Raw genomic sequence first — 115,343 nt, 5'->3', positions numbered from 1 at the left:
AGCTGCACGACCTGGTCGCGCGACTCACCTCACGCCCTCTCGATCGCACGCGTCCGCTGTGGGAGATGTACCTGGTCGAGGGTCTGGCACGGAACCGGTTCGCGATCTTCACCAAGTCGCACTCGTCGATCGTGGACGGCGACAAGGCGCTCGAGATCAGTCAGGTCATCCTGGACGCCACCAAGGCTCCGACTCCGATGGCCGAGGAGCTGTGGATGCCCGCGCGGGAACCGTCGGAGAAGGCGCTCGTCGCCGGGGCGCTCGCCGAGATGGTGTCGCGGCCGGGGGAGGGCGTGGAGGCGGTGCGCGGAGCCGTCGGTGACGTCACCCGCGCCGCCGGCGAGGCGGTACGCGCCGTAGGCAAGTTCGCGGCGGTGGTCCGCACCGCGGCGCAGACGGCACCGACGAGTCCACTGAACACGACCATCTCCCGCAACCGCCGGTACTCGGTGGCCAAGACCGATCTCGACGACTACCGGATGGTGCGGTCGAAGTTCGGGGGGACGGTGAACGACGTCGTGCTCACGGTCGTGTCCGGTGCTCTGCGGAACTGGTTGCTCTCGCGCGGTGAGCCCATCGGCCCGTACACGACGGTGCGCGCGATGGTGCCCCTGTCGGTGCACGCGGCCGCCACGGGGACGGGCGACGAGGGCGACGTGCCGCCCAACGAGGTCGAGTCCTTCCTCATCGATCTGCCCGTGGGCGAACCGAACGCCGTGGTGCGGTTGTCCCACGTGTCGCACGCGACGGAGGCTCACCTGGGACAGAGTCGCGGTGTGACGGCGTCGACCCTCATCACGCTGTCCGGGTTCGCGCCGGCCACGCTGCACGCGATGGGTGCGCGCGTCGGGTCGAGCCTGTCGCAGCGCATGTTCAACATCATCGTCACCAACGCCCCCGGCCCCCAGTTCCCGCTCTACGCGGGCGGTGCACGCATGCTCGAGATGTATCCGGTGCCGCCGCTCGTGCGCAATCAGGCGCTCAGCATCGGCCTGACGTCGTACGACGGCAACGTCTACTACGGTGTGAACGCGGACCGGGCAGCGATGCCGGACATCGACGTGATCACCACGTTGCTGCACGAGGCACTCGAGGAACTGGTCGACGCGGCGCGCGACGACAAGAACGTCCGCTGACGACGGTGAGGGAATGAGGCGCAGGTGAGGGTGTTCGTTCCGGCGACCATGCGGATGTTGCAGACACTGGTGGACGAGGGTGAGTTCTCGCCGATCAGTCGGACGGCCTTCGCCGTGACGCCGACGTTGCGGGAGGCGTACGTCTCCGGTGACGACGACGAGTTGGCCGACGTCGCGCTGCGGGAGGCCGCGCGGGCGTCGCTGCGCCTGATCGGCGGTGAGCCGGAACTCGACTCAGACGATGACGGGGACGCCGACGAGGTCGCCGACGCCACTCCGAGCTTCCGCCGCGTCGTCATCGCCGCCGACGTCGATCCGGTGACCCTGCGTCCCGATCTCGACGACGCCGTGGTCCGCCTGCCGGCGCCGCTCTCCCTGACGGAGGTGGCGGCGGTCCACGTCGATCTCGCGGCGGCCGAGTCCGCCGTGAGCGCCGCTGTCGCCGCGGTGGACGCGGCCGACCTGGGGGATCCCGACGCCGAGTTCGTGCTGGGCGACGTCGAGGATCACGAACTCGCCTGGTACGCACCGCAGGAGATACCGTTTCTCCTGGAACTGCTCTGACACCGGAACTGCTCTGACACCGGAACCGCTCCGACACCGCCCTGTTTCGTCGCAGTCGTCGACTGCGTCCGCGGTGGCCGCTCGACCGAGGAGATGTGACATGGGAATCAAGGACTGGCTCGAAGCCCCGGCCGCGAGTGTGTCGTCCCCGCGGCGCCCGTCGCTGAACGTGGTGCGCGGTGCGTTCGCGCGCATCACCACGCCGTTGATTCCCGACGACTACCTGCACCTGGCCAATCCGCTGTGGTCCGCGCGCGAGTTGCGCGGCCGCATCGTGCGGATCGAGAAGGTGACCGGTGACGCCGCGACCATCGTCATCAAGCCCGGATGGGGCTTCGACTTCGACTACCGGCCGGGGCAGTACATCGGCATCGGCCTCCACGTCGACGGTCGGTGGCACTGGCGGTCGTACTCCCTGACGTCGCCGCCCGACTGGAAGGACAAGCAGATCTCCATCGCCGTCAAGGCGATGCCGGAAGGGTTCCTGTCCTCGCATCTCGTCGGCGGTGTGCCGTCGGGCACGATCGTGCGGCTCGCCGCGCCGAAGGGGAACTTCGCCCTTCCGGAGCCGCCGCCCGCCAAGATCCTGTTCGTCACGGCCGGCAGCGGCATCACACCGGTGATCGGCATGCTGCGCAGTCTCGACTCGCGCGGCCACATGCCCGACGTGGTGCACGTGCACTCGGCTCCCACGGCGGACGACGTGATGTTCGCCTCGGAGTTGGCGGCGCTCGACGCGAAGTACGACTCGGTCGTGTCCCACGTGCAGCACACCCGTTCGGACGGCAAGTTCGATCTGGGCTCGCTCGACGAGCACTACCCGGACTGGCGCGAGCGTCAGACGTGGGCGTGCGGTCCGGCGGCGATGCTCGACGACATCGAGAGGGTGTGGCGGGAGGCAGGCATCTCGGAGAACCTGCACACCGAGCGTTTCGAGATCGTTCGCACCGGCGCGCCGAGCGACGGCGGCACGGTCACGTTCTCCGTCTCCGACCGCACGGTGGCGGTGGACGGTGCCACCACGTTGTTGGAGGCCGGTGAGAAGGCCGGTGTGCGAATGCCTTTCGGCTGCCGCATGGGTATCTGCCAGACGTGCGTGGTGCCGCTGACCGACGGTCACGTCCGAGATCTGCGCTCGGGCAAGGAACATGCGCACGGCGAGCGGATCCAGACGTGCATCTCCGCGGCTGCCGGGGACTGCACGCTCGAACTCTGACTCCGTCGGCCCCGGGTCGCGCCGCAGGGGTGATCGCACACACACCCTGCGCACAGGCTCGTCCGCTATTCTCGGAAAGGCCTGCCCGCCGATACCGAATCGGTGCGAGGAACGGCATACCGCGATCCGGGGAGTAGACCAGCATGGCCATCACGGACATCTTGGAGTTCGCACATCTGACCGACGAGGACATCGAGTCCCTCGGTCGTGAACTCGATGCCATCCGTCGGGACGTCGAGGACACCCGAGGACGCAAGGACGCGGAGTACATCCGCCGCACCATCGCTTTGCAGCGCGCGCTCGAGGTCGGCGGACGGCTCGCGATCATGGGTTCCCGCTGGCGCTCGGCCGCGCTGGTGGGCGCAGGTCTGCTGGCGGCCAGCAAGATCATCGAGAACATGGAGTTGGGCCACAACGTCTCTCACGGTCAGTGGGACTGGATGAACGATCCGGAGATCCACTCCACCTCGTGGGAGTGGGACCAGACCGGTCCGTCCGCGCACTGGAAGCGTGCGCACAACTACTCGCATCACACGTACACCAACATCGTCGGCATGGACCACGACGTGGGCTTCGGGATCCTCCGGATGACCCGCGACGAGAAGTGGCGGCGACGCAACCTGGTGCAGCCCCTGGGCAACCTGGTGCTGGCACTGACGTTCGAGTGGGGCATCGCTCTGCACGACCTGGACGCGGCGAAGCTCGAGGCCGGTGTTCCCGCGACGCAGCTGCTGTCGGAGCCGAACAAGGAGTTCGCTCGGAAGGTCGCGTCGCAGGTCGGCAAGGATTTCGTGCTCTTCCCGCTGCTCGCGGGTCCGGCGTGGCGTCGTGCACTCGGGGCGAACCTCACCGCCAACGTGGTGCGGAACCTGTGGGCGTACGCCGTGATCTTCTGCGGTCACTTCCCGGACGGCGCCGAGAAGTTCACGATGGGCCAGTTCGAGACGGAGACCCACGAGGAGTGGTACCTCCGGCAGATGCTCGGCAGCGCCAACTTCACGGCCGGCCCCACGATGGCGTTCATGAGCGGCAACCTCTGCTACCAGATCGAGCATCACCTGTTCCCGGACCTGCCGAGCAACCGGTACGCCGAGGTGGCCGTCCGGGTGCGCGCCCTGTGCGACAAGTACGACCTGCCGTACACCACCGGCAACCTGGCGACCCAGTACTGGAAGGCGCTGCGCACCATCTTCAAGCTTTCGCTGCCCGACCAGCTGCTTCGTCGCACGTCGGACGACGCGCCGGAGACCAGTTCGGAGCGCCGTTTCCAGAGCTCCGGCTCCTCGGTCGTGGACCGGGTGCGGTTCGATCCGGTCACCGGTCGCAAGCGAGGACTGCGGTCGGCCCTGCACGAGGCGCGGCTCGAGGCGCGTCAGGCAGTGAAGCGGGTCACAGATACGACGGCGTAACCTACGGGTGCGTAACTTCCGGTAGAGTAACCACGGTCAGGCCCACACGGGCATCGACCACCTGCCGAGGAGTGACCACATGGCGATTTCCGACGTCAAGGAATATGCCCACCTCACCGAGGCCGACGTCGAGGCGCTGGGCCATGAACTCGACGCGTTGCGTCGGGAGATCGAAGAGTCGCGCGGCGAGAAGGATGCGCGGTACATCCGCAACACCATCCGTTTCCAGCGCTCCCTCGAGGCCCTCGGCCGCACCACGATGCTCGCCAGCAACCACCGCGCCGCGTGGTGGGCCGGTAGCGCGATGCTCGGTGTCTCGAAGATCGTCGAGAACATGGAGCTCGGCCACAACGTCATGCACGGCCAGTGGGACTGGATGAACGACCCGGAGATCCATTCCACCTCGTGGGAATGGGACAACACCGGTCCGTCCGAGCACTGGAAGCAGACCCACAACTACATCCATCACAAGTACACCAACGTGCTGGGCATGGACGACGACGTGGGCTACGGCCTCATCCGCGTCACGCGTGACCGCAAGTGGGTCCCGTTCAATGCCGGCAACCTCGTGTACAACACGCTGCTGATGCTCCTGTTCGAGTACGGCGTGGCGGTACAGCATCTCGAGCTGGGCAAGGCCGTGAAAGGCCGTGTGCCCAAGGAGGAGACGCGACGCAAGCTGAAGGAGGTCGGCGACAAGGTCGGCCGCCAGATGCTGAAGGACTACGCGATCACGCCGGCCATCACGTCGCTGTCGCCCGCCGCGTCCTACCGTAAGACGTTGACCGCCAACATCATGGCGAACGTCATCCGTAACATCTGGACGAACGCCGTCATCTTCTGCGGTCACTTCCCGGACGGTGCGGAGAAGTTCACGCGCCACGACCTCCAGGACGAGACGCAGGGGCAGTGGTACCTCCGACAGATGTTGGGCAGCGCCAACTTCCACGCCGGACCGACCCTCGCCTTCATGTCGGGCAATCTCTGCTACCAGATCGAGCACCACGTGTTCCCCGATCTGCCGAGCAACCGGCTCGCCGCGATCAGTGTGCGGGTTCGCGAACTGTGCGAGAAGTACGACCTCCCTTACACCACAGGGCCTTTCCTCGCCCAGTACGGCAAGTCCTGGCGCACCATCGCGAAGCTGTCGCTCCCCGACAAGTACCTCAAGGCCACGGCGGACGACGCACCGGAGACGGCATCCGAGCGCAAGTTCGGGGGCAACGTCACCTCGACGGTCGACCCGGTGACCGGACGTCGTTCCGGTCTGCTGAGCGCGATCAAGCAGGGTAAGGGCGGCACGGGACTGCGAAAGCTGCTCTCGCGCTGATCGATCGGTCGGAGCTCCGTCAGTAGGAGTCGTTCGACATCACGGCCACCAACAGCAGGCGAACCGCGGCGACGCGGTTCGCCTGCTGTCCTGTCAGGGTGTCCAGAGCGCACTCCGGGTCGGCCGGCGGCCCGAGGTGTGTGCAGCCGCGCGGGCAGTCCTCGATGGTGACGGCGAGGTCCGAGAACGCCGCGACGACATCCTCCGGCGAGATGTGGGCCAGCCCGAAGGACCGGATACCGGGAGTGTCGATGACCCAGCCTCCACCCGGAAGATGCAGCGACACCGACTGAGTCGACGTGTGCCGTCCCTTGCCGACGCCGGAGACGATGCCGACGGCGCGATGTGCCTCCGGCACCAGCCGGTTCACCAGGGTCGACTTGCCCACCCCCGAGTGGCCGATCAGCGCGGACGACTTCCCGGTGATCATCGCCAGGAGCTCGTCCAGCGGACGGTCCCGGCCCACCAGCACCACCGGCACGTCGAGGTCGGCGAAGACGGCGGCGAACTCGTCGGACGACGCCAAGTCGTCCTTCGTCAGACACAGCACGGGTCGGAGACCACCCACGAACGCTGCCACCATCGCGCGCTCGACGAAGCCCGAGCGGGGTGGCGGGTCGGCCAACGCCACCACGATCAGCAGCTGGTCCGCGTTGGCCACCACGACACGCTCGTACGGATCCGTGTCGTCGGCGGTGCGCCGCAGCACCGTTCGTCGTTCGTCCACGCGGACGATGCGGGCCAGGGCGTCGACGCGTCCCGAGACGTCGCCGACGATGCCCACCGCGTCACCGACGACGATCGGGGTCCGGCCCAGCTCGCGCGCTCGCATGGCGACCACGAGGCGCTCTGGATCATTGTCGATCACGCAGCCCCACCGGCCGCGATCCACCGACACCACCATCGCGTCCGAGGCGTCGGCGTGGGTGGGCCGGGTCTTCGTTCGTGGGCGCGTGCCCTTGCCCGGCCGGACGCGGACGTCCGACTCGTCGTACACCCGCCGGATCAGCGTGCACCACCTCCGGCCAGCATGGCGCTCCAGAGGGTCGCGAACCCCGGCAGCGTCTTGGCGGTGGAGTCGATGTCGTCGACCTCGACGCTCGGGACGACCAGACCGATCACGGCGCCCGCCGTGGCCATGCGATGGTCGGCGTACGCCCGCCAGGGTCCGCCGTGCAGCGGCGCCGGCTCGATGATCAGGCCGTCCTCGGTCTCCTCGACACCGCAGCCGAGAGCACCGAATTCCGCCGTGAGTGCGGCGAGCCGATCCGTCTCGTGCCCGCGCAGATGGGCGATCCCGCGCAGGCGCGAGGGTGACCCGGCCAGGGCCGCCATCGCCGCGACCGTGGGGGTCAGCTCGCCGATGTCGTGCAGGTCCACGTCGACGCCCTCGAGCTTCTCGGGCCCCCGCGCCGTGAGCGACTCGGCAGTGAGCAGCACCTCGGCCCCCATCGACGTGAGGATGTCGCGGAACGCGTCACCGGGCTGCGTCGTCCGGGCAGGCCACCGGAGCACGGTCACCTCACCGCCCGTGACGGCCGCCGCGGCGAGAAACGGGGTCGCGTTGGACAGGTCCGGTTCCACGACACGGTCGACCGGAGCCACGGCGCCGGGATGCACCCGCCACCGGTTCGGAATGCCGGAGTCCTCGGGAGTCTCCACCTCGATCCCGCTCTCGCGCAGCATCTCCACCGTCATGTCGATGTGAGGCATCGACGGCACCGGGGGACCGACGTGCTCGACGACGAGGCCCTCGTCGAACCGCGCCGCCGAGAGCAGGAGCCCCGACACGAACTGGGACGACCCGGACGCGTCCAGTCGGACCGTGCCCCCGCGGACACGGCCCGTGCCGTCGACGACGAACGGCAACCGGTCCCCGCTCACGGGAACACCCAGGGCGCGGAGCGCGTCGAGAATGGTCTGCTGCGGGCGCGAGCGGGCGTGCTCGTCGCCGTCGAAGCGCGAGCGACCGGTGGCCAGCGCGGCGACGGGGGGAACGAAGCGCATGACGGTGCCGGCCAGCCCGCAGTCCACGTCGCCGCCGCGGCCGGGTCCGGGGGTGACCCGCACCGTCGTCCCGTCGTCGTCGGGGGACTCCACGACGGCACCCAGGGTGCGCAGCGCATCGATCATCAGATCGGTGTCACGGCTGCGCAGAGCGCCGGTCACCGTCGACGGTCCGTCCGCGAGCGCCGCGAGGATCAGGGCGCGATTGGTGATCGACTTCGACCCCGGGAGGTCGACGGTCGCACGGACGGGCTGCGGGGCGAGGGGCGCGATCCAGGACGTCACGGTCACAGTCTCTCACTGGCGCACGCGCGTCGGATGTCCGCGACGGTCGCGGCGGTGGCCCGGACGAGATCCTGTGCGGAGAGTTCGATCTCCAGGCCGCGCCGACCACCGCTGCAGAAGAGGGTCGAGTGCCCGAGTGCCGACGTGTCGACGACCGTGGGCAGGGGCGTGCGCTGACCGAGCGGGGAGACGCCCCCCAGGACGTATCCCGTCGACCGGCGCACGGCTGCGGGATCGGCCATCGACACCTTGCTCGCCCCGAGGGCGGCGGCGACGGACTTCAGGGCGAGCATGTCCGGCACGGGAAGAACCGCGACCGCCAACGAGGAGCCCGTCGACACGACCAGGGTCTTGAACACCCGATCCGCCGACACACCGAGGCCGGCGGACAGTGCGTCGACCGCCTCGTCGCCGTACTGCTCGGTGCCGCGATCGTGCTCGTAGGTGTGGACGGTGAACTCGATTCCGAGACGCGTCAGCATCGTCGTCGCGGGAGTAGCCGATCCGGCCATGGCGTCGTGGTCCCTTTCCCACCGTGATCACCCGCCCCGCGAGTACGTCGAGAACGTCGTGATCGGCTGCTGGTACACGACATTCTGGCCGTACTCGCGGAGACGGTCCGGCAGCGGGGGGAACACGACGGCGGCCACGGCTGTTACACGCAGCATCAGGACGGCGCGCACTGTGCGCCGCCGCTCGACGGAGGAGGGCGTGTGAACGTCGTTGCACCGGAGCGCTCCGGAGCCGAGTGGCTCTCGGCGACGCTGACGAATGTGGTGGTGATCCCATCGGTAAAGTGGAGTCCGGACGACCACGGTGAGCTCACCGGTTCCCGGACGTCCGAGGTCGACACCTCGGAGGACGGGGCGGTCGCCGCGGGGCACACGAGAGGGGCCAGCGTGACGGATCAGCCACAGACCGAGACCGGCACCACGACGGGCGCCGTCGATCCTGCGATCCTCGAGACAGAGGACGGCATCCGCTCGCGGGAGAACGCTGCGGATCTGACGGCGCGGTTCGAGCGTGACGCGCTCCCGCTGCTCGACCAGCTGTACGGCGCGGCCCTGCGGATGACGCGGAACCCGTCCGATGCCGAGGACCTGGTCCAGGAGACGTACGTCAAGGCGTACACGGCGTTCAAGAGCTTCCGCGAGGGCACGAACCTCAAGGCGTGGCTCTACCGGATCCTGACCAACACCTACATCAACTCGTACCGGAAGAAGCAGCGTCAGCCGGCGCAGTACCCGACGGACGAGATCACCGACTGGCAGCTCGCGGCCACCGCTGAGCACTCGTCCACCGGTCTACGGTCGGCCGAGGTCGAGGCGCTGGACGCCCTGCCCGACGACGACATCAAGGCGGCGCTGCAGGCGTTGCCCGAGGAGTTCCGCATGGCGGTGTACTACGCCGACGTCGAGGGCTTCCCGTACAAGGAGATCGCCGAGATCATGGGCACGCCCATCGGCACCGTGATGTCGCGGTTGCACCGCGGCCGCAAGCAACTGCGCAACGAACTGGCGGAGGTCGCTCGCGACCGTGGATTCAACCGGTCCGCCGCGGCGACCGAGGAGGTAGCACGATGAGCGGCAACGAGTTCGAGGACCTGGACTGCTCGGCCGTCATCGCCGACGTGTGGACGTTGCTCGACAACGAGTGCGACGAGGCCAGCAGGCAGCGCGTGCAGCGTCACCTCGACAGTTGCGGTTCGTGCCTCGCGCAGTACGGCATCGAGGAGAAGATCAAGTCTCTGGTCGGCCGCAAGTGCGGCGGCGAGCGGGCTCCGGAAGGCCTGCGGGAGCGCCTGACGCTGGAGATCCGGCGGTCGGTGACCATCACCGCCACCGAGGACTGACCGCCTACACGACGAAGGGCCGGGACGCTGTGCGTCCCGGCCCTTCGTCGTGTGGTGCTCGTGATCAGCTGTTGGGGCGCTTGCCGTGGTTGGCTGCATTTCCCTTACGGCTGCGCTTCTTGCGTCCTCGCTTGCCCATGGTGGATCTCCTTCCTGTTCCACTCAGTTTCTCACGTGTGGTTGGCTGTACGACGAGCGGCCGTGCCTCCGGCGTGGTCCGTTCACCGAACGAGTCGACACGCGCGTGCAGACGAGCGGAACGGAACAGGGGGACCGTGATGGCCGAGGACGTCCGAGCCGAGATGGTGTCGACGGTGTTCCAGATCGTCGTCGCCGAGGGTGATCACGTGAACGAGGGCGACGCCGTGGTGGTGCTCGAGTCGATGAAGATGGAGATTCCCGTGCTCGCCGAGTCCGCGGGCACCGTGACGTCCATCGGAGTCGCCGTGGGCGACGTCATCCAGCAGGGCGACCTGATCGCCGTCATCTCCTGATCCGGTCACCACTCTGATCAGCCGACGCCGTACCGGGACAGGGTGATTCGTCGTGTCCACGCTGTCCGAGATGCTCGCCGAGCACACCGACCTGCCGGGTACGGCGGTCGATCATCTGCAACGCGTCGTGGGGGAGTGGCAGATCCTCGCGGACATCTCCTTCGCGGACCTGCTGCTCTGGGTGCCCGTCGACCATCCCGGATCGCGTGCGGTGACGTCGTCGGACACGGCGACGGTGGTGTGCGTCGCGCAGTGTCGTCCGACGACGGCCCCCACGGTGATCCCGTCGGACACGGTCGGTGCGGTGGTCGGGGAGACCGAACACCCCCAGGTCGCGGAGTGCCTGCGCACGGCGTCGATCGTGCGCGGCGGTGGTCGCCTCCCCGACGATCAGGGTCCGCCCCACGACGCCGTTCCCGTGCGCGTCGACGGCCGCGTGGTCGCCGTGCTGACGCGTGACTCCGCGCCGGTCTCCGGCCGACCGCCGAGCTTGCTGGAGGCCGCGTACCGCGACTGCGCCCACCACCTCTCCGACATGATCGCGGAGGGGTCGTTCCCCTCGCCGTCCGAGAAGACGGACGTCAACTCGAGCCCACGCGTCGGCGACGGGTTCATCCGCCTCGACACCGCCGGCATGGTCACCTACGCGAGCCCCAACGCGGTGTCCGCCTACCACCGGATGGGGTTGACGGCAGATCTCCCCGGCCACGACCTCGCTGCGTCGACCCGGTCGCTCGTCACCGATCCCTTCGACGCGGAGGAGATCGCCGCCACCATCGGAGCGGCCGTCACGTCCGCCGGGGGACGACGGATGGAGGTGGACGCTCGCGGTGCCACCGTGCTGCTGCGCACGGTTCCGCTGCGCCCGGCCGGCACGTCCGTGGGCGCTCTGGTGCTGGTCCGGGACGTCACCGAGGTGAAGCGTCGCGATCGCGCGCTGCTGAGCAAGGACGCGACCATCCGCGAGATCCATCACCGGGTCAAGAACAACCTGCAGACCGTCGCTGCTCTCCTGCGTCTGCAAGCTCGCCGGACCGACAACGACGAGGCCAAGGTCGCGCTGAGCGAGTCGGTCCGCCGGGTCACCTCCATCGCCCTCGTCCACGACGTGCTGTCGACGTCGGTGGACGAGGTCGTCGACCTGGACGAGGTGGTCGACCGCCTGGTTCCCGTCATGGTCGACATCGGCTCGCTGTCCGCGGACGTCACCGTCGGTCGCGAGGGCAGCCTGGGCGTGTTCCCGGCCGAACGGGCGACCCCGCTGGTCATGGTGCTCACCGAGCTGGTCCAGAACTCGCTCGAGCACGGGTTCGATCCGGGTGCGCGAGGCCGTGTGACCATCGAGTCCCGACGGTCCTCCCGCATGCTGGAGGTCACCGTGCGCGACGACGGCCGTGGAGTCTCCGACGACTTCGACGCGTCGGCGTCCGACCGGCTGGGACTGCAGATCGTCTCGACACTCGTCACGGTGGAGTTGGGCGGCACCATCAGCGTCGCGGCCGGGCCGGACGGGGGCACCGCTGCCGAGCTCCGCGTCCCGCTCGGACGCCGAGAACCACGCGGCTGATACGGCTGCCCCGTCGGACACACAAAAGGCCCGGCACCATGCGGTGCCGGGCCTGCGTGCGTCTTGCGAGCTGTGTCAGACCGCCGAGCGTGCGCGGGTACGCGCGTTACGACGCTTCAGCGCGCGACGCTCGTCCTCGCTCATGCCGCCCCAGACGCCCGCGTCCTGACCGGACTCGAGAGCCCAGGACAGGCAGTCCGCGGTGACGGGGCACCGGTTGCACACGACCTTGGCATCAGCGATCTGTGCGAGTGCCGGGCCGCTGTTTCCCACCGGGAAGAACAGTTCCGGGTCCTCGTCGCGACAGATAGCCTTGTGGCGCCAATCCATCCTCTTACTCCTCACTGAGCGCACGACGGCGCTGTCGAATAACTGATCCTGGACTCACGTCCGGATCGTGGGCTTGTTGTCCTGCAGTTCGCGAGCGCGGCAACCAATGTTTCCGCACTGTTACTTGTGAATGCTTTCACGAACCAAGCAGAAGTCAAGAGATGACGCGGTGCGGGTGGCCAAGCTCACTGGACCCGATTTGGTTTCACACCCGACGTCTGGTACCCGGATCGGGAGATGTGAAACACAGTAGCTTGGCCTACGGGGTATCGCCAGGTAAAGGCGCCACGACGGCGAGGGCGTCCGGTGCGGACGCGAATTCGACCTCGGTGCGTTCTCCCAGGTAGTCGCCGTCGACCTGCAGGCCGGTCGGTTCCACCGAACGCACGCGAATCCATTTCACGTCGTCCTCTCGGAGAAGCGCCCGTGAATGCGGACCGGACGTTCCGGACAGCATTTGCACGACCACTCGCAACGTCGTGAACACCTTCGTGGATCGCATTGCGAATATGCCGAGTCCGCTGTCGAACGAGGTGCCGGGGTTCGTTCGGACCGGACGTGCGTCGAGAAACGTCCACGGATCGGAGTTGGTCACGAACGCGAAGTGAACGCCCGTCACGGCCTCGCCGGTGTCGGTCTCCACGGTGAGGTGCGGGTCGCGACGCTTGCGGCGGAAGAACGTGGTGACCGCGGTCCGGACGTAGCGCGAGGGCGTGACCGCCTCGCCGCCCTTGCGGCCTCGATCGATCGCGTCGCACACGTCCGCGTCCCATCCGAGGCCGGCGTTGAACAGGAACCATGTCTTGTCGCAGTGCCCCAGGCCGATACGCCTGCTCGTTCCCGACTCCAGCAGATCGATGAGCTGGTTGGTGGCCTCGACCGGGTCCCGCGCGATGCCCAGCGAGCGAGCGAACACGTTGGCGGATCCGCCCGGGACGACCGCCAGCAGCGGCACGGGTCCCACGGTGACCGACTGCATGGAGGTCGGGGCAGGAACACCGAGAAGTCCGTTCACCACCTCGTTCACCGTTCCGTCGCCGCCGTGCACGATCACCAGATCGATACCGGCCCGGCGGGCCTCGGTCGCGAGTTCGCTCGCGTGTCCACGGTGCGTGGTGTGGAGCACTCTGAGCGACACCCTGCTCGCGAGCGCATGCGCCACCAGGTCTCGGCCGGCAGCCGTGGTGGACGTGGCGTTCGGGTTGACGATGAGGATGGCTCGCACGATCACTCAGAGTAGACGCGAGCGGCGGCGGCTCACGACCACCGGCGCGTGACCGTCGGCCACCTCGCGCGTGTGCTCTAGGGTGGCCTGGTGCGTCCGAAGCTGCCCGATTCCGGTGTTCCGGCACCGGTGCGCGCCGCGGGCCTGTTGGTGTCCGTGCAGGGCGCCACGGCGGTCGTGGTGGCACTCGTCCTGGTGATCCGCGGCGCCGCCGGCGCCGACGAGAGCGTCATCAACGGTTTCGGCACCGCGATCTGGTTCGCCGCACTCGGGGGCGCCGTGCTCACCGGTGGCATCGCCCTGATCCTCGGGCACCGCTGGGGCCGCGCCATCGCGATCGTCGCGCAGCTGTTGTTGCTCCCGGTGGTCTGGTCGCTCCTCACCGATTCCGGGCGGCCCGTGCTGGGCTCGTTGCTCGGCATCGTCGTCATCGGCGTCCTGGTCTGTCTGTTCAGCGGCCCCGCCACGAGGTGGCTCGCCGACGACTACGTCGAGACCGACGACGCCTGAGCGGCTCTCCGACCGACGCCGGGCAGCTCAGGAACCGAGGCGAGGATCCACGTTGTGGGTGTGGATCTGCCGGTACTCGTGCTCGTACCCCAGCACGGTGAAGCCGGCGGGCGCCAGCGCGAAGCGCTTTCCCTCTGTCACCGGTTGCTCGACCCACCGCGCGATGACCGACCTGGAGAAGTGGCCGTGCCCGACGAGCACGACGTCGCGCTCGGCGAGGGTGGGAACGACGACGGACAGGACGAGATCGGCCCGTGCGGACACGGCGTCGATGGTCTCGCCGGACGGTGACGGATGCGTCCAGACGGTCCAGTGCGGCGCGGTCTCCCGGATCTGCGGAGTGGTCAGGCCCTCGTAGTCGCCGTAGTCCCACTCGACCAGCGCGTCCCACACCCGATCGACGGTGAGTCCGGCCAGCTCCGCCGTCCGCAGCGCCCGCGATCGGGGGCTGCTGACCACCAGGGGACGTTCGAGCCCGAGCGCCGCGATGCGGTCCCCGGCGGCGCGGGCCTGGTCCTCCCCGTCGGCGGTGAGAGCGATGTCCGTCCGTCCGGTGTGTCGACCGCTCGCCGCCCACTCCGTCTGACCGTGACGGATCAACACCAGTCTGGCGTCGGAGCGCCGCGGCGACGTCCCGGACCCTCCGGACGATGCAGGTGCCGGGTCACGGGGGTCGGGGTCTGCCATGGCTCGATCATGCTCCCGGGTCGCGCCGCGTCGATGACGGAGGTCGTCCCGGTGACGGAGGTCTCGTGAAATCCGCTGGTGATCGCCGCCGGTGGGGTGTTTACTTCCTTGGTCCGATCACGCGACACCCGGCCTCGATGCCGGCGGATACAGATCAGCCAGGAGACTCCGCATGACCGATCAGAGCACCGAGAAGGGCGCGCAGGGGTCCCCGAACACCCCCGGGCAGGGTGGTGTCGACACCGGTCAGGGGCTGGACGCGGCCGTCCTCAAGATCGCCGCCGTCATCGTCATCGGCGCCATCATGTCGATCCTCGACGTGACCGTCGTGAGCGTGGCGCTGCCGACCTTCGCCTTCGAGTTCCAGACGTCCTACGCCAACGTCGCCTGGACCATGACCGGCTACACCCTCGCTCTCGCGACCGTCATCCCGCTGACCGGCTGGGCCGCGGACCGGTTCGGTACCAAACGCCTCTACATCCTTGCGCTGATCCTGTTCGTCGCCGGATCCATGCTGTGCAGCGTCGCGTGGGACATCACGTCGCTGATCGTGTTCCGCGTCCTGCAGGGCTTCGGCGGCGGCATGCTCATGCCGCTCGGCATGACGATCCTGACCCGCGCCGCCGGTCCCGAGCGCATCGGTCGTGTCATGGCCGTCCTGGGCGTACCGATGCTGCTCGGTCCGATCGCGGGCCCGATCCTCGGCGGGTGGCTCATCGACGCGGCGAGCTGGCACTGGATCTTCCTGATCAACGTGCCCATCGGCGCCGTGGCGCTGGTGGCCGCGTGGGTCATCCTCCCGAAGGACGCACCCGAGCCCTCGCAGTCCTTCGACTTCGTCGGCATGCTGCTGCTGTCGCCGGGCCTCGCGCTCTTCCTGTTCGGCGTCTCCTCGATCCCCGAGACCGGAACGGTGATGTCGGCTCGCGTACTGGTCTCCGCCGTCGTGGGGCTCGTCCTGGTCGCGGCGTTCGTGCGCCACGCCCTGCGGACCGAGCACCCGCTGATCGACCTGCGGCTGTTCGCCAACCGTCACCTGTCCGTCGCGGTGATCGCGATGAGCCTGTTCGCCATCGCGTTCTTCGGCGCGGGCCTGATCTTCCCGAGCTACTTCCTGCAGGTCCGCGGGGAGACCACGCTCATGGCCGGCCTGCTGCTCGCCCCGCAGGGACTCGGGGCGATGGTGTCGATGCCCATTGCCGGACAGCTCGCCGACAAGATCGGGCCGGGCAAGATCGTGATCACCGGCATGGTGTTCGTGACGCTGGGCATGGCCGTCTTCACGCAGGTGGGATCCTCGACCTCGTACGTCGTCCTGCTCGGCGCCCTGTTCGTCATGGGGTTGGGACTCGGCGCGACGATGATGCCGATCATGACCGCCGCGCTCCAGACGTTGGACGACGCGTCCGTCGCCCGCGGTTCGTCGCTGATGAACATCATCCAGCAGTCGGCCGGGTCGATCGGTACGGCCGTGATCTCGGTGGTGCTCACCAACCAGCTGCTCGACCGGGCGGCTGCGGGACCCGCCATCGCGGCACAGCGTGACCCGGCGATCGCCGAGCAGATCGGGCCGAATGCCGTGCAGGCCGGACTGGCGCAGGCAGCCGACGCGTTCGGCGGCACCTTCCTGGTGGCCACGATCATCGTCGCGTTCACCTTCGTGCCCGCACTTCTGTTGCCGCGCAAGAAGTTTCAGCGTGCAGACCAGGGTGACGCCGTCGCGCGCGGTGCGATGCTGCACTGAGCTCGGCCTCCGTTCCACCCCGTTCGGCCCGGTGCGGCATCACGCCACGCCGGGCCGAACGTCGCTCGACACACCGAGTGATGCCAAGATCGTGCTGTGACGACGATCCTGGCAGTGGCCAACCAGAAGGGTGGCGTCGCCAAGACGACCACCGTGGCATCGCTGGGAGCGGCGCTCGTCGCTCTGGGCCGACGAGTACTCGTGGTGGACCTCGACCCGCAGGGAAGTCTGACCTTCTCGCTGGGGCACAACCCCGACAAGCTGGAGACCTCGATCCACGAGGTCCTCACCGCCGGGGTTCCCGTGGGCGACGCCGTGCTCGGCACGGACGAGGGTGTGGACCTGCTCCCGGCGACCATCGACCTGGCCGGCGCCGAGGCGCTGTTGCTCATGCGTCCGGGCCGCGAGTACACCCTCAAACGCGCCCTCGCGCCCCTCCTCGAGAACTACGACGTCATCGTGCTGGACTGCCCGCCCTCACTGGGCGTGCTCACCCTGAACGGGCTGACGGCCGCGACGAGCGTGCTGATCCCGCTGCAGTGCGAGACGCTCGCTCACCGCGGTGTGGGTCAGCTGCTGCGCACCGTCAGTGAGGTCCAGCAGATCACCAACCCCGATCTGACACTCCTGGGCGCCCTCGCGACCCTGTACGACGCCCGCACCACGCACAGCCGTGACGTCCTCGCGGACGTGTCCGGTCGGTACGACATCCCGGTGCTCGCGCCGCCGATCCCGCGCACCGTGCGGTTCGCGGAAGCGTCGGCGTCCGGCACCTCGGTGATCGCGGGACGCAAGAACAAGGGCGCTCAGGCGTACCGCGACCTTGCCGACAACCTGGCCGCGCATTGGACCGACGGCGCACCCCTGGCCACGTACGACGCCGACGCCTGAGGCTCAGCCCAGGGCGACGGTCTCGGCACCGCGGCGCTCGAACACGCTGGTGCCGAGGACGGACAGTGCGACCGGTCCGGTGTACTCGCCGCGGTCCACCGCGATCGTGCGGGAGGCGACGCCGTTCTCCGGATCCACCACCGCGATACCGCCGGGAACCGGGACGAGGAGCTGACCGGCCATCACAGCACCCGCGCCGAGGGTTCCGGCGAGAACCCAGCGCTGTGACAGATCGGACTGCGTGAAGCCGACGGTGTCGGCGCCCGTCCACCAGGAGACGACGGAACCGGTACGCACGATGTCGGATGCGAGGGCGTCGGCGGACGGTGTGGTGACGTCGGCGGTCACGGCCTGCGCGGAGACGAAGTTGGCGGACCCGTCGAAGAGTGCCACCCGGGCGACCTCGCTCCCGGCCGGGGGGAGGTAGACCGCGAGGCGATCCCCGACCACCGCGAGGACGCGTGCTGCCGCTGCGTCCGCGGGGACGTCGGCCAGGATGGTCGAGCCGTACACGTCGGGCACCGTGTTGTCCTTCGGTGCGGGGTTCATCGACGTCAGGCGCAGGCCTTCCTCACCGGGACACCGTTCCAGCACGGCGAGGCGGGTGCTCGCGGACGCGCTCGACACGAGGTCGCATCCGGTGCGGGGTTGGCTGCGCGGGTTGACCGGGGCGTCGACACGCCCGTACTCGAGGGTGCGCACGAGGTCGGAGCGCCAGAGCTCGAGGCGCGTGGCGCCGAGTTCGGTCACGTACGTGCCGTCGAACGACAACCGGACCGGGTCGTCGGCGTCGTTGGTGCGCTGGTCCTCGCGCGCTCCGGTGGACCCGTCGAGCTCGGTGACCTGGCCGCATCCCCGGCCGTCCCGGAACACCGCCACCGCCGCGTCCCACGCCCCCACGACCGAGCAGAGGGCCCGGTCACGCGTGTAGGACCAGGACGGCGAGCCGGTGGCGGGATCGAGTCCGGTCACCGCGTCGTCGGTGGAGACGACGACGGCTCCGCCGACGGTGGTCGGTGCCCCGGTTCCGGTGTCGTCGGCGCGCCAGATCTCCGAGAACGACTCGGGCACCGACAATGCCGACGCCGGGGCGGTGAGAGGCACGTCGGCGACCACGGACGTGGTGCCGCGAGCGTCGCTGCGGAACCAGATCACCGAGGCGCCCACCAGGACGACCACGACGATCACCACAGCGGCGATCACGTCGACGCGGGTGCGCCGTTCGGGAGCGAGCACGTCAGGTACGTGACGGTCAGTCGGACGTACCGGCGGACGACGAGGCCTCCGCCGACGCGCCGTTCTCACCGGCGTGCGCCGCGGACCCGGCGGACGACCGGCGTCGACGGCGACGACGGGGCTTGTCCGACGTGGATCCGTCACCGGACGCCTCGGCGGGACCTGTCGTGGCCGAACTGTCCGCGGTGGCGGCAGCGTCGGCGTGGCCCCCGCCGCGAGTGCGGCGACGTGACCGGCTCCGGCGCGACGTGGTGGTGGCCTCGCCGTCCGACGCCTGGTCGGAGTTCTCGCTCCGGCTCGAGCGGGTGTCCGTCTTCTCGGCGGCGGGAGTCTCGGCGCGCCGCTTCGCGATGCTGCCCGTGGTGCCGTGCGGGATGTTCAGTTCCGCGTACAGGTGCTCGGAGCTGGAGTACGTCTCCACCGGGTCGGGGATGTCGAGGCCCAGGGCCTTGTCGATCAGCTGCCAGCGGGGGATGTCGTCCCAGTCGACCAGCGTGACGGCGATACCGGTGCGGCCCGCACGACCCGTACGTCCGATGCGGTGGACGTACGTCTTCTCGTCCTCGGGGCACTGATAGTTGATGACGTGGGTGACGTCGTCGATGTCGATACCGCGCGCCGCGACGTCGGTGGCGACGAGCACGTCGATCTTGCCGGAGCGGAACGCCGCGAGCGACTTCTCGCGGGCGACCTGCCCGAGATCACCGTGGACGGCGCCGACGGAGAATCCGCGCTCGGCCAGATCGTCGGCGACCTTCTGGGCAGTGCGTTTGGTGCGCGTGAAGATCATCGTGGCGCCGCGGCCCTCGGCCTGCAGCACCCGCGCGACCATCTCCGCCTTGTCCAGTGCGTGTGCCCGGTAGACGTGCTGGGCAGTGCGCTCGTGGATCGCGGAGGACTCGGCCTCCTCGGCGCGGATGTGCGTCGGCCGAGTGAGGAACGTGCGGGCGAGCGTGATGATCGGCCCGGGCATGGTCGCCGAGAACAGCATGGTCTGACGCTTCTCCGGCACCATGCTCATGAGGCGCTCGATGTCGGGGAGGAAGCCCAGGTCCAGCATCTCGTCGGCCTCGTCGAGCACCAGGACGCCGACCTTGCCCAGGACGAGGTGGCCCTGTTTGGCCAGGTCGAGAAGTCGTCCGGGGGTGCCGACGACGACGTCGACGCCGGTCCGCAGGGTCTCGATCTGAGCCTCGTAGGGCCGTCCGCCGTAGATCGACATGACCTTCACGCGACCGTTGGCCGAGTGCAGGTGCTTCGACGCGTTCTCCAGGTCGGAGGTGACCTGGACGCACAGCTCGCGCGTGGGAACGATGATCAGCGCACGCGGGGTGCCGTCCAGGACCGTGGTGCCCGAGCCGTCGGCCGGACCGGTGGCGAGACGGTGCAGCAGCGGGACGCCGAAGCCGAACGTCTTGCCCATGCCGGTGCGGGCCTGGCCGATGAGGTCGTCGCCCGCGAGTGCCAGGGGAAGCGTGAGTTCCTGGATCGCGAACGTGCGCTCGATGCCGATGTCGGTCAACCCACGGACGATCTCGGGGTGAACGCCCAGCTCGGCGAAGGTCGGGGGAGTGTGGGTGGTGTCCAGGGTGGCCGAGACGGTGGTCTCCGCCACGTCGTCGGTCTCGTGGTCCACAGTGATCTTGCTCAGTGTTTCGGCCTTTCTCGTCTCTCGCCTCGCACGCACGACGAGGGCCAGGCCGCTCCGCGGCCGGTGTCGAAACCCTCGATTCGTCGACAGGCGCGATCGGGGTCGGCCGCAGATGCGGCGACACGATCGGCGGCAGACACGAATCAGGTGCGCGCACAATGTCGTGAGCACGGCTCCCGGTGCTCGCCGCGATCACCTCCGACAGAGGTGACCACGGTGCGTCGGGCCGGCGTGCGGACCGTCTCGGTCCCTGCTGCCGGCACCGGTGGAGCGTGCTCGCGACGTATTCTACCTGGTCGGCACCCGACGCCGCGGTTCCGCTCGCGCGAGCCGTGTCGACGGTAGTCTCGGCAGCCATGCGAACAGATTCGGATCCACAGCACGGCGGGTCCACTCCGAACGTCCCGTCCGGGTCCGACGAGGGCCTTGCGACCGGGGGAACCGTGCCGGGTGATCACCCCGGAATCATCAGTCTCCTGGGCGTTCTCGCGTACGGCGAGATCTCGGCGTTCTACCGGTTGGTCGACGACGCTCGGATGGCCCCGACGCTCGGCGACCGCATCGCCATGGCGAGCATGGCGGCCGCCGAGATGAACCACTTCGAGGTGCTCGAGGCGGCCCTCGCGGAGCGCGGGCGCGACGTCCTGTCGGTCACCGAGCCTTTCGCCGCCGCTCTCGACGCCTACCATGCCTCGACGCTGCCCTCGACGTGGATGGAGGTGCTCGTCAAGACCTACGTCGCAGACGGCCTCGCCGCCGATTTCTACCGCGAGATCGCGCACAGCCTCCCGGACGACATCGCCGCCACCGTGCGCGAGGTGCTCGCCGAGACGGGCCACTCGGAGTTCGTCGTCACCGAGGTGGTGGCGCGTGTCGCGGCGAGTGCCGCGGACAAGGACCGGTTGATGCTCTGGGGACGCCGCCTGCTCGGGGAGGCCATCACCCAGGCGCAGTTCGTCCTGGCGCAGCGCGAGGAGCTGACCGAACTGGTCATGACGGCGTCGGGCGATTTCAACGGCATCGTGGCGCTGTTCGACCGCATGCAGGTCCGGCATTCCGAGCGGATGGCGATTCTCGGCCTCGTCTGACTCGTGTCGGTGTTCGCTGTGGGCGTGTGCGTCACGCACTCACCGGCGGCCGGTGCTGCTCTAACCTGAAGTGGACAGCAGGTTCGCGACAACGTTTCGGAGGTCGGCCGTGGAGGTCAAGATCGGAATTTCGGACAGCCCACGGGAATTGGTCATCAACAGCGCGCAGACGCCCGACGAGGTGGAGACCCTGGTCTCGAAGGCCTTCGGCGGCGAGGGTGTGCTGTCGTTGGTGGACGAGAAGGGCCGCAAGTTCCTGGTGCCCGCGGGCAAGCTCGCGTACGTGGAGATCGGTCCGTCCGACAGTCGTCGGGTCGGTTTCGCGTCGTCCGGCACCGCCTGACCGACGCGCCCACCGCGCACGAGGAACGGCCCCGCACCTGCTGGTGCGGGGCCGTCGTGGTTCGTGGGACCGGGGTGCGTCGCCTACTGGGACTGCAGGGGGACGTGCGAGAGACCACCCCAGGCGAGGGTGACGGTGGTGTCCACCGCTTCCTCCTTGGTGATGGGACGATCCGCCTCGAGCCAGTAGCGGGCGGTGAACTGGCTCGCGCCCACGAGGCCGACGGCGAGGATGCGGGCACGGTGCGGGTCGAGTCCGGAGTCGTGGCTGACGAGGTCGAACACGGCGTCGACGCAGGCCTCGGTGGCCTGATCGACGCGGCTCTGCACCTGAGGATCGCCCATGAGGTCCGACTCGAACACCAGGCGGAATCCTTGGCTGTCGTTGTCGACGAAGTCGTAGAACGCGAGCACGGCGGCCCGGACGCGCTTGTGGTTGTCCGTCGTCGACCGCAGCGCCTGGCGCAGACCCGAGATGAGGCTGTCGACGTAGTTCTGCAGCACCGCGACGTAGAGGTCGAGCTTGCCGGGGAAGTGCTGGTACAGAACAGGTTTGCTGACGCCCGCGCATTCCGCGATCTCGTCCATCCCCGCGGCGTGGTACCCGCGGGCGACGAAGATCTCCCCGGCAGCGGCGAGGAGTTGGGCGCGGCGTGCATCACGGGGCAGTCGAGCACTGCGCCGGCCACTCCCGGTCCCGCCCACGGAGGAGCTTCGGTCGGCGACGTCTGTCATGTGTTTCGTGTGTCCCATCCGCCGCGACACCGGTGGACGAGGATCACTCAGACATCGGAACTACGCGGCATGAAAGTTCTTCCGGATCGTGACGACGATACCCCGGCGCGCCGACCGAAGGCCGCAGACGCGTGTGAGAACCTGGATCGGTGAGTGACCGACGGCAACCGCAGAGAGAGCCTGCGACGCGTGACGACCGTGCGCGACGCTCGCATCAGCCTCTGCGCGCCCAGTGGGATCCCACCGCGGTCGATCCCGGACGCACACGCGCCGCACGGCCGGAGCGCAGCGCCCGGAAGCAGAGCCGGCTGGGGCGGTTCACGTCGACCTACGGTTGGCGCGCCTACGCGATCCCGATCCTCGCGGTCGTGACGGTACTCGTTGTCGTCGACGCGATACGCGATCCCGGAACCGCGTCCACGACGGACTCGGCACCCGGATTCCCCGCGCTGAGCAACACGACCGACGACACCGGCATCATCGGTGTCCCGCCGCAGGCCGACGGGAACTTCGCCGAGACGGTGTCCAGCGGTCAGCTGCCCGACGGCGGTCAGTTCGCGGTGCAGGGCGCAGGCACGTGGCGCGTGGTGCCGGGAGTCACCGACCAGGTGGGCCAGGGCACCGAACGCACGTTCACCTACACCGTCGAGATCGAGGACGGTGTGGACACGACGGGCTTCGGAGGCGACGAGTCGTTCGGTCGCCTCGTCGACCAGACTCTCGCCAATCCCAAGAGCTGGACGAACGATCAGCGTTTCGCGTTCCGCCGCGTCGACACCGGTGATCCGGACTTCCGGGTCTCGCTGACGTCGCAGATGACCATCCGCGACGCGTGTGGGTACGACATCCAGCTCGAGGTGTCCTGCTACAACCCCGGTATCGGCAGGGTGGTGCTCAACGAGCCGCGCTGGGTGCGCGGCGCCGTGGCGTTCCAGGGCGACATCGGGTCGTATCGGCAGTACCAGATCAACCACGAGGTGGGCCACGCGATCGGGTACCAGGCGCACCAGCCCTGCGAGACCGACGGTGGCCTGGCCCCGATCATGATGCAGCAGACCTTCGGCACGGCGAACGACGACATCGCGGTACTCGATCCTGCGGGCGTGGTGCCGATGGACGGCAAGACCTGTCGCTTCAACCCCTGGCCGTACCCCAGGGCCTGACCGGGGAGGTACGAGGAGCATGACGATCGTCGACCCGGTGGTGGAACCGGGCCCGGAGCTGAGCCGCGAGCAGGTCGCTCGGTACAGCAGACACCTGCTGCTACCCGACGTCGGAGTGCTGGGCCAGCGGCGTCTGCGCAACGCGAGAATCCTGGTGATCGGTGCCGGCGGCTTGGGTTCGCCCGTGCTGCTGTATCTCGCCTCGGCGGGCGTGGGCACCCTCGGCATCGTCGAGTTCGACGACGTGGACGCGTCCAACCTGCAGCGACAGATCATCCACGGCGAGGCCGACATCGGTCGGCCGAAGTCGGTCAGCGCCCGCGAGTCGATCCGGGCTGTGGACTCCACTATCGAGGTCCGGCTGCACCAGGTCCGGCTCGAGCCCCGCAACGCGGTGAACCTCTTCCGCCAGTACGACCTGGTGGTGGACGGCACCGACAACTTCGCGACGCGGTACCTCGTCAACGACGCGGCCGCCGTCGCCGGCATCCCGTACGTGTGGGGATCCATCTATCGCTTCGACGGGCAGGTGTCCGTGTTCTGGGACGCCGCACCCGGCGGTCTCGGCGTCGACTACCGGGACCTCTACCCGGATCCGCCCGCGCCGGGCACTGTGCCGTCGTGTTCGGAGGCCGGCGTGCTGGGCGTGCTCTGCGGGGTCGTGGGCTCGATCATGGCGACCGAGGCCGTCAAGCTGGTGACGGGCATGGGCGACACGCTGCTCGGGCGTCTTCTGGTCTACGACGCGCGCACCATGACCTTCCGCACGGTCACCCTGCGCCGGGACCCCGGTCGCGTGCGGGTGTCCGAGGTGGAGGAGGACTACGAGGTGTCCTGCGGTGTGGCCTCGCCCCTGCCGTCGGTGGACTCGGCGGACGGCGACCTCGATCCGGCGGCCGTGCGCGCGCTGCTGGACGGCGGTGCCCCGGTGGCACTGATCGACGTGCGGGATCCGGTCGAGTGGGACATCGTGCACCTCGACGGCGCAACGCTGATGCCTCTGCCGACGGTGGTGGCCGGTGACGCGGTCGCGTCGCTGCCGACGGACCGGCCGGTGGTGCTCTACTGCAAGACGGGTGTCCGCTCGGCCGAGGCACTCGCGGTCCTGCGGTCCGCCGGCATGGCCGACGTCCACCACCTGCGCGGCGGACTCGAGGCGTGGGCGCGCGACGTCGACCCCACCGTCCCGACGTACTGACACCGGGTTCGGTCACGCGTGCCGGGACACGCGCTCACCGGGGTCTGCGGACTCGCACCGTGGCGGCGGTACGGTGGCCGTCATGACATCGGCGGAACCTCCCCAGCACGTCATCGGCACGTTCGGGCTCCGAGACGTCGCGCCGGTGGCTCTGGGAGCGGACTGGGACGGCGGTTGGCGTCTCGGTGACGTCGTCCTGTCCCCGGTGGCCGATCACGCCCGCGGTGCCTGGTCGGCGAAGGTGCGCGAAACCCTTGCGGTGGAGGGGGTTCGGCTCGCGCGGCCGGTGCGGTCGACCGACGGCCGCTACGTCGTGTCCGGATGGCGCGCGGACACGTACATCGAGGGGGTTCCCGAACCCCGCCACGACGAGGTCGTCTCGCTGGCGACCCGGCTGCACGTCGCGACGTCGCAGCTCGAGAAACCGCGGTTCCTGACCCAGACGCCGGTCGCGCCGTGGAGTGACGTGGACGTGTTCGTCGCCGCTGATCGTGCTGCGTGGGAACAGGTTCCGTTCCGCTCCGCCCGTGCCGGGGGAGCGGTGGAGCCGACGTCGCCGGACGGTGTGCGCAGTGTCGAGGTGATCGGTCAGCTGGCCACCCTGCGTCGGCCGGTGCGCGAGCCCGACCAGTTGGTGCACGGAGATCTGTTCGGCACGGTGCTGTTCGACGGCGTGCAGGCTCCCGGTATCACCGACATCACCCCGTACTGGCGCCCCGCGTCGTGGGCCGCGGCCGTGGTGGTCGTCGACGCGCTCTCCTGGGGCGGCGCGGACGACGGGCTCATCGGCCGCTGGGAGGATCTCCCCGAGTGGCCGCAGATGTTGTTGCGGGCGGTGATGTTCCGCCTCGCGGTGCACGCTCTGCATCCGCGCTCGACCGCCGAGGCGTTTCCCGGTCTGGCCCGTACCGCCGATCTGGTGCGCCTGATCCTCTAGTCGGTCGGCAGTGCGCCGGTGTCCCGATCGTCGGCACCGTCCGCGGCGAGCTCGGTGAAGAAGCAGCGTGCGGCGGTGGCCGCCGCGTCGGCGTCCCCGGACACGACCGCTCGAACCAGGGCCGCGTGCTCCTCGTGGAACGCACGGTCGGAATCGGCGTCGTGGTCGAGGATGGTCTCCTCGATACTGGGGAGCAGGAAGTCGTAGACCTCCAGGTAGATGCTGTTGTGGCTGGCCGCGACGATGGCACGGTGCAGGGACACGTCGAGATGCAGGGCCCGGGTGCGGTCGACGTCCCACAGTGCGGTCCGATGTGCCAGGGTGTCCTCGAGCATCCGGACGTCCTCGTCGGTCCGCCGCTCGGCGGCCAGTGTGGCCGCGGTGATGTCGAGCGCCCGCCGCAGCTCCAGGACGTCGCGTCGCCGCGCGGACGAGAAGTACTTGCCGAGGGCCGACGGCATCTCCGACGACGCGAGCACGTAGGTGCCCGATCCCTGGCGCCGCTCGAGCATGCCCGCGTGCACCAGCGCCTGGACGGCCTCGCGAACGGTGTTGCGTCCCGTGCCGGTCAGCTCGGTCAACTCCGGTTCTGTGGGTATCCGCGTACCGACGGCCCACGTCCCGGACTCGATCTCGCCTCGTAACTGGTCGGTGACCTGCCCGATGAGGCTCTGTCGGCGTACGGGTTGCACGTCAGTGTCTTTCTCTCGTGTGGTGTCGGTCTCGGCCAGTCTAGTAGTCCTTTGCCAGACAGGTCGGATCATCCTATGATTCGTCCCATGACTGCGACCGCCACCACTGCCGAGCCCGGGTCACGCTCGACACTGCAGGGACGGCTGTTGGTGTTCGCGGCACTCATCCTGTCCGCGTTCACACTTCGGGCAGCGGTCACCTCGGTGTCGCCGCTGTTCCCCCGGATCGGCGACGACCTCGGGTTCGGCGCCGGCGCCATCGGGCTCCTCGGGATGCTCCCGACCGCGATGTTCGCGCTGTTCGGCGTGCTCACCCCGGTCATCGCGACTCGTCTCGGACTCGAGCGGACGGCACTCGCCGCGGCGGCTCTGACCGGTGTCGGCATCTTCGCGCGGGCGTTCGCCCCCGGGCTCGGGTCGCTGGCGCTGCTCTCGGCGGTCGCCCTGGCCGGTATGGGTATCGGCAACGTGGTCATCCCGCCGCTGGTCAAGCGCTACTTCTCCGACCGGCTCGCCATGATGAGCACCGTCTACATCTGCCTCCTGCAGCTGGGCACGATCGTCCCGTCGCTCACGGCGGTCCCCGTCGCCGACGCGGTCGGGTGGCGCTGGTCGCTCGCGATGTGGGGTGTGGCCGCCGTCGCCGCCGTGGTGCCGTGGACCGCCATCGTGCTGACGCGACGCACTCGCCCCGCCGCCCCCGCGGTGCGCGGTGCGGAGGCTCCGGCGCAGGACGCCGCCGTGGAGGCCGAGCTCGACGGGCCGCTCACCGAGCCGTCGGCCCAGCCGGTGGCGCCGCCCGTCCCGGTCTGGCGCACCTCGCTCGGCTGGGGGATGGCCGGCATGTTCGCGATGACGTCCATGGTCACGTACTCGATGCTGACGTGGCTGCCCTCCCTCCTGGTCGAGGCCGGCATCAGCGAGGGTGCCGCCGGTGCCTCGCTCGGGGTGTTCGCCGCGGTCGGTCTCGCAGGTTCCCTGCTCGCGCCGTCCTTCACCAGTCGGATGGTCGACCCCTATCCCATCGTCATCGGCTGCGCGGTCTGCTATCTCGCAGGCTTCGCGGGCCTGCTGTGGGCGCCCGCGACGGGCACGGTGCTGTGGCTGGTGTTGGTCGGTGCAGGTCCGACGACGTTCCCGATGTCGCTCACGCTCATCAATCTGCGCACGCGCACGGCCGTCGGCTCGGCATCCCTGTCCGGCTTCACGCAGGGAGTCGGGTACACGATCGCCTGCGCCGGCCCCATTCTCTTCGGTGTGCTGCACGAGAACACCGGGGGCTGGGAGTGGTCGTTCGCGTTCCTCACGTGCGGCATCGCCGTGCTGCTGGTCGCCGCCAAGGCCGCCTGCCGTCCGCGCGTCCTCGAGGACGGGCCCGTCCGCCAGGCTCAGTCGCGACCCTGACCCTCACGAAGCAGACCCTCACCAACCCGGAAACACGGACGTGAGGTCAAGTTCACGCACGGGTCACAGCGTGCAGCGCCCTCGCAACATGGTTTTCCTATCTTTGGGCTTCCCCAGAGATCAGGAGGCCACTCGTGACCAGCTTGTCGGATACCGGCGCTGCCACGGCGCCCACCGGTGCCCCCGGTGCAGTCGCTCGTAAGCACCACATCACGAACTGGGACGCGGAGGACGTCGAGGCTTGGGAGGCCGGCGGCAAGCACGTCGCCCGCCGCAACCTGATCTGGTCCGTCGTCGCGGAGCACGTCGGCTTCTCCATCTGGTCCATCTGGTCCGTGATGGTGCTCTTCATGCCGATGGCGCAGTACGGCATCGACCCGGCCGGGAAGTTCTTCCTGGTGGCCGTGCCGACATTGGTCGGCGCCATCCTGCGAATCCCGTACACGTTCGCCACCGCGAAGTTCGGCGGCCGTAACTGGACGATCTTCAGCGCCCTCGTGCTGCTGATCCCGACCGTGCTGACGCTGTACTTCATGATGAATCCCGCCTCGTACACGACGTATCTCGTCGTGGCCGCGTTCGCGGGACTGGGCGGCGGCAACTTCGCCTCCTCGATGACCAACATCAACGCCTTCTATCCCCAGCGTGAGAAGGGGTGGGCTCTCGGACTGAATGCAGGCGGCGGCAACATCGGTGTCCCCGTCATCCAACTCATCGGGCTCCTCGTCATCGCGACGGTGGGCAACACCGCACCCGAGATCGTGTGCGCCGTCTACCTCGTCCTGATCGCGGTCGCCGCCGTCGGCGCGGCCCTGTACATGGACAACCTGGACAACCAGAAGACCAACGGCCGCTCCATGATCGACGTGCTGCGCTTCTCCGACTCGTGGTGGATCGCGTTCCTCTACATCGGCACGTTCGGGTCGTTCATCGGCTACAGCTTCGCGTTCGGGCAGATCCTGCAGATCAACTTCCTCGCCGGTCTGGCCGACGGGGGTGCGGTCACCCCGGCCATGCAGGCACAGGCCTCCCTGCACGCCGCTCAGATCGCGTTCATCGGCCCGCTCCTCGGTTCCCTGTCCCGACCGATCGGCGGCAAGTTCGCCGACCGCGTCGGCGGCGGCCGCATCACGATGTACACCTTCGTCGCGATGATCTTCTCCGCCGGCATCCTGGTCGCGACGTCGATGACGGACGACGCCACGGCAGGAGCGGCGACCGGATCGATGATGGTGTTCTACGTCGTCGGCTTCATCCTGCTGTTCGTGCTCTCGGGGCTCGGTAACGGGTCCGTCTACAAGATGATTCCGGCGATCTTCGCGTCGAAGTCGACGTTGCTGGTGGGGATGTCGGCCACCGAGCAGGCCGCGTGGTCCCGCCGGATGTCCGGTGCGCTCATCGGTATCGCCGGTGCGATCGGCGCGCTCGGTGGAGTGGGCATCAACCTGGTCCTGCGCGCGTCGTACTCGGGCGCGGAGAAGTCGGCGACGTCCGCCTTCTGGGTCTTCCTCGTCTTCTACGTCCTCTGCGCCGCGGCCACGTGGGCCGTGTACCTCCGCCGATCCGGCGCGCGTACCGCGAACGAGCAGGACGTGGTCACCGTATGACCGTCGCTGCATCCGTGCCGGAGACCCTTCGGCCACCGGCCACCCGAGCAGGAACGGCGACGCACTGCCCGTACTGCGGGCTGCAGTGCGCGATGACCGTCACCGGCACGGATGCAGCGAGCGCCGGGATCGAGGCCCGCCAGTTCCCGACCAACAAGGGTGGTCTCTGCCAGAAGGGGTGGACCGCCGCCGAGGTGCTGCGAGTGCCCGGCAGGCTCACCGCACCACTGGTGCGTGTCGACGGGGAACTCGTCCCGACGACCTGGGACGCCGCACTCGACGCGGTGGCCACGACGCTTCGACGCGTCCGGGCCGAGCACGGCGCCGACGCGGTCGGGATCTTCGGGGCGGGCGGGCTGACCAACGAGAAGTCCTACATGCTCGGCAAGTTCGCCCGTGTCGCGCTGGGCACGTCGAACATCGACTACAACGGGCGGTTCTGCATGTCGTCGGCCGCGGCCGCCGGCAACAAGTCGTTCGGAATCGACCGAGGACTGCCGTTCCCGTTGGCGGACATCGGTTCCGCGCGGGCCGTGCTGGTGCTGGGCGGCAACGTCGCGGAGACGATGCCCCCCTTCGTGCAGCATCTCCGGACCGCCGCCGACGCGGGCGGGCTCATCGTCGCCGACCCACGGCGCACCGCGACGGTGGACCGGGCGGTGTCCGCCGGCGGAGTGCACCTGCAACTGTCGCCGGGCACCGACCTGGCCCTCGCACTGGGCCTGGTGCACCTGGCAGTGGTCGAGGGGTACGCCGATCGCGACTACATCGACTCACGCACCGAGGGTTTCGACGAGTTCTGGACGGCGGCGGCGCAGTGGTGGCCGGAGCGGACCGAGCGCGTCACCGGCGTTCCCGTCGCTCGCCTGCGGGAGACGGTGCGGTTGCTGGCGCAGTCACGGGACGCGGGTACGGGCGCCTACGTGCTCACCGCCCGTGGAGCCGAACAGCACGCGTCCGGAACCGACACGGTCTCGGCCGTCATCGGACTCTCTCTCGTGCTGGGGCTGTGCGGACGACACGGAACCGGATACGGCTGCATCACCGGCCAGGGCAACGGACAGGGCGGACGCGAGCACGGGCAGAAGGCGGACCAGCTTCCCGGATACCGCAAGATCACCGATCCCGCAGCGCGTGAACACATCTCCGCCCTCTGGGGTATCGAGGAGTCCGCACTCCCGGGTGCGGGACTGAGCGCCTATGAACTGCTCGACGCCCTCGGCACCCCCGGTGGTCCCCGCGCGCTCATGGTGCACGGCTCGAACATCGCCGTCTCGGCCCCGCGGGCCGGTCACGTCGTCGATCGGCTCGCCTCACTCGAGATGCTCGTCGTCACCGATTTCGTGCTCTCCGAGACTGCCGCGATGGCCGACGTGGTGCTGCCGACGCTGCAGTGGGCCGAGGAGGAGGGCACCATGACCTCCCTCGAGGGCCGCATCCTGCGCCGGCGCAGGGCCGTGGACGCTCCCGAGGGCGCGCGCGGGGAGCTCGACATCCTCGCCGATCTCGCCGTTCGCCTGGGCCAGCCCGCCGACCGCTTCCCCCGCGACGCACGGACGGTGTTCGAGGAGTTGCGCCGAGCGTCCCGCGGTGGCATCGCCGACTACTCGGGCGTGACCTACGAGCGTCTCGACGCCGGGGAGGCGCTGCACTGGCCGGTACCGTCGGAGACGCACGGCGGCACACCGAGACTGTTCCTGGATCGTTTCGAGACACCCACCGGGCGAGCGCGTTTCGTCACGGTCGACCAGGTCGGGCCCGCAGAACCCACCGACGCCGACTTTCCTCTCCTCGCGACGACGGGGCGGGTGCTCACGCATTACCAGTCCGGTGCGCAGACCCGGCGCGTGCCGTCCCTGTCGGAGGCGGCAGGCCCGATGTTCGTCCAGGTCCACCCGGACACCGCCGGTCGCGCGGGGCTCGAGGACGGCGACGACGCGGACGTCGTCTCGCGCCGCGGAACGGTCGTCGCCCGCGTGCGGTGCGACGCGTCGATGCGGCTCGACACGGTGTTCCTGCCGTTCCACTTCGCCGATGCGGCGCGCGCCAACCTCGTGACCAACCCGGCACTCGATCCCACCAGCCGGATGCCCGAGTTCAAGGTCTGCGCGGTGCGCATCGCCGCGCACCTGGTCGGCGCGACGGACGGGGAGACGGCATGAGTGCACCTCATCGCGTCGTCGTGGTCGGGAACGGCCTCGCCGGTGCCCGGTTGCAGGAGGAGATCCACCGACGCGACGCGGATGCGGCCCGCGTCCAGGTGGTCGTCTACGGCGACGAGAATCACGCCGCGTACAACCGCATCCTGCTCTCCAACGTGGTCGCCGGGCACCTGACCCCGAGGGACACTCGAATCAAGCCCGAGAACTGGTGCGAGCGCAACGGTCTGGAGACGCACATCGGGGTCGCGGTCACGTCGATCGATCGAGAGCGGCGCACGATCACGCGCTCGGACGGGTCCACGGACACCTACGACACACTCGTCCTCGCCACCGGCTCGCGGTCCTTCCTGCCGCCCGCGCCCGGCATGACCGACGCGGACGGTCACCTCGCGGACGGTGTGGTGGCGTTCCGCACTCTCACCGACTGCGACGCCATCACCGCAGCAACGGGACCCGGTTCACGCGTCGTCGTGATCGGCGCCGGGCTTCTCGGCATCGAAGCCGCACGCGGCGCCCTCATGCGCGGATCGGACGTCACCATCGTCCACCCCCGCGCGTATCCGATGGAGAAGCAGATGGACGCCGGTGGCGGCGCCGTGCTGACCCGAGTGTTGCGAGAGCTGGGGATGGACGTGGCGCTGGGCGCTCGGGCCGAGGCTCTGCGTACCGCGCCCGACGGCACGCGCGAACTCGTGTTGTCCGACGGCAGCGCGTTGCCCGCCGACCTGGTCGTCGTCGCGGCCGGGATCCGTCCGAACATCGACCTCGCCGTCGCGGCCGGGCTCGACGTCGACCGCGCTGTCGTCGTCGACGACGACCTGCGCACCTCCGACCCGCACATCCGCGCGATCGGCGAGTGCGCCCAGCACCGCGGTGAGGTCTACGGCCTGGTCCAGCCCGCCTGGGAGATGGCCGGGGTGGTCGCGGACCAGCTGTGCGGCAGCGCGTCCCGCGCCGAGTACCACGGCACCGCGCAGATCACCCGCCTCAAGGCGCACGACGTCGACCTCGCCTCGATGGGCGAGATCGACGTCGACCCGAACGACACCGAGTCCGAGGTCCTGGTCATGAGCGACCCCACCCGCGGCCGGTACGCGAAGGTCGTCGTCCGCAAGGACCGCCTGGTCGGCGCGGTGATGCTCGGCAACCCGGAAGTCGTCGGAACGCTCAGCCAATACTTCGACGGCGGATCGCTGGTCCCCGTCGACCGTATGACCCTGCTGCTCGGGCACCTCGTCGGTGGCCCCACCGAGAGCGCCAACCCGTCGACCATGCCCGACGCAGCCGTGATCTGCCGCTGTAACACCGTCACCAAGAAGCACTTGGTCAGCGCGTGGCGCGGCGGTGCCCACACCCCCGAGGCCATGGCCGAGAAGACCCGCGCCACCACCGGTTGCGGTAGCTGCGTGGGCGTCGTCGACGGCCTTTGCGACTGGCTGCACCGAGCGGATCCCGTCCCCGACAACGACCGGCCTCCGGCCTTCCCGGTCCCCGACAACGGCCGGCCTCCGGCCTTCCCGGTCACAGACGGCCGGCCTCCGGCCTTCCCGGTCACCGCATGACCGACCCGAGTCACACCACCCGTTCACCGTTTCCCGAGGAGATTGTCATGACCGACCAGACCGCTCACCGCACAGCCGTGGTGGTGGGACACGGAATGGTGGGCCACCGGTTCGTCGAGGCGCTGCGCGCACGCGACACGGCCGGCGAGTGGTCCGTCACCGTCCTCTGCGAGGAGGCCCTCCCCGCCTACGACCGCGTCGGGCTCTCGTCCTACGTCGGCGCCTGGGACCACAAGGAACTCGCGTTGGCGGGCAACGACTATGTCGGGGACACCGCGGTGACCCTGCGTACCGGCGTGCGGGCCGAGTCGATCGACCGCGACGCTCGGGTGGTCACCACCTCGGACGGTGCGGTGGTGCCGTACGACGCGCTGGTCATGGCCACGGGGTCCTACCCGTTCGTCCCGCCCATCGCGGGGCACGACCTCGATCGCTGCTTCGTCTATCGCACGATCGACGACCTGGATCGCATCCGCACCTGCGCCGACGCGGCCGGCCCCGGCGCAGTGGGAGTGGTCGTCGGCGGCGGCCTGCTCGGTCTCGAGGCCGCGAACGCCCTGAAGCAGATGGGCATGACGCCGCACGTGGTGGAATTCGCGCCGCGACTGATGCCGCTGCAGGTCGACGAGGGCGGCGGTGCGGTCCTGGCGAAGCTCGTCACCGAGCTCGGTGTCACCGTCCACGCCGGTGTCGGCACCTCGGCCATCGCCGAGAACGATCACGGCATCGACGTCACTCTGGCGGACGGCAGCGTCATCGATGCCGCCCTTCTGGTGTTCTCGGCGGGTGTCCGCCCGCAGGACGCTCTCGCCCGCACCAGCGGCCTCCCGGTCGGCGAGCGTGGTGGCATCCTCACCGACATCGGTTGCCGTACCGAGGATCCCGCGATCTACGCCATCGGCGAGTGTGCGGCCATCGAGGGCCGGTGCTACGGCCTCGTCGCTCCTGGGTACTCCAGCGCGGAGGTCGTCGCCGATCGGCTCGTCGGCGGTACCGCCGAGTTCCCGGGCGCGGACCTCTCGACCAAGCTCAAACTGCTCGGTGTCGACGTCGCCAGTTTCGGGGACGCGATGGGCGCCACCGAGGGCGCACTCAAGGTGGTGCTCAACGATGCCGCGAAGGGCACCTACGCCAAGCTCGTGCTGTCGGACGACGCGAGGACTCTGCTCGGCGGCATCCTCGTGGGGGACGCGTCGGCGTACGCGACGCTGCGCCCGCTCGTCGGCCGCGAACTCCCGGGCGATCCGGCTGCACTGATCTCGCCGAGCGGCGAGAAGCTCGGCGCCGGAGCGCTTCCCGACGATGCCGAGGTGTGCTCGTGCAACGGTGTGGACAAGGGGACCATCTGCTCGGCCATCGCTGCGGGCGCCTGCGACATCGCCTCGGTCAAGTCCTGCACCGACGCCGGCACCACGTGCGGTGGCTGTCTCCCCACGATCAAGCAGTTGCTCGCCGCGTCGGGCGTGGTCATGTCGAAGGCCCTGTGCGAGCACTTCTCCCAGTCGAGGCGCGAGTTGTTCGAGATCGTCGCCGGCGCGGGCATCCGCACGTTCTCCGGTCTCGTCGCCGCTCACGGCCGCGGCGCCGGTTGCGACATCTGCAAGCCGGTCGTGGCCTCGATCCTGGCGTCCACGTCCTCGGAACACATCCTCGACGGTGAGCAGGCTGCCCTGCAGGACACCAACGATCACTTCCTCGCCAACATCCAGAAGAACGGCACCTACTCCGTCGTGCCGCGGATGCCGGGTGGGGAGTGCACTCCCGAACAATTGATCGTCATCGGTGAGGTGGCACGCGACTTCGGTCTGTACACCAAGGTGACGGGTGGTCAGCGCATCGACATGTTCGGCGCGCGCGTGGAGCAGCTCCCCGCCATCTGGAAGCGACTGGTCGACGCCGGCATGGAGTCGGGTCAGGCCTACGGGAAGTCGTTGCGCACCGTGAAGAGTTGCGTCGGGTCCACGTGGTGCCGCTACGGCGTGCAGGACTCCGTGGGCATGGCCGTCGACCTCGAGAAGCGCTACCGGGGTCTGCGGTCCCCGCACAAGATCAAGTTCGGTGTGTCCGGCTGCGCCCGCGAATGCGCCGAGGCGCGCGGCAAGGATGTCGGCATCATCGCGACCGAGAGTGGGTGGAACCTGTACGTCGGCGGCAACGGTGGGCAGTCGCCCAAGCACGCGCAACTCCTCGCGTCGGGGCTGGACGACACCACCCTCGTCCGGTACATCGACCGGTACCTCATGTTCTACGTGCGCACGGCGGACCGCCTGCAGCGCACGGCGCCGTGGGTCGAGAGTCTCGAGGGCGGACTCGACCACCTGCGCGCCGTCGTGTGCGAGGACAGCCTGGGTATCGCCGCGGACCTCGAGGCAGCGATGGCGTCGCACGTCGAGGGCTACAGGGACGAGTGGCGGGGTGTGTTGGAGGACGAGACCAAGCTCGCGCGCTTCGTCTCGTTCGTCAACGCCCCGGAGGAGTCCGACCCCACCGTCTCGTTCGACGAGTCCGGTGCCCGCAAGGTTCCGGTCCTGATGGGGATGCCGTCCGTTCCGGTCGGGTGAGTGGCCGGGAAGGCCGGAGGCCGGCCGAGATGTGGCCGGGAAGGCCGGAGGCCGGCCGAGATGTGGCCCGTCATGTCGCCGTAACGGCCGAGTAACACCAGCCCCGTAGAACTGTCCCCAGGGAGGACCACCATGACTGTCATCGACTCAGCACCTCGCCATTCCACGACCGTGACCAGCGGCGACACCGACGAGTGGATCACCGCGCTCGCACTCTCGGAACTCACTCCGGGTCGGGGAGTCGCCGTGTTGCTGCCCTCCGGGGCGCAGGTGGCGTTGTTCCGCACCGGCGACGAGGAGCTGTTCGCCGTGAGCAACATCGACCCCTTCGGACGGGCCGCCGTGATGTCGCGCGGACTGGTCGGGGACCGCGGCGGCGAGCCGACCGTCGCGTCGCCGTTGCTCAAGCAGGTATTCTCGCTGGTGGACGGCCGTTGCCTCGACGACCCGGACACGACCTTGGCGGTACACGAGGTCACCGTGATCGACGGCGTCGTCGCAGTGTCCGCCCAGCCCTCGGGCGCATCGACCCAGACCTCGGGCACATCCGTCCGGCCGAGAAGTGGAACGGAGACGACATCCCCGTGATCGATCAGCCGACCTCGTCCGACGCTCCCCTCGCGGGGTTCACCGTGGGCGTCACCGCGGCTCGACGCGCCGACGAACTGGCCTCGCTGCTGGTACGGCGCGGAGCGAACGTGGTGCACGCCCCGGCGATCAGGATCATTCCGCTGTCGGACGATGCGGAGCTCGGTCGTCGTACCCGCGAGATCATCGAGTTTCCGCCGGCTGTCACCGTGGCCACCACGGGCATCGGTTTCCGTGGCTGGATGGAGGCCGCCGACGGGTGGGGCGACGCCGAGGAGCTCACTCGGGCCCTCGAGGGCACCCGCATCCTCGCCCGTGGGCCTAAGGCCAAGGGAGCCATCCGTGCAGCAGGTCTGCGCGAGGAGTGGTCACCGGAGTCCGAGTCGTCCGCGGAGGTGCTGGAACATCTTTTGGCGGAGGGCGTGGACGGCGTCCGCGTCGCGGTGCAACTGCACGGCGCCACCACCGAGTGGGAGCCGGTTCCGGACTTCTGCGAGGTGCTGCGGCAGGCCGGCGCGACGGTCATCCCGGTTCCGGTCTACCGCTGGGTGCAACCCGACGACTCGGCACCGATGGACCGCATGATCGAGGCCGTACTGTGTGGTGACCTCGATGCGGTGACCTTCACCAGTGCCCCCGCCGTGGCCTCGATGTTGATGCGCGCCAAGGAGAACGGTGTGCTGGAACCGATGCTGCAGTCGTTCCGCGATCGGGTGCTCGCCGTGTGCGTCGGGCCCGTGACCTCTGCTCCGCTCGACGTACTGGGTGTTCCCACGACGGCGCCCGCGCGGGCGCGTGTCGGAGCTCTCGTGCGTCACGTCGCCGACGAACTTCCGCGTCGAGCGGGCATCGTCCGGGCCGGCGGTCACGAGTTGCGCGTTCTCGGCGCGTGCGTCGTCGTCGACGGCACACCCAAGGCTCTGTCACCCGCGGGCATGGCCGTGCTGAAGACTCTCGCTCGCCGTCCCGGACAGGTGGTCTCCCGCGAGCACCTGCTCGCCGCTCTGCCGGGCGGGGGCGGCGACACCCATGCCGTCGAGACGGCCATGGCGCGAGTGCGGTCCGCGCTCGGCGCACCCAGAGCGATCCAGACCGTCGTCAAGCGGGGATACCGCCTCGCCGTCGACGACAGCGCGGACGACCTGATCGACGCCGTGTCGAGTGTTCCGGGCGGCGGCCTCGGCCGGACGGGGGAGGCGTCGTGAGCGATCCTCGACTCGTCCTCGTCGCACACGGCACGCGCAACCCCGCGGGCGTCGAGGTGATCGCCGCGCTGGCCGACGCCGTGGCTTCGCACGTGGGCCCGGTGCGGGTCGCCTTCGTCGACGTGCTCGGACCCACTCCGTCGGAGGTTCTGCGCGATGTCGACGGTCCCGTCGTGGTCGTGCCCGCCTTCCTGGCCTCGGGCTATCACGTGCACGCGGACGTGCCCCGCGAAATCGCCGAGAGCGGTCACGACGACGTCCACGTCACCCGCGCACTGGGCCCGGATCTCGACCTCGCGCGGGTACTGCGTGACAGGCTCGAGCAGATCGGATGGACGACCGGCGATCGCATCGTCCTCGCCGCGGCGGGCTCCTCCGACGTGCGGGCCCTCGACGACGTGCACACCGCGGCGGATCAGCTCGCCGCCGTCACCGGATCGGCGGTCACCGTCGCCTACGTCGCCACGGGCGAGCCGCGCGCGGCGGACCTTGTCCCCACTCTGAAGGCCACCGGGGAGAAGGTCTTCGTCGCCTCGTACCTGTTGGCGCCCGGCCTCTTTCACACGAGGTTGCAGTCCGCTGGAGCGGACGGTGTCACCGAACCGCTGGGGCTGCACGGGGGAGTGGTGCAGCTGCTCGTCGATCGCTACCGCGAGGGTGCCGACGTCATCTCTGCGGCAGCGGCACGATCTCGACGGGAGCGCCCGGACTCCGGCCCGCAGTGACGACGGCGATGCCGTCACGGCCCACCAGCGCGGCGAGATGTGCTGTACGCACAGAGCTCTCGCACCGCCAGGTACCCGCACCGAGGTAGGACGCGGGCAGGGCTCGAGTGACGTCACCGGCATCGACCTCGGTGGCCAGTGTTCCGGTCAGCGGTATCGGGACGGACCGTCCGGTCAAGGCCGCGGCGATGGCGGGCCCGAGCAGCATCACCGTGGTGACTGCGGCATACGGATTGCCGGGAACACCCAGGACCACGCGATGATCGGGCAGCTCCGAGACGGAGGCGGAACCGCCGGGGCGGCAGGCGAGTCCGTCGACGACACGGTGTGCTCCGGCACGTCGAAGTGCGTCGTCCAGTCGATCCGCGGCGCCGCCGCCGGTCGCGCCGATGATGACGACGACGTCCGGCGGTGCGGAGTCCGCACCGCCGTGGATCGCCGCGTCGAAGGCATCGTCGGTGTCGGCGCAGTGCGCGACGTCGGCGAGTGCGAACCCGCACGACCGTAGGTACGTCGGCATGACCGGCCCGATGGTGTCGCGGATGCGCCCGGCCACCGGCGCGGTGTCGTCGCCGATCTCGTCGCCCGTGAGAACGAGTCGGACGGTCGGGGCGGGGCGCGTCGACGCCCGGATCACGCCGGCAGAGAGCGCGGCCGACACGACGGCGGGGGAGATGACGGTGCCCGCCGGCGCGAGTTCGCTTCCGCCGTCCCAGTCCTCGGCGACACTGCGGGCGTCGTCGCGCACGGGTGCGCCGTCCGACCGGTGGAGCAGACCGTCGTCGTCGAGAACGACGAACTCGTCGCGGACCACGCCCGCCTCCGCCGGAACCGCTGCGCCGGTGGCGATGCGCACCGCGTGGCCGGTGTCGAGGACGACGTCGTCGGTGGCGCCGGCGACCACCACGGCGTCGTCGACGTGCCAGGGTCCGTCGCCGCGCACGGCGTAGCCGTCCATCGCGGACGTGACGAAGCTCGGAAACGGGCGTGCGGCGATCAGCGGCTCCGCGAGCGTGCCGCCGAGGCTGTCGGCCAGGGACGCGGTACGAGGTGTGATCGCGGTGAGTCTGCTCCCCACGAGGACGCGCGCCACCTCGACGGAGGGGCGTCTCGACGCGGTGCGGACGGCCGCGAGTTCGGTGGGCGTGTCCACGTCGTCGATGCCGGTGAGCGCCACGGTGCCCACGACGTCCGGCAGGGCGTCGCGGATGGACGGGCCGCGCTCGGCGTCCGCCGGACAGCGTGCGAGCGCGGCGGTGACGCCTCGAACGAGGGCGTCGCGACGCCAGGCGCCCACGAGGTACTGGGTGCGACCGGTCGAGTCGGTTCCGAACACTGCTTCGACTGTCGTGTCTCGCAGCAGTTCTCGCACGAGCAGTCGGAGTGCAGGCTCGGTGATGTACGGCATGTCGGCGGACAGGGTCAACACGACGTCGTTCTCCCGCGGACCGTCACCGTCGTCGACGGTGACGGCCAGCCCGGCCGCCAACGCACGTACCGGGCCTCCGAACGGCGGGTCCTCGCGGGTGCGGCGGACACGCCTCGGTCCCGGCGGGTCGGCAGTCACGTCGTCCGGTCCGACGAGGACGGTGACCGTGCAGAACGACGTCGCTCCCAGCACCCGATCGACGAGGGTGACTCCGTCCACGAGCGCGGCAGGCTTGGTCATTCCCTGCATCCGTGAGCTGCGTCCGCCGGCGAGTATCAGCGCGTCCGTGCGCGCTGTGCGTCCCGACATGTGATCCACAGTAGTGGAGGCGACGCGGCAGCCTCATCGACCGGTGGTGGACACGGGCCGACTGCGCGGTGGGCCCTCGAGAGAGTGGCGACCGCCGCCCGCGACGGCGACGGCGCCGAACCCGATGCTGAGAGTGGACAGGGCCAGAAGTGTTCCGATGACGATCATGGACAGAGTCTCGACCGGCGAAAGGCCTGATGGAGCAGTCCACTGGACTCGAGTGGACTGTGCCATAGTGGCGGCATGGCATCCACTCCCGCACGGCTGCGCGACGGGTCGTCGGCGCGCGCACTCGCCGCCGCGATCGACATGACCGCCGTCGCGAGGGACAGTCGGTCCCTGTACCTCGGACTCGCGCAGGAACTGCACCGTCTCGTCGAGGAAGGCGCGGTGGCCGCCGATGCCCGCCTGCCCGCGGAACGCGTCCTCGCGTCGGTGCTGGGGGTCAGCCGTGTGACGGTCGCGTCGGCCTATCGCGAACTCCGTGAGCACGGCATCGCGGTGTCGGTGCACGGGGCGGGCACCTTCGTCGTTCCGCGCGGGGACAGTCAGCCGTGGGGCGGCATCCTGCGCGGCACCCAACCGGGCGTGCTCGAGTTCGTCAACGCCGCACCGCCGGCCTCGGCCCTGCTGGGACCCGCTTACGACGCTGCTGCCCGCGCGCTGAGCACGACGGGCCTGCACGTCGGCTACGTGCCCACCGGTGTGGGCCGACTGCGCGAGGCGATCGCCCGGTACTACTCCGCCCGCGGCCTTCCCACCACCGCCGACCAGATTCTCGTGACCGCGGGCGCCAGCGATGCGTTGCACGCCGTGATCGACACCTTCGTCGAACAGGGCAATCGTGTGCTGACCGAACACCCGACCTACCCGGGTGCCATCGACATGGTGCGAGCCGTGGGTGGCAAGTGCGTTCCGGTGGCCATCGATCCGGATGATCCCGACACGTTCGTGGAGAACATGGACAGGGCTGCGCGGCAACATGATCCGGTACTGGCCTACCTGATGCCCGACCACTCCAACCCGTCCGGAGCGGTGTTGCCCGAGACGTCCCGGCGTCGGCTCGCGGCCACGCTGCATCGGCACGCCGTGGTGACCGTGGTGGACGAGGCGTCGGCCGACCTCCGTCTCGACGGCGACGCCGACGTCGAGCCGTTCGGCGCACCGGTCCCGGACCGCGCCTGCATCACGGTCGGATCGTTGAGCAAGACCGTCTGGGGCGGGCTGCGGGTGGGGTGGGTGCGCGCGGACCCGGTGCACCTGGCGCGCGTGGCCACGACCTACGCGAGGCGGCAGCTCTCGGTGTCGATGATGGATCAGTACACGGCCGTGGAACTGTTCGGCGAGTACGACGCGGTGGTGACGCACCGCGCCGATCAGCTGCGGGCGGGTCGCGACGCGGCGATGGCGGCCGTGACGCGGTCGCTGCCGGGCTGGACCTTCCACCGGCCGCGCGGCGGACTGTCGCTGTGGTGCACATTGCCACCGGGTGTCCGGTCGACGGACCTGGTGGAATCGGCCCGCGGGCGCGGACTGCTGCTCGCCCCCGGGTCACGCTTCGGGACGGGATACGCCTTCGACGAGTGCCAACGCATCCCGTTCTCCCGCAGCCCCGAGGAGATCGAGGACGCGGTCGCCGTCCTGGCGGAACTGGTGGGAGCGGGAGTCGATGCCGGGCCCCGCGAAAGCGTTCCGTCGCACGCCGTCCCCGAAGCGATGGTCTGACACTCGATCAGGGCTCGTGGCGGTACCGGACCGAGGCCAGAGCGATGCGGCCGTCGACGGACGACACCCCCTCCTCGGCCAGCGCCGCGAGCTGACGTGTCACGAGGTGGGGAGCCGGGCGGCCGTCGGCACGGATGACCCGGTGCCACGGCAGATCGGAGGAGTCCGTCCGCATGATCCACGCGACGATGCGTGGGCTGGGCAGTCCGACGACCCGGGCGATGTCGCCGTACGTGGTGACACTGCCCGGGGGGACTGCGGCCACGACGGCGCGCACGGCCTCGACCTGTTCGTCGGTGATGCGGCTCACGACGTCGTCACGCGTCGGATCATCTCGTCGACCAGAGCGGCCGATTCGGGACCCTTCGCCTGCGGCACCATGTGGTCGCAGTCCAGGTCGACGATCCGCACGTCCGGCGACGAGCGGACGATTGCGTCCCGGAACTCCGGTGTGAGGTACGGCGGGTCCACCCGCGCGGCGCGCACGACGGTGACCGGAATGTCACTGGGCGGCAGCACGAACGGGCGCGCGAGCTCGCCCCACGACGCGACGACGGCGGCCGTCGACGTCCGCCATCGCACTCGCCCGTCGTCGGTGTCCACCAGGTGTTCGGCGATCTCCTCGTCGACGAGAGCCGGGTGGACGTCGGACCACGCGCCGTGGAGCTTCTCCGAGCGTGCCTCCGCGGCATCGGTGTAGTCGTCGTACAGCACCGTCGACTGCGCCGTCTCCAGCATCGAGTCCGGCGACAGGCCGATGGCGGGATCGAGCAGCACCAGTCCCGCGACGAGCGACGGGAACGACCTCGCGAGATGGATCGCGAGCGCGCCCCCGTAGGAGTGGCCGACCACGACGACGGGCCCGGCCGAGTGGGCCCGCAGGACGTCGGCCAGCCGATCGACCTGGCGCTCGATCGACCACGGCGGAGTCCACGGTGCCCTGCCGTGACCCACCAGGTCCGGAGCGACGACGCGGGACTCGGGCAGGTGCTCGCTCCACCGATGCCAGCGCCAGCCGTGGCCGGTCATGCCGTGGATCGCCAGGACCACCGGTCCGGACGCCGGGCCGTACACGGCGACGTCGTCGGCATCCGTCGTGGGGGCGGAGGATTCGGAGGTCGTCGGCATGGGGTCTCCTGAGCGGTCGAGTGTCGACGCGGTGGCGGAACCGAGTCGGTGTCGGAGAGTGGGCTGTGTGGGAACTGGGGGTGTGTCGGACTCCCATGATGCAATGCGCCTCATGAACGACGACGGCGCGGGCACCACCGGAGACGCGGCTGTCACCCGTGGCGGTATCCGGCTGGTGCGCCGGACGCACCGTGTCGCGCAGGTGCGCACGTGGCCGCAGGATTGTGCGCCGCTGGTCGCGCCGAGTGAGCCCGGCGACTCCCGGCCGTGGCAGGTTCTGGGCGGTCCGGGCACCGGGAAGACCGCGCTCGTGGCCGATGTGGCGGTGGCGCGGATGACGGCGCCGGGAAGCGATCCGGAGTCGGTCCTGGTGCTCACGCACTCGCGTCAGGCGGCCGTCGACATGCGCGAGCAGATCACCGCCGGGCTGTTGGGCGTGTCCTCCGAGCCCCGCGCGACACGCGAGCCACTCGTACGCACGGTGCACTCGTACGCCTTCGCCGTGCTGCGGTTGCAGGCGTCCGCCTACGGCAATCCGCCGCCGCGTCTCCTCACCAACGCGGAGCAGGACTCCGTGATCCGCGAGATGCTCCGCGGTGAGATCGCGGACGGCGCCGCCCGGTGGCCGGAGCGCGTGCGCCCCGCGCTCGGACTGGTGGGCTTCGCGTCCGAGCTCCGTGATCTCGTCCTGCGCGCCGCGGAACGCGGGCTCGGTCCGGAGGACCTGATCGCGTGGGGGCGGAAGCACTCTCGGCCCGAGTGGATAGCTGCGGGCAAGTTCGCCGCACAGTACGAACAGGCGATGTTGCTTCGAGGATCGGTCGGCGTCGAGACTCCGGAGGCCACGTCGCCCGGACTGGACGCGGCCGAGCTCGTGGGTGCAGCGCTCACGGCGTTCGCGACGGATCCGGACCTGCTCGTCTCCGAACGTCGGCGCATCCGCCACGTGCTGGTGGACGATGCCCAGCACCTCGATCCGCAGGCGGCCCAGCTGGTGCGGCTGCTCTCCGCCGGTGCGTCGTCCACCGTCGTCGCCGGCGATCCCGATCAGGCGGTCTTCTCCTTCCGCGGCGCGGACGCGCACTTCCTCACCGATCTGGACGACGGGCACGGTGGTCGTCGTGTCGTGTTGTCCCGCAACCACCGTTCGGACTCCGGTGTCGGCTCGGTGCAGCGGGCGATCACCGCGCACCTGTCCGGTCGGGTCGCACACCGTGTCGGCACGCAGTTCCGCGACGACAGGGCGGAGGACGAACACCCGTCGGCCGAGGAGGAGACCCGCGCGGTTCCGCCGGTGCGGGTGGTCGTCGCGTCCTCGACGGCGAAGGAGGCCACCGCCATCGCCGACACGTTCCGCCGCGCGCATCTCGCCGACGGCGTGCGCTGGTCGGAGATGGCCGTCGTCGTCCGCTCCGTTCCGCGGTCGCTGCCGTCCCTGCGTCGCGCGCTGCACGCCGCGGGGGTGCCGGTGGTGTCGTCCGCCACGGCCGTGCCCCTGCATCGGCACCGTGGTGCGGCTGCCCTGCTGCTCGCGATGCGTGCGGTCGCCGCTGCCCGGTGCGCACCCGAGCGGTCGGCGGCGGTGTTCTCCGACGACGCTGCGTTGGCACTGCTCGAAGGTCCCATCGGAGGGGCGGATCCGCTCGCCGTCCGCAGACTGCGTCGCGGGCTACGGCGGGGCGACGTGGCCGAGGGCGGCGAGCGGGACTCGTCCGTGCTGCTGCGCGCCGCGATGATCGGCTCCTCGGTCGACCCGCTCGTCGCACGTCTGTCCGACGTCGAGAAGGCACCGCTCACCCGCGTCCGTGCCGTGGTCACGGCCATCGCGAAGGCGGTGGGCCCGGCCGGTCGTCGCGTCGAGGACGCACTCTGGGCCGGGTGGCGGGCCACCAGGCTCGAACGCCGGTGGGTGGCGTCGTCCGCCCGGGGTGGGCCTCTCGGCGTGCAGGCAGATCGGGATCTGGACAGCGTCGTCGCGTTGTTCGACGCCGCGGCCGCGTACGTCGACGCACTCCCGCGCGGCACCCTGGAGGGGTTCGTCGAGTACGTCACCGACCAGGAGGTTCCCGTGGGCGACGGGCGGCGTCCCGCGGTCGTTCCCGACGCGGTGCGGATTCTGAGTGCCCATGCCGCGGTCGGGCGCGAGTGGGACGTCGTCGCGGTGGCGGGCGTACAGGAGGGACTGTGGCCCGCGCTGCGCCCGCGCGGATCGCTGCTCGGGGTCGAGGCCCTGGTGGATCTCGCCGCGGGTGTCTCCGACGGCGATCGCGAGTTGGACGATCGGGTCTCGCGGACCGCACCGTTGCTCGCGGAGGAACGTCGCCTGTTCCTGGTGGCGTGCAGCCGCGCACGGTCGAGCCTGCTCGTCACCGCCGTCGACTCGGTGACCGGTGGCGCGGACACCGTGCGGTCGAGGTTCGTGGACGACCTGCTCGCGTCCGATGCCGTGCGGTACTCGGACGTCGACGAGAGCGACTCCGGTGCCGGCCCCACCGCGCCTCTCGGCCGGGTGCTCGCGTTGCCCGCTCTGGTCGCCGAGCTGCGTGCGGTCGTGTGCGACCGTCGTGTCGCGGAGAACGACCCCGACCGCCGTGCGCGCGCCGCACGGCACCTGGCGCGACTGGCGAGGGAAGGGGTGCGCGGCGCCCACCCGGACGAGTGGTACGGGCTGTCCGGAACCAGTACCGAGTTGCCGCTGTGGGATCCGGCGGACGGGCCGGTGTCGTTGTCGCCGTCCACGGTGGAGGTGCTCACCGCGTGCCCGCTGCGGTGGGCGCTCGAACGCAACGGGGGCACCGACGGCGACACCGTGCACGCGGTCACCGGAACGCTGGTGCACACGCTGGTGCAGGCAGTGGCCGGCCGGGTGCCGCCGGACGAGGTGCGCAGAGAGCTGGAGAAAGCTTGGGTGGCAGTCGATCTCGGATCTGCGTGGTTCTCGCGCAAGGAGCTCGCACGTACCGCCACCATGATCGAGACGTTCCAGGAGTGGATGTCACGCTCACGCGGCGAGCTGACGGAGGCCGGTGTCGAGGTGCCGGTGGACGGGGTGTTGGAACCGCGCACGCCGGACGAGCCCGCCGTCGCGCTGCGCGGACGGATCGATCGGCTCGAACGTGACCCCGACGGACGACCCGTGGTCGTCGACGTCAAGACCGGTAAGAACGCGGCGACGGCCGCGGCGACGGCCGAGCACGCGCAGCTCGCGACGTATCAGGTGGCACTCGCCGCCGGTGCGGTCGAGGGCGAACCGGCCGGCAGTCCCGGCGGCGGGCGGTTGGTCTACGTCGCCAAGCCGCACACCAGGACCGGTGCCACCGAACGAGCGCAGGCAGCACTCACGGGGGAGACCCTCGAGCAGTGGCGCACCGTCGTCGTCGACGCGGCGCGTGCCACGCGGGGCCCGGTGTTCGAGGCTCGCGTCAACGACGGCTGTCGGCACTGCCCGATAGCGTCGTCCTGTCCGGCACAGGACAGAGGCAGGCAGGTGACCGAAGGATGAGAGACGTGGCCCGAGTGAGCCCCGCCGAGGTCGCCGTCGCTCTCGGCCAGTTCCCGCCCACCGACGAGCAGTCGGAGATCATCGCGGCTCCGCGCGGTCCGTTGCTGGTCGTCGCCGGCGCCGGTGCCGGCAAGACGGAGACCATGGCGGCGCGAGTGGTCTGGATGGTGGCCAACGGTCTGGTCCGGCCGGAGGAGGTGCTGGGCCTGACCTTCACGCGCAAGGCCGCCCAGCAGCTCACCACGCGCATTCGCCAACGGCTGGCCCGATTGGCCGGGTCCGACCTGCTGCGGCGTCTCGATGCGTCCGGTGAGCTGCGGCGCACCGTCCTGTCGGGCGAGCCCGAGGTGAGCACGTACCACTCGTACGCGGGCCGACTGCTCCAACGCCACGGCATGGTGCTGCCGCTCGAACCGTCCACGACTCTCGTGTCGGAGACCGAGCTGTGGCAGCTGGCCCACCGCGTGGTGGCCGCATGGGACGGCGCCGTCCCACTGGACCGGGCACCGGCGTCGATCACGGAATCCGTGCTCGCTCTGTCCGGTCAGCTCGCCGAGCACCTGGTCGAACCGGGCGACCTGGGAGAGGCCCACACAGAGCTCGAGAAGCTGATCCACCATCTGCCACCGGGCCCGAACCAGAAGAGCGGCGGTCCCACCAAGGACCTGCTGGGCATACTGCAGGTGCAGGAACACCGGCTCGATCTGCTGCCCCTGGTGGCGCGGCTCCACGAGGTCATGACCCGTGACGGACTGCTCGACTTCGGGCGGCAGATGTCCCTGGCCGCCCGTGTCGCGGCGGACCACCCGGACGTGGGCCGCGACGAGCGCACGCGGTGCCGGCTGGTGCTGCTCGACGAGTACCAGGACACCGGTCACGCGCAGCGCGTCCTGCTGTCCTCGCTGTTCGGGGGTGGCCGTGACTCCACTCTGACGGTGACGGCCGTCGGCGACCCGATGCAGTCGATCTACGGCTGGCGCGGTGCGTCCGCCGCGAACCTGCCCCGGTTCGGTACCGACTTCCCACGCTCGGCGCGCTACCCGGCCCCGGTGCGTCAGTTGTCGACCAGCTGGCGCAACCCGCCCGAGGCGCTCGCGCTGGCCAATGCGGTGGCTGCCCCGTTGCGCATGCGCGGTGTCGCGGTGGACGAGTTGCGCGCGCGTCCCGGTGCGGTGCCCGGCGATGTCCGGCTCGCGCTGACCACCACGGTGGACGACGAGCGCCGGTGGATCGCCGAGGCGATCGCGCGGGAGTACCGCACGGCGCGGGAGGACGGGCGCACTCCGCCCACCGCGGCGGTCCTGGTGCGGCGCAACGCCGATGCGGGGCCGATGGCCGAGGTTCTGCGCGGCGCAGGCCTGCCGGTCGAGGTCGTCGGACTCGGTGGGCTGCTCCGAACGCCCGAGGTCGCCGACCTCGTGGCGATGCTGCGGCTGGTGAGCGACCCGCTGGCCGGCAGCGCCGCCATGCGCATTCTCACCGGCTCGCGCTGGCAACTGGGTGCCGCCGATCTGCGTGCCCTGTGGAGGCGAGCGCGGGAGATCGCGGCGCACACCGGCCGCGGGCGGACGGGCACGGTCACCGACGCCGAGGAGTTGGGGCGCGCGCTCGAGGACGGCATGCCCGGGGAGCGATCGGAACAGTCCGGTCTGGTGGACGCCCTGGCGGATCCGGGCGACCCGTCGCGCTACTCCGAGGCGGGACATCGGCGCATCCTCGCCCTCGGCGGGGAACTGCAGTCACTGCGCCACCGGCTCGGTCAGCCACTTCCCGATCTGGTCGCCGACGTCGAGCGAGTGCTCGGGATAGACGTGGAGGCAGGGGCGCGTCGTCCGTCGGGGGACGCGGGCGGGCGCGAGCATCTCGACGCCTTCGCCGAGGTGGTCGCCGAGTACGGCGATCAGCAGACGGCGACTCTCACCGGACTGCTGTCCTTCCTGTCCGCCGCCGAGTCCGTGGAGGACGGCCTCGCGCCCGGCGAGGTCGACGTCGACCCGCACCGGGTGCAGGTTCTCACCGTGCACTCCGCGAAGGGTCTGGAGTGGGAGGTCGTGGCGGTACCGCACGTCTGCGAGAGCGTGTTCCCGTCCACCAGGTCGTCCGCGTCCTGGTTGGGCTCGGTGGCCGAGCTACCGCCGTCCCTGCGCGGTGACAGGGCGATTCCGGGTGACGACGCCGGGGGCGTCCCCGTTCTCGATCTCGAGGGCGCGACTCACCGCGGCGACATCGCCGACGCCGTCACCGAACACAAGGCTGCGCTCGCACGTCGCCGACTCGACGAGGACCGACGGTTGTTCTACGTCGCCCTCACGCGCACCGAGCGGGTGTTGCTGGTCTCGGCGCACCACTGGGCTCCCGGCGCCTCGTCGCCGAAGGGTCCCTCGTCGTTCCTCGCCGATCTGCACGGCCTCGTCGAGACCACATCGGCGATCGGCGGCGCGGAGATCGGGACCGTGCAGCACTGGGAACCCACTCCGCCGGACGGAGCCGACAACCCCTACGCGACAGTCGAACTGACGGCACTCTGGCCGGCCGATCCGCTGGGTGCCCGCCGCGAGGACGTGATCATGGGGTCTGCAGCCGTGCGCGCCGCACTCGTCGAGTCGGCATCGGTCGAGGAATCGTCGTCCGAGAATTCGGACAGCGACGATCCCGACGGGTGGGCGCGTGACGTCGAACTGCTTCTCGCCGAACGTGATGCGGTATCGCGGCCGGAAACCGACGTCGTCGTGCCCGACACCATGTCGGTGAGCCAGGTGGTCCACCTGGTCGCGGATCCGGACGCCCTGGCATCGACGCTGCGGCGACCGGTCCCGTTCGCGCCCAACCCCTTGGCGCGTCGCGGCACCGCGTTCCACGCCTGGGTCGAACGACGCTTCGGGGCGACCCGCCTGCTCGACCTGGACGAGCTGCCCGGCGCGGCGGACGGCGCCTCGGCCGCCGACACGGACCTCGAGGAGCTGCAGCGTGCGTTCGACGCGTCACCGTGGGCGTTGCGCAGTCCCGTCGAGGTGGAGGTCCCGTTCGAGACGTCGGTCGGTGGAGTCGTGTTGCGGGGACGGATGGACGCCGTGTTCGCGGACTCCGACGGTGGCTGGACGGTGGTGGACTGGAAGACCGGCGCGCAGCCGACACCGGCCGAGGAACGTGCGGTGGCGATCCAGCTCGCCGCCTACCGGCTCGCCTGGGCGGAGCTGATGTCGGCGACCCGCTCCGAGCCGGTGCCCCTCACCACGGTGCGGGCGGCCTTCCACTACGTGCGATCGGGAGTCACCGTGTCTCCGACGGATCTCCCGGACGCGGAACGGTTGGCGGAGATCATCTCCACGGCGGGCGCGGACCCGGCGACGTGATCAGCGCGCGTCGCGGTACACCTTCCAGGACTGCGTGATCAGCGGGATCTGCAGCGGCAGTCGAGCCACGACCCCCACCTTCATCGCGGTCGAGGTCTTCTCGCTCTGCAACCACGACGCGGCCATCTGCAGGTTGGCCGGGAACACGGCCACGAAGAAGGCGGCGGCCGCGGCGCCGGTCAGGCGACGAGTGCGGGGAACGATCAGTCCGGCCGCCAGTCCGAGCTCCGCCACTCCCGACACGTACGTGTACGTCCGCGGTGATCCGGGGAGCACGTGCGGCACCTGGGAATCGAACGGCGCCGGTGTGACGAAGTGCAGGACACCGGCTCCGCCGAGGAGGACCGCGAGTCGCTGCGCCGCCCTGTCCGCCGCCCGTCGGCGCGACGGGAGTCGAACGGAATCGAGCAGCGGCAGGGTGCGGAGCGTCATGGTCGCAGCCTGCACCATCGTCTGCTCGTTGCCAACAGGACGGTGGAGCACCGGAGTTCTGCAGCGACTGATGGGGGTCGGCGGCTCGATGCTCCGATACAGTCACGGCAGCCGACGAGGCGGATCGACGACCACGAGCGACGGACGAGGACCACATTCATGGCAGGACGGTTGCGGAATCGGCTGCTGAACACCGACACCGGACTCACGGATCGCCCCGACTTCGCACTGGTGGGTGTCCTGCGGATCCCGGAGTTCGAGCAGAGCCCCTGGCGGGCGATCTACCAGCGCATCATCATCGCGCTCGCCACGCTCTTCGTGGCCGCCATGGTCGTCTACGTGGACCGGGACGGGTACGCCGACAACCAGGACAATCAGCTGTCCTTCCTCGACGCTTTCTATTACACGACCGTGTCGCTGTCGACCACCGGCTACGGCGACATCGCGCCCATCACCCCGTCCGCGCGCCTGGTGAACATCCTGGTCATCACGCCGCTGCGCGTCTTCTTCCTGATCCTGCTCGTCGGCACCACCCTGTCAGTGCTCACCGAACGTTCGCGCCAGGCGTTCAAGATTCAGCGATGGAGGCGCAACGTGCGCAATCACACCGTGGTCGTCGGGTACGGCACGAAGGGTCGCACCGCGATCGCCGCGATGCTCGGAGACGGGGTGTCGGCCTCGGACATCGTGGTCGTCGACACCGATCAGTCGTCCCTGGACGCGGCGAGCAACCTGGGCCTGGTGACCGTGCAGGGCTCGGCCACCCGGTCGGACGTCCTGCGCCTGACCGGTGCTCAGTACGCCGCGTCGATCATCGTCGCGACCAACCGGGACGACACCGCCGTGCTGGTGACGCTCACGGCGCGGGAGATCGCGCCCAAGGCGAAGATCGTGGCCGCGGTGCGCGAGGCGGAGAACGTGCATCTCCTGCGCCAGTCGGGCGCCGATTCCGTGGTGGTCTCCTCGGAGACCGCCGGGCGACTGCTGGGCATCGCGACGACCACGCCGAGCGTCGTGGAGATGATGGAGGATCTGCTGACCCCCGAGGCGGGCTTCGCGATCGCCGAGCGCGAGGTCGAACGCGACGAGGTCGGCGGATCGCCCCGCCACCTGTCGGACATCGTGCTCGGTGTTGTCCGTGACGGTCGCCTGGTGCGGGTCGGTTCGCCCGAGGTCGATGCGATCGAGGCGGACGACAGACTGCTCTACATCCGACGCGTCTCCAACTGACCAGCCGCACTGCGGTGCACCGGATCTGCCGCAGTCGGACCCGGTCAGTAGGGTCGTGACGTGTCCTTCCGACTTCTGTCCGAGCCCATGCTCTCGCGTTCCCCGATCGACCGCGCCGAGGAATTGCGTCGCGACGACGCGGCACTCGCCGCAGGGTGGCCCACCGCACGGCTGTTGCGTGTGGACAGTCAGGGTCGCGTGCCGGTCGAGGACGGTCGAGTGGCGCTCGTGCCGGCCGTCGACACGGCGGACTCGCCGCCGGAGGACGCGGTGTTCCTGGGAGTCGTCGACGACCACCACGTCTGGGCGGTCTCCGTCTTCGCACTCGCCGGCGAGGTGACGGATCTGCGGTCGTTCGGCGACGTCCTCACGGAGTCGTCGGCGGGGCTGGTCGTGACGGCGGTGGCGTTGTTGAACTGGCACCGGTCAGCGGCGTTCAGTGCGCGCGACGGATCACCGACCGTGCTCTCGTCGGCGGGGTGGTCCCGCACCAGCACCCTCACGGGCCACGAGGAGTGGCCTCGGTCCGACCCGGCGATCATCGTCCTCGTGCACGACGGGGCGGACCGCGTCCTCCTCGCACGCCAGCCGATGTGGCCGGAGCGTCGGATGTCGGTGCTCGCCGGTTTCGTGGAGGCGGGGGAGTCGCTCGAGACGTGCGTGAGCCGCGAGGTGGGCGAGGAGGTCGGTCTCGACGTGTCCGACATCACCTATCTCGGCAGTCAACCCTGGCCGTTCCCGCGCTCGGTGATGATCGGGTTCGCGGCGCGCGCGAACGCTGCACAACCGCTGTCGTTCAACGACGGTGAGATCGCGGAGGCGCGATGGTTCACCCGTGACGAGATACGCACCGCCCTCGCCGCCGGGGACTGGAGCGCCTCGAAGGACGCTCCGCTCCTGCTTCCGGGAAGCATCTCCATCGCCCGCGCGATGGTGGAGTCGTGGGCGGCGCTCGAGTCCTGACGAACGCGAGCGCCCGCGGCTCAGTTCAGGCCGATGGCCTTCTTGACCTGCGCGAGGCTGGGGTTGGTCGCAGTGGAGCCGTCGGCGTACTTCAGAGTCGGCACGACGTGGTTTCCGTTGTTGACGCTCCCGACGAACTCGGCGGACGCGGGATCCTTCTCGATGTCGATCTCCGTGTAGGCGATGCCGTTCTCGTCGAGCTGCGTCTTGAGACGTCGGCAGTAGCCGCACCAGGTCGTCGAGTACATCGTCACTGCGGGCACGTGGGCTGTGTCTTTCTGCTGTGCTGTGGTCACGGAACTCTCAACGCGGAGTCATCGACGGTTGTTCCGATCGGGCGGTGGGCGCGCCGGCGGTGTCGGTGCGGGCTGACATGATGGCCACGTGAACGACAGGGATGCGGTGGAGGGTCTCGACCCCGAACAGTCGGCCGCCGTGCTCGCTCCGCGAGGCCCCGTGTGTGTGCTCGCGGGTGCAGGAACCGGCAAGACCAGGACGATCACCCGTCGCATCGCCCACCTCGTCGCGGACGGGCACGTCAAGCCGAGTCAGGTCCTCGCCGTCACGTTCACCGCGCGAGCTGCGGGGGAGATGCGCGAACGGCTCCGCGTCCTCGGTATCCGGGGGCAGTCGTCCGACGGGCAGGTGCAGGCGCGCACGTTCCATGCCGCCGCGATGCGGCAGCTCAAGTACTTCTGGCCGCAGGTCGTGGGAAACACGGACTGGCGTCTGCTGGATCGCAAGTTCGGCGTCGTCGGGCAGGCCGCCTCCGCTGCCGGCGTCTCGACGTCCACCGACAGTGTCCGCGACCTGGCGGGTGAGATCGAGTGGGCCAAGGCCTCGCTGATCGCGCCCGAGGACTATCCGGCCGCCGCCGCGCGGCTGCACCGCGACACGCCGACCGACGCGGATCGTGTCGCCGCGGTCTACGAGGGTTACGAGGAACTCAAGAATCGCGACCCCGATGCTGTGCTCCTCGACTTCGACGATCTGCTGCTGCACACGGCGGCGGCGCTCGAGAACAGCCCGTCCGTCGCACAGGAGTTCCGCGAGCGGTACCGGTGCTTCGTCGTGGACGAATACCAGGACGTCACTCCACTGCAGCAGCGTGTGTTGGACGCCTGGCTGGGCGATCGGGACGACCTGACGGTGGTCGGCGACGCCAACCAGACCATCTACTCCTTCACCGGGGCCACACCGCGGTTCCTGCTCGACTTCTCGCGGCGGTTCCCGGAGGCGACGGTGGTGCGCCTCGAGCGCGACTACCGGTCCACTCCGGAGGTCGTCGAGCTCGCCAACAAGGTCATCGGCGCGGCGAAGGGGCGCATCGCGGGGACACGGCTCCAGCTCATCGGACAGCGCGCGGCGGGACGGGACCCCACCTTCGTGGAGTACGACGACGAGGTGTCCGAGGCAGCGGGAGTCGCGCGCACCGTTCAACGGTTGATCCGTACCGGCACGGCGCCGTCCGAGATCGCTGTGCTCTATCGCATCAACGCTCATTCCGAGGCGCACGAGAAGGCGCTGACGGATCTGGCAATTCCGTATCAGATCCGCGGCGGCGAGAGCTTCTTCCAGCGGCAGGACGTCCGGTCGGCCGTCGCCGCCGTTCGATCGAGCGCCGCCCGGGACGACCTGCCGTCCGACGCACGCAGCGGGGCCGGCCTGCCGCGGCTCGTGGAGGCGGTGCTGGCTCCACTGGGACTGTCGGCGACGGAACCCAACGGTGCTCAGGCGCGGGAGAAGTGGGCTGCGTTGCGGGCTCTCGTCGCGCTGACCGAGGATCTCGTCGTCCAGGTACCCGATCTCGATCTCGAGGGACTGGTGCGTGAGTTCGCGATGCGCGCGGAGGCTCGGCACCCTCCGGTGGTGGAGGGGGTGACGCTGGCGTCACTGCACGCCGCCAAGGGACTCGAATGGGACGCGGTCTTCCTCGTCGGTCTCACCGACGGCACGCTGCCCATCAGTCACGCTCTGGGAGACAACAACTCGTCGCCCGACGAGGCCGCGGTGGAGGAGGAGCGTCGCCTGTTGTACGTGGGTGTGACGCGCGCCAGGGAGCACCTCGAACTGTCCTGGGCGCTGGCCCGCAACGAGGGCGGTCGCAAGTCTCGTCGGCGTTCGCGGTTCCTGGTCGACCTGGTTCCCGAGTCGTCGCCCGCATCGCGCATCGCCGCACCCACCGTCCACAAGAAGCGGCCGGTCTGCCGTGTGTGCGGCAAGCCCGTCATCGGCACGGTGGCCACCATGCTCGGCCGGTGTGAGAACTGCCCGTCCGACGTCGACATCGCTCTGCTCGAATCCCTGCGGACCTGGCGGTCGGAGACGTCGAAAGCGCTCAAGGTTCCTGCCTACGTGGTCTTCAGCGACAACACGCTGACCGCCATCGCGGAGCAACGGCCACGCGATGATCGCGGGCTCGTCGCGATCCCGGGTATCGGGGCGAAGAAGCTCGAGCGGTTCGGAGCCGACGTCTTGGCGCTCGTCGACGCCCGTCTCTCCGCCACCGAGTGAGCGCATCTCCGCAGGTCGAAAAAGGGTTGTGCGGTCTGAGGCAGCCGTTTACTGTGTATTTCGTACCGCGCGCCCCGTGAGGGTTTCCGGTGCGTGACCTGCTCGATTCCGACTCGCCGCCGAAGGAGGTGTCACCCGTGGAGATCTACACCACCGCAGCGCTTCTGCAGCAGAAGTCTGCCGTCTGCAGCACCGGCATGAACAAAGCCGGCGCAGTCGCCGAAGCAATCGCACTGAGCACGACCGGTTTCGGAGTGGCACCCTTGCCGCGCCGTCACCGCGAGCGCTGGGCGCATCGCGCATCCGTGGGCACCGGAGTCGATCGGGACATCACTCGATAGGCACCGCACAGCATTCCTTCGTCGAAGGCCACGGATTCGCACCTGCGAACCGTGGCCTTCGTCGTGGGACACCCCTCGACGCCGTTCACGGATCTCGCCAGATCTGTCGAGTTCGACACCACCGTGAATCGCAGCAGAAGAGGAGAACGACGTGTCACCCGCCACCACCCGGACGACATGCCGCACCGACGACACCACGACCGACCGGTCCGTGGCCGCCATCGACGACTTCGTCGCAGATCAGTTGCCGTGCCGCCGAGCCGATCCGGATCTCTGGTTCGCCGAGTCGCCCGACCGTCTCGAACGCGCCAAGCAGCTGTGCGCACACTGCCCCATCAGGTCGGGGTGCCTCGACGCGGCGCTCGACCGTGCCGAGCCGTGGGGAGTGTGGGGCGGCGAGATCTTCGATCAGGGAGTCGTCATCGCGCGCAAGCGGTCTCGCGGCCGTCCCCGCAAGAACCCGGTTTCACCCGCACCGTCCGTCGTCTGTGCTTGACGGTCGGTGCGGGTGTCGCCCGGCTACTCGGCGAACCCGGGCATCCACTCGGTGAGAATCGCCATGTACGGAGCATTCGCGTCGAGCTGGGCGCAGATGCCCACCGATCCCAGGAGAACGCGGAAGATCACCGCGTACCGCGGCGGCAGATTGAGGGACCGGGCCGTACGGAACTGCGGACCGTTGAAGTCCGCGGCCTTGCCTGCCGTGCCCTGCAGCCACTTTCGAGTGAAGTGGAACGACTCGGTCTTGATCGGATCGGTGAAGGGGCGGAGATAGTCGGCGATCTCCTGCTCGGTGACCTCGCGGCCGGGAATCACGAATCCCGTCTCGCGCAGCAGTTCCGTCAGCTCGTCGAACTCCTCGTCGCGCGAGAGTCGCACCATCCGACCGAGTTCCGGGGGCAGACCGTCGGGGAGAGTGAGGCACGCACCGAAGTCGATGACGCCGAGCCTGCCGTCGGCGAGCAATTTGAAGTTGCCGGGGTGCGGATCGCCGTGGATGCGGCGGACGCGCTCCGCCGATTCGAAGTGGAAGCGGGCCAGGTTCTCGCCGGCGGTGTTGCGCTGCTCCGCGGTTCCGGTGGCGATGACGGAGGAGAGTGACGTTCCTTCCATCCACTCCGTGATGACCACCTTGGGAGCACTCGCCACGACACGAGGCACGGCGAATCTCTCGTCCCCGTCGTAGACCGCGGCGAACGCACGCTGGTTCTCGCCTTCGATCCGGTAGTCGAGTTCCTCCTCCGTGCGCGCCGACATCTCGTCGAGGACGGCCTTCACGTCGGTACCCGGCACGATGGTGCCGAGGATGCCGACGAAACGCGACAGCGTCTTGAGGTCGGCCTTCAGTGCCTCGTCCGCACCCGGGTACTGGATCTTGACCGCCACGTCGCGACCGTCGGACCAGGTCGCTCTGTGCACCTGCCCGATGGAGGCCGACGCGGTGGCCGTGTCGTCGAAGTCGGAGATGCGCGAGCGCCACCCGGTGCCGAGCTGTTGATCCATCACCCGGTGGACCGTCGCGATCGGCATCGGGGGCGCCTCGGCCTGCAGCTTGGTCAGCGCCTCGCGGTAGGGCTCTGCCATCTCCTCGGGTACGGCCGCCTCCATGACGCTGAGAGCCTGCCCCAACTTCATCGCTCCGCCCTTGAGTTCGCCGAGGACGGCAAACATCTGTTGGGCGGCCTTGGCGCTGAGTTCGGCGTCGATCTCCGCACGATTTCCGCCCGCGAGTTTGCGTCCGAAGCCCATCGCTGCGCGGCCTGCCATCCCGAGGGGGATGCTGGCCAGCTTGGCTGTCCGGGCGGAACTGCTGCGGGGGATGTCGGGCATGACTCCATCATGTCTGACGATCGGCCGACGCGCCGCGACCGGTCGAGACCGGCCGCGCATCCGTGACACGTCACACCGTCCGTCACCGACGAGCGCAGGTGCACAACAGGTGACGCGGCCATCGGCGACGGCGGGTGACCGCGGCGACGAGGTCCACCTCCAGGCTGTGCCCGACGGTCATCGGTGCGGGCGAGTCCGCGTGTGCGTCGAGGAACTCGGTGACCTGCGCGACCGCGAACGCCGCGGTGGCGGCGATGGTGGCGCCGCTCGCGGACCCGACGGTGCCGAGTAGCTGCGCGGCGAGGTGCGGCCATTCCCGGTCGTAGTCGCACCGCGTCAGCTCGACGCACTCGAGGCAGGGCGTGTGTCCGGGCAGGACGAGCGGACCCACCACGCCGACGCCGTCGCGCAGCCGCACGGGAAGGTGCGGGATGCCGTCGTCCATGAGCACCCGGGAGACCTCGGGAGCACAGAGCACGGTGTCCGCCACGACCACGCAGTCGACGTCCGCGTGTCTGTGGGGGAGCGACACGTGCCGGCGCTGGACGCGGCCCGTCGGGGACAACCCGATGGACACCGCATCCGACAGGGGACCGCGTCCCAGAACGAGGACCGTGCGGACGGCGGACGACCGCGGACGACGACGTCCGAGCACGCCCAGTCGTTCGAGTTCGGCCTGCACCGCGGTGAGCACTGCCGCGTCCACGCCGAGTTCGGCTGCACGCCAGTAGACGTCGGGTATCGACCGTCGTCCGTCCAGGAGACGCAGCACCGAGGCCATGACGGCCGGTGTCACGCCGTCCGGCGGGGTGAGGACCACCCGGCGCTCGGGATGCCAGCCGACCTGCAGACGACCGTCTCGGCGCACGAGGAGCGTGACCGATTCGGCCAGGTGCGGGAGGCCGTCCCGGTCGGCGCGCGTGCGGGCGATCTCGGGCGAGCTCGCGTGGCGTGTCTCCGTCATGCGCAGACGATGGCACGCCCCACACTGCGGACGGGGGGTGTCCCGCGCCGCTTGTCCACAGGTGTGCGGCGCTCCGACCTGCGACGCAGTCACGCGGGCGCCGGGAAGTCCCAGGTCGGCGGAATCAGACGGGGGCGGGGCCCTCGTCGTCTCCCTCGGCCTTCTTCTCGGCCGCGCGCTTGCGCTCGAACTCCTCGAGCTGAGCGATGGGGTCGTCGAAGGACCCGGTGTCCCCGCCCACGATGCGATCGATGAAGGACGACGAGTCGTCGAGGTCCGCGGTGTCGGGCAGCAGATCGGGGTGGGCCCACACACCGTCGCGGCCGTCGATACCCGCAGCGTCGGTCAGTCGACGCCACAGATCGGCTGCTTCACGCACCTTGCGCGGCCGCAATTCGAGGCCGATGAGCGTCGCGAAGGTCTGCTCGGCCGGGCCGCCGGACGCGCGACGGCGCCGCATCGTCTCCGACAGCGCGGACGCTCCCGGCAGCCGCTCGCCCAGAGCGGTGGTCACCACCGTGTCCACCCACCCCTCGACGAGGGCCAGCAGTGTCTCGAGGCGCTCCAGGGCCGCCTTCTGCTCCGGGGTCGTCTGCGGCTCGAACGCACCCTGCTGCAGGATCTTCTCCAGCTGGCTCGGGTCGGTGAGCGCGGACGGATCGATACCGCGGGCCGCCTCCTCGATGGCACCGAAGTCCATCCGAATGCCGCGCGCGTACTCCTCGACGGTGGCCAGAACGCGCTGACGCAGCCACGGCACGTGCGAGTAGAGACGGTGGTGGGCGACCTCGCGCGCGGCCAGGAACACCAGCACCTCGCGCTCGGGCAGCTCGGTGCCCTCGCTGAACACCGCGACGGCGTCGGGAAGCAGCGCCGCAGTGTCCGAGGGGCCGAGCGGCAGGCCGATGTCGGTCGAGGTGAGGACCTCCTTGGCGAGCTGGCCCAGGGCCTGGCCCAGCTGTGAGCCGAACGCCATACCGCCCATCTGACCGAGCATGCCGATCATCGGACCGACCATCTGTTGCGCCTCCGGCGGCAACGCGGAGGTCCACATGCCGGAGATCTGCTCGGCGACGGGATCGCACAACCGCTTCCACGTGTCGAGCGTGTTGTCCAACCATTCCTGCGGAGTCCACGCCTCGGTGCGTACCGCGCCGGCCGGGAGGATGGTGGCCTCGTTCAGCCACTGCTCCGCCAGGTGCGCCGCGTCGACGACGGCGGACTTCGATCCCTCCCGCACGGGGGTGGTGGACCCGATCTGCTGGAGGGCCAGCTTCTTCGCCAGGTCGTAGTTCACCGGTCCGGACGTGGCACCGGATCCCATCCCGCTGAACATCTGACCCATCTGCGTGAACATCTGGCCGAGCGCCGCCGGATCGAAACCCTCGGCGCCGAAACCGAATCCGCCGGCACCACCTCCGGGCGTGCCGGAGCCGCCGCTCGACCCCTCGTTCTTGTCCGGGTCGTCGTCGGAATTGGAGAATCCGAAAGGCGTGTTGGTCATGGTTCAACGGTACAAGCCGAACACGGGTTCGGCGGCGATGCCGAGTGCGCCGAGCGCGAACACAGCGACGCCCCGGGCGACGTCGACGCGTCTCCCCGACAGCGTTGACGGTGTCGTTCTCTACTGTGGTGACGTGAATCGAAGGATCGCGACGCTCCTGGTCGCTCTGTTGCCGGTGGTCGTCCTCGGAGTTCTGGGATCTGCGGTCACCGTTCCGTTCGCGGCCCTCGGGCCCGGACCGACGTTCGACACACTCGGTGAGGTGGATGGCAAGCCCGTCGTGGACGTCCAGGGCACCGACGTCGATCGGCCGTCCGGCCACCTGAACATGACGACCGTGGCGGTGCGGGACGAGTTGACGGTGTTCGACGCCCTCGGCCTCTGGCTCAGCGGCAGGCAGGGGCTGGTCCCGCGCGACGAGATCTACCCGCCCGATCGCAGCCGAGAAGAGGTCGAGAACGCCAACCAGGCCGACTTCGCGGAATCCGAGGACAGTGCGGAACTCGCCGCCTTGGATCACCTCGGACTGCCCACGGTGCTCACGGTCGCGCAGATCGGCGACGACAGCCCCGCGGCGGGCGTCCTCGAGGAGGGTGACCGAGTGACCGCGATCGACGGCGCGCCCGTGTCCACTGTGGCCGACGTCCAGAAGGCTGTCGGTGCCGTGAATCCCGGCACGACCATCTCGGTGGACGTCACGCGGGACGGCGCGACGACGACGGAGAACGTCACCGTCGCCGCCCGTCCGGACGACGCCGAGCGCGGCTATCTCGGCATCACCCCGGATGAGACACCGGACGTGCCGTTCACCGTGGAGTTCAATCTCGCCGACGTCGGCGGCCCGTCCGCCGGACTGATGTTCTCGCTGGCGGTGGTGGACAAGCTCAGTCCCGGCGACCTCAGCGGCGGTGCCTTCGTCGCCGGCACGGGAACGATCGACGCCGACGGCGTGGTGGGTCCCATCGGCGGGATCCCGTACAAGTTGGTCGCCGCACGCGAGGCCGGCGCGACGATCTTCCTCGTTCCCGCGGACAACTGCGCCGAGGCGGCGCCGCGGACGCCGGAGGGGCTACGCCTGGTGAAGGTCACGAGCCTGGACGATGCGATCGGGTCGCTCGACGCTCTGGCCGGTGGGGGAGACGCCCCGTCCTGCTCGTGACGATCCGGGTGCGAACGTCAGTAGTCCTCGTCCTCGGGATCCGCGTCGAGCGTGGCGTGCAGCGCCGCGACGACGTTCGGCGCCAGGTTCTCGTAGGTCAGTAGCTCCGGCGCCTCGTCGAAACTGCTGTCGTCCTCGTTCTCGGGACGCAGCTGCAGCAGGGCGATGGACGGACCGTCCCGAAGTACGGCGACGATGAGCCGCCCGTCGCGCCGGTCGGGGTGCTCCTCGGCCGTGAGGCGCGCGGCCTGGTCCGCCGCGTCGCGATCCGCCAGGAGCGGAGCGAGGGCGCTGTCGAGATCCGATTCGGCCTCGGGCGGCAGAACGACGATCTCCTCGACCAGTGCGCACCCGGCGACCGAGGCCGGCCAGGTGGTCGTGCCGAGGAACTCGTCGAGCGCGTGCGATCCGCCCGCGACGTCGGCGGGCAGCCGCTCCTGGGCGACAGGGGTCAGGTCGGCGCCGTCCTCGAGCTGGTCGAGCAGGCTGGGCTCCGCGGCCGCCAGATCCTCGGTCGGGACCAACGCGAACAACTGAGGCCCCTGGTCCCACCCGCCGGCGTCCACGTAGTCGACGACCTCGCGCACACAGCGGGCGAGGGCGCGTTCGGCGCGGGCGTCCCCGGATTCGGGATCGAACCACTCGCTCCCGGTCACGATGCATCCTCGTTGTCACTCACCGCTCCATCCTCGCATCGAGGGCTAGAGTCGTGGACGTCGCCACGGCGGGACACTTCGCGTTCGAGGGTGTCCGTACAGTGGTCGAAAACGGACATGTGGTGTCGTCACGGTGGTGTCACGAGGCGACGGCGCGCGAGATCTTGGAGTGTGGCACGTGGGCATGAGGCCCCCAACCGGTTTGCCGTCGTTGTCGAGACGGAGCCGTACGTTACTGGTCCTGGCGTTGGTTCTGGCCGCGCTGTTGCTCATCGGTCCCCGGTTGGTGGACACGTACACGGACTGGTTGTGGTTCGGGGAGGTCGGCTTCCGCAACGTCTTCACGACGGTGCTCCTCACTCGCGTGATCACGTTCCTCGTCGTCGCTCTGCTGGTGGGCGGCACGGTGTTCGGTGCTCTCACCGTCGCCTACCGGTCGCGTCCGGTCTTCGTGCCCACGGCCGGACCGAACGATCCCATCGCTCGCTACCGCACCACCGTCATGTCGCGTCTGCGCGTGTTCGGTATCGGCATCCCGGTCGTCATCGGCCTGCTCTCCGGCCTTGTCGCACAGGGCAACTGGGTCACGGTGCAGATGTTCCTGCACGGTGGATCCTTCGGCGTGCAGGATCCGCAGTTCAACCTGGACGTCGGCTTCTACGCCTTCGATCTGCCGTTCTACCGGTCGATCCTCAACTGGCTCTTCGTCGCCGTCGTCATCGCCTTCTTCGCGGCACTGGTCACGCACTACATCTTCGGCGGCCTGCGCCTCAGCGGCCGCGAGGGTGCGCTGACCAAGTCGGCGCGCATCCAGTTGGCCGTGCTCGCCGGCACCTTCGTCGTCCTCAAGGCGGTGGCGTACTGGTTCGATCGTTACGCACTCTTGTCGAGCAGCCGTAAGGAGCCCACGTTCACGGGCCCCGGCTTCACCGACATCAACGCCGTCCTGCCCGCGAAGCTCATCCTGCTGGCCATCGCTGTCATCTGTGCGGGTGCCTTCTTCGCGGCGATCTTCCTGCGCGATCTGCGGATCCCGGCACTCGCCACCGCGCTTCTCGTCCTGTCGTCGATTCTCGTCGGCGCCGTCTGGCCGTTGGTCGTCGAGCAGTTCTCGGTGCGCCCCAACGCTGCCGACAAGGAGCGGGCGTACATCGAACGGAACATCGAGGCCACCCGAGCCGCCTACGGCATCACGGACGACACCGTGACCTACGAGGACTACACGGGCGTCGGTTCCGCGTCGCCTCGGGACGTCCCCGCGGACCAGACCACCATCGCCAACACCCGTCTGCTCGATCCGAACGTGCTCTCGCGCACCTTCACCCAGCAGCAGCAGCTCAAGAACTTCTACGGGTTCCCGTCCACGTTGGACGTCGACCGCTACGAGATCGACGGGCAGCTCCAGGACTACATCGTCGCGGCGCGTGAGCTGTCTCCCAACAGCCTCACCGGCAACCAGACCGACTGGATCAACCGCCACACGGTGTACACGCACGGCAACGGTTTCGTGGCGGCCCCGGCCAACCGCGTGAACGCCGCCGTGCAGGACGCGACGAGCACCGAGTCGAACAGCAACTCCGGGTACCCGATCTACACCGTCAGCGACCTCGCGTCGCAGGCCGCGGACGACCAGGTCATTCCGGTGGAGCAGCCCCGCATCTACTACGGCGAGGTCATCGCGTCGTCCAACCCCGACTACGCCATCGTCGGTGGCAGCGAAGGCTCGGACGGCCGCGAGTACGACACCGACACCTCGCGCTACACCTACACCGGTTCGGGTGGCGTCGGCATCGGCAACTGGTTCAACCGGTTGGCGTTCGCGGCGAAGTACACCGAACGCAACATCCTCTTCTCGGGCGCCATCGGCGACGACTCGAAGATCATCTTCAACCGCGATCCTCGTGAGCGCGTGCAGAAGGTCGCACCGTGGCTGACCGCGGACGGCAACTCCTACCCGGCCGTGGTCGGTGGAAAGATCGTCTGGATCGTCGACGCGTACACCACGCTGGACCAGTACCCCTACGCGCAGCGCAGTTCGCTCGAGGGACTGGTACAGGACAGCATCGACGCCAACACCGGTCGACTGCTTCCGCGTGACGAGGTGTCCTACATCCGCAACTCGGTCAAGGCCACCGTCGACGCCTACGACGGGTCGGTGAACCTGTACCAGGTGGACGACAACGATCCCGTCCTCGCCGCGTGGATGGGCGCGTTCCCGGGTGCGGTCCAGCCCGAGTCGGCGATCTCCGACGAACTGCGTCAGCACTTCCGCTACCCCGAGGACCTGTTCAAGGTCCAGCGCGAGATGCTCGCCAAGTACCACGTCAACGATCCCGGCGAGTTCTTCACCAACAACGCGTTCTGGTCGGTTCCCAGTGACCCGACCGTCGAGGGTGGCACCAACCTCAACCAGCCGCCGTACTACGTCCTGATCGGTGATCCGGACACGGGCCAGCCGTCGTTCAGGTTGACCAGTGCGATGGTGGGCTTCAACCGAGAGCTGTTGTCCGCGTACATCTCCGTGCGCTCCGATCCGGAGGGTTACGGCGAGTTCACGGTGCTGCAGTTGCCCACCGACACGCAGACTCAGGGTCCGCAGCAGGCGCAGAACTCGATGACGTCGGACACCCGTGTGGCGTCGGACCGAACGCTGCTGCAGCAGTCCAACAGGATCCAGTACGGCAACCTGCTGACACTGCCCATCGCCAACGGCGGAATCCTGTACGTCGAGCCGCTGTACACCGAGCGCAACACGACGAACACCTCCACGTTCCCGCAGTTGTCCCGCGTACTCGTGAGCTATCGCGAGCCGGGTGCAGGCGGCGGTGTCCGCGTCGGGTACGCGGCGACGCTGGCCGAGGCACTGGACCAGGTGTTCGGCTCCGGTACGGGCAGCGTGGCGACCGCGCCGGGCGGTGAGGCGACGGAGCCGCAGCCGGACAACGGCTCGTCGACCGGCACCACCCCGGCACCCACCGAGGGGTCTGCCACCACGCCTCCGTCCACGTCGGCCGCACCCGCTGCGCCCGTCGACCGGACGGCGGCGGTGAACAACCTCAACAGTGCGCTGGCAGCAGTGCGGACCGCGCAGCAGTCGGGTGACTTCGCCCAGCTCGGTACCGCGTTCGACAACCTGCAGCGCGCGATCGACCAGTACAACAGCACCGGCGGTTAGTCGGCCCGGTAGTCACGACCGAAGCCCCGTCACTCGTCACGAGTGGCGGGGCTTCGTCGTGAGCGCGGGTCGTTGTGTTCGGGTCGTTGCGCGCGGGTTCCAGCGCCCCGCACGCGTTGCCGCCGGCGGGTGGGGGTGTGCGGCTTGTCGACGTGTGCGGATGGCAGTGGTGGTATCGGGGAGCCGGGTTGCGGGGGAGCCGCTGCGTCGACCCGCACGGGTTCCAGCGCCCCGCACGCGTTGTCGCCGGCGGGTGGGGGTGCGCGGCTAAGGAAACGTGTGCGGATCGCCTGCGCCGACGACGGGGCCGGGGCGTGGCCGGGTGTGGGGGAGCCGCCGCGTCGACCCGCACGGATTCCAGCACCCCGCACCCCTTCCCGCCTGCTGGAGGGGGTGTGAGCCTTGAGCGCAGGGTGCAGATCGCGTCGCGGGGCCGGTGCGGCGACACCAGGGCCCCAGCAGACGCCCCGCACACGACGAAGCGGGCGCACCCGATGATCGGGTGCGCCCGCTTCGGACGTTCGAGAGGATGCTCTAGCGAGCGAGGCCCGCGAGGACGCCGGAGTTGGCGGCCACGAAGTCCTGGTACTGCTGGCCGACGCCGTACTGCTGGGCCAGTGCTGCGCCCTGCTCGACGGCGGACTGCACGGGTGCCGGTGCGGCGGGTGCAGCGGGCGCGGGAGCGGGTGCCGGTGCGGGCGCCTCGGCGACCGACGTGGTGCCCGACGAGAGGTACTGGCCGCAGGTGGGCCATGCGCCGACGCCCTGGGTCGCGAGAACGTTCTCGGCGACGCGGATCTGCTCGGCCTTGGAGGCGCTGGACGCGGTGCCGGAGCCGCCGTTGGCCGCCCAGGTGCTCTGCGAGAACTGCAGGCCACCGTAGTAGCCGTTGCCGGTGTTGATGCCCCAGTTGCCGCCGCTCTCGCACTGTGCGACGCCGTCCCAGTTGTGGGCGGGTGCTGCGGAGGCGGTTCCGGTGCTCAGGACGAGCGGTGCGGCGACGACGGCGCCGGTGACGGCGGCCCATCCGAGCGCGCGGGTGGTGAAGTTACGTGCAGTGGTCATGCGGGGTAGATCCTCTCAGCGCTGGTCGACGTGAGCGCGCAGGCGAGTGACGCCTGCATTCGCTCGAATCCCTGCCCCCATCGAGTCGGGTCTCCGATCCCGCGGGGCAGAAGAATCCAGCGGCGGGTCGGCCTGGCCCTTGTTTCGGGCCGAGCGCGACGGTAACGAAACAATCACGAGCCGTCACCCGGCCCTCTGGTGAGGTCGGAAACGGGCGAGATGGTGGGTTCGTGACATCTCTGCAGGTCATGACGGATGACAACCGTCTCGTGTCCTCTCGTGACCCCATCGTTATGTGAGGGGGAACACGGGTGAAAAGAGACCGCGGTCACCCTCCGAGGCTCGATCTCGTTGCTCAGCAGGCGATTTGCAATTCACCGACGCCGTCCGGTAACTTCTTGTTCAGCAAGAACGCAGCACAGCTTGCACCGCAGACGGAGCCGAAAGGTTCTCGATGCTGACGCGGGGTGGAGCAGCTCGGTAGCTCGCTGGGCTCATAACCCAGAGGTCGCAGGTTCAAATCCTGTCCCCGCTACCACCACGAAAGGCCCGACAGTCTCAGACTGTCGGGCCTTTCGCGTTGCCGCGGGCACCGGCGTCGACTCGATCGGATCAGAGCGACGTCGGTGCCTCGTGCTCAGTGAGAGATGTCTGGATCCGCCGACGTCATGCCCGTGCTGGGCGCGTCGTTCTCGTCGACGTCCCCGCCGGCGTCCGTACGGTCCCCCGAGTCGTCCGTCTCGTCCAGATCGACGGCGTCCGCACCCTCGAGGTGGGTGAGGCCCACCTCGGCCTCCGCGACGAGGCCCTTGGCTTTGTCCTCGATCTTCTTCGCCCAGTCCGACATGGCAGTCTCCCTCGTGTTCGCCGTGCTTCGTCCGTTCCAGCTTGCCAGAACAGCAGAAAGGCCCGGCACATGTGCCGGGCCTTTCTCAGGGTCGTGTGACCGTCACTTCAGCTCGGCGGACGTCTTCCCGAGCACGCGGCGAGCCACGATCAGCTGCTGGATCTGCTGGGTGCCCTCGAAGATGTCGAGGATCTTCGAGTCGCGTGACCACTTCTCGAGCAGCAGGTGCTCGGAGAAGCCGAGCGTGCCGGCCAGTTCCACCGCCTTGAGCGTGATGTCGGTGGCGCTACGGCCTGCCTTCGCCTTGGACATCGACGCCTGCAGCGAGTTGGGCTCCTTGTTGTCCGCCATCCACGCAGCGCGGAGAGCGAGCAGGTAAGCAGCCTCCCAGTCGGCCTCGAGCCGGATGTACTCCGCAGCAGCGGCCGACTGGCTGTAGGTGGCAGCGTCGTAATCGATGACCACTCCGGCGTCGGTCAGGATCGACCGGAGCTCCTCGAGCGCTGCACGGGCGACTCCGATGGCCATGCCGGCGACCAGAGGACGGGTGTTGTCGAACGTCTGCATGACGCCGGCGAAGCCCTTGTCCGTGTCGACGTCCGGGGAACCCAGGAGGTTGTCCTTCGGGATGCGGCAGTTGTCGAGGAGCAGGGCTGCGGTGTCGGACGCCTTGATTCCCAGCTTGTGCTCGAGGCGTGCGACGGACAGGCCCGGCGCGTCCCGCGGGACGACGAAGGACTTGATCGCGGCGCGGCCCTTGGTCTTGTCGACGGTGGCCCACACGACGATGTGCGTGGAGCGCTCGCCGGCCGTGACGTAGATCTTCTCGCCGTTCAGGACCCACTCGTCACCGTCGAGTACCGCGGTGGTGCTCACGGCGGCCGAGTCGGAACCGAACGAGGGCTCGGTGATGGCCATCGAGGCCCACACCTTGCCGAAGCGCTCGAGCTGCTCGTCGGTGGCGACGGCGGCGATGGCGGAGTTGCCGAGGCCCTGGTAGGGGATGGACAGGGTCAGACCCACGTCGCCCCAGCAGGTCTCGATGACGTTGACCAGAGCGGACATGTTGCCGCCGTTGGCATTCGGGGTCTTGCTCGGCTTCGGAGCGTCGCCCTTGGCCTCACGGCCGCCCTTGGCGCCGCCGATCTCACCGCCGGCGTCGCTCATGCCCTCGATCATGGCGGCCATGGTGTCGAGCTCGACCGGGTAGGCGTGCTCCGCCAGGTCGTACTTGCGCGACACGGGGCGCATGATCTCGGCCGCGACCTGGTGAGCCTGGTTGGCCGACGCCCTGAGCTTGCGAGGAAGTTCGAGATTGATCATGAGAGTTCCAATCGAAAGGTGGGGTGTCGGATCAGATCAGGACGATGCCCTCGGCAACGCCGACGGCGCGGAGATCGCGGTACCAGCGCTCGACCGGGTGCTCCTTGGTGAAACCGTGTCCGCCGAGAAGCTGGACACCGTCGAGGCCGATCTGCATGCCCTTGTCCGTCGCGAGTCGTCGGGCGAGCGAGGCCTCGCGTGCGAAGGACAGTCCCTGCTCCGCACGGGACGCACCACGCTGGATGACCAGGCGCAGACCGTCGAGCTCGATCGCGATGTTGGCTACCATGAAGGCGACGGCCTGACGGTTGCTGATCGGCTCGCCGAACGCGGTGCGGTCGTTGACGTAGGGGACCACGTAGTCCAGGACGGCCTTCGACGTGCCGGCGGCCATGGACGCCCAGCCGAGACGCGCGAGCCGGATGGCGTCGGTGTAGTCGGACACGTGGGCGTCCGCGTCGCCGTCGCCCAACAGGTTGGCCTCGGGTACGGCGACGCCGTCGAGATGCAGTCGACCGATGCCCGCTGCACGCAGACCCATGCTGGGGTCCGCCTCGACACTCAACCCGGCGCTGTCCGACTCGACGATGAAGAGCGCGGGACGGCCGTCGAGTTCGGCGGCGACGATGAACAGCTCGCAGGCGGCGGCCGACGGCACGAGGCTCTTGACGCCCGTGAGCTTGTAGCCGCTGGGGGAGCGGACCGCCTTGGTCTGCAGCGCGAACGGGTCGAAGAGCGCGCGCGGCTCGTTCACGACTAGAGCCGCACTGGGCACCTTCTCACCCGTGAAGGACGGCAGGTACGTCTTCTGCTGAGTCTCGGTGCCCCACTGCGTGAGCGCCACCGCCACGCCGCTGGGGGCGAGGATCGGCAGGGCCAGGCCCATGTCTCCGTACGCGAGCGCCTCGGCGACGAGGGCGTTGGTGACGGCGCCGCGCTCACTGGCCGCGCCCTCGAGGTTCTCGGGGACGTTGATGAGGGTGATGCCCAGTTCGGCGGCGCGAGCGACGAGGTCGTCCGGCGATGCCGCGGCCTCGTCGGCGTCGTGCGCTGCCGGGCGCATGATCTCCTCGGCGAACTCGAGCACCGTCTCGACGATCATCTTCTGCTCGTCGTCGGGAGTCAGGTCGAAGTAGTCGAGTCCCTTGGTGGAGGACTCGGGCAGACGCTCGGGCTTGCCTCCGCCGGACACCTTGGAGAAGGTCCGGGTGGCGGCACCGAGCGTCTTGAAGCCGGTCTTCGTGCTCTCGTACGTGACACGGTCGATCGTCTGGCGCAGGTTGTACTTCTCGGCCAGGTCGGAGCCGGAGAGCTTGGTGAGCACGCGCATCGCGGTTCCGATGGCGTCGCGTCGGATCGGGTTGAGCCCGACCGCTGACGTGTCGCGCACCGGGCGCCGAGACGCATCGGTCTTGGTCGTGGGGGCGCTGTCGTTCTTCGTCATGATCACCCAGCTGTTCTCGGTGTTCGGTCGTGGACGGGACCTATCTTACTCGCCAGTAAGTTCGGTGTCTACCGTCGAGTAAGGTCGGCGCGTCAGGCGCCCGAGGACGGCGTCGTGCAGAAGCGCGTTCGACGCCACCGCACTGCCTCCGTGCGGCCCCGCCGCACCGTCGAGAGCGGTGAAACGGCCGCCCGCCTCCCGTACCAGCACGTCGAGCGGAGCCAGGTCCCACAGTGATACTTCGGGCTCGGCGGCCACATCGATCGATCCCTCGGCGACCAGGCAGTACGAGAGGAAGTCGCCGTAGCCGCGGACGCGCCACACCTCGTCGGTCAGATCCAGGAAGTTCTCTCGCAGACCGGCGTCCTTCCACCCGCTGAGGCTGGAGAATCCCAGGCTCGCCGAGGACGGAGACGCCACCGACGACACCGACAACCGTCGCGGCTCGCCGGCACCGAAGCGTGCGAACGCTCCCAGCCCGTCGGCCGCCCACCATCGCCGCGCGAGAGCGGGAGCGCTGACCACTCCCACGACCGGCACGCCGTCGGAGAGCAGCGCGACCAGCGTCGCCCAGATCGGCACACCGCGGACGAAGCTCTTGGTGCCGTCGATGGGATCGAGCACCCACTGACGCCCGGAGAGGACGGCGTCGCCGCCGAACTCCTCGCCCAACACCGCATCGCCCGGTCGGACCTCGCCGAGCAGCCGCCGGATCTCGGTCTCGACGGCCAGATCCGCGTCCGAGACGGGTGTGAGATCCGGCTTGTCCTCGATGCGCAGGTCCACGGCCAGGAATCGCGCCGTGGTGATGGCGTCGGCCGCGTCCGCGAGACGGAGGGCGAGGGTGAGATCGTCGGCGAGGTCGGTCACGGCACAGGACGTTACTGCGGTGCGGGCCCGTCGGTCGTTGCCGGTAACCTCGGGCGCGTGCATCCTGACGTATCCGCTGACATCGCCGAACTCGACACCACCCTCAAGACCGTGGAGTCGGTGCTCGACATCGAGGAACTCCGTCGCCGGATCGACGAGCTCGAACACCAGGCTGCCGACCCCGAGCTGTGGAACGACCAGGACCACGCCCAGCAGGTGACCAGCGCGTTGTCGCACGCGCAGACCGAGTTGCGGCGGGTCGAGGCGCTGCGCCAGCGGCTCGACGATCTTCCGGTGCTGTACGAGCTCGCCGAGGCGGAAGAGGGCGAGGCCGCCGCCGAGGCGCTCGCGGAGGCGGACGCCGAGCGCGTCTCCCTGCACACCGACGTCGAGCTGCTCGAGGTGCGGACCCTGCTGTCGGGTGAGTACGACAAGCGTGACGCGCTGGTCAACATCCGGTCCGGCGCCGGCGGGATCGACGCCGCGGACTGGGCCGAGATGCTGATGCGCATGTACATCCGCTGGGCCGAGAAGCACGGATACGGCGTGGAGGTCTACGACACCTCGTACGCCGAGGAGGCCGGCATCAAGAGCGCCACCTTCGCGGTGAAGGCGCCCTACAGTTACGGAACTCTGTCGATCGAGCAGGGCACGCATCGTCTCGTGCGCATCAGCCCCTTCGACAACCAGGGTCGCCGCCAGACGTCCTTCGCCGAGGTCGAGGTGCTGCCGGTCGTCGAGACCACCGATCACATCGAGATCCCCGAGAACGACATCCGTGTCGACGTGTACCGCTCGTCGGGACCGGGTGGTCAGTCCGTCAACACCACCGACTCCGCCGTGCGGCTCACACACATTCCGACCGGCATCGTCGTCACCTGCCAGAACGAGAAGTCGCAGCTGCAGAACAAGGTGTCCGCCATGCGCGTGCTGCAGGCCAAGCTGCTCGAGGTCAAGCGCAAGGAGGAGCGCGCCGAGATGGACGCCCTCAAGGGCGACGGCGGCAGCTCCTGGGGTAACCAGATGCGCTCGTACGTCCTGCACCCGTACCAGATGGTGAAGGATCTGCGGACCGAGTACGAGGTCAACAACCCGTCCTCGGTGCTCGACGGTGACATCGACGGCTTCATCGAGTCGGGCATCCGCTGGCGTATGCGTGCAGAGCAGGAGTAACAGGTGAGCGCCTTCTGGCCACTGCCTCCCGATTTCGTCTTCTGGCTCCAGAACAACTTCCTCGAGATGATCCTGTGGATCCTCGGCGGCATGCTCGCGGCGCGGGCGGTGGGGTGGGCCGGCGGCAAGATCACCGGCCGCATCGACCGGACCTACCAGCAGACCGACGCGCTCGTGCGCACCGAGGCGGCGAAACACCGCCACTCGGTGGCGCAGGTCGTCACCTGGGTGGTCGTGGCACTCATCTACGTGCTGGTCGCCATCCGGGTCCTGCAGCGCCTCGGCTTCCCGATCACCAGCCTCGTGGCTCCGGCGACCGTGCTCGGTGCCGCGCTCGGTTTCGGTGCCCAGCGCATCGTCCAGGACATCCTGTCCGGGTTCTTCATCATCACCGAGCGTCAGTACGGGTACGGCGACGTGGTCCAACTCGCGATCACCGGCACCGCGGGCGACGCGATCGGCACCGTCGAGGACGTGACGCTGCGCGTCACGCGGGTGCGGTCGGCCGAGGGCGAGGTGATCACCGTGCCCAACGGGCAGATCGTCAAGGCGGTCAACCTGTCGAAGGACTGGGCGCGCGCGGTCATCGACGTACCGGTGCCGCCGTCCGCGGACCTGTCCCGCGTCACCGAGCTGTTGAAGTCGGTGGGCGAGGAGGCCTATCGCGACGGTCGGCTCACCGAGTTGCTGCTCGACGAGCCCACCGTCATGGGTGTCGAGAGCATCGAGGTGGACCAGGTCAACCTGCGCCTCGTCGCCCGCACCCTGCCGGGCAAGCAGTTCGAGGTGGGACGCGAGCTCCGGGCGCGCATCGCTCTGACACTGCGCAACGACGGCATCACCGTCTCGCCCGAACTCTCCGCCGACCGTCCCGTGGGAGGCGAACAGTGACCTCGAACGAACCCGAGAGCCCGGCGACCGAGCACCCGGACGCTCCGCGATCGACGTTCCGCCCCGGGTGGATGTCGCGCATACCGGCGCGCATCCTCGGCCGTTTCCGCACGACCACCGTGGTGATGGTGCTCGCCTTCCTGGCAGTACTGGTGCTGTGGAACAACGTGCGCTTCGACCCGACCCTCAACGAGAACTCGCCGGTGTACGTTCCGCCCGCACCGTCGTCGTCCGAGGCGCCGCCCCCGGCGGAGACCTACGCCCCGACGACCAACACGTTCCGGTCAACCACGACGCCCGTGCCGACCACGACCGATCCGGCCTCGCCGCAGGACGGTGTAACGACGACCGCGCCGGCGCCCACGACCACCACCGGCACGACGACACGCGCGCCCGGGTTCCAGCTGCCGACCATCCCCGGTCTGCCGTTGCCGAGCGGAACGAACTGACCCGCGCGTCGCTGTAGCGGCACCGTCGGGACGCGCGGCTACACTGGCGACCCGTGATCAGCGTGGAGAACGTCTCGAAGTCCTACAAGTCCTCGACTCGACCCGCGCTGGACAAGGTGTCGGTGAAGGTGGAGAAGGGCGAGTTCGTCTTCCTCATCGGGCCGTCGGGCTCGGGCAAGTCGACCTTCATGCGCCTGCTCTTGCGCGAGGAGATGCCGACCTCGGGCGACATCACGGTGGCGGACTTCCACGTGAACAAGCTCGCCGGGCGGCGCGTGCCGAAGCTGCGGCAGAGCATGGGATGCGTCTTCCAGGACTTCCGCCTGCTGCAGAACAAGTCGGTGTCGGAGAACGTCGCGTTCGCCCTCGAGGTGATCGGCAAGCCGCGCGGGGTGATCGAGCGGACGGTGCCGGAGGTGCTCGAGCTGGTCGGCCTGTCCGGCAAGGCGGATCGTCTGCCGTCCGAGCTGTCCGGCGGCGAGCAACAGCGAGTCGCCGTGGCCCGCGCCTTCGTGAACCGGCCGCTCGTGCTGCTCGCGGACGAGCCCACCGGCAACCTGGACCCCGACACCAGCCAGGACATCATGTTGCTGCTCGAGCGCATCAACCGCACGGGCACCACCATCCTCATGGCCACTCACGACAACCACATCGTCGACTCGATGCGTCGCCGCGTCGTCGAGCTCGACAACGGCCGGGTGGTCCGCGACGAGGCACGAGGGGTGTACGGCGTGGGTCGTTAGATCCCGCTCTCGGCTCCGTCCCCTCCTCGCGCCTCGGCGCAACGACCTCTCGAAGAAAGTGTGTGAACCGTGCGCGCTAGTTTCCTTCTCGGCGAAGTTCTCACCGGACTGCGCCGCAACATCACGATGACCATCGCGATGGTGCTGACCACCGCCATCTCCCTCGGTCTGTTCGGTGGTGGCCTGCTGGTCGTGCAGATGGCGGGGAAGACGCAGCAGATCTTCCTGGATCGCGTCGAGGTCCAGATCTTCCTGACCGACGACATCTCGACCACCGACCCGGACTGCACCTCGGGCATCTGCGCCGGCCTCCGCACGGACCTCGAATCGACGCCGTCCGTGGTGTCGGTGCAGTACCTCAACCGGGAGGACGCCGTCGCCGACGCCACCGATCGCGTCTTCAAGGATCAGCCGGAGCTGGCGTCCCTGGTGTCACCCGAGAGCTTCCCCGCGTCGTTCAAGGTGAAGCTCAGCGATCCCGAGCGGTTCGGCGTGATCAACGACGAGTTCGGGGCGCGGCCGGGTGTGCAGAGCGTGCTCAACCAACGCGAACTGGTCGACCGGCTGTTCAGCGTCCTCGCGGGCGTCCGCAACGCCGCGTTCGCGGTGGCTGTGGTCCAGGCCGTCGCGGCGGTCCTGCTGATCGCCAACATGGTGCAGATCGCCGCGTTCACCCGTCGGACCGAGGTGGGCATCATGCGCCTGGTCGGCGCCACGCGGTGGTACACGCAGCTGCCCTTCCTGCTCGAGGCCATCGCGGCATCGCTGGTGGGTGCGGTGCTCGCCATCGCCGGACTGTTCACCGCCAAGGCGGCGTTCATCGACTCGGTGCTGGACGACCTGTACCAGGCCAACATCCTGGCTCGGGTGACGACGAGCGACGTCTTGTTGGTCTCGCCGATCCTGCTTCTGGTCGGCGTCGGCATGGCCACGATCACCTCCTACATCACCCTGCGCCTGTACGTCCGGCAGTAGCGCACCCGGCACCCGGAACAAACGGGTGGACGGAGTCCTTATGGTTGTCAGAAGTCACGTCCACCCGCGCCCGAAGGAGTTCCAGCTGTGAAGGAGAAAGGTCGCAAGGCGATTGCGACCAATCGCAAAGCGCGACACAACTACACGATCCTCGACGTCTACGAGGCCGGAGTCGCCCTCGTCGGCACCGAGGTCAAGAGCCTGCGTGACGGGAAGGCGTCGCTGGCCGATGCCTTCGCCACCGTCGACGACGGCGAGGTGTGGCTGCGCGGCCTGCACATTCCCGAGTACATGGCGGGAAGCTGGACCAACCACGCGCCGCGGCGCAACCGCAAGCTCCTGCTGCACAAGCGGGAGATCGAGGTCCTCATCGGCAAGACGCGTGAGGGCAACATGACGCTGGTACCGCTCTCCATGTACTTCAACGAGGGCAAGGTGAAGGTCGAGCTGGCCCTGGCGAAGGGCAAGCAGGACTACGACAAGCGTCAGGACCTGGCTCGCCGAACGGCGGAACGCGAGGTCACCCGTGAACTCGGTCGTCGCATAAAGGGAATGCGCTGACCGCGATCGTCCTCGCGCTGATCGCGGCGCTCGGGTACGGCGTCAGCGACTTCGTCGGAGGAGTCGCGTCCCGACGCGTCGCCGCGCTGCGCGTGGTGATCGTCTCGTACCCGGTCTCGGTACTCGTCGTGGCGGCGGTGATGCCGTTCGTCGGAGGCACTCTCACCGCGTCGTCCGTGGTGTGGGGTGCGTTGTCCGGACTGGCCGGCGGTGTCGCCGTGTGGTGGTTCTACCTGGCACTCGCCGCCGGGCCGATGGCCGTCGTGTCGCCGATCACGGCCGTTCTGGTGGCCGGTGTACCGGTCGGCGTCGGGCTCGTCCTGGGCGAGCGACCCGGCGTCCTGGCATACATCGGCATCGCGTTGGCGCTGGTGGCCGTGCTCATGGTCAGCAAGGAGTCACCCGACGACGCCGCAGGTGACGTGGCCGGCGGACGGACTCTGCGATTCACGCCCCGGGTGGCATGGCTGACCGTCGGTTCCGGTCTGGCATTCGCGTTGACGTTCATCTTTCTCGACCGGGCCGGGGAGGACGACGCGGGTCTGTGGCCGTTGCTGGCAAACCGGGTCACCGCCACCGCCCTCGTGTGGGCGGTCGCCCTCGGCACCGGCATGTTCTCGTTCCCCCGTGGCGGCGTTCTGAAGCTGGCCGCCTGGATCGCTCTTCTGGACGTCGCCGCCAACGCCGCGTTGCTCTATGCCTTCCAGGGTGGGCTGCTGTCCCTCGTCAGCGTGATCGCCTCGCTGTATCCCGCCGCGACCGTGCTGCTGGCCATGGTGATGCTGGGGGAGCGGGTGGCCAAGGTGCAGATCGTCGGCATGGTCATCGCCCTGGGCGCGGTCGGGCTGATCACCGCGGGTGCCTGACCACCTGGCGGTGGTCGCGCTCCGGGTGGGCGCCACACTCGAGGTGCTCCTCTGCTATGAATGGAATGCATGAACACCGAAGCAGGCGCCCGTGTCGTGGTCACCGGAGCGACGGGCTACATCGGCGGTCGACTCGCCCCGCGACTGACGGAGGCCGGCTACCGGGTTCGCGTCCTCGCCCGGTCGCCTCAGAAGCTTCGCGACGTGCCGTGGGCTGCGGACGTCGAGGTGGTGCAGGGCGATCTGAGTGATCGCGAGTCGCTGGACGATGCGTTCCGGGACGTCGACGTCGTCTACTACCTCGTCCACTCCATGGGGGGATCCGACCACTTCGCCGAGGCGGAGCGTCGAAGTGCGGAGAACGTGGCCGAAGCGGCGAAGGCCGCCGGAGTGCAGCGCATCGTGTATCTCGGCGGCCTCCACCCGGTGACCGGCGCGTTGTCCCCGCACCTCGAATCGCGGGCCGAGGTGGGCCGGATCCTCATCGAGTCCGGCGTCTTCACCGTGGTGCTGCAGGCGGGTGTCGTCATCGGCTCCGGATCCGCGTCGTTCGAGATGATTCGGCACCTCACCAATCGACTGCCCGTCATGACGACCCCCAAGTGGGTGCACAACCAGATCCAGCCGATCGCCGTCCGCGACGTGCTGCACTACCTGATCGAGTCGGCGACCGCTCCGTTCGAGACGTCCCGTACCTGGGACATCGGTGGGCCGGACGTCCTGCAGTACGGCGAGATGATGAACGAGTACGCGAGTGTGGCGGGTCTGCGCAAGCGTCGCATGCTGGTGTTGCCGGTGCTGACGCCCCGACTCGCGGGTCACTGGATCGGGTTGGTCACGCCCATCCCACGCGGACTGGCCATGCCCCTCATCGAGTCACTGCAGTACGACGCCATCGCCCACGAACAGGACATCGACACGGTCGTCCCACCGCCGGAGGGTGGATTGACCACCTTCGCCGATTCCGTGCACCTCGCGCTGCGGCGCATCGAGGACGGGGAGGTGGAGACCACGTGGTCCAACGCGACCGATGCCGGCGCCCCATCGGATCCGCTGCCGTCGGACCCGGACTGGGCCGGCGAGGTGGTGTACGTCGACGAACGCGCGCAGGACTGCAACGCGCCACCGGAACTGCTGTGGGACGTCGTCGAGGGTATCGGTGGTGAGAACGGGTGGTACTCGTTCCCCGCTGCCTGGGTCATCCGCGGCTGGATGGACAAGATCGTCGGGGGCGTGGGACTCAAGCGCGGCCGTCGGGATCCGCGTCGGTTGGTCAACGGCGAGGCGCTCGACTGGTGGCGCGTCGAGGAGATCGAGCGCGGGTCGCTGCTGCGTCTGCGCGCCGAGATGAAGGCGCCGGGCGGTGCCTGGCTGGAACTGCGCGTCCTTCCGCGCGACGGCGGGACCCGCTCCCGCTACGAGCAGCGCGCGATCTTCTTCCCGCGGGGGCTGGGCGGACGGCTGTACTGGTTCGCCATCATGCCGTTCCACGGTGTGATCTTCCGCGGCATGCTCGAGAACATCACGGGCAAGGCCGAACGCGCGGCCGACACCGGTGACAAACGGGATGAAACCCGCGTCGGATGACGTTAGACTGATGTGTCCACCGGGAAGACCGGTGGGACGAGACTTCGCCACAGCGGAGGAAAGGGGCTGAACGGTTTCGACTGTGTGCGTCTAGTCAGGGGAAGCGTGCCGGTGCAGGCGAGAGACCACCGCAAGCGTCATCGCAAAAATATAAGCGCCGATTCCAATCAGCGCGACTACGCACTCGCTGCCTAAGTAGCGACTGCGTGTCTGTCAGTCCGATCTTGCCCTCGGGTCGGGTACTGGCATCAGCTAGAGGGCTCACCTGGTCACTCGGTCACGGAGTGATGTGGGACATCAAACAGTGGCTGGGATCGTCATCCAGGCTTGTCTGCGAGATCTGGAGATCCGAGTAGAGACTTAGCAGACTGCGCACGGAGAAGCCCTGGCAAACCGACACAGGACCCGGGTTCGATTCCCGGCAGCTCCACCGAACGGCCGGACACCATCAGGTGTCCGGCCGTCGTCGTGTCACCCCCCTGACGTCCGGCAGTGAGGGCGCGACGTTCGCCACTGCCAGGCATCCAGCGGCCGGAGCGCCCCGAATCAAGAACCATGAGTGTTGACGACGTCGCGGCCCCGACTCTGCACGGGCTCCGGTCCGGGCCCGCAGACTCCGCGGTGCTGGTTCTGCACGGCGGCAAAGTGACCAGCCACGACCGTGCCCGTCCGTGGCAGCTGTCGGCCCTGCGCATGGTCCCCTTCACTCGCATGCTCCGGCGCGCGACGGGGCCATCGGTCGCGGTGACCCAGTTGCAGTACCGGTATCGCGGCTGGAACGGCGCCGACCGCAGTCCCGTCGCGGACGCGTGGTGGGCGTGCGAGCAGATCCGCGACACGTACGGACCGGGAACTCCCATCACCGTGCTCGGTCACTCCATGGGCGGTCGCACGGCAGCAGCGATCGCGGGGCACCCCGACGTGGTGGCTCTCGTCGCGCTGGCGCCGTGGTGGCCCGATGGCAGGGAGACCGACACCCTGCGCGCCGATCAGCGCCTGTTGGTCCTGCACGGCACCGTCGACCGGTGGACCGACCCCGTCGCGTCCCGCGCCGCGACCGAACGCGCCGCCGCGCGCGGTGTCGACGCCTTGTTCGTTCCGATGGCGGGAGCGGGTCACTTCATGCTTCGATCACCGCGGACATGGTCGCGGCGGGTACGGGAGTTCGTCGTCGACCAATCGCGCGAGGTGTCGTCTACGAAACCCGAGTGACACTGCGAGCGGTCCGACGCACAGCGGCCGGCCGATCGCATCACGTAGGGAGAAGACACATGGCTCACGATGCTCACACCGACCGGCGCATCGCCGTGGTCGGCGCCGGCGTCGCCGGCCTCACGGCAGCGTACGTGCTGTCGAAGACTGCTCGCGTCACGCTGTACGAGGCCGACGGCCGTCTCGGCGGTCACGCGGACACCCACGTCGTGTCCACCCCGCAGGGTGATCTGCCCGTGGACACGGGCTTCATCGTCCACAACGACCGGACATACCCGACACTGCAGCGACTGTTTCGCGAATTGGACATTCCGACACAGGAATCGGACATGAGCATGTCGATCCGCTGCGACGGATGCGGGCTCGAGTACTCGGGTGGGCAGGGCCTCTCCGGGCTGATCCCCGGCCCCGGCAGCGTGGTCCGCGGTCGCTACCTGCGGATGCTGCTCGAGGTCACCCGCTTCCACCGTGTCGCCCGTGCGCTGCTCGCGTCCGGCGACGACGATGCGACGGTCGCCGATGTGCTTGCCCGGCACGAGTTCTCGCAGTACTTCGAATCGCACTTCATGACGCCCCTCGTGTCCGCCGTGTGGTCGTGCGAGCCGTCACGGGCCCTGGACTACCCGGCCCGGTACCTCTTCTCGTTTCTCGAGCATCACGGGATGCTCGGCGTCGGCGGTTCGCCGACCTGGCGCACCGTGACCGGTGGATCCGCCCGCTACGTCGAGCGTGTCGCCGAGACGATCGCCGAGATCCGTTCGGGCACACCGGTGGCCGCCATCCGTCGGGGCGACCGGTCGGTCGAGATCGAGGACGCCTCCGGGCACACGGAGACGGTCGATGCCGTCGTCGTCGCGACGCATCCCCAGCAGGCGCTGAAGATGCTCGCCGAGCCCACCTCGACGGAGCACCTCGTTCTCGGTGCCATGCCGTACTCGCCCAACGTTGCTCGGCTCCACACCGACGAGAGCGTGCTCCCGCGTCTGCGGCGTGCCCGCGCCTCGTGGAACTACCGCATGCCGGCGTGCGATGCGGCGCCGGGCGGAGTGGTGGTCACCTATGACATGTCACGGCTGCAGCGGCTGCCCGACACCGGCTCCCGGTACCTCGTGACGTTGGGCGACGAGGACGATCCCACGGCCGAGGGTGCCGCACTCGACCCGTCCGCCGTGCTCGAGACGATGCGGTACGAGCATCCCCTTTACACGTCCGAGTCGGTCGCCGCGCAGGCGCGACTCGGGGAGCTCGACACCGACCTGGTCGCCTTCGCGGGCGCCTACCACGGGTGGGGCTTCCACGAGGACGGTGCGGCCTCGGGCCTGCGCGCGGCGGAACGTCTGGGCGGGGTCTGGGCATGACCGCCGTCGACACCCGCGCCGCTGCCGGTACTCGCACCGCCATGATGTACGAGACCTCCATCAGGCACGTGCGGCGCGAGCCGATCGAGAACGAGTTCACGTATCGCAGCTACTCGTGGTTCGTCGACATCGACGCACTCCCGTCGCTGCCCGGTCCGCTCGCGCCGTTCGCGAAGATCGACGCCGCCGACCACGTGGGCGATCCGTCGGCGACGCTGCGGGCCAACCTCGACGACTTCCTCCGGGCACACGGCCGGGTACCCGTCGCGGGGCGGATCACGATGCTGACCAACGCTCGTGTTCTCGGGTACGTCTTCAACCCCCTGACGGTCTACTGGCTGCACGATGTCGCCGGCCGCGTCGAGCACGTGGTCGCCGAGGTGCACAACACCTACGGCGAACGTCACCGCTACCTGCTGGACACGGACGCGCGCGGGGCGGCGCGCACGCCCAAGGAGTTCTACGTCTCGCCGTTCAACGACGTCAGCGGGGAGTACGCGATGCGCCTCCCGGAGCCCGACGGCTCCCTCGCCCTGTCGATCACGCTGCTCCGGGACGGGCACCCCCCGTTCGTCGCGGTCATGTCCGGCACCGGACGCCCCGCGACGACGGGCCGCGTCCTGGGCGTTCTCGCACGAGCCCCCCTCGCCCCGCACGTGGTCACCGCGCGCATCCGGCGTCAGGGGATCGGGTTGTGGGCGCGTGGGCTCCGCACGGTTCCGCGTCCGCCGGTGCGCGGCGACGTACCCGCCGTGGTGGACCGGCACGGTCCGCTCTCCACTCCGCTCGGCTCGGCAGTACCCCCTCGATCAGAAGGCACCAGGATGACTCAGTACGCCGTGGCATCGACCGTCGACGCCGAACGTTGGCCCTCCATCGCGACGGCGCCGGTCACCGTCAAGGCGCGCCTCGCCGCGCCCGTCGCCGACGCTCTCTTCCGCAGGGCGGCAGAACATCTCGCGATCCGGGTCGAGATGCCGAACGGCGTAGTCATCGGAGGTGGCGCGAACGATCCCACCGCCCCGGTGATGACGATCCACCGCCCACGCGACTTCGCGGCGCGCGTGGGGGAGAGTGGGCTCATCGGATTCGGTGAGGCCTACATGGCCGGCGACTGGGACGCGCCCGACCTCACGGCGGCACTCGGTGTCTTCGCCGAACGCATGGCGACCCTCATCCCGAAGTGGTTGCAACGCCTGCGCGGCCTGTACATCCCCAAGCAGCCGGTCTCCGAGACCAACACCACGAGCAACACGCGCTCGAACATCTCGCGCCACTACGACCTGTCGAACGAGATGTTCGAACTGTTCCTGGACGAGACCATGACCTACTCGAGTGCGCTGTTCCCGTCGCTGACCCCGCAGCCCGGATGGGACGACATCGCCGCCGCGCAGCGGTCCAAGATCGATCGACTGCTCGATCGCGCGGGGGTGAGCGCGGGAACACGCGTTCTGGAAATCGGCACGGGCTGGGGCGAACTCGCCATCCGCGCCGCCGAACGCGGTGCCACGGTGCGGTCGGTGACCCTGTCCACCGAGCAACTGGAACTCGCGTGCAAGCGCATCGACGCCGCCGGCCACGCCGACCGGGTCCAGGTCGATCTCCTGGACTACCGGCTGGTCGACGGCGAGTACGACGCGATCGTGTCCGTCGAGATGATCGAGGCCGTGGGACACCAGTACTGGGGCGAGTACTTCCGCACCATCGACTCGTTGCTCGCCCCCGGAGGCAAGGTGGCGATCCAGGCCATCACCATGCCGCACGAGCGCATGCTGGCCACGCGCAACACGTACACGTGGGTACACAAGTACATCTTCCCCGGCGGGTTCCTCCCGTCGATCCGCGCGATCGAGAGCATCACCGAGAAGGAGACGACGCTGCGCGTGCGAGAGCGTCTGTCCATCGGCGACCACTACGCCCGCACCCTGCGCCTGTGGGACGAGCGCTTCCACGCGCACGCCGAGGAGGCCCGGATGCTGGGCTTCGACGACGTGTTCGCCCGCATGTGGCACTTCTACCTCTGCTATTCCGAGGCCGGTTTCGGCTCCGGCTACATCGATGTCCAGCAGATCCTGCTCGAACGAAGGAGCGACCGATGACCGGCACCCCCACCGTGGCCGCACGGCTCGAAGACCTGATCGCCCCCTTCGTCGGCGGCGCGCTGCCGGTGCACCTGACTGCGTGGGACGGCTCGACCGCCGGCCCCACCGACGCGCCGAAGGTGACGCTGTACAGCCCGAACGTCCTGCGACGGTTGCTGTGGAGCCCGGGGGAACTGGGTGCTGCTCAGGCGTACGTCACCGGTGAACTCGACGTGGAAGGTGACCTCGACGAGGCGCTGACGCACGTGTGGGACGTGGTGCGCACCCGTCGGCTGACGGCCGTGCGGCCCAGCCCGAAGGCGATCGTCGAGCTCGTCCGCACCGCGGCGTCGCTCGGTGTCGTCGGGGTGAAGCAGGCCCGCCCTCTTCCCGCCCCCGCCTCGCAGGCGGTCATCAAGGGTCGGCTGCACTCGCTGGTGCGCGATCGCGCGGCGATCAGCCACCACTACGACCTGTCGAACGAGTTCTACGAGATGGTGCTCGACCCGCAGATGGCGTACTCGAGCGGCTACTGGACGTCGGACTCGCCCGACTACGGCCTCGAGGACGCGCAGCGCGACAAGCTCGACCTCGTGTGCCGCAAGATCGGCCTCGGCCGCCCCGGAATGCGGTTCCTCGACGTCGGGTGCGGATGGGGGTCGCTGAGCCTGCACGCGGCGGAACATTTCGACGCGCAGGTCGTCGGCGTCACCATCTCCCGCGAGCAGAAGGCCTTCATCGACAAGCGCATCGCGGACCGCGGCCTGCAGGACCGGGTGGAGATCCGCATCCAGGACTACCGAGAGGTGCCCGACGGCCCCTTCGACGCCGTCGCGTCCATCGAGATGGGCGAGCACGTCGGCGAGAAGAACTATCCGATCTACGCGAAGGCGCTGCACGACAACGTGGTGCCCGGCGGCCGGGTGCTGGTGCAGCAGATGTCGCGCAAGGCGGGGGACAACCCTGGCGGCGGTGCCTTCATCGAGTCGTTCATCGCCCCCGACATGTACATGCGGCCCGTGGGCGCGACGGTCGCCATGATCGAGGAGTCGGGTCTCGAGGTCCGCGACGTGCACGCCCTGCGCGAGCACTACGTCCGCACCGTCGACGCCTGGTACGCGACCTTCGAGAGCCGCTGGGACGATCTGGTCGCACTCGTCGGAGACGAGGTGGCGCGGGTGTGGCGTCTGTACCTCGTGGGCGGCGGAATGGCGTTCCGCGACGGGCGGATGGGTGTCGACCAGATCCTGTCCGTCCGCCCCGACGACCGCGGCGTGTCCTCGATGCCGCTGGTGCGGACGCACGGATGACGGACTTCTCCTGGTCCGATCTGGCCGTCGTGTCGGCGTTCTCCCTGCTGGCGGTGGCGGTTGTCCTCACCGTCACCGCGGTCGTCGGCTTCCGTATCGGTCGGCACAACGTGGTCGACGTGAGCTGGGGGGCAGGCTTCGTCGCGGTGGCGATCGCCGCGGCACTGGCCGGGTCCGGCGACGGGTGGCGGCGAGTGCTGATGCTGGTGCTCGTCGGAGCCTGGGGCACCCGTCTCGCGGTCTCGATGTTCCGCCGCTCACGGGGCAAGGGCGAGGACCCGCGGTACGAGAAGATGCTGTCGAACGCGCCGGGCAGCCCCGCTGTGTACGCGATCCGCAAGATCTATCTCACGCAGGGTGTCGCACTGTGGTTCGTGTCGCTGCCGGTGCAGGTCGCCGCCGTGTCCGACGGATCGTTCGGCGTCGTCACTGCGGTGGGCGTCGCTCTGTGGGTCCTGGGCATCGTCTTCGAGACGGTGGGGGATCGTCAGATGGACGCCTTCAAGGCGGACGCGTCCCGCAAGGGCACCATCATGGACCGGGGCTTGTGGCGGTACACGCGCCACCCCAACTACTTCGGTGACGCCTGTGTCTGGTGGGGCATATTCCTGGTCTCCGCGGCGCACTGGCCCGGTGTGCTGACCGTGCTCTCGCCGGTCGCCATGACGTACTTCCTCGTGTTCGCTACGGGTGCGCGGCTGCTCGAGCAGCACATGGCGGAGCGGCCCGGATACCGCGAGTACCAGCAGCGCACCAGCTACTTCGTTCCGCTCCCGCCCCGCAAGGCCTGAGCGGGCCCGACTTCCGGTCACGCACGCAGCCCCGAGGAGGGGTGGTCTGCGCGCGTGACCGGTTCACCTCGAGATCAGGTCACCGTCGGACGAGGAGCGCGACCGGGAGCGCGGAGAGCAGTGAGGACACGGTGACCGTTCCGCTGAACGACCCACCATTCACGAGGTCGGTCCACTCACCGTCCGGCAACGCCAGCGAGGTGTCACCCCATCCGGCCTCGCCGAGGCGCATCGACCACCGCGTGGCGACGGCGACGACGTCGGCGTCACACTCGGCGGGTCCACGACCGAACGCCACGACGTGGTCGGCGGCGGCGCCGGTCGCGAACACCGGAACGTAGGACCCGCCCACGAAGCTGTCCGTACGGTCGCGGCGCAGCCGTGCGGCACACCGGGTCACGTGGAACTTGGCGGCGCCGCTCGCGTCGAGCGCCGGCGTCCCGTCGATGTCCAGGAGAGCCTTGCGGGCGTCGTAGTCCACGTCCCGGCGGTTGTCGGGGTCGACGAGAGAGTCCTCCCACAGCTCCGTGCCCTGGTAGATGTCCGGGATGCCGGGACCCGCCAGGTGGAGGAGCTTCTGTCCGAGCGAATCGCTCCATGCGTGCGGAGCGATCTGCTGGACGAACGTCGTGAGCGAGGGAGCCACCGCTCCGTCGACGATGCCGTCGATCCACGTGTGGACGGCAGACTCGAAGTCCTCGTCCACGTCGTTCCAGCCGGTGTACGAGCCCGCCTCGCGGATGGCCTTCTCGGCGTAGGCGTGCAGTCGCTCGCGGTACTCGTCCGTGACCACGCCGTCGGTCGGCCAGGTGCCGACGATGTTCTGCCACAAGAAGAGTCCGGTGGACCCGTTGGGCGACGGAGCCTGCTCCTCCCAGTCGCTCAGGCACGCGCGCCACAGGTCGGGCACCTGAGACAGCACGCCGATGCGCGCCCGGACGTCCTCGCCGCGCTTGGTGTCGTGTGTCGAGAGGGTCGTCATCGCGGCAGGCCACAGCCGGGCCCGCTCGGACAGGCGGAGGTGGAACTCCGGCACCGACCGACCGAAGCGGGACGGGTCACCGCCGACCTCCTGGAGCGAGACCAGCCGCGACGTGCGGTAGAACATGCAGTCCTCGACGCTCTTCGCCATCACGGCGCCCGCGACCTGCTGCAGACGTCCCGACGCCTCGCCGCGTGCGGCCACGGCGGCCGCGACGACATCGAGGGCGGGAACCAGTTCGGGGCGATCCGCGGCGACGTCGCCGAGCAGGCGGGGCAGCATGCCGGCCAGCGGCGCGTAGTCGGAGCGGTACACCGGCATGCGGGCGACGATCTCGGTCACGGCCTCGCGGGCGAGGTCGGCGTCGAACGACGTTCCGGTGTCGCGGGCGATCGCCGCGACCAGGCGCCGCACCTCGGGAGCGAGCTGTGTGCTCGCCGTGTCGGCCTTGATGGTCCGCTCGGCCTCGTGCACCCAGTGTGCGTCCCCCGCGTGGCCGGTGACGTCCGACGACAGTCGCGTCAGCGGCTCCTCGCCCGACGGGTCGAGGAACACCCCACCGAGATCGGCGAGAGCGTCGTACCCGGTGGTTCCGTCGACGGGAAGGGTGACGTCGAGCGGCTCCTCGGCGGTGAGGATCTTCTCGACGACGAGCCACGAGTCGGGTCCGACGACGCCCCGCAAGCGAGCGAGATACTCGGCCGGTGCGGTGAGCCCGTCCGGATGGTCGACGCGCACACCGTCGACGAGACCGTCGCGGAACCAGCTGCCGACCTCGGCGTGCGTCGCGTCGAAGACCGCGGGGTCCTCCTGACGGAGACCGGCCAGGTCGCTGACGGAGAAGAACCGGCGGTACCCGATGCGCCCGGAGCGCCATCCGACCAGTTCGTAGGACTGCTTGTCGTGCAGTGCTTTCGCGTCGTCCCCGCCGTCGTCGGTCGCAGGGTCCACCGGGAAGCGGTTCTCGTAGTAGGCCAGCGTGGCCTCGTCTCCCGACCGGTCGACCGAGAGTTCGTTCACGTCGGCATCGTCGCCCAGCACGGGGAGCGCGATGCGCTCCGCACCGGCCCAGTCGATGTCGAACCACGAGGCGTACTGCGATGCGCGTCCGTGTCTCAGCACGTCCCACCAGAACGGGTTCTCCCGCGCCGTGGCCACACCGAGGTGGTTGGGCACGATGTCGACCACGACGCCCAGGCCGTGGGACCGGCACTCGGCGACGAGGTCCTCGAGAGCGGCTCGACCACCGAGTGCCTCGGAGACGGTGCGCGGATCGGTGACGTCGTACCCGTGGGTGGAGCCCTCGGCCGCCGTCAGGATCGGCGACAGATAGACGTGGGAGACACCGAGTTCGGCGAGATAGGGAACCAGCGACGCGGCATCGCGGAGAGTGAAGCGATCACCCCGTAGCTGGAATCGATAGGTCGAGGTGATCGCGTGGCTCATGTCGCTTCCTTACCCCGTTTTCCGTAGCACCAACAGTGACCGTGCTTGCACCTCGACAGCGGTGCCGGCGACGATGACTCGATCGTCGGCTCCGGTGGCCGAGGCGGTGTCGAGCGCGACGGTCCACTCGTCGGCGTACTTGCCGTCCAGTGTGGTGAAGTCGATCGGCTCGTGATGGGCGTTGAAGCACAGGTAGAACGTGTCGTCGACGACCCGGTTGCCCCGGTTGTCGGGCTCGGGAATGTTCTCGCCGTTGAGGAACACCGCCAGCGACTTGCCGAAGCCGCTGTCCCAGTCCTCCTCGGTCATCTCCTCGCCGGTCGGGGTGAGCCACGCGATGTCGCGCGTCTGCTCCGCCTTGCGGATCGGCCGGCCCTCGAAGAAGCGTCGTCGACGGAACACCGGGTGGTCGTTGCGGAGTGCGATCACGCGGGACGTGAACTCGACCAGATCGGCGTTCGTCTCCGCCAGCGACCAGTCCATCCAGGCCAGTTCGGAGTCCTGGCAGTAGACGTTGTTGTTGCCCTGCTGGGTCCGGCCCATCTCGTCGCCGTGCGCGAGCATCGGCGTGCCCTGGCTGAGCATGAGCGTCGCCAGCATGTTGCGGATCTGACGGGCGCGCAGCGACAGCACCTCGGGGTCGTCCGTCGGCCCCTCGACACCGCAGTTCCATGACCGGTTGTGGCTCTCGCCGTCGTTGTTGTCCTCGCCGTTGGCCTCGTTGTGCTTGTCGTTGTAGGACACCAGATCGTGCATCGTGAAGCCGTCGTGCGCGATGACGAAGTTGATGCTCGCACCGGGGCGGCGACCCGTCGCCTCGTAGAGGTCGGAGGATCCGGTGAGCCGCGACGCGAACTCGCCGAGTGTCGCCGGCTCACCGCGCCAGTAGTCGCGGACGGTGTCGCGGTACATGCCGTTCCACTCGGTCCAGAGACCGGGGAAGTTGCCGACCTGGTAGCCGCCCTCACCGACGTCCCACGGCTCGGCGATCAGCTTGACCTGGCTCACCACCGGGTCCTGCTGGACCAGGTCGAAGAACGCGCTCAGCTTGTCCACGTCGTGCAGTTCGCGGGCCAGGGTCGATGCGAGGTCGAAGCGGAAGCCGTCGACGTGCATCTCGGTGACCCAGTAGCGCAGGGAGTCCATGATCAGCTGCAGGGTGTGCGGGTGACGGACGTTCAGGCTGTTACCCGTGCCCGTGTAGTCCATGTAGAAATACGGGTCGTCGTCGACCAACCGGTAGTACGCGGCGTTGTCGATGCCGCGGAACGCGATGGTCGGACCCATGTGGTTGCCCTCGGCGGTGTGGTTGTAGACCACGTCGAGGATCACCTCGATGCCGGCTTCGTGGAACGAGCGCACCATCGTCTTGAACTCCGACACGGCCGAACCGGCCATGGGGGAGGACGCGTACTCGTTGTGCGGGGCCATGAAACCGAACGAGTTGTAGCCCCAGTAGTTGCGAAGTCCCTTGTCCACCAATGTCTGATCCTGCATGAACTGATGTACCGGCATCAGTTCGATGGCGGTGACGCCGAGCTTCTCCAGGTGGCTGATCACGGCCGGATGGCCGAGACCGGCGTACGTACCGCGCAGATCCTCCGGGATGTCCGGGTGGGTCATCGTCATGCCCTTGACGTGGGCCTCGTAGATGACGGTCTCGTTGTAGGGGCGACGCGGCGAGCGGTCGTTCTGCCAGTCGAAGAACGGATTGACGACGACCGTCGTCATCGTGCGTCCCAGCGAGTCGTGCTGGGGAAAGTGGTTCTCGGGCTCGGGCTCCGGATCAGGTTCGGGTGCAACGGTTCTGGCAGTCGCGACGTTGGCGCGGGTCGCGTCGACGGTGCGCGATGCGGTGGCCGATCCCGCGGGGCCGGCGACGTGCGCCTCGCCGGGATGCACGGCGTCGTCGTTCTCCTGCGCTGCGGGCACGGGACGTTCGGGGATGTCGATGTCGTAACTGAAGAGCGAGCGGTCACCGTCGAACGATCCGACGAACGCCTTGCCGTAGGGGTCGAGCAGCAGCTTGCTCGCGTCGCACCGCTGTCCCGCTCCGGGATTCCACGGGCCGTGCACGCGGTAGCCGTACCGCTGGCCGGGCTGGACCTGGGGGATGTAGGCGTGCCAGACGTACCCGTCGACCTCTTCGAGGCGGACGCGGGTCTCGTGACCGTCGGCGTCGATGAGGCAGAGATCGACGGCCTCGGCGACCTCGGAGAAGAGCGCGAAATTGGTTCCGGCGCCGTCGTAGGTGGCGCCCAGGGGATACGCGCTGCCGGGCCATACCTGGATCGATGGTTCGTGTGCATGGTCGACGGACATGCTCGGAACCCTATCCCGGCAGCGGCGAAGGACACCTGTCGGCGAGGTCCGTCGCAGGCCGGAGCGTCGGCCGCCCGGGCTCAGCCCAGTCGTGCGATCAGCGCGTGCCCGAGGTCGGTGCCCGATCGCCAGGCGCTCTCGACGCGGGGCGAGCCCTCCGGGCACCACTGATCCCCGGCGAAGCCGACCAGACGGTCTCCGTGCGAGACGATGTCGTGGCTCGCGTCGTGCTGGGAGGCGGGCTTGGCGAAGGTCCAGCGGTGGGCGTGCGTCCAGATCGGAGTGCCGATGCCCGTGAGCGCGGCGACGGCGTCGACGACGGCGGGGATCGCACCGGCGGGGTCGTCGAGGTGTCGCCGGGCGCGCTGCGCGGACGTGTGGGCGACCAGCACCGCGGCTCCGTCGCCCCGGCGTGCGCCGTCGCGCGCGAGGAACTCGACGTCCGCGTCGTCGGACACGAAGGCGGCGTCGGGGAAGGGGAGTCCGGCGGCGTCGTCGTCGGTGAGCCCGAGGACCACCGCGACGACGGGGTCGTAGTCGACGGCGTCGGGCACGGTCACCAGCCGGGACGCCTGCGGGTCGGGCATGGCCAGGACCACATGCCCGTCGGGCAACGCCCGAGCCTCGGTGGCGTCGACAGGGATGCCGGACAGCACGTCCTTCACCAGAGATCGCAGGCCCGCCGGCGTTCCCCACCGCGTGGGTCCCGATTTCTGTTCCGGCTCCGCCCCGGCCCGCACCACCGTGAAGGTGTCGGTCCACTCGTGCACGAGACCGCGAGAGGCCCAGTCGGACACGACGTCCCGGAACCCGTCGTCGCGGACGGTGAAGTAGCCGGCGCCCACATCGACTCGGCGTCCGTGCAACTCGGGGGACGACATTCGACCGCCGACGGCGCGGCCCCGGTCACGCAGCACGAACGGGACACCGGCGTCGCGGAGCACGCGAACGCACGCGGCACCGGCGATACCGGCTCCGAGGACGGTGACGGGAGAGGTCGAGGAGGTCACTCGTTCAGCGTACGGACGCGGCTCCGAACGCCGTCGACGAAGAGTTCGAGGCCGAAATCGAACCGAGCGGTGGCATCTCGATCGAGGTCACCGTCGTCGGGGTGTCGATCCGCGGCCAGCGCACCCGCGGACTCCATCTGCAGCCGGGACTGTTCGTCGCTCGTCGCACCGAGCACGTAGTAGAGCAGGGCGTCCGCGGCGTGTCCGGCGTCCTCCGGGGTCAGCCCGGTGGCGCGGAGATCGTCGACGACCGTGGTCCGCACGGGGTGCGTCACCGTGCGGGCGGACAGGCTGGAGGCGACCACCTCGGCGCCGTCCCGGTGAGCCAGGAGAGCGTCCCGAAGTCCGTGAGCGCGGCCGCGCACGGCGTCCAGCACATCGGAGGTGACGTCAGCGGGCACGGCGTCGAGGCGGCTCAGGATGCGATCGGACACCGCGCCGAGCAGCGCCTGCTTGTTCGCGACGTGCCAGTACAGCGCGCCGGGCGCCACACCGAGCGAGCCGGCCAATCGGCGCATCGTGAGGTCGGCGAGACCGTAGTCGTCGAGAATGGTCAGTGCGCCGTCGACGACGTCGTCTCTGCGCAACTGCATTCCGCACCTCTCCCGACTCGTGTCGCGGGCCCGTCGGCCACGCAGTGACAGCCTAGGCTGGCCGACGTGAGTGATGTCGACACGACGGGGTTCGCCTCGACCGCACCCGGGATCGGCGATGCGGGTCGGCCGTCGCGCGGCGCGTTCACCCGGCGTTCGATCCGGATCGTGCTCGCGACCGTGGTGGTCGGTGCCGTCCTCGGGATCCTGTGGGCTCTGCTCGCGCCCGTGGAGCACGTCGCTGCCGTTGGTGACGGCCGCGCGATCGTGTTGACCGGCGAGAGCGATCATCGCTTCGACGCACTCGCTCTGTTCCTCTGCGTGACCGCCGCGGCCGGGGTGCTGACCACGGTCGCCGTCTGGGCTCGCGTGGCCGAGCGAGGGCCGCGTCTGGTCCTCGACATCGTGGTGGCGTCGGCGCTGGCGTCCGCCGCGGCGATCGGTGCCGGCCTCGCCGTGGGCGCGGTGCGGTATCCGAGTGCCGACGGCGCCCTTCGCGGCGATGTCGTCGCACTCGCCCCCGGTGTCTCGACGTGGCTGGCTCTGCTCGCGCAACCTCTGGCTGCGGCGGTCACGCTCGTTCTCGTCACGGCGCTGTCGCCGTCGGACGATCTGGGTCGGGACGAGTCCCCCGAGGAGTGATCCGTTCGGGTCTCGGACGCCGGGTTCGTCTGCTTGAATGAGCGCTCTCAGGGCGGCCCACGACGGGCCGCGGGCGGGGGCCGACCTCTTCGAACGGCGAGGGTCTCCAGGACGTGGCGAACACCATTCGGCGGTGGTTGACCAGACCCGTCGATTACGCGTGGACCGTCCACTACTTCGAGACGAACACCGCGCTCGGCTCGACCCGCGTCCTCATCGGTCTGTCCTGCCTCCTGTTCTCCGTCCTGTACGTCGTCGCCGGACTCGCCCCGCCGACCGCGCCGACGGGAGCAGCACTGACGATCGTGCTCGTGAACGCGGTGGCGACCGCCGGCGTCGGGCTCGCGTGGATCCGCGGACCGTGGCCCTCACGGAGGATGTCGACGGCCTTCGTCGTGTACGCGGACGTCGGACTCTCCGTGGTGCTTCTCTCGCTGTCCGACCCGCTCGCCGTGCTGCCCTGCACGATCCTGTTCGGCGTCGCGAGCAGTTACGTGGCGACGTTCCACACGCCGCGGGTGTTCGCCGTCCACCATTCCCTCACCGTGGTGGTCTGCGTCGGGTTGTTCGTCCGAGCGATCGGCTCGGAGTCCGTGCTCGGAGCGGCGCGCACCTCGCTCGCCGTCACCTACGGATTGCTCATCGTGATGGTTCTCTTCCTCGCACCGATCTCCATCTACCGCCTGCAGTTCCTGCAACGCGGCGACGTCACCGCCGCGTACGTGGATCCGCTGACCGGCCTGCGCAACCGGCGGGGACTCACCGTCGCTGCGGGCGAACTGCTCGGCACCCGGAACGGTCTCGTCGCGGTGGTCATCGACATCGACCGCTTCAAGTCGATCAACGACCGCTTCGGACACCACCACGGCGACCTCGTCATCCGTCGGACCGCGGACACCATCGACGAGATGTTCCCGTCTCCGTCGATCACGGCCCGCACCGGCGGGGAGGAGTTCGCCGTCGTGACCGCGCTGCCGATGGACGAGGTGCTCGACCGGGCGCGGCGGCTGCGCAGCGCCTACACGGCGCGGTCGGACCACGAGTCGAGTCTGAGCATCGGGTTCGCTCGCGAGGAGCGGGTCGTCACCTCGCACGGCGTGGAGGTGCTGCTCATCTGTGCCGATCGAGCGATGTATTCCGCCAAGGCTGACGGCGGCGATGCCGTCGTCGGCTACGGCACTCTCACGTAGGTGGTCGGAGCGCGGCGAACTCGTCGGTCACACGTAGTGCGCTGTCCCGGAAGCGGTACAGCGCGGCGGGACGTCCTCCGGACGGGCCCGGGGGAGCGGTGTGGCCGGTGGACTCGATGACGCCCCGCCGGGTGAGCACCCGTTGGAGATTGGTGGTGTCGACTTGGTAACCCAGTGCTGCGCAATAAATGTCGCGCAAGGTCGACAGGCTGAACTCGACGGGCGCGAGCGCGAAGGCGATGTTGGTGTACGACAGTTTGGCCGCCAGTCTCGCGCGGGCGTGCGCCACCATCGTGCCGTGATCGAACGCGGTCTCGGGGAGCGTCGCGACCGGGTGCCACGCGGTGTCGACGGGAAGTCGCGGGTCCCCGACGATGGGGACCAGACCGAGGAACGTCGAGGCGATGCGGCGGTCGCCGGGGACCCGCCCGGGATCGGAGAAGACGGACAGCTGCTCGAGGTGGCGTACCTCGCGCACGTCGACCTTCTCCGCCAGCTGACGTCGCGCGGAGTCGGTCAGGTTCTCGTCGTCCCGGAGGAGCCCGCCGGGGAGTGACCAGGTTCCGCGTGCCGGGGCGAGTGCGCGCTGCCACAGCAGCACGCACAGTTCGGCAGGCTCGCGGGGCTGCAGCTCGCGCACCTGGAAGACGACGGACAGCACTTCGTGCACCGGTCGGGTGGCCGGATCGGGGGCACTCCCGGTCGGTCCGTCGGCGGCGGTGCTACGATGAATCACGTTTTCGATCATAAGTCGAAAACCCCGTCGGGTCCATTCCGGCGGATCGGCACCGGCGCACGCGAGCGCTGGACGCACGCGAGGAGCACGACATGGCGATCACCACCACGCGATTCGGCGGGAACTCCGCGGTCTTCGACGGACCGACGGGCTACGCCGGCGTCGATGCCGGCCCGGAGTGGGCCGAGGAGATCCTGCGCCTGGCAAAGGCGGAGAACGCGACGATCCTGGCACACAACTATCAGCTGCCCGCCATCCAGGACATCGCCCACCACGTCGGCGACTCGCTCGCGCTCTCGCGCATCGCCGCCGAGGCGCAGGAGGAGACCATCGTCTTCTGCGGCGTGCACTTCATGGCCGAGACGGCCAAGATCCTCGCGCCGTCCAAGACGGTCCTCATTCCCGACGAGCGGGCGGGCTGCTCTCTCGCCGACTCCATCGACGCGGCCCAGCTGCGTGAGTGGAAGGCCGAGCACCCGGACGCCGTCGTCGTGTCGTACGTGAACACGACCGCCGAGGTGAAGGGACTGACGGACATCTGCTGCACCTCGTCCAACGCGGTCGAGGTCGTGCAGTCCATCGACCCGGACCGCGAGGTGCTCTTCCTGCCGGACCAGTTCCTCGGGGCCCACGTCCGTCGGCAGACCGGTCGCACCAACATGCACATCTGGGCCGGTGAGTGCCACGTCCACGCCGGCATCAACGGCGACGAGCTCACCGCACGGTCGCAGGCGTACCCCGAGGCCGAGCTCTACGTCCACCCCGAGTGCGGCTGCGCGACGTCCGCGCTCTACCTCGCCGGCGAGGGATTCGTGCCCGAGGACCGCGTCAAGATCCTCTCGACCGGCGGCATGCTCGACGCGGCGCGCACCACGGGTGCGAAGCAGGTTCTCGTCGCCACCGAGATCGGCATGCTGCACCAGCTGCGCAAGGCGGCGCCCGGTGTCGACTTCCAGGCCGTGAACGACCGCGCGTCCTGCCCGTACATGAAGATGATCACCCCCGCGGCGCTGCTCCGGTGCCTCACGGAGGGCAAGGACGAGGTGCACGTCGACGTCGCGACGGCCGAACGCGCACGCGCGTCCGTCGAGCGGATGATCGCCATCGGCTCGCCCGGCGGCGGCGAGTGACCACTGCGGCCACTCCGGGCGCACGTGTCGCTGCCGCTCCGGGCGGGAGTGTCGCTCCGGGCTGGGAGGCCGCGGCCGATCTCGTCGTGGTCGGCGGGGGAGTCGCCGGTCTCGCCGCGGCGATCGAGGCGACCCGGTCCGGGCTGAGCGTGCTGGTGCTGAGCAAGGACGCGGCCGGTACGGCGACGCAGTACGCCCAGGGCGGCATGGCCGTCGCGATCGGCGAGGACGTCGAGGCCCACGTGCGCGACACGATCGTCGCGGGCGCCGGTCTGTGCGACGAGGCCGCGGTGCGCTCGATCGTCGGGGCCGGCGCCGACGCGCTGAGTGTGCTCACCGGCATCGGTGCTCGGTTCGACAGCGGCGCGGACGGCTCCATGGCCCGCACCCGTGAGGGCGGCCACTCTGTAGGCCGCATCGTGCACGCGGGCGGCGATGCCACGGGGCGGGAGATCCAGCGCGCTCTGTCGTCCGCGGCGCCCGCGACGGTGAACGGCGCGACCGTGCTCGACGTCCTGGTCGGCGACCGCGGTGTGGCGGGCGTGCTCGTCTCGCTCTCGCCGGACGATCTCCACGCGAACCTCGGCGTGGTGCACGCACCCGCCGTGCTGATCGCCACCGGTGGCACCGGAATGCTGTACTCGGCCAGCACGAACCCGTCCGGCGCCACGGCCGACGGCCTCGCTCTCGCACTGCGGGCGGGCGCGGACGTGGCGGACGTCGAGTTCGTGCAGTTCCACCCGACCGTGCTGTTCCGCCCCGGCGGCCGCGGGCGGCTCCCGTTGGTCAGCGAGGCGGTCCGCGGTGAGGGCGCGCGTCTCGTCGACGCGGACGGCCGCTCGATCATGGCGGGCGTGCACCCGCTGGGTGATCTCGCTCCCCGCGACGTCGTGTCCCGGGCGATCGCCGCTCGGCTGGCCGAGAGCGGCGCCGATCACGTCTTTCTCGACGCGCGGTCCGTGCCCGACATGGCCCTCCGTTTTCCCACCGTCACCGCGGCCTGCCTCGCTCAGGACGTGGACCCGACGGAGCAGCCGATCCCGGTGGCCCCCGCAGCGCACTATGCATGCGGCGGTGTCGTCACCGACGAGTACGGCCGCACCTGCGTCGCCGGGCTCCACGCCGCGGGCGAGGTGGCCCGCACAGGACTGCACGGGGCGAACCGTCTCGCGTCGAACTCGCTGCTCGAGGGCGTGGTGCTGGGGACCCGAGTGGCTCGCAGCGCCCGAGACCGGGTGTCCGTCCGCTCCCTGACGTCCGGTGATCCGTGTGCGCGACACCGGGCGCCCCGGCTCGACAGGGACGTCCTCCAGTCCGCGATGACCCGTCACGTCGGCGTCGTCCGCGACGACACAGGTCTGCGCGAGGCAGCGGCGATCGTGGGAGCCGCTGTTCCGCGCGAGCTCACGTCGACCCACGACGTCGAGGACGCCGCACTGACACTGCTGGCGTCCGCGACCGCCTCGGCAGCTCTCGCCCGCACCGAGACGCGGGGTGCGCACACCCGCGCCGATCACCCCCGGTCCGACGACGCTCAGCGCCGCAGCACCCTCTTCCGGCTGGCCGACGACGGCAGCCTCGCGATCGTGCGGAACGCCCGCAGCGCCGACCAGGTCGGCCCGATAGGAGTCTCATGACCACACCCGCCGCTGCTCTCGAGCCCGTCGATCGAGACGAGATCCTCCTCGTCGTGCGCCGCGCGCTGGAGGAGGACCTCCGATACGGGCCCGATGTGACGAGCCTCGCCACGGTGCCCGAGGGCGCGCGCACCCGTGCCGCGGTCGTCTCGCGGGCACACGGGGTCGTGGCGGGCCTCGACGCCGCACTTGCGGTGCTCGATGAGGTGATCGGCGACCACGTCGTGCTCTCCCGGATCGCCGACGGCACTCCGGTCGAGCCGGGTGACGTGGTGCTGTCGGTGGAGGCACCGACCAGGGCCCTGCTCACCGCGGAGCGGACGATGCTCAACATTCTCTGCCACCTGTCCGGCATCGCGACCGCGACCGCGGCGTGGGTCGACGCGGTGTCCGGCACGGGATGCGTCGTACGGGACAGTCGCAAGACATTGCCCGGGCTGCGTGCGCTGCAGAAGTACGCCGTGCGTGCCGGCGGCGGGCAGAACCACCGCATGGGCCTCGGCGACGCGGCACTGATCAAGGACAACCACGTGGTCGCCGCGGGCTCGGTGGTGGCGGCTCTGCGCGCCGTCCGAGCCGCGGCGCCGGACATCGCGTGCGAGGTCGAGGTGGACACTCTCGAGCAGCTCGACGACGTGCTGGCCGAGGGCGTCGACCTGGTGCTGCTCGACAACTTCCCGCTGTGGCAGACGCAGATGGCGGTGCAACGTAGGGATCGAGCAGCTCCCGCGACGAAGCTCGAATCGTCCGGCGGTCTGTCCCTGGACTCGGCCGCCGAGTACGCGGGCACCGGTGTGGACTTCCTCGCGGTCGGCGCGCTCACCCACTCCGTGACGGTGCTCGACCTGGGGCTCGACTTCGAGTGACGTTTCGCGTGAGCGGGATCCGGGCACAGGACGGCACATGACATCTGTGAGCACTGTGGACCGCGGCGATCGCGTCATCGCCCGCCGCGTGACCGTGAACGCCCCTGCCGACGACCTCTTCGCTCAGGTGGCGGATCCGCACCGGCACGGCGAGCTGGACGGCTCCGGAACGGTGAAGGACACGGTGAAGGGTCCGACGACGCTCTCGCGCGGAGCGAAGTTCTCGGTGGGCATGAAGCAGTTCGGCGTGCCCTACCGCATCACCAGCACCGTCACGGAGTTCACCGATACCGGGGACACCAAGGTGATCGAGTGGCAGCACCCGCTGGGCCACAAGTGGCGCTGGGAGTTCGTCGCGGTGGGCCCCTCGTCCACAGAGGTGACGGAATCGTTCGTCTACGGAACGGCGAAGATCCCGAAGATGCTCGAGGTGACCAAGCAGACGGCACAGAACGCGAACGGCATCACGAAGACGCTGGAGAAGCTGGCAGCCCGCTACTCCTGAGACCATGGTGCGGGCAGGCCGGAGGCCGGTCGGTGGGACCAGGTGGATCGTCCCCCTCGGGGCGCCGGTCGGGGCTCGAGCGATAATAGACGTGCGCCGACCGGCGCGCCCTTGCTCGACCCGAGAGGATCACCCATGACTGCCCGCACCGAGTTGCGACGCGTGGATCTACGCGGCAGCTCTCCGTCCACCGCCGAGCTGCGCGCGGTTCTCCCACGGGGTGGAGTGGACGTGAACTCGGTGCTGCATCTGGTCACCCCGGTGGTCGAGGCGGTGCGTGAGCGCGGCGCCGACGCGGCGCTCGAGTACAGCGAGACGTTCGACCGCGTGCGTCCCGACTCCGTGCGAGTCCCGGCCGCCGAGCTCGAGAAGGCTCTGGACCAGCTCGATCCCGACGTGCGGGCGGCACTAGAGGTGTCCATCGAGCGGTCGCGCATCGTGCACGAGGATCAGCGTCGGTCCGAGACCGTGACGACCGTCGTCCCCGGTGGAACCGTCACCGAGAAGTGGGTCCCGGTCGAGCGAGTCGGACTGTACGTACCGGGCGGCAACGCCGTGTACCCGTCGTCCGTCGTCATGAACGTCGTCCCCGCGCAGGTCGCCGGCGTCGGCAGCCTCGTCGTCGCCTCGCCGCCGCAGGCGGACTTCGGCGGCCTCCCGCACCCCACCATCCTGGCGGCGGCAGCGTTGCTCGGCGTGGACGAGGTCTGGGCGGTCGGCGGTGCCCAGGGCGTCGCACTGCTCACCTACGGCGGCGTGGACACCGACGGTGCGCCGCTCGAGCCCGTGGACATGATCACCGGCCCGGGCAACATCTACGTTACCGCGGCGAAGCGGTTGTGCCGTGGAGCGGTGGGCATCGACTCCGAGGCCGGGCCCACCGAGATCGCCATCCTGGCCGACGACACCGCCGACCCGGTGCACGTCGCCGCCGATCTGATCTCGCAGGCCGAACACGACGTGCTGGCGGCGAGCGTGCTCGTCACCACCTCGGTCGCCCTGGCGGACGCCGTCACGCGCGAGGTCGCCGAGCGCACGCTCACCACCAAGCACTCCGAACGCGTCGCGACGGCGCTGTCCGGTGAGCAGTCGGGCATCGTGCTGGTGGACACGGTGGCCGACGGCATCCGCACGGTCGACGCCTACGCCGCGGAACACCTCGAGATCCAGACCGAGAACGCCTCCGAGGTGGCGGGCCGCATCCGCAGCGCCGGAGCGGTGTTCGTCGGACCGTGGTCGCCGGTGAGCCTCGGCGACTACTGCGCCGGGTCGAACCACGTCCTGCCGACGGCCGGATGCGCCCGTCACTCGTCCGGGTTGTCGGTGCAGACCTTCCTGCGCGGCATCCACATCGTCGACTACTCGCGCGACGCTCTCGACGGCGTCGCGAAGCACGTCGTCGCCCTCGCGAACGCGGAGGATCTGCCGGCGCACGGTGATGCCGTCCGCGTGCGGTTCGAGAGCCGATCGTGACGGCCGCGCCCGGCGCCGGGACCGCACTGTCGGACCTGCCGCTGCGCGACTCGCTCGTCGGGAAGTCTCCGTACGGTGCGCCGCAGCTCGAGGTGCCGGTGCAACTCAACACCAACGAGAACCCGCACCCACCGTCGGCAGCGCTCGTGGAGGACGTCGCCCGCTCCGTGCGGGAGGCAGCAGCGTCGCTGCACCGCTATCCCGATCGGGACGCCGTCGCACTGCGCACGGATCTCGCCGCGTACGTGGCGGCCCGTACGGGGGTGCCCGTCACCGTCGACAACCTGTGGGCCGCGAACGGATCGAACGAGATCCTGCAGCAGTTGCTGCAGGCATTCGGGGGGCCGGGACGCACGGCGCTGGGATTCGTGCCGTCGTACTCGATGCACCCCATCATCTCGGCGGGCACCCAGACCGAGTTCCTCGATCTGCATCGGCGTGACGACTTCTCGCTGGACGTCGACGCGGCCGTGGCCGCGATCGAGTCGATGACGCCGGACGTCGTGTTCGTCACGAGCCCCAACAACCCGACGGGACACAGTCTCTCGCTCGACGACCTCCGGCGTCTCGCCTCCGCGACCACCGGGATCCTCGTCGTCGACGAGGCGTACGGCGAGTTCTCGGCGGCGCCCAGCGCGGTCGACCTCATCGACGAGTTCCCCAGCCGAGTCGTCGTCAGCCGGACCATGAGCAAGGCCTTCGCGTTCGCGGGTGGGCGACTCGGGTACCTGGTGGCCGCTCCGGCCGTCGTGGACGCACTGCTCCTGGTGCGGTTGCCGTACCACCTGTCGGTGCTCACGCAGGCTGCTGCGCGCGCCGCACTGCGCCATGCCGACGACACGCTAGCCTCGGTGGCCGAGCTGGCGGCCGAGCGTGATCGCGTCGTCGCCCGGCTCGCCGTCCTGGGCTACCGAGTGGTGCCCAGCAGCGCCAACTTCGCGCTGTTCGGCCTGTTCGACGATGCGCCCGCGGTGTGGTCGCGGTACCTCGATCAGGGTGTGCTCATCCGCGACGTCGGCATCGCGGGGCATCTCCGCGTCACCATCGGCACCGAGGCCGAGAACGACCGGTTCCTCGAGGTCAGCGCCGACCTGTCCGAGGACGTCGTCCACTCGTCCGCCCCCGCCACCTGAACCCCAGCAGAGGATCCGACCAGTGAGCAGCATCATGACCCCGAACCGCATCGCGCGCATCGAGCGGACCACCAAGGAGTCGTCCATCACGGTGGAGCTGAATCTCGACGGCACCGGCATCGTCGACGTGTCCACCGGTGTGCCGTTCTTCGACCACATGCTCACCGCGCTCGGGACGCACGCGAGTTTCGACCTCACGGTGCACGCGAAGGGCGACATCGAGATCGAGGCGCATCACACGGTCGAGGACACCGCTATCGTCCTCGGACAGGCGCTGGGCCAGGCACTCGGCGACAAGAAGGGAATTCGCCGTTTCGGTGACGCGTTCATTCCGATGGACGAGACGCTGGCACACGCCTCGGTCGACGTGTCCGGTCGGCCGTACTGCGTGCACACCGGGGAACCGGAGCACATGCTGCACGCCGTCATCGCAGGGTATCCGGGCGCGCCGTACTCGACGGTGATCAACCGCCACGTCTTCGAGTCGATCGCGTCCAATGCGCGTATCGCACTGCACGTCCGGGTGCTGTACGGACGCGACCAGCACCACATCACCGAGGCCGAGTTCAAGGCCGTCGCTCGCGCCCTCCGCGCGGCCGTCGAGCCCGATCCGCGGGTCTCGGGAGTGCCGTCGACGAAGGGAAGCTTGTGAGCAGCAAGTCTGTCGCGCTGCTGGATTACGGTTCGGGGAATCTGCACTCTGCGCAGCGCGCACTCGAACGTGTGGGTGCCGACGTCACGGTGACGTCCGATCACCGAGTCGCGCTGCAGGCCGACGGACTGGTCGTGCCCGGTGTCGGCGCGTTCGGCGCATGCATGGACGGTCTGCTGTCGGTGCGCGGCGACGAGCTCGTCGACAAGCGGCTCGCCGGGGGTCGCCCCGTGCTCGGCATCTGCGTCGGCATGCAGATCATGTTCGACCGCGGCGTCGAGTTCGACGTGCCCGCCACCGGCTGCGGCCAGTGGCCCGGCACCGTGGAGAAGCTGCAGGCCGAGGTGCTCCCGCACATGGGCTGGAACACGGTGCGCCCGGGCGAGGACTCGGTGCTGTTCGCGGGCATGGACCCCGACACGCGCTTCTACTTCGTGCACTCGTACGGCGTGCAGGACTGGGAGATGGCACCGAGCGAGTCGCTCGCCGCTCCGGTTCTCACGTGGGCCGATCACGGCGGCGAGTTCCTCGCGGCGGTGGAGAACGGCCCTCTCTCCGCGACACAGTTCCACCCGGAGAAGTCCGGCGACGCCGGCGCCACGCTGCTCGAGAACTGGCTCCGCACCCTCGGATGAGCGAGCCCCGCGAGTTCTCACTGGGTCGCCACACCGGGCTCGTCCTCGGTGCGGCGACCCTGATGCTCGCCGCGACCACCCTCGTCCTCTGGCTGCTGCAGCCGAGTGGTCCGGTGGGGCTGCTGGTGGTGGCCGTCGGACTCGTCGCCACGGGCGTCTGCGCGTCGCTGGTGGCGAAGGCGTCCGTTCGCCGATCCTTCGGCGAGGAGCCCGACGGGTCCGAGCCGTCCGACTGACGCGCCGCCCTGCCCGGTGTCGCCGCGGATCGTGCCGGTAACCTCGTCGAACGTGAGCCTGGTACTTCTCCCCGCAGTCGATGTCGCCGATGGTCAAGCTGTTCGTCTCGTGCAGGGAGAGGCAGGCAGCGAGACCGCCTACGGCTCTCCGCGCGACGCCGCGCTGGCCTGGCAGAACGACGGCGCCGAGTGGGTGCATCTGGTGGATCTGGACGCCGCCTTCGGCCGCGGTTCGAACCGCGACCTCCTCGCGAGCGTGGTGGGGGAACTCGACGTGAAGGTCGAGCTGTCCGGTGGCATCCGCGACGACGAGAGCCTGCGGGCAGCGCTCGCGACGGGCTGCGCGCGCGTAAACCTCGGCACCGCCGCACTCGAGGATCCGGAGTGGTGCCGCCGCGCCATCGGTGAGTACGGCGATCGTGTCGCCGTGGGACTGGACGTGCGCATCGTCGACGGTGAGCACCGCCTGCGCGGTCGCGGCTGGGTGAGTGACGGCGGCGATCTGTGGGAGGTGCTGGAGCGGCTCGACCGCGACGGGTGCTCGCGGTACGTGGTCACCGACGTCACGCGGGACGGCACTCTGACCGGCCCCAATCTCGAACTGCTCGAACAGGTCTGCGCTGTCACCGACGCGCCGGTCATCGCGTCCGGCGGAGTGTCCACCGTCGCGGATCTGGTCGCCATCGCCACGCTGACCGACAAGGGCGTCGAGGGTTCCATCGTCGGCAAGGCCCTCTACGCCGGCCGCTTCACGCTGCCGGAGGCCCTCGCCGCCGTCGCGGACAGCGCATCGTCGGCGACGTGACCGCCGTGGACCTGGACGCTCTCGCGGCCACCGCGCGCACCCTGCTCGACGGCACCCACGAGCGGTTCGTCGCGGGCGCCGGCGCGCCCAGCGCCGTGGCCAAGGGGCCGGACGACTTCGCCACCGCGGTCGACCTCGAGCTCGAACGTCGGCTGGTCGAGGAACTGCAGGAGCAGACCCAGATCCCCGTGCACGGCGAGGAGTTCGGCGGGCCACCCGTCGAGTCCGGCACCGTGTGGGTGCTCGATCCGATCGACGGGACCTTCAACTACTCGTTCGGGCTGCCCACGGCGGGCACCCTGCTGTCGCTGCTCGTCGACGGGCGCCCGGTCATCGGTCTGACGTGGCTTCCGCTGATCGGCCAACGCTTCTGGGCGGTGGAGGGCGGACCCGTGCACCGGGACGGGGAGGCGCTCCCCGCGCTGCCCACCTCCGCACTCGCCTCCTCCATCGTCGGATTCGGTGCGTTCAACATCGACAGCCGCGGCCGGTTGCCCGGCGCTTATCGGGTACAGGTGCTCTCGGACATCAGCCGCGTCTCGTCTCGCATCCGGATGCACGGGTCGACCGGACTGGACCTCGCGTACACCGCGGCGGGAACACTCGGTGCGTCGATCGTGTTCGGCCACCATGCGTGGGACAACGCCGCCGGAGCGATGCTGGTCCGCGCCGCCGGCGGAATCGTCACCGATCTGGCGGGGGAGCCGTGGACGGTGACCTCGACGTCGGTGCTCGCCGCAGCCCCCGGCGTGCACGAGGAACTGCTGCAGGTGCTCGCCGGAGTCGGCGAGCCGTCCACGTACACACCGACATCGCGCGCGCGGGAAGGAGTCCGGAGATGAGTGTCGCCGTACGCGTCATCCCGTGCCTGGACGTCGATGCCGGTCGCGTCGTCAAGGGTGTCAACTTCGCCGATCTGCGCGATGCGGGTGACCCGGTCGAGCTCGCCGCGAAGTACGACGCCGAAGGTGCCGACGAGCTGACTTTCCTCGACGTCACCGCGTCGTCCGGTGGTCGCGCCACGATGCTCGACGTGGTGACCCGCACCGCGGAGCAGGTGTTCATTCCGCTCACCGTGGGCGGCGGTGTCCGCACCGTGCAGGACGTGGACACGCTCCTGCGAGCGGGCGCCGACAAGGTGTCCGTCAACACGGCAGCGCTCGCGCGACCGGAGTTGTTGCGCGAGTTGAGCTCTCGATTCGGATCGCAGTGCATCGTGCTGTCGGTCGACGCCCGGACGGTGCCCGAGGGCGAGGCGCCGACGGCGTCCGGTTGGGAGGTGACCACGCACGGCGGCCGCCGCGGTACCGGCGTCGACGCCGTGGAGTGGGCACACCGCGGGGCCGAACTCGGGGTGGGCGAGATCCTGCTCAACTCGATGGACGCGGACGGCACGAAGGCCGGCTTCGACATCGCCATGATCACCGCTGTCCGCGCGGCCGTCCGGGTCCCGGTCATCGCCAGTGGCGGCGCCGGCGCCGTCGAGCACTTCGCGCCCGCCGTGGCCGCGGGTGCCGATGCCGTTCTCGCGGCCAGCGTCTTCCACTTCGGCGAGATGACCATCGGCGACGTCAAGGGCGCTCTGCGCGCGGACGGTGTGGAGGTTCGATGAGCGCCCCCGTTCTCGATTCGGCGATCGCCGACCGTCTCAAGCGCACCGACGACGGACTGGTGTGCGCCGTCGCGCAGGAACGCGGCACCGGTGACGTGCTCATGGTCGCGTGGATGGACGACACGGCCCTGGCCATGACGCTCGCGACGCGCAAGGGCACGTACTGGTCGCGGTCACGGCAGGAGTACTGGGTCAAGGGCGAGTCGTCCGGACACGCACAGTACGTCCACGAGGTCCGCCTCGACTGCGACGGTGACACGATCCTGCTGACGGTCGATCAGACCGGCGGCGCGTGCCACACCGGTGATCACTCGTGCTTCGACGCCGACGTGTTGCTGAGCGAGCCCCCGACCGCGTGAGTACCGGCGGTCAGCCACCGCCGTCGCGGGCGATGCCGGCGTCGAGGTTGGTGACCATGACCTCGGCAAGCGCTCGCATCGTCTCGACCTGCTCGTCGTCCAGCCCGTCGAACACGAGTGACCGCACCGTGGAGACGTGGCCGGGAGCCGTGGCGACCACCTTCGCGTACCCCTCGTCCGTGAGAACGGCGTGGGAGCCGCGGCCGCCGCTGATGCTCTCCCGCCGGGCCCATCCGGCGCGCTCGAGCTTGGTCATCACGTGCGACAGCCGGGACAGCGACGCGTTGGCGAAGTCCGCGAGGTCACGTAGGCGCAGCCGACGATCCGGAGCCTCGGACAGCGTCGCCAGCACGAAGTAGTCGAAGTGCGTCAGTCCGGAGTCACGCTGCAACTGAGTGTCCAGTGCGGCGGGCAACCGGGTCACGAAGGCGACCAGCACGCGCCAGGCGTCCTGCTGTGCCGGTGTGAGCCAGCGCATCTCGTCCGGCAGTGTCTCGGACGGCGGTGTCGCGGTCATCGGGTGCGCGTTCCTCTCCTCGTGCCGGATCACGACCGACCAGTTCGGTTTCCGACTTGTCGAGTGTCCCACCGCCCGTGCGACCACCGCGTTCGGCACCTCCCGAACCCGGCGGGACGGCACCCGGGAAGATGACCCCCATGGATTCGCAGAAGGACCCGGCACCCGGAACCACCACCCGGGAGCAGTTCCGCCAACTGGCCGCCGTCCATCGCGTGGTCCCCGTCGTCCGCAAGGTCCTCGCGGACTCCGAGACTCCGCTGTCGGCGTACCGCAAGCTCGCCGGTGACCGGCCCGGCACGTTCCTGCTCGAATCCGCCGAGAACGGGCGGTCGTGGTCCCGGTGGTCGTTCATCGGTGCGGGCAGCCCCAGTGCGCTCACGGTCGTGGACGGCGAGGCTGCGTGGATGGGGGAGACGCCGGCGGGTGCCCCGTCGGGTGGCCATCCGCTGGACGCACTCGGAGCCACCATCGAGCTGCTCCGCTCCGAACGGTTGCCGGACCTGCCCCCGCTCACCGGCGGGATGGTGGGGTATCTCGGCTACGACGCGGTGCGCCACATCGAGAGACTGCCCGACCTCACCGAGGACGATCTGCAGATCCCCGAGATGGTGATGCTCCTCGCGACCGATCTGGCCGCGGTGGACCACCACGAGGGTGCGATCACCCTCATCGCCAACGCGGTGAACTGGAACGGCACCGACGAGCGGGTCGACGAGGCGTACGACGACGCCGTGGCACGGCTCGACCGCATGACCCTCGCACTGTCGTCCGCCGCGGAGTCCACGGTGGCGTCGTTCTCGCGACCCGAGCCGCAGTTCCGGCGCCAGCGGACCTCCGAGGGGTTCGGCGCCGACGTGCACCGCCTGGTCGAGGAGATCGAGGCGGGCGAGGCGTTCCAGGTGGTGCTGTCCCAGCGTTTCGAGATGGAGACCACCGCGACGCCGCTCGACGTCTATCGCATGCTCCGACGCTCCAATCCCAGCCCGTACATGTACCTGATGCACGTCCCCGGCGCGGACGGCGAGACCGCGTTCTCGATCGTCGGGTCGAGCCCCGAGTCCCTCGTGACGGTCGCCGACGGTGTCGCGACGACGCACCCGATCGCCGGGACCCGGTGGCGCGGCGCCACCGAGGAGGACGACCTCTTGCTCGAGAAGGACCTCCTCGTGGACGAGAAGGAGAACTCCGAGCACCTCATGCTGGTGGACCTCGGACGCAACGATCTCGGGCGGGTCTGCGAGCCGGGTACGGTCAAGGTCACCGAGTACCGCCACGTCGAGCGCTACAGCCACGTCATGCACCTGGTGTCGACGGTGACGGGTCGGCTCGACGAGGGCAGGCACGCACTCGACGCCGTCCGCGCCTGCTTCCCGGCGGGCACGCTGTCGGGCGCTCCCAAGGTGCGGGCGATGGAGCTCATCGAGGAACTCGAACCGACCCGTCGCGGCGTCTACGGCGGCATCGTCGGATACCTCGACTTCGACGGCGACGCCGACACGGCGATCTGCATCCGCTCCGCCCTCATCAAGAACGGCACCGCGTACGTCCAGGCGGGTGCCGGCGTGGTGGCCGACTCGGTCGCCGAGTACGAGGACACCGAGGCGCGCAACAAGGCGATGGCGGTGCTCAGCGCGGTGGCCGCAGCGGAGACGGTGACCACCGTCGGAGGCGCCGAGTGAAACGCGGGGGCGTCGGTCTCGCCGCGCTGCTCCTGGCTCTCGCGGCGCTGGCGCTGTGGGCGTCGTCGCGGATGACCTGGGTCCGGGTCGTCAGCTCGGACGGGCTGGGGGAGCAGCAGACGTCCTCGCTCGTCGGGGGTACGTGGGCCGCGGCGACCACGCCGTTGGCCATCGCGGCCATCGCTGCGGTGGCGGCCCTGTTCGCGATCCGCGGACGGTGGACGGTACTGCTCGCGGTGCTCGTCGCGCTCGTCGGTGTGGGAGCCGCCGTCCCCGCGGTGCAGTTGATCGTCTCGGACGTGGATCCGGAGCGCGCCGGCGCGCTGGCGGAACTACCCGGTCGTGCCGAGGTCCTCTCCGCGGAGGCGAGCCGCGCGCCCGCGGCACTCGCGCTCCTGGGCGGTCTGCTCGCGCTGGCCGCCGCCGTCGTGGTCGCGCGCACGTCCCGCTCCAAGGCCGGCCTGTCGGCCCGGTACGACAGTCCCGCGGTGCGCCGTGAGCGCGCCGAACAGGACGTTCGGTCTGCCGCCGTGGACGCCGACGAGGAACCGAGCGAGCGGGCCATCTGGGACGCGCTGGACTCCGGCGCCGACCCGACCGTGACCGACGACGCCACCGGTGTCGACGACCGACCCCGCGGCGGTGAGACCCGCTAGTCGGTGGTGTTACTCCGGCCTCTACTCTGAGCGCACCGGATGAGCAGCGCCACACATCCACTGCGATGTCGAGCAGACATTCACCACTCTGGCGGAAGGACGCGGGGGACACCGATGACCGTTCTCGATTCGATCCTCGACGGTGTACGGGCCGACACGCAGGCCCGTGAATCCGTGGTGGACTTCGCCTCCGTCAAGAAGGCCGCCGCCGCCGCGCGGCCGGCTCTCGACGCCGCCGCCGCGCTCATCGAGCCGGGCATCGCCGTCATCGCAGAGGTCAAGCGCGCCAGCCCTTCCAAGGGTGCGCTGGCCGACATTCCGGACCCCGCCGTGCTCGCGGGTGCCTACGAGTCGGGCGGAGCGCGCGTCATCAGCGTGCTCACCGAGGAGCGCCGCTTCCGCGGATCGCTGGACGATCTCGACGCCGTGCGTCGCGCCGTCGAGATCCCCGTGCTGCGCAAGGACTTCATCGTCGGGCCGTACCAGATCCACGAGGCTCGCGCCCACGGCGCCGACATGATTCTGCTGATCGTCGCGGCTCTGGAGCAGGACGCCCTCGCGTCCCTGCTCGACCGCACCGAGTCGCTCGGCATGACCCCGCTGGTCGAGGTGCACACCGAGGAGGAAGCGGACCGCGCGCTCGAGGCCGGCGCCAAGGTCATCGGCGTCAACGCCCGCAACCTCAAGACGCTCGACGTCGACCCGGACACCTTCTCCCGCATCGCGCCCGGCCTGCCGTCGGACATCATCCGGGTCGCCGAGTCCGGCGTCCGCGGCACCGCCGATCTCCTGGCCTACGCCGGAGCGGGTGCCGATGCGGTTCTCGTCGGTGAGGGACTGGTCACCAGCGGCGACCCGCGGTCCGCGGTGCGTGACCTGGTCGCGGCCGGAACGCACCCCTCCTGCCCGAAGCCTGCGCGCTGATTTCAGGCTCCACCCGGCTCGTCGTCCCGGTGTGTCATCGGGCAGACTCGACACCGTGACTACCAGCTATCTTCCGAACTCGAGCGACGGCATCACCGATCGCACCGATCACGACCCCGACCTCGGCGGACACTTCGGTAAGTACGGCGGCCGCTACGTGCCCGAGGCGCTCATGGGCGTCATCGAGGAAGTCACCACCGAGTACGCCAAGGCGCGCGGAGATCGAGACTTCCTCGACGAGCTCGATCGTCTGCAGCGCGACTACACCGGTCGCCCGTCGCCGATCTTCGAGGCGGCGAATCTGTCGAAGCAGGCCGGTGGGGCCCGCATCTTCCTCAAGCGCGAGGACCTCAACCACACCGGTTCGCACAAGATCAACAACGTGCTGGGCCAGGTGCTGCTCGCCAAACGGATGGGCAAGACCCGCGTCATCGCCGAGACGGGCGCCGGCCAGCACGGCGTAGCCACGGCCACGGCCTGTGCGCTGCTCGGCCTCGAGTGCCTCGTCTACATGGGCGAGGTGGACACCGAGCGTCAGGCCCTCAACGTCGCCCGGATGAAGCTCCTCGGTTCCGACGTCGTCGCGGTGACGTCCGGCTCGCGCACACTCAAGGACGCCATCAACGAGGCGCTGCGCGACTGGGTGACCAACGCGGACGAGACCTACTACTGCTTCGGCACGGTCGCCGGACCGCACCCGTTCCCCATGATGGTCCGCGATTTCCAGCGCATCATCGGCATGGAGGCACGCGCGCAGATGCTGCACGATCACGGCCGGCTTCCCGACGCCATCGCCGCGTGCGTCGGCGGCGGGTCGAACGCCATCGGCATATTCCACGCCTTCATCGACGACGCGGACGTCCGGCTGATCGGGTACGAGGCGGCCGGCGACGGCATCGAGACGGGTCGCCACGCCGCGACCATCGGTGCGGGTTCGCCCGGCGCCCTTCACGGCGCCTTCTCGTACCTTCTGCAGGACGAGGACGGTCAGACCATCGACTCGCACTCCATCTCCGCCGGGCTCGACTACCCGGGCGTCGGACCGGAGCACTCGTACCTCAACGACATCGGGCGAGCCGAGTACCGACCCATCACCGACACGGAGGCCATGGAGGCCTTCACTCTGCTGTGCAAGACCGAGGGCATCATCCCGGCGATCGAGTCCGCGCACGCCATCGCGGGTGCCGTGAAGCTCGGCCGTGAACTCGGTGACGGCGCCATGATCCTGGTCAACCTCTCCGGTCGCGGAGACAAGGACGTCGACACCGCCGCGAAGTGGTTCGGCATCCTGGACGAGAAGGGCAACGTGACGTGAGCACCCCCACCCCCATCCCGGTGCACTCCGGTCCGTCGCGGTTGGGCCCGGTCTTCGACCACACCCGCGGTGAGCACCGCGCGGCCCTCGTCGGCTACCTGCCCGCCGGGTTCCCGACGGTGCCCGAGTCGATCGACGCCGTGCGCGCGCTCGTCGACAGCGGCTGCGACATCATCGAGGTCGGCGTCCCGTACTCCGATCCCGTCATGGACGGCCCCACCATCGCGGCCGCCGCAGGGCGCGCCCTGGCCAACGGCGCCCGCGTCCGCGACGTCTTCACCGTGGTCGAGGCCATCGCCGACGCCGGTGGCAAGGCCGTCGTCATGACGTACTGGAACCCGGTCATGAAGTACGGCGTGACCGAGTTCGCCGCGAATCTCGCGTCGGCGGGCGGCCTCGGCATGATCACGCCGGACCTGATCCCCGACGAGGCCGGCGACTGGCTCGGCGCCTCCGAGGAGCAGGGGCTCGATCGCATCTTCCTCGTCGCACCGTCGTCGACGGAGGAGCGTCTCTCGCGCACCGTGCAGTCGAGCAGCGGTTTCGTCTACGCCGCGTCGACCATGGGCGTGACGGGTGCCCGCGATGCGGTGTCCTCTGCCGCGCCCGCACTGGTGTCCCGCATCCGCGTGCACTCCGACATCCCCATCGGCATCGGCCTCGGGGTGCGTTCCGGTGCCCAGGCCGCGGAGATCGCCGCGTACGCCGACGCCGTCATCGTCGGATCCGCGCTCGTCTCCGCCGTCGACCAGGGTGTCGGCGCCGTCTCCGCGCTCACCGCAGAACTCGCCGAGGGCGTGCGGTCGGCGAAGGCCGCGTCGTGATGCTCGCGGCGAACACCGCCGTGCTCGCCTACATCCCCAGTCCGCCGCAGGGCGTCTGGTACGTCGGGCCGCTCGCACTGCGGGCGTACGCCTTCTTCATCATCGTCGGCATCGTCGTCGCGATCGTGTGGGGTGACCGCCGCTGGGTCGCCCGCGGCGGCGACAAGGGGACCGTCCTCGACGTCGCCGTGTGGGCCGTGCCGTTCGGTCTCATCGGCGGTCGGCTCTACCACGTCATCACCGACGCGCCGACGTACTTCGGCGAGGGTGGCAATCCGATCGACGCCCTCAAGATCTGGCAGGGCGGTCTCGGCATCTGGGGCGCCGTCTTCCTGGGTGGTGTCGGCGCGTGGATCGCCTGCAGGCGACGCGGGATACCGCTCCCGGCCTTCGGCGACGCCGTCGCGCCGGGCATCCTCCTCGCGCAGGCCATCGGCCGCATCGGCAACTACTTCAACCAGGAGCTCTACGGACGCGACACCACCCTGCCGTGGGGCCTCGAGATCTACGAACGCGTCGACGCCAACGGTCGGGTCGACTCCCTCGCCGGCGTCTCCACCGGAATCGTCGAGCGGGTCGTGCATCCGACGTTCCTCTACGAACTGTTGTGGAACGTCGTTGTCGTCGTGCTCCTGGTGCTGGTCGACCGTCGCTTCCGCCTCGGACACGGCCGCATCTTCGCCCTGTACGTCGCGGGCTACTGCGCCGGACGCTTCGTCATCGAGCTGATGCGCAGCGACTTCGCGACGCTGATCGGCGGCATCCGCGTCAACTCGTTCACCTCCGGCATCGTCTTCCTGCTCGCGCTGGCGTACGTCGTCCTCGCGCCCAAGGGTCGTGAGGAACCGGCCACGCTGCGCACCCGGACCGACGAGGTCGAGCCTGACGGCGAGATGACGGACGAGGCGGACGCCGATGCTCCGGCGAAGGACGAGGACCGATCCACCGACGAGGTGACCACCCCGACGACGAGTGAGGACGAGGGACGTGACCGATCCGGACAAGCCTGACCTGACGAAGAAGTCGACCGGCTCGGACCCCGTGGGGTCCGACGACGTCACCGGGAGCACTCCCGGTCCGGGGTGGAACACCAACGCCAGTTTCGGCGAGGGTCCGGGTTCCGGCGCCTACCCGTCCTACCCGTCGCCCGGGACGTACCCCGAACCGTCGGCCGGTGACACGGCTGCCTTCGGCTACCCGGTCGGCGAGTACGGCTCCTGGAATCGTGAGCCCGAGTCGACGGACTGGTCCGCACGGCCGGCCGCGGACACCCCGTACGCCCAGCCCCAATACGGTCAGCCCCAGTACGCCCAGCCGCAGTACGGGCAGCCCCAGTACGGTCAGCAGCCGCAGTACGGGCAGCCACCGTTCGCGGGCGGCCACGGCGTCGATCCGATGGCGCCGTTCGGTCGAGACATGGGGACGGGTGAACCGTTCGGCGACAAGTCGAAGGTGACGGCAGGTGTTCTCCAGTTGGCCCCGCTGCTCTTCGGTCTGCCGCTCGGCATCGGCCGGTTCTACATCGGCTCGACGGTGCTCGGCGTCGCGCAGCTCGTGTCGTTCATCGTGAGCGTCCTGCTGACCGTGACGATCATCGGCGCGTTGATCGGTATCCCGCTCTACGCGGCCGTCTGGCTGTGGTGCCTCGTCGACGGCATCGTGATGCTCGTGAGCAAGGTCCGCGACGGGAACGGCCGACTTCTCAAACCCTGAACGACCTCCCGGTTAACTACTGGCCAGTAGCCCAATTGTCAGGACATAGAGCGGCGTCGTCGATAGGAATCGGGTCCGGCGGGGACTAGGCTTGCGCCCGTGACCCGACGGACGAAGATCGTATGCACCCTGGGACCGGCGACTGCCACCGACGAGAGAATCAAGGAACTCGTCGAGAGCGGAATGGATGTGGCTCGGCTGAATTTCAGCCACGGCGACTACCCCGACCACGAGGCGAACTACAAGCGGGTGCGTGCGGCGTCGAACGCCACCGGGAAGGCCGTGGGCATCCTCGCCGACCTGCAGGGCCCGAAGATCCGGCTCGGCCGGTTCAAGGAGGGCAAGACCACCTGGGCCAACGGTGAGCTGATCCGCATCACGGTCGAGGAGTGCGAGGGCACCCACGATCGGGTCTCCACCACCTACAAGGAACTCGCGCAGGACGCCAAGGAAGGCGATCGCCTCCTCGTCGACGACGGCAAGGTCGGTCTGGTCGTCACCGGTGTCGAGGGCAACGACGTCCTCTGCCGCGTGACCGAGGGCGGCCCCGTCAGCAACAACAAGGGCGTGTCCCTCCCCGGCATGGACGTGTCGGTTCCCGCCATGTCGGACAAGGACACCGAGGATCTCGAGTTCGCTCTGGCCCTGGGAGTCGACTTCATCGCACTGTCGTTCGTGCGGTCGCCGGCCGACGTCGAGCTGGTGCACGCGATCATGGACCGGGTGGGCCGCCGGGTCCCCGTCATCGCCAAGATCGAGAAGCCGGAAGCGGTCGACAACCTCGAGGCCATCGTCCTCGCGTTCGACGCGGTGATGGTCGCGCGTGGTGACCTCGGTGTCGAGCTCCCGCTCGAGCAGGTGCCGCTGGTGCAGAAGCGCGCCATCCAGATCGCGCGCGCCAACGCCAAGCCTGTCATCGTCGCCACGCAGATGCTCGAGTCGATGATCGAGAACTCGCGTCCCACCCGCGCGGAGGCGTCCGACGTCGCGAACGCGGTGCTCGACGGCACCGACGCCGTCATGCTGTCCGGCGAGACCTCCGTCGGCAAGTTCGTCATGGAGACGGTGCGCACGATGGCACGCATCGTGGAGACCGTCGAGATGGAGGGCGACGCGGTTCCGGCGCTCACCCACACTCCGCGCACCAAGCGCGGCGTCATCTCCTACGCGGCTCGCGACATCGGAGAGCGGCTCGACGCACGCGCTCTCGTCGCCTTCACGCAGTCCGGTGACACCGTGCGGCGCATGGCGCGTCTGCATTCGCGGCTGCCGCTGCTGGCCTTCACGTCCATCCCCGAGGTGCGCAGTCAGCTCGCTCTGACCTGGGGCACCGAGACGTTCCTGGTGCCGTTCGTCGACACCACCGACGGCATGGTGCGTGAGGTCGACAAGTCGTTGCTCGAGCTCGACCGTTATCACCGCGGCGACCAGGTCGTGATCGTCGCCGGTGCGCCTCCCGGCACTGTAGGCTCCACCAACTTGATCCACGTGCACCGAATCGGAGAAGAGGACCGGTAAGTGACCGAACTGGGGGGAACGGTCGACAGACCGGAATCGGCGCGTCGGGGGGACGCGCCGATCGCCACGGCGGGGCGCTCACGCGACCTCGACGTGTTGCTGGACATCCTCGACCTCACGGAGGTCGACGAGAACACCTACGTCGGCCGTCACCCGGCAGAGGTCGGGAGCAGAACGTTCGGCGGACAGCTGGTCGCCCAGGCGCTGGTCGCGGCCGGCCGCACCGTCAGCGGGGCGAGGCCGATCCACGCCATCAACGCACACTTCATTCGCGGCGGAGATGTCAAGCGAGACATCACTTTCCGCGTGGAACGTCATCGTGACGGCCGCGCCTTCGCCAACCGTCAGGTGACGGCTTACCAGGGTGACGAGGAGCTGTTCGTCATGCTCGCCGCCTACCAGGACTCGCGCGGCGGCCTCGAGCACAGCGTCGAGTGGCCCGAGGTGGAGTACCCGGAATCGCTGCCGCCGCTGGGCAACCATTTCGACGGGTACGAGGACCGTCTGAAGATGTTCGTGGACGCGCTGAAGCCGATCGACATGCGGTACGCCAATGATCCGGCCTGGATCATGAAGGGCACCGGAGAACGGTCGAACCACAACAGGGTATGGATGAAGTCCGACGGTCCGCTGCCCGACGATCCCGCTCTGCACGTCGCCACGATGGGATACGCGTCGGACACGACGGTGCTCGACTCGATCATCACCACACACGGTCTCTCCTGGGGTTTCGACCGCATCGTGGCCGCGACGGTGAACCATTCCATCTGGTTCCACCGTCCGTTCCGCTTCGACGAGTGGATGCTCTACGCCACCGAGTCGCCGGTCGCCGCGGGGTCCCGCGGACTGGCCACCGGCCGATTCTTCTCGCGCGGAGGAGAATTGGTGGCGACTGTAGTGCAGGAAGGGCTCATCCGCCATTTCCCGGCACGATGACGCGGTCGTCGGTCACCACGAAGACGTCGTCGAAGCGGTCGGTCCCGAACTCCGAGAGCAGGCCGGCGATGAATTTCGTTCCGGGCGCGCACTTCCCGCTGAGAATGCGGGAGACCGTGGCCGGGTCGACCCCGATGCGTTCGGCCAGTTGCCCGTCGGTCGTGATGTGAGCGAAGCGCCGTAGTCGTTCCAGCCCGTCGCGGTCCAGTTCGAGATTCGCCATCGATTCCCCCCGGTGATCGATCGTGTCGCGCTCGTTGCGCGCACGAGACGAAAGGTACACATGCACTGGCGGGCGGGCAATCGACACACTGCGCGTGAACTTGCGTCCGTGTCAGTAGTGTTCGCGCCATGGATCAGACGTCCGGGGTGGGGGAGACGTGGTGGGAGTATCTGAACCGCGTCACAGACAGAGCATCACAAGTGGAGATCGCGCGGGCTGCAGGGGTGGACCCCGCGTCGGTCTCGAGATGGAAACTGGGGAAGAACACGCCGAGTGCGGATCGCGTGATCGCGGTCGCACGGCACTTCGGTCGGAATCCGGTGGAGGCGCTCGTCGTCGCGCGCTACCTCGAGCCTCGAGAAGTCGACGCGTCGATCGAGTTGGCCGCCAGCGCCGCCGCGCTGACGGACGACGAGTTGATCACGGCCGTCCGACGTCGACTCGAGCTGGCGCGGGGCATGGCCGCATCGGGGTCACCGGTGAGCCACGACTGACCGGGGTGTTCAGGGCGTGCGCTCGTCGATGACGAAGATCGCGAGCGTCGCCGCCAACACCGCGGCCGGTATCCACGCGGCGCGGACGCCGACGGACCCGGTCGCGGCGGCGCCGGCGAGTGCGCCGAGGACGAACACGGCGATCACGGCGCTGTAGACACCGAACGCCCGTCGGCCGGCGGAGTCGCGGTCGACGATCGCAGCGAAGCCGGCCTCGGTCACGCGCATCAGATTCCCGGTCATCGCGATCGCGATGTAGTTGAGGTCGCCGATGTTCCGGAACAGGGCGATCTGCAGCGCGTTGATGAACGAGATCGGCACGGTGACCAGTGCATTCGGCACCGTGGCAGGTACGAAGCCCACCACGGCGAGAATGGCTGCCTGCGCCGCGATGGACCACCGGATCGGCCGGTGCACTCGGCGTTCGGCCCGTCCCGTCTTGATGACGTTGGCGATCGAGACACCGACCACGAACGCGAGGATCGGCCACAGGTGTTGGGCCGCGTCCCGCCAGTGCGTCCGCGACACCTCGATCGCCAGGAAGATGACGTTGCCCGTCTGCGCGTTGGCGAAGACGCCGCCTCGGCTGACGTAGGTGTAGGCATCGAGGAACCCGCTCGCGGCGGTGACGAGGAGCGCGAAGCGCAGACTCGAGGCGGTCGCGGTCACCGGTCGTCCCTCGCGACGATGCGCCAGGCGTCGACCTTCGCCGCC

109 protein-coding genes, 1 tRNA gene, 1 other RNA gene and 1 pseudogene (2 of these 112 cut by a window edge) are annotated in these 115,343 nt (G+C 69.4%); 76 read left to right on the top strand and 36 right to left on the bottom strand.

What is annotated here, in order from left to right:
- The 5 genes from BR07_RS0119525 to BR07_RS0119505 all read left to right on the top strand — a co-directional run.
- Positions 1-1,136, top strand: partial view of a WS/DGAT/MGAT family O-acyltransferase gene (locus BR07_RS0119525; RefSeq protein ID WP_027506863.1) — the 3' portion only. Its footprint begins 289 nt before the window's first position; 1,136 of the gene's 1,425 nt are visible here — the last part of the coding sequence; the start codon falls outside the window, past its left edge; its stop codon occupies positions 1,134-1,136.
- Positions 1,137-1,160: 24 nt separating this feature from the next.
- A complete protein-coding gene (locus tag BR07_RS0119520) occupies positions 1,161-1,700 on the top strand; it encodes a DUF6912 family protein (protein ID WP_027506862.1) in 540 nt (179 codons plus the stop codon).
- A 100-nt stretch (positions 1,701-1,800) separates the two neighbouring features.
- Positions 1,801-2,916 (top strand): ferredoxin reductase, encoded by a 1,116-nt coding sequence (locus tag BR07_RS0119515; RefSeq protein WP_027506861.1) that lies wholly within the window; start codon positions 1,801-1,803, stop codon positions 2,914-2,916.
- Positions 2,917-3,059: 143 nt separating this feature from the next.
- Complete coding sequence (locus BR07_RS0119510) at positions 3,060-4,325, top strand: fatty acid desaturase family protein (RefSeq protein WP_027506860.1); 1,266 nt, start codon at positions 3,060-3,062, stop codon at positions 4,323-4,325.
- A gap of 79 nt (positions 4,326-4,404) precedes the next feature.
- The gene (locus tag BR07_RS0119505) at positions 4,405-5,655 is read left to right on the top strand and encodes a fatty acid desaturase family protein (RefSeq protein ID WP_027506859.1); all 1,251 of its coding nucleotides are present in this window, start codon (positions 4,405-4,407) and stop codon (positions 5,653-5,655) included.
- Positions 5,656-5,674: 19 nt separating this feature from the next.
- On the opposite strand, the gene rsgA is transcribed toward BR07_RS0119505, so the two are convergent.
- From rsgA to BR07_RS27815, 4 genes are read right to left on the bottom strand one after another with little or no spacing between them, the layout of a single operon-like run.
- On the bottom strand, positions 5,675-6,652 hold the full coding sequence (gene rsgA, locus BR07_RS0119500) for a ribosome small subunit-dependent GTPase A (protein WP_155957112.1): 978 nt from the start codon (positions 6,650-6,652) through the stop codon (positions 5,675-5,677).
- 8 nt (positions 6,653-6,660) lie between these two features.
- Positions 6,661-7,947 (bottom strand): 3-phosphoshikimate 1-carboxyvinyltransferase, encoded by a 1,287-nt coding sequence (gene aroA / locus BR07_RS0119495; RefSeq protein WP_037186860.1) that lies wholly within the window; start codon positions 7,945-7,947, stop codon positions 6,661-6,663.
- A 2-nt stretch (positions 7,948-7,949) separates the two neighbouring features.
- Positions 7,950-8,459: an aminoacyl-tRNA deacylase gene (locus BR07_RS0119490; protein ID WP_027506856.1), complete on the bottom strand. Its 510-nt coding sequence runs from the start codon at positions 8,457-8,459 to the stop codon at positions 7,950-7,952.
- Positions 8,460-8,486: 27 nt separating this feature from the next.
- Positions 8,487-8,615: a hypothetical protein gene (locus BR07_RS27815; RefSeq protein ID WP_261781656.1), complete on the bottom strand. Its 129-nt coding sequence runs from the start codon at positions 8,613-8,615 to the stop codon at positions 8,487-8,489.
- 288 nt (positions 8,616-8,903) lie between these two features.
- Between BR07_RS27815 and BR07_RS25575 the strand changes: the two genes are divergently transcribed.
- On the top strand, positions 8,904-9,530 hold the full coding sequence (locus BR07_RS25575) for a sigma-70 family RNA polymerase sigma factor (protein ID WP_037186858.1): 627 nt from the start codon (positions 8,904-8,906) through the stop codon (positions 9,528-9,530).
- Complete coding sequence (gene rsrA / locus BR07_RS0119475) at positions 9,527-9,799, top strand: mycothiol system anti-sigma-R factor (protein ID WP_027506855.1); 273 nt, start codon at positions 9,527-9,529, stop codon at positions 9,797-9,799. Before BR07_RS25575 ends, rsrA begins: the two co-directional genes overlap by 4 nt.
- Positions 9,800-9,863: 64 nt before the next feature.
- Here the strand turns inward: rsrA and BR07_RS27910 are convergent, their stop codons facing one another.
- Positions 9,864-9,938: a 50S ribosomal protein bL37 gene (locus tag BR07_RS27910; protein WP_110293457.1), complete on the bottom strand. Its 75-nt coding sequence runs from the start codon at positions 9,936-9,938 to the stop codon at positions 9,864-9,866.
- A 139-nt stretch (positions 9,939-10,077) separates the two neighbouring features.
- Between BR07_RS27910 and BR07_RS0119470 the strand changes: the two genes are divergently transcribed.
- Together BR07_RS0119470 and BR07_RS0119465 are read left to right on the top strand one after the other, a co-directional pair.
- A complete protein-coding gene (locus BR07_RS0119470; RefSeq protein WP_027506854.1) occupies positions 10,078-10,293 on the top strand; it encodes a biotin/lipoyl-binding carrier protein in 216 nt (71 codons plus the stop codon).
- A 52-nt stretch (positions 10,294-10,345) separates the two neighbouring features.
- Positions 10,346-11,860 carry a sensor histidine kinase gene (locus tag BR07_RS0119465; protein WP_027506853.1) on the top strand — a complete coding sequence of 505 codons (1,515 nt, stop codon included), beginning with the start codon at positions 10,346-10,348 and terminating at the stop codon, positions 11,858-11,860.
- A 75-nt stretch (positions 11,861-11,935) separates the two neighbouring features.
- Here the strand turns inward: BR07_RS0119465 and BR07_RS0119460 are convergent, their stop codons facing one another.
- Positions 11,936-12,190, bottom strand: a complete 255-nt coding sequence (locus BR07_RS0119460) for a WhiB family transcriptional regulator (RefSeq protein WP_027506852.1) — start codon at positions 12,188-12,190, stop codon at positions 11,936-11,938.
- A gap of 259 nt (positions 12,191-12,449) precedes the next feature.
- Complete coding sequence (locus BR07_RS0119455; RefSeq protein WP_027506851.1) at positions 12,450-13,415, bottom strand: diacylglycerol/lipid kinase family protein; 966 nt, start codon at positions 13,413-13,415, stop codon at positions 12,450-12,452.
- 87 nt (positions 13,416-13,502) lie between these two features.
- Between BR07_RS0119455 and BR07_RS0119450 the strand changes: the two genes are divergently transcribed.
- Complete coding sequence (locus tag BR07_RS0119450; RefSeq protein ID WP_027506850.1) at positions 13,503-13,925, top strand: hypothetical protein; 423 nt, start codon at positions 13,503-13,505, stop codon at positions 13,923-13,925.
- Between the two features lie 27 nt (positions 13,926-13,952).
- Here BR07_RS0119450 and BR07_RS0119445 read toward each other — a convergent pair whose 3' ends face one another.
- Positions 13,953-14,612, bottom strand: a complete 660-nt coding sequence (locus BR07_RS0119445) for an acid phosphatase (RefSeq protein WP_081821426.1) — start codon at positions 14,610-14,612, stop codon at positions 13,953-13,955.
- 172 nt (positions 14,613-14,784) lie between these two features.
- Between BR07_RS0119445 and BR07_RS0119440 the strand changes: the two genes are divergently transcribed.
- Together BR07_RS0119440 and BR07_RS0119435 are read left to right on the top strand one after the other, a co-directional pair.
- Entirely contained in the window at positions 14,785-16,356 is a 1,572-nt protein-coding gene (locus BR07_RS0119440) for a DHA2 family efflux MFS transporter permease subunit (protein ID WP_081821425.1), read from the top strand.
- Positions 16,357-16,452: 96 nt separating this feature from the next.
- The gene (locus tag BR07_RS0119435; RefSeq protein WP_027506847.1) at positions 16,453-17,247 is read left to right on the top strand and encodes a ParA family protein; all 795 of its coding nucleotides are present in this window, start codon (positions 16,453-16,455) and stop codon (positions 17,245-17,247) included.
- A gap of 3 nt (positions 17,248-17,250) precedes the next feature.
- Here the strand turns inward: BR07_RS0119435 and BR07_RS0119430 are convergent, their stop codons facing one another.
- Together BR07_RS0119430 and BR07_RS25570 are read right to left on the bottom strand one after the other, a co-directional pair.
- Entirely contained in the window at positions 17,251-18,483 is a 1,233-nt protein-coding gene (locus BR07_RS0119430; protein ID WP_027506846.1) for an Rv3212 family protein, read from the bottom strand.
- 16 nt (positions 18,484-18,499) lie between these two features.
- Positions 18,500-20,170, bottom strand: a complete 1,671-nt coding sequence (locus BR07_RS25570; protein ID WP_037186721.1) for a DEAD/DEAH box helicase — start codon at positions 20,168-20,170, stop codon at positions 18,500-18,502.
- 320 nt (positions 20,171-20,490) lie between these two features.
- Between BR07_RS25570 and BR07_RS0119420 the strand changes: the two genes are divergently transcribed.
- Positions 20,491-21,222: a ferritin-like fold-containing protein gene (locus tag BR07_RS0119420; RefSeq protein ID WP_051613614.1), complete on the top strand. Its 732-nt coding sequence runs from the start codon at positions 20,491-20,493 to the stop codon at positions 21,220-21,222.
- A 109-nt stretch (positions 21,223-21,331) separates the two neighbouring features.
- The gene (locus BR07_RS0119415; RefSeq protein WP_027506844.1) at positions 21,332-21,565 is read left to right on the top strand and encodes a DUF3107 domain-containing protein; all 234 of its coding nucleotides are present in this window, start codon (positions 21,332-21,334) and stop codon (positions 21,563-21,565) included.
- 83 nt (positions 21,566-21,648) lie between these two features.
- Here BR07_RS0119415 and BR07_RS0119410 read toward each other — a convergent pair whose 3' ends face one another.
- Positions 21,649-22,299 carry a TetR/AcrR family transcriptional regulator gene (locus BR07_RS0119410; RefSeq protein WP_027506843.1) on the bottom strand — a complete coding sequence of 217 codons (651 nt, stop codon included), beginning with the start codon at positions 22,297-22,299 and terminating at the stop codon, positions 21,649-21,651.
- A gap of 149 nt (positions 22,300-22,448) precedes the next feature.
- On the opposite strand from BR07_RS0119410, the gene BR07_RS25565 reads away from it, so the two are divergent.
- The 3 genes from BR07_RS25565 to BR07_RS0119395 all read left to right on the top strand — a co-directional run bounded on the left by BR07_RS25565 (position 22,449) and on the right by BR07_RS0119395 (position 25,597).
- Positions 22,449-23,462, top strand: coding sequence for a DUF3152 domain-containing protein (locus BR07_RS25565; RefSeq protein WP_051613603.1), 1,014 nt, complete (start codon positions 22,449-22,451; stop codon positions 23,460-23,462).
- A 19-nt stretch (positions 23,463-23,481) separates the two neighbouring features.
- Positions 23,482-24,660 (top strand): molybdopterin-synthase adenylyltransferase MoeB, encoded by a 1,179-nt coding sequence (gene moeB / locus BR07_RS0119400; RefSeq protein WP_027506842.1) that lies wholly within the window; start codon positions 23,482-23,484, stop codon positions 24,658-24,660.
- An 82-nt stretch (positions 24,661-24,742) separates the two neighbouring features.
- The gene (locus tag BR07_RS0119395; protein WP_027506841.1) at positions 24,743-25,597 is read left to right on the top strand and encodes a TIGR02569 family protein; all 855 of its coding nucleotides are present in this window, start codon (positions 24,743-24,745) and stop codon (positions 25,595-25,597) included.
- On the opposite strand, the gene BR07_RS25560 is transcribed toward BR07_RS0119395, so the two are convergent.
- Entirely contained in the window at positions 25,594-26,289 is a 696-nt protein-coding gene (locus BR07_RS25560) for a FadR/GntR family transcriptional regulator (RefSeq protein WP_037186716.1), read from the bottom strand. The genes BR07_RS0119395 and BR07_RS25560 overlap by 4 nt on opposite strands.
- Positions 26,290-26,376: 87 nt before the next feature.
- Here BR07_RS25560 and BR07_RS0119385 point away from each other — a divergent pair, with 87 nt between their 5' ends.
- From BR07_RS0119385 to BR07_RS25535, 8 genes are all read left to right on the top strand, one after another.
- Positions 26,377-27,693 (top strand): MFS transporter, encoded by a 1,317-nt coding sequence (locus tag BR07_RS0119385; protein WP_027506840.1) that lies wholly within the window; start codon positions 26,377-26,379, stop codon positions 27,691-27,693.
- Positions 27,694-27,827: 134 nt separating this feature from the next.
- Positions 27,828-29,300: an MFS transporter gene (locus tag BR07_RS0119380; protein WP_027506839.1), complete on the top strand. Its 1,473-nt coding sequence runs from the start codon at positions 27,828-27,830 to the stop codon at positions 29,298-29,300.
- Positions 29,297-31,462: a molybdopterin oxidoreductase family protein gene (locus BR07_RS25555; RefSeq protein ID WP_051613602.1), complete on the top strand. Its 2,166-nt coding sequence runs from the start codon at positions 29,297-29,299 to the stop codon at positions 31,460-31,462. Before BR07_RS0119380 ends, BR07_RS25555 begins: the two co-directional genes overlap by 4 nt.
- A complete protein-coding gene (locus BR07_RS25550) occupies positions 31,459-33,024 on the top strand; it encodes an FAD-dependent oxidoreductase (RefSeq protein ID WP_081821424.1) in 1,566 nt (521 codons plus the stop codon). Before BR07_RS25555 ends, BR07_RS25550 begins: the two co-directional genes overlap by 4 nt.
- Before the next feature lie 47 nt (positions 33,025-33,071).
- Positions 33,072-35,585, top strand: a complete 2,514-nt coding sequence (nirB, locus tag BR07_RS0119365) for a nitrite reductase large subunit NirB (protein WP_037186710.1) — start codon at positions 33,072-33,074, stop codon at positions 35,583-35,585.
- A 132-nt stretch (positions 35,586-35,717) separates the two neighbouring features.
- Positions 35,718-36,173 (top strand): nitrite reductase small subunit NirD, encoded by a 456-nt coding sequence (nirD, locus tag BR07_RS25545; RefSeq protein ID WP_051613601.1) that lies wholly within the window; start codon positions 35,718-35,720, stop codon positions 36,171-36,173.
- On the top strand, positions 36,173-37,378 hold the full coding sequence (locus tag BR07_RS25540; RefSeq protein ID WP_197027842.1) for a uroporphyrinogen-III synthase: 1,206 nt from the start codon (positions 36,173-36,175) through the stop codon (positions 37,376-37,378). The genes nirD and BR07_RS25540 overlap by 1 nt, the downstream gene beginning before the upstream one ends.
- Positions 37,375-38,103, top strand: a complete 729-nt coding sequence (locus tag BR07_RS25535; protein ID WP_081821423.1) for a sirohydrochlorin chelatase — start codon at positions 37,375-37,377, stop codon at positions 38,101-38,103. Before BR07_RS25540 ends, BR07_RS25535 begins: the two co-directional genes overlap by 4 nt.
- Here the strand turns inward: BR07_RS25535 and BR07_RS0119345 are convergent.
- Positions 38,045-39,841, bottom strand: a complete 1,797-nt coding sequence (locus BR07_RS0119345) for an NTP transferase domain-containing protein (RefSeq protein ID WP_027506837.1) — start codon at positions 39,839-39,841, stop codon at positions 38,045-38,047. The genes BR07_RS25535 and BR07_RS0119345 overlap by 59 nt on opposite strands.
- A gap of 33 nt (positions 39,842-39,874) precedes the next feature.
- Positions 39,875-40,009, bottom strand: a complete 135-nt coding sequence (locus BR07_RS27810) for a hypothetical protein (protein WP_261769634.1) — start codon at positions 40,007-40,009, stop codon at positions 39,875-39,877.
- 75 nt (positions 40,010-40,084) lie between these two features.
- On the opposite strand from BR07_RS27810, the gene yczR reads away from it, so the two are divergent.
- Positions 40,085-41,566 (top strand): aminotransferase-like domain-containing protein, encoded by a 1,482-nt coding sequence (gene yczR / locus BR07_RS0119335; protein WP_081821422.1) that lies wholly within the window; start codon positions 40,085-40,087, stop codon positions 41,564-41,566.
- A 7-nt stretch (positions 41,567-41,573) separates the two neighbouring features.
- On the opposite strand, the gene BR07_RS0119330 is transcribed toward yczR, so the two are convergent.
- Positions 41,574-41,876: an MGMT family protein gene (locus BR07_RS0119330; protein ID WP_027506835.1), complete on the bottom strand. Its 303-nt coding sequence runs from the start codon at positions 41,874-41,876 to the stop codon at positions 41,574-41,576.
- Positions 41,873-42,694, bottom strand: coding sequence for an alpha/beta fold hydrolase (locus tag BR07_RS0119325; RefSeq protein ID WP_051613598.1), 822 nt, complete (start codon positions 42,692-42,694; stop codon positions 41,873-41,875). Before BR07_RS0119325 ends, BR07_RS0119330 begins: the two co-directional genes overlap by 4 nt.
- Before the next feature lie 112 nt (positions 42,695-42,806).
- Here BR07_RS0119325 and BR07_RS0119320 point away from each other — a divergent pair, with 112 nt between their 5' ends.
- Positions 42,807-46,196, top strand: coding sequence for an ATP-dependent helicase (locus BR07_RS0119320; protein WP_027506833.1), 3,390 nt, complete (start codon positions 42,807-42,809; stop codon positions 46,194-46,196).
- Positions 46,193-49,549: an ATP-dependent helicase gene (locus BR07_RS0119315; protein ID WP_027506832.1), complete on the top strand. Its 3,357-nt coding sequence runs from the start codon at positions 46,193-46,195 to the stop codon at positions 49,547-49,549. The genes BR07_RS0119320 and BR07_RS0119315 overlap by 4 nt, the downstream gene beginning before the upstream one ends.
- Here the strand turns inward: BR07_RS0119315 and BR07_RS0119310 are convergent, their stop codons facing one another.
- Positions 49,550-49,981: a DoxX family protein gene (locus tag BR07_RS0119310; RefSeq protein ID WP_051613612.1), complete on the bottom strand. Its 432-nt coding sequence runs from the start codon at positions 49,979-49,981 to the stop codon at positions 49,550-49,552.
- Positions 49,982-50,140: 159 nt separating this feature from the next.
- On the opposite strand from BR07_RS0119310, the gene BR07_RS0119305 reads away from it, so the two are divergent.
- Both BR07_RS0119305 and nudC read left to right on the top strand, forming a co-directional pair.
- A complete protein-coding gene (locus BR07_RS0119305) occupies positions 50,141-51,211 on the top strand; it encodes a potassium channel family protein (RefSeq protein ID WP_027506830.1) in 1,071 nt (356 codons plus the stop codon).
- Positions 51,212-51,298: 87 nt separating this feature from the next.
- Positions 51,299-52,174 (top strand): NAD(+) diphosphatase, encoded by an 876-nt coding sequence (nudC, locus tag BR07_RS0119300; RefSeq protein ID WP_037186840.1) that lies wholly within the window; start codon positions 51,299-51,301, stop codon positions 52,172-52,174.
- A gap of 20 nt (positions 52,175-52,194) precedes the next feature.
- Here nudC and BR07_RS0119295 read toward each other — a convergent pair whose 3' ends face one another.
- The gene (locus BR07_RS0119295; protein WP_037186837.1) at positions 52,195-52,422 is read right to left on the bottom strand and encodes a mycoredoxin; all 228 of its coding nucleotides are present in this window, start codon (positions 52,420-52,422) and stop codon (positions 52,195-52,197) included.
- Between the two features lie 136 nt (positions 52,423-52,558).
- Here BR07_RS0119295 and BR07_RS0119285 point away from each other — a divergent pair, with 136 nt between their 5' ends.
- The 3 genes from BR07_RS0119285 to BR07_RS25530 all read left to right on the top strand — a co-directional run bounded on the left by BR07_RS0119285 (position 52,559) and on the right by BR07_RS25530 (position 55,525).
- Positions 52,559-54,688, top strand: coding sequence for an ATP-dependent DNA helicase UvrD2 (locus BR07_RS0119285; RefSeq protein ID WP_027506827.1), 2,130 nt, complete (start codon positions 52,559-52,561; stop codon positions 54,686-54,688).
- An 89-nt stretch (positions 54,689-54,777) separates the two neighbouring features.
- Positions 54,778-55,029, top strand: coding sequence for a hypothetical protein (locus tag BR07_RS0119280; RefSeq protein WP_027506826.1), 252 nt, complete (start codon positions 54,778-54,780; stop codon positions 55,027-55,029).
- A 151-nt stretch (positions 55,030-55,180) separates the two neighbouring features.
- Complete coding sequence (locus BR07_RS25530; RefSeq protein WP_155957109.1) at positions 55,181-55,525, top strand: WhiB family transcriptional regulator; 345 nt, start codon at positions 55,181-55,183, stop codon at positions 55,523-55,525.
- Positions 55,526-55,548: 23 nt separating this feature from the next.
- Here BR07_RS25530 and BR07_RS0119270 read toward each other — a convergent pair whose 3' ends face one another.
- From BR07_RS0119270 to BR07_RS0119260, 3 genes are all read right to left on the bottom strand, one after another.
- The gene (locus tag BR07_RS0119270; protein WP_027506825.1) at positions 55,549-56,859 is read right to left on the bottom strand and encodes an ABC1 kinase family protein; all 1,311 of its coding nucleotides are present in this window, start codon (positions 56,857-56,859) and stop codon (positions 55,549-55,551) included.
- An 82-nt stretch (positions 56,860-56,941) separates the two neighbouring features.
- Complete coding sequence (locus BR07_RS0119265; RefSeq protein ID WP_051613596.1) at positions 56,942-57,823, bottom strand: hypothetical protein; 882 nt, start codon at positions 57,821-57,823, stop codon at positions 56,942-56,944.
- A 124-nt stretch (positions 57,824-57,947) separates the two neighbouring features.
- Positions 57,948-59,327 (bottom strand): zinc-dependent metalloprotease, encoded by a 1,380-nt coding sequence (locus BR07_RS0119260; protein ID WP_027506823.1) that lies wholly within the window; start codon positions 59,325-59,327, stop codon positions 57,948-57,950.
- 133 nt (positions 59,328-59,460) lie between these two features.
- On the opposite strand from BR07_RS0119260, the gene BR07_RS0119255 reads away from it, so the two are divergent.
- Positions 59,461-60,486 (top strand): YlbL family protein, encoded by a 1,026-nt coding sequence (locus BR07_RS0119255; RefSeq protein WP_027506822.1) that lies wholly within the window; start codon positions 59,461-59,463, stop codon positions 60,484-60,486.
- 17 nt (positions 60,487-60,503) lie between these two features.
- Here BR07_RS0119255 and BR07_RS0119250 read toward each other — a convergent pair whose 3' ends face one another.
- Positions 60,504-61,142, bottom strand: coding sequence for a PPA1309 family protein (locus BR07_RS0119250; protein WP_231476446.1), 639 nt, complete (start codon positions 61,140-61,142; stop codon positions 60,504-60,506).
- A 178-nt stretch (positions 61,143-61,320) separates the two neighbouring features.
- Between BR07_RS0119250 and BR07_RS0119240 the strand changes: the two genes are divergently transcribed.
- Complete coding sequence (locus BR07_RS0119240; protein ID WP_027506820.1) at positions 61,321-64,317, top strand: UPF0182 family protein; 2,997 nt, start codon at positions 61,321-61,323, stop codon at positions 64,315-64,317.
- Between the two features lie 534 nt (positions 64,318-64,851).
- Here the strand turns inward: BR07_RS0119240 and BR07_RS0119235 are convergent.
- Positions 64,852-65,382 (bottom strand): transglycosylase family protein, encoded by a 531-nt coding sequence (locus BR07_RS0119235; RefSeq protein ID WP_027506819.1) that lies wholly within the window; start codon positions 65,380-65,382, stop codon positions 64,852-64,854.
- Positions 65,383-65,843: 461 nt separating this feature from the next.
- On the opposite strand from BR07_RS0119235, the gene BR07_RS0119230 reads away from it, so the two are divergent.
- A tRNA-Met gene (locus BR07_RS0119230) sits at positions 65,844-65,920 on the top strand.
- Between the two features lie 99 nt (positions 65,921-66,019).
- On the opposite strand, the gene BR07_RS25525 is transcribed toward BR07_RS0119230, so the two are convergent.
- The 4 genes from BR07_RS25525 to BR07_RS25520 all read right to left on the bottom strand — a co-directional run bounded on the left by BR07_RS25525 (position 66,020) and on the right by BR07_RS25520 (position 69,866).
- Positions 66,020-66,229, bottom strand: a complete 210-nt coding sequence (locus BR07_RS25525; protein WP_037186691.1) for a hypothetical protein — start codon at positions 66,227-66,229, stop codon at positions 66,020-66,022.
- Positions 66,230-66,331: 102 nt separating this feature from the next.
- Positions 66,332-67,552 (bottom strand): acyl-CoA dehydrogenase family protein, encoded by a 1,221-nt coding sequence (locus BR07_RS0119220; protein WP_027506818.1) that lies wholly within the window; start codon positions 67,550-67,552, stop codon positions 66,332-66,334.
- Positions 67,553-67,583: 31 nt separating this feature from the next.
- Positions 67,584-69,002: an acyl-CoA dehydrogenase family protein gene (locus BR07_RS0119215; protein WP_027506817.1), complete on the bottom strand. Its 1,419-nt coding sequence runs from the start codon at positions 69,000-69,002 to the stop codon at positions 67,584-67,586.
- A gap of 39 nt (positions 69,003-69,041) precedes the next feature.
- The gene (locus tag BR07_RS25520; protein ID WP_051613595.1) at positions 69,042-69,866 is read right to left on the bottom strand and encodes an inositol monophosphatase family protein; all 825 of its coding nucleotides are present in this window, start codon (positions 69,864-69,866) and stop codon (positions 69,042-69,044) included.
- A 57-nt stretch (positions 69,867-69,923) separates the two neighbouring features.
- Here BR07_RS25520 and prfB point away from each other — a divergent pair, with 57 nt between their 5' ends.
- From prfB to BR07_RS0119140, 15 genes and pseudogenes are all read left to right on the top strand, one after another.
- A complete protein-coding gene (gene prfB, locus BR07_RS0119205) occupies positions 69,924-71,039 on the top strand; it encodes a peptide chain release factor 2 (protein ID WP_027506816.1) in 1,116 nt (371 codons plus the stop codon).
- Between the two features lie 66 nt (positions 71,040-71,105).
- Positions 71,106-71,930, top strand: a complete 825-nt coding sequence (locus BR07_RS0119200; protein WP_081821432.1) for a mechanosensitive ion channel family protein — start codon at positions 71,106-71,108, stop codon at positions 71,928-71,930.
- Positions 71,927-72,379 (top strand): hypothetical protein, encoded by a 453-nt coding sequence (locus tag BR07_RS26360; RefSeq protein ID WP_027506814.1) that lies wholly within the window; start codon positions 71,927-71,929, stop codon positions 72,377-72,379. The genes BR07_RS0119200 and BR07_RS26360 overlap by 4 nt, the downstream gene beginning before the upstream one ends.
- 53 nt (positions 72,380-72,432) lie before the next feature.
- On the top strand, positions 72,433-73,122 hold the full coding sequence (gene ftsE / locus BR07_RS0119190; RefSeq protein ID WP_027506813.1) for a cell division ATP-binding protein FtsE: 690 nt from the start codon (positions 72,433-72,435) through the stop codon (positions 73,120-73,122).
- Positions 73,123-73,191: 69 nt separating this feature from the next.
- A complete protein-coding gene (ftsX, locus tag BR07_RS0119185; RefSeq protein ID WP_027506812.1) occupies positions 73,192-74,097 on the top strand; it encodes a permease-like cell division protein FtsX in 906 nt (301 codons plus the stop codon).
- A gap of 87 nt (positions 74,098-74,184) precedes the next feature.
- Positions 74,185-74,658, top strand: a complete 474-nt coding sequence (gene smpB / locus BR07_RS0119180) for an SsrA-binding protein SmpB (protein WP_027506811.1) — start codon at positions 74,185-74,187, stop codon at positions 74,656-74,658.
- Complete coding sequence (locus BR07_RS0119175; RefSeq protein ID WP_155957108.1) at positions 74,655-75,524, top strand: DMT family transporter; 870 nt, start codon at positions 74,655-74,657, stop codon at positions 75,522-75,524. Before smpB ends, BR07_RS0119175 begins: the two co-directional genes overlap by 4 nt.
- A 69-nt stretch (positions 75,525-75,593) precedes the next feature.
- Positions 75,594-77,111 carry an SDR family oxidoreductase gene (locus tag BR07_RS25510; RefSeq protein WP_051613594.1) on the top strand — a complete coding sequence of 506 codons (1,518 nt, stop codon included), beginning with the start codon at positions 75,594-75,596 and terminating at the stop codon, positions 77,109-77,111.
- Between the two features lie 62 nt (positions 77,112-77,173).
- Positions 77,174-77,544, top strand: a transfer-messenger RNA (tmRNA) gene (gene ssrA / locus BR07_RS26755).
- A gap of 122 nt (positions 77,545-77,666) precedes the next feature.
- Entirely contained in the window at positions 77,667-78,323 is a 657-nt protein-coding gene (locus BR07_RS0119160) for an alpha/beta hydrolase family protein (protein ID WP_037186676.1), read from the top strand.
- Positions 78,324-78,382: 59 nt separating this feature from the next.
- A complete protein-coding gene (locus BR07_RS0119155; protein ID WP_027506808.1) occupies positions 78,383-79,681 on the top strand; it encodes an NAD(P)/FAD-dependent oxidoreductase in 1,299 nt (432 codons plus the stop codon).
- A pseudogene (locus tag BR07_RS27455) lies at positions 79,678-80,349 on the top strand (DUF1365 domain-containing protein); the annotation flags it as partial. The gene BR07_RS0119155 and the pseudogene BR07_RS27455, both read left to right, overlap by 4 nt.
- Before the next feature lie 156 nt (positions 80,350-80,505).
- Positions 80,506-81,780 (top strand): SAM-dependent methyltransferase, encoded by a 1,275-nt coding sequence (locus BR07_RS27450; RefSeq protein ID WP_037186826.1) that lies wholly within the window; start codon positions 80,506-80,508, stop codon positions 81,778-81,780.
- Positions 81,777-83,072 (top strand): SAM-dependent methyltransferase, encoded by a 1,296-nt coding sequence (locus BR07_RS0119145; RefSeq protein WP_027506806.1) that lies wholly within the window; start codon positions 81,777-81,779, stop codon positions 83,070-83,072. Before BR07_RS27450 ends, BR07_RS0119145 begins: the two co-directional genes overlap by 4 nt.
- Entirely contained in the window at positions 83,069-83,863 is a 795-nt protein-coding gene (locus BR07_RS0119140) for a DUF1295 domain-containing protein (protein ID WP_027506805.1), read from the top strand. The genes BR07_RS0119145 and BR07_RS0119140 overlap by 4 nt, the downstream gene beginning before the upstream one ends.
- Positions 83,864-83,942: 79 nt before the next feature.
- On the opposite strand, the gene treY is transcribed toward BR07_RS0119140, so the two are convergent.
- The 4 genes from treY to BR07_RS0119120 all read right to left on the bottom strand — a co-directional run bounded on the left by treY (position 83,943) and on the right by BR07_RS0119120 (position 90,216).
- Positions 83,943-86,291 (bottom strand): malto-oligosyltrehalose synthase, encoded by a 2,349-nt coding sequence (gene treY, locus BR07_RS0119135; RefSeq protein WP_027506804.1) that lies wholly within the window; start codon positions 86,289-86,291, stop codon positions 83,943-83,945.
- A gap of 9 nt (positions 86,292-86,300) precedes the next feature.
- On the bottom strand, positions 86,301-88,613 hold the full coding sequence (gene glgX / locus BR07_RS0119130) for a glycogen debranching protein GlgX (protein ID WP_027506803.1): 2,313 nt from the start codon (positions 88,611-88,613) through the stop codon (positions 86,301-86,303).
- A gap of 80 nt (positions 88,614-88,693) precedes the next feature.
- Positions 88,694-89,623 (bottom strand): NAD(P)/FAD-dependent oxidoreductase, encoded by a 930-nt coding sequence (locus BR07_RS0119125; RefSeq protein ID WP_027506802.1) that lies wholly within the window; start codon positions 89,621-89,623, stop codon positions 88,694-88,696.
- Positions 89,620-90,216, bottom strand: coding sequence for a TetR/AcrR family transcriptional regulator C-terminal domain-containing protein (locus BR07_RS0119120; protein ID WP_027506801.1), 597 nt, complete (start codon positions 90,214-90,216; stop codon positions 89,620-89,622). The genes BR07_RS0119125 and BR07_RS0119120 overlap by 4 nt, the downstream gene beginning before the upstream one ends.
- Before the next feature lie 66 nt (positions 90,217-90,282).
- Here BR07_RS0119120 and BR07_RS25505 point away from each other — a divergent pair, with 66 nt between their 5' ends.
- Both BR07_RS25505 and BR07_RS25500 read left to right on the top strand, forming a co-directional pair.
- Positions 90,283-90,858, top strand: coding sequence for a DUF2567 domain-containing protein (locus BR07_RS25505; protein WP_051613593.1), 576 nt, complete (start codon positions 90,283-90,285; stop codon positions 90,856-90,858).
- Between the two features lie 113 nt (positions 90,859-90,971).
- Positions 90,972-92,048: a GGDEF domain-containing protein gene (locus BR07_RS25500; protein ID WP_051613592.1), complete on the top strand. Its 1,077-nt coding sequence runs from the start codon at positions 90,972-90,974 to the stop codon at positions 92,046-92,048.
- Here BR07_RS25500 and BR07_RS0119105 read toward each other — a convergent pair.
- Positions 92,041-92,796 carry an NUDIX hydrolase gene (locus BR07_RS0119105; RefSeq protein ID WP_081821419.1) on the bottom strand — a complete coding sequence of 252 codons (756 nt, stop codon included), beginning with the start codon at positions 92,794-92,796 and terminating at the stop codon, positions 92,041-92,043. The two genes, BR07_RS25500 and BR07_RS0119105, sit on opposite strands and share 8 nt — an antisense overlap.
- 80 nt (positions 92,797-92,876) lie before the next feature.
- Here BR07_RS0119105 and nadA point away from each other — a divergent pair, with 80 nt between their 5' ends.
- From nadA to hisI, 13 genes are all read left to right on the top strand, one after another.
- Positions 92,877-93,914: a quinolinate synthase NadA gene (gene nadA / locus BR07_RS0119100; protein WP_027506799.1), complete on the top strand. Its 1,038-nt coding sequence runs from the start codon at positions 92,877-92,879 to the stop codon at positions 93,912-93,914.
- Positions 93,911-95,551, top strand: coding sequence for an L-aspartate oxidase (locus tag BR07_RS25495; RefSeq protein ID WP_051613591.1), 1,641 nt, complete (start codon positions 93,911-93,913; stop codon positions 95,549-95,551). Before nadA ends, BR07_RS25495 begins: the two co-directional genes overlap by 4 nt.
- On the top strand, positions 95,548-96,417 hold the full coding sequence (gene nadC / locus BR07_RS0119090) for a carboxylating nicotinate-nucleotide diphosphorylase (protein WP_027506798.1): 870 nt from the start codon (positions 95,548-95,550) through the stop codon (positions 96,415-96,417). The genes BR07_RS25495 and nadC overlap by 4 nt, the downstream gene beginning before the upstream one ends.
- Before the next feature lie 37 nt (positions 96,418-96,454).
- A complete protein-coding gene (locus BR07_RS0119085; protein ID WP_027506797.1) occupies positions 96,455-96,922 on the top strand; it encodes an SRPBCC family protein in 468 nt (155 codons plus the stop codon).
- A gap of 135 nt (positions 96,923-97,057) precedes the next feature.
- Positions 97,058-98,395 carry a histidinol dehydrogenase gene (gene hisD / locus BR07_RS0119080; RefSeq protein WP_027506796.1) on the top strand — a complete coding sequence of 446 codons (1,338 nt, stop codon included), beginning with the start codon at positions 97,058-97,060 and terminating at the stop codon, positions 98,393-98,395.
- Complete coding sequence (locus BR07_RS0119075; protein ID WP_027506795.1) at positions 98,392-99,528, top strand: histidinol-phosphate transaminase; 1,137 nt, start codon at positions 98,392-98,394, stop codon at positions 99,526-99,528. The genes hisD and BR07_RS0119075 overlap by 4 nt, the downstream gene beginning before the upstream one ends.
- A 34-nt stretch (positions 99,529-99,562) precedes the next feature.
- Positions 99,563-100,180 carry an imidazoleglycerol-phosphate dehydratase HisB gene (hisB, locus tag BR07_RS0119070; protein WP_027506794.1) on the top strand — a complete coding sequence of 206 codons (618 nt, stop codon included), beginning with the start codon at positions 99,563-99,565 and terminating at the stop codon, positions 100,178-100,180.
- The gene (gene hisH, locus BR07_RS0119065) at positions 100,177-100,815 is read left to right on the top strand and encodes an imidazole glycerol phosphate synthase subunit HisH (RefSeq protein WP_027506793.1); all 639 of its coding nucleotides are present in this window, start codon (positions 100,177-100,179) and stop codon (positions 100,813-100,815) included. Before hisB ends, hisH begins: the two co-directional genes overlap by 4 nt.
- Positions 100,812-101,051 (top strand): hypothetical protein, encoded by a 240-nt coding sequence (locus BR07_RS0119060; RefSeq protein ID WP_027506792.1) that lies wholly within the window; start codon positions 100,812-100,814, stop codon positions 101,049-101,051. The genes hisH and BR07_RS0119060 overlap by 4 nt, the downstream gene beginning before the upstream one ends.
- A 52-nt stretch (positions 101,052-101,103) precedes the next feature.
- Positions 101,104-101,856 carry a bifunctional 1-(5-phosphoribosyl)-5-((5-phosphoribosylamino)methylideneamino)imidazole-4-carboxamide isomerase/phosphoribosylanthranilate isomerase PriA gene (gene priA, locus BR07_RS0119055; RefSeq protein WP_037186668.1) on the top strand — a complete coding sequence of 251 codons (753 nt, stop codon included), beginning with the start codon at positions 101,104-101,106 and terminating at the stop codon, positions 101,854-101,856.
- Entirely contained in the window at positions 101,853-102,698 is an 846-nt protein-coding gene (locus BR07_RS0119050; protein ID WP_037186663.1) for an inositol monophosphatase family protein, read from the top strand. Before priA ends, BR07_RS0119050 begins: the two co-directional genes overlap by 4 nt.
- A complete protein-coding gene (gene hisF / locus BR07_RS0119045; RefSeq protein ID WP_027506789.1) occupies positions 102,695-103,468 on the top strand; it encodes an imidazole glycerol phosphate synthase subunit HisF in 774 nt (257 codons plus the stop codon). Before BR07_RS0119050 ends, hisF begins: the two co-directional genes overlap by 4 nt.
- Complete coding sequence (hisI, locus tag BR07_RS0119040) at positions 103,465-103,827, top strand: phosphoribosyl-AMP cyclohydrolase (protein ID WP_027506788.1); 363 nt, start codon at positions 103,465-103,467, stop codon at positions 103,825-103,827. The genes hisF and hisI overlap by 4 nt, the downstream gene beginning before the upstream one ends.
- Before the next feature lie 10 nt (positions 103,828-103,837).
- Here the strand turns inward: hisI and BR07_RS0119035 are convergent, their stop codons facing one another.
- Entirely contained in the window at positions 103,838-104,344 is a 507-nt protein-coding gene (locus BR07_RS0119035; protein ID WP_037186814.1) for a MarR family winged helix-turn-helix transcriptional regulator, read from the bottom strand.
- 140 nt (positions 104,345-104,484) lie between these two features.
- Here BR07_RS0119035 and BR07_RS0119030 point away from each other — a divergent pair, with 140 nt between their 5' ends.
- From BR07_RS0119030 to BR07_RS0118990, 9 genes are all read left to right on the top strand, one after another.
- Entirely contained in the window at positions 104,485-106,026 is a 1,542-nt protein-coding gene (locus tag BR07_RS0119030; protein WP_231476445.1) for an anthranilate synthase component I, read from the top strand.
- Positions 106,023-106,682, top strand: a complete 660-nt coding sequence (locus BR07_RS0119025; protein WP_027506785.1) for a TIGR02234 family membrane protein — start codon at positions 106,023-106,025, stop codon at positions 106,680-106,682. Before BR07_RS0119030 ends, BR07_RS0119025 begins: the two co-directional genes overlap by 4 nt.
- A 114-nt stretch (positions 106,683-106,796) precedes the next feature.
- On the top strand, positions 106,797-107,606 hold the full coding sequence (gene trpC / locus BR07_RS0119020) for an indole-3-glycerol phosphate synthase TrpC (RefSeq protein ID WP_027506784.1): 810 nt from the start codon (positions 106,797-106,799) through the stop codon (positions 107,604-107,606).
- 55 nt (positions 107,607-107,661) lie between these two features.
- Positions 107,662-108,921 (top strand): tryptophan synthase subunit beta, encoded by a 1,260-nt coding sequence (gene trpB, locus BR07_RS0119015; protein ID WP_027506783.1) that lies wholly within the window; start codon positions 107,662-107,664, stop codon positions 108,919-108,921.
- Positions 108,922-108,941: 20 nt separating this feature from the next.
- Entirely contained in the window at positions 108,942-109,745 is an 804-nt protein-coding gene (trpA, locus tag BR07_RS0119010; protein ID WP_027506782.1) for a tryptophan synthase subunit alpha, read from the top strand.
- Positions 109,745-110,755, top strand: coding sequence for a prolipoprotein diacylglyceryl transferase (gene lgt / locus BR07_RS0119005; RefSeq protein WP_027506781.1), 1,011 nt, complete (start codon positions 109,745-109,747; stop codon positions 110,753-110,755). Before trpA ends, lgt begins: the two co-directional genes overlap by 1 nt.
- Positions 110,733-111,458 (top strand): TM2 domain-containing protein, encoded by a 726-nt coding sequence (locus BR07_RS25490; RefSeq protein WP_051613589.1) that lies wholly within the window; start codon positions 110,733-110,735, stop codon positions 111,456-111,458. Before lgt ends, BR07_RS25490 begins: the two co-directional genes overlap by 23 nt.
- 99 nt (positions 111,459-111,557) lie before the next feature.
- Positions 111,558-112,976 carry a pyruvate kinase gene (gene pyk / locus BR07_RS0118995; protein WP_027506780.1) on the top strand — a complete coding sequence of 473 codons (1,419 nt, stop codon included), beginning with the start codon at positions 111,558-111,560 and terminating at the stop codon, positions 112,974-112,976.
- A gap of 60 nt (positions 112,977-113,036) precedes the next feature.
- A complete protein-coding gene (locus BR07_RS0118990) occupies positions 113,037-113,912 on the top strand; it encodes an acyl-CoA thioesterase (protein ID WP_027506779.1) in 876 nt (291 codons plus the stop codon).
- Here the strand turns inward: BR07_RS0118990 and BR07_RS0118985 are convergent.
- Positions 113,887-114,135 (bottom strand): helix-turn-helix transcriptional regulator, encoded by a 249-nt coding sequence (locus BR07_RS0118985; RefSeq protein ID WP_027506778.1) that lies wholly within the window; start codon positions 114,133-114,135, stop codon positions 113,887-113,889. The two genes, BR07_RS0118990 and BR07_RS0118985, sit on opposite strands and share 26 nt — an antisense overlap.
- Positions 114,136-114,263: 128 nt before the next feature.
- Here BR07_RS0118985 and BR07_RS25485 point away from each other — a divergent pair, with 128 nt between their 5' ends.
- Positions 114,264-114,629 carry a helix-turn-helix domain-containing protein gene (locus BR07_RS25485; RefSeq protein WP_081821418.1) on the top strand — a complete coding sequence of 122 codons (366 nt, stop codon included), beginning with the start codon at positions 114,264-114,266 and terminating at the stop codon, positions 114,627-114,629.
- Between the two features lie 9 nt (positions 114,630-114,638).
- Here BR07_RS25485 and BR07_RS0118975 read toward each other — a convergent pair whose 3' ends face one another.
- The gene (locus BR07_RS0118975) at positions 114,639-115,298 is read right to left on the bottom strand and encodes a YoaK family protein (protein ID WP_027506777.1); all 660 of its coding nucleotides are present in this window, start codon (positions 115,296-115,298) and stop codon (positions 114,639-114,641) included.
- Positions 115,295-115,343, bottom strand: partial view of a DNA-deoxyinosine glycosylase gene (locus BR07_RS0118970; RefSeq protein WP_027506776.1) — the 3' portion only. It continues 449 nt past the right edge of the window; 49 of the gene's 498 nt are visible here — the last part of the coding sequence; its start codon lies beyond the right edge, outside the window; its stop codon occupies positions 115,295-115,297. The genes BR07_RS0118975 and BR07_RS0118970 overlap by 4 nt, the downstream gene beginning before the upstream one ends.

This window comes from Rhodococcus sp. UNC23MFCrub1.1 (assembly GCF_000686025.1).
In the GTDB taxonomy this organism is placed as follows: Bacteria; Actinomycetota; Actinomycetes; order Mycobacteriales; family Mycobacteriaceae; genus Rhodococcoides.
This window is presented reverse-complemented; position numbering and strand designations above follow the sequence as displayed.

Bases quoted from the DNA above. Each gene is read 5' to 3' on its own strand.
- nadA (WP_027506799.1), top strand. From the start codon at position 92,877: ATGGCGATCACCACCACGCGATTCGGCGGGAACTCCGCGGTCTTCGAC.
- nirB (WP_037186710.1), top strand. From the start codon at position 33,072: ATGACCGACCAGACCGCTCACCGCACAGCCGTGGTGGTGGGACACGGA.
- BR07_RS0119145 (WP_027506806.1), top strand. From the start codon at position 81,777: ATGACCGGCACCCCCACCGTGGCCGCACGGCTCGAAGACCTGATCGCC.
- BR07_RS27810 (WP_261769634.1), bottom strand. From the start codon at position 40,009: ATGATCGTCATCGGAACACTTCTGGCCCTGTCCACTCTCAGCATCGGG.
- BR07_RS0119410 (WP_027506843.1), bottom strand. From the start codon at position 22,299: ATGACAGACGTCGCCGACCGAAGCTCCTCCGTGGGCGGGACCGGGAGT.
- trpC (WP_027506784.1), top strand. From the start codon at position 106,797: ATGACCGTTCTCGATTCGATCCTCGACGGTGTACGGGCCGACACGCAG.
- BR07_RS25550 (WP_081821424.1), top strand. From the start codon at position 31,459: ATGAGTGCACCTCATCGCGTCGTCGTGGTCGGGAACGGCCTCGCCGGT.
- BR07_RS0119315 (WP_027506832.1), top strand. From the start codon at position 46,193: ATGAGAGACGTGGCCCGAGTGAGCCCCGCCGAGGTCGCCGTCGCTCTC.
- BR07_RS0119395 (WP_027506841.1), top strand. From the start codon at position 24,743: ATGACATCGGCGGAACCTCCCCAGCACGTCATCGGCACGTTCGGGCTC.
- BR07_RS0119325 (WP_051613598.1), bottom strand. From the start codon at position 42,694: ATGCCGACGACCTCCGAATCCTCCGCCCCCACGACGGATGCCGACGAC.
- BR07_RS0119030 (WP_231476445.1), top strand. From the start codon at position 104,485: ATGGATTCGCAGAAGGACCCGGCACCCGGAACCACCACCCGGGAGCAG.
- BR07_RS0119505 (WP_027506859.1), top strand. From the start codon at position 4,405: ATGGCGATTTCCGACGTCAAGGAATATGCCCACCTCACCGAGGCCGAC.
- BR07_RS0119420 (WP_051613614.1), top strand. From the start codon at position 20,491: ATGCGAACAGATTCGGATCCACAGCACGGCGGGTCCACTCCGAACGTC.
- nadC (WP_027506798.1), top strand. From the start codon at position 95,548: ATGACCACACCCGCCGCTGCTCTCGAGCCCGTCGATCGAGACGAGATC.
- BR07_RS0119140 (WP_027506805.1), top strand. From the start codon at position 83,069: ATGACGGACTTCTCCTGGTCCGATCTGGCCGTCGTGTCGGCGTTCTCC.
- BR07_RS0119260 (WP_027506823.1), bottom strand. From the start codon at position 59,327: ATGACCAACACGCCTTTCGGATTCTCCAATTCCGACGACGACCCGGAC.
- hisI (WP_027506788.1), top strand. From the start codon at position 103,465: ATGAGCGCCCCCGTTCTCGATTCGGCGATCGCCGACCGTCTCAAGCGC.
- BR07_RS0119440 (WP_081821425.1), top strand. From the start codon at position 14,785: ATGACCGATCAGAGCACCGAGAAGGGCGCGCAGGGGTCCCCGAACACC.
- BR07_RS0119515 (WP_027506861.1), top strand. From the start codon at position 1,801: ATGGGAATCAAGGACTGGCTCGAAGCCCCGGCCGCGAGTGTGTCGTCC.
- yczR (WP_081821422.1), top strand. From the start codon at position 40,085: ATGGCATCCACTCCCGCACGGCTGCGCGACGGGTCGTCGGCGCGCGCA.
- BR07_RS0119155 (WP_027506808.1), top strand. From the start codon at position 78,383: ATGGCTCACGATGCTCACACCGACCGGCGCATCGCCGTGGTCGGCGCC.
- BR07_RS0119265 (WP_051613596.1), bottom strand. From the start codon at position 57,823: ATGACGGAGACACGCCACGCGAGCTCGCCCGAGATCGCCCGCACGCGC.
- BR07_RS0119310 (WP_051613612.1), bottom strand. From the start codon at position 49,981: ATGACGCTCCGCACCCTGCCGCTGCTCGATTCCGTTCGACTCCCGTCG.
- rsrA (WP_027506855.1), top strand. From the start codon at position 9,527: ATGAGCGGCAACGAGTTCGAGGACCTGGACTGCTCGGCCGTCATCGCC.
- BR07_RS0119470 (WP_027506854.1), top strand. From the start codon at position 10,078: ATGGCCGAGGACGTCCGAGCCGAGATGGTGTCGACGGTGTTCCAGATC.
- BR07_RS0119270 (WP_027506825.1), bottom strand. From the start codon at position 56,859: ATGCCCGACATCCCCCGCAGCAGTTCCGCCCGGACAGCCAAGCTGGCC.
- BR07_RS0119320 (WP_027506833.1), top strand. From the start codon at position 42,807: ATGAACGACGACGGCGCGGGCACCACCGGAGACGCGGCTGTCACCCGT.
- BR07_RS0119385 (WP_027506840.1), top strand. From the start codon at position 26,377: ATGACTGCGACCGCCACCACTGCCGAGCCCGGGTCACGCTCGACACTG.
- BR07_RS0119295 (WP_037186837.1), bottom strand. From the start codon at position 52,422: ATGTACTCGACGACCTGGTGCGGCTACTGCCGACGTCTCAAGACGCAG.
- BR07_RS27450 (WP_037186826.1), top strand. From the start codon at position 80,506: ATGACTCAGTACGCCGTGGCATCGACCGTCGACGCCGAACGTTGGCCC.
- hisF (WP_027506789.1), top strand. From the start codon at position 102,695: ATGAGTGTCGCCGTACGCGTCATCCCGTGCCTGGACGTCGATGCCGGT.
- BR07_RS0119085 (WP_027506797.1), top strand. From the start codon at position 96,455: ATGACATCTGTGAGCACTGTGGACCGCGGCGATCGCGTCATCGCCCGC.
- BR07_RS0118985 (WP_027506778.1), bottom strand. From the start codon at position 114,135: ATGGCGAATCTCGAACTGGACCGCGACGGGCTGGAACGACTACGGCGC.
- lgt (WP_027506781.1), top strand. From the start codon at position 109,745: ATGCTCGCGGCGAACACCGCCGTGCTCGCCTACATCCCCAGTCCGCCG.
- BR07_RS0119220 (WP_027506818.1), bottom strand. From the start codon at position 67,552: ATGATCAATCTCGAACTTCCTCGCAAGCTCAGGGCGTCGGCCAACCAG.
- BR07_RS0119490 (WP_027506856.1), bottom strand. From the start codon at position 8,459: ATGGCCGGATCGGCTACTCCCGCGACGACGATGCTGACGCGTCTCGGA.
- BR07_RS0119510 (WP_027506860.1), top strand. From the start codon at position 3,060: ATGGCCATCACGGACATCTTGGAGTTCGCACATCTGACCGACGAGGAC.
- glgX (WP_027506803.1), bottom strand. From the start codon at position 88,613: ATGTCCGTCGACCATGCACACGAACCATCGATCCAGGTATGGCCCGGC.
- BR07_RS25485 (WP_081821418.1), top strand. From the start codon at position 114,264: ATGGATCAGACGTCCGGGGTGGGGGAGACGTGGTGGGAGTATCTGAAC.
- BR07_RS0119200 (WP_081821432.1), top strand. From the start codon at position 71,106: ATGATCCTGTGGATCCTCGGCGGCATGCTCGCGGCGCGGGCGGTGGGG.
- BR07_RS25555 (WP_051613602.1), top strand. From the start codon at position 29,297: ATGACCGTCGCTGCATCCGTGCCGGAGACCCTTCGGCCACCGGCCACC.
- BR07_RS25510 (WP_051613594.1), top strand. From the start codon at position 75,594: ATGAACACCGAAGCAGGCGCCCGTGTCGTGGTCACCGGAGCGACGGGC.
- moeB (WP_027506842.1), top strand. From the start codon at position 23,482: ATGACGATCGTCGACCCGGTGGTGGAACCGGGCCCGGAGCTGAGCCGC.
- BR07_RS27815 (WP_261781656.1), bottom strand. From the start codon at position 8,615: ATGCTGCGTGTAACAGCCGTGGCCGCCGTCGTGTTCCCCCCGCTGCCG.
- BR07_RS0119160 (WP_037186676.1), top strand. From the start codon at position 77,667: ATGAGTGTTGACGACGTCGCGGCCCCGACTCTGCACGGGCTCCGGTCC.
- BR07_RS0119105 (WP_081821419.1), bottom strand. From the start codon at position 92,796: ATGATCGAAAACGTGATTCATCGTAGCACCGCCGCCGACGGACCGACC.
- BR07_RS0119035 (WP_037186814.1), bottom strand. From the start codon at position 104,344: ATGACCGCGACACCGCCGTCCGAGACACTGCCGGACGAGATGCGCTGG.
- nudC (WP_037186840.1), top strand. From the start codon at position 51,299: ATGCTCTCGCGTTCCCCGATCGACCGCGCCGAGGAATTGCGTCGCGAC.
- hisD (WP_027506796.1), top strand. From the start codon at position 97,058: ATGACTGCCCGCACCGAGTTGCGACGCGTGGATCTACGCGGCAGCTCT.
- nirD (WP_051613601.1), top strand. From the start codon at position 35,718: ATGACTGTCATCGACTCAGCACCTCGCCATTCCACGACCGTGACCAGC.
- hisB (WP_027506794.1), top strand. From the start codon at position 99,563: ATGACCCCGAACCGCATCGCGCGCATCGAGCGGACCACCAAGGAGTCG.
- BR07_RS0119345 (WP_027506837.1), bottom strand. From the start codon at position 39,841: ATGTCGGGACGCACAGCGCGCACGGACGCGCTGATACTCGCCGGCGGA.
- BR07_RS0119120 (WP_027506801.1), bottom strand. From the start codon at position 90,216: ATGCAGTTGCGCAGAGACGACGTCGTCGACGGCGCACTGACCATTCTC.
- BR07_RS0119060 (WP_027506792.1), top strand. From the start codon at position 100,812: ATGAGCGAGCCCCGCGAGTTCTCACTGGGTCGCCACACCGGGCTCGTC.
- BR07_RS0119445 (WP_081821426.1), bottom strand. From the start codon at position 14,612: ATGGCAGACCCCGACCCCCGTGACCCGGCACCTGCATCGTCCGGAGGG.
- BR07_RS0119305 (WP_027506830.1), top strand. From the start codon at position 50,141: ATGGCAGGACGGTTGCGGAATCGGCTGCTGAACACCGACACCGGACTC.
- BR07_RS0119460 (WP_027506852.1), bottom strand. From the start codon at position 12,190: ATGGATTGGCGCCACAAGGCTATCTGTCGCGACGAGGACCCGGAACTG.
- BR07_RS0119235 (WP_027506819.1), bottom strand. From the start codon at position 65,382: ATGACCACTGCACGTAACTTCACCACCCGCGCGCTCGGATGGGCCGCC.
- treY (WP_027506804.1), bottom strand. From the start codon at position 86,291: ATGAGCCACGCGATCACCTCGACCTATCGATTCCAGCTACGGGGTGAT.
- BR07_RS25525 (WP_037186691.1), bottom strand. From the start codon at position 66,229: ATGTCGGACTGGGCGAAGAAGATCGAGGACAAAGCCAAGGGCCTCGTC.